104 protein-coding genes, 1 tRNA gene and 2 pseudogenes (1 of these 107 running past the window's edge) are annotated in these 113,321 nt (G+C 70.0%); 34 read left to right on the top strand and 73 right to left on the bottom strand.

From position 1 onward, the window contains the following. Positions 1 to 585, top strand: partial view of an endonuclease NucS gene (gene nucS, locus ACWEK3_RS19570; RefSeq protein WP_225075599.1) — the 3' portion only. The gene continues 87 nt to the left of window position 1, outside the view; only the last 585 of its 672 coding nucleotides appear in the window; its start codon lies beyond the left edge, outside the window; its stop codon occupies positions 583 to 585. A 77-nt stretch (positions 586 to 662) separates the two neighbouring features. On the opposite strand, the gene ACWEK3_RS19565 is transcribed toward nucS, so the two are convergent. The 3 genes from ACWEK3_RS19565 to ACWEK3_RS19555 all read right to left on the bottom strand — a co-directional run bounded on the left by ACWEK3_RS19565 (position 663) and on the right by ACWEK3_RS19555 (position 4,992). After that, positions 663 to 3,323 (bottom strand): ATP-binding protein, encoded by a 2,661-nt coding sequence (locus ACWEK3_RS19565; RefSeq protein ID WP_453250219.1) that lies wholly within the window; start codon positions 3,321 to 3,323, stop codon positions 663 to 665. Between the two features lie 351 nt (positions 3,324 to 3,674). Beyond that, positions 3,675 to 3,998, bottom strand: coding sequence for an STAS domain-containing protein (locus ACWEK3_RS19560; protein ID WP_141358314.1), 324 nt, complete (start codon positions 3,996 to 3,998; stop codon positions 3,675 to 3,677). A gap of 145 nt (positions 3,999 to 4,143) precedes the next feature. Continuing rightward, entirely contained in the window at positions 4,144 to 4,992 is an 849-nt protein-coding gene (locus ACWEK3_RS19555; protein ID WP_361417403.1) for a 3-hydroxyacyl-CoA dehydrogenase family protein, read from the bottom strand. 267 nt (positions 4,993 to 5,259) lie between these two features. Here ACWEK3_RS19555 and ACWEK3_RS19550 point away from each other — a divergent pair, with 267 nt between their 5' ends. Continuing rightward, positions 5,260 to 5,832, top strand: a complete 573-nt coding sequence (locus ACWEK3_RS19550; RefSeq protein ID WP_450542404.1) for a cob(I)yrinic acid a,c-diamide adenosyltransferase — start codon at positions 5,260 to 5,262, stop codon at positions 5,830 to 5,832. A gap of 33 nt (positions 5,833 to 5,865) precedes the next feature. On the opposite strand, the gene ACWEK3_RS19545 is transcribed toward ACWEK3_RS19550, so the two are convergent. Beyond that, positions 5,866 to 6,444, bottom strand: a complete 579-nt coding sequence (locus ACWEK3_RS19545; RefSeq protein WP_450542402.1) for a hypothetical protein — start codon at positions 6,442 to 6,444, stop codon at positions 5,866 to 5,868. A gap of 151 nt (positions 6,445 to 6,595) precedes the next feature. On the opposite strand from ACWEK3_RS19545, the gene ACWEK3_RS19540 reads away from it, so the two are divergent. The 3 genes from ACWEK3_RS19540 (at position 6,596) to ACWEK3_RS19530 (ending at position 10,403) form a co-directional block, all read left to right on the top strand. Then, complete coding sequence (locus ACWEK3_RS19540) at positions 6,596 to 7,771, top strand: sensor histidine kinase (RefSeq protein ID WP_453250205.1); 1,176 nt, start codon at positions 6,596 to 6,598, stop codon at positions 7,769 to 7,771. Further along, positions 7,768 to 8,409, top strand: a complete 642-nt coding sequence (locus ACWEK3_RS19535; protein WP_453250204.1) for a response regulator — start codon at positions 7,768 to 7,770, stop codon at positions 8,407 to 8,409. The genes ACWEK3_RS19540 and ACWEK3_RS19535 overlap by 4 nt, the downstream gene beginning before the upstream one ends. 167 nt (positions 8,410 to 8,576) lie before the next feature. Beyond that, positions 8,577 to 10,403 carry a glycosyl hydrolase family 18 protein gene (locus ACWEK3_RS19530; protein WP_376397208.1) on the top strand — a complete coding sequence of 609 codons (1,827 nt, stop codon included), beginning with the start codon at positions 8,577 to 8,579 and terminating at the stop codon, positions 10,401 to 10,403. An 88-nt stretch (positions 10,404 to 10,491) separates the two neighbouring features. On the opposite strand, the gene ACWEK3_RS19525 is transcribed toward ACWEK3_RS19530, so the two are convergent. The 25 genes from ACWEK3_RS19525 to ACWEK3_RS19405 all read right to left on the bottom strand — a co-directional run bounded on the left by ACWEK3_RS19525 (position 10,492) and on the right by ACWEK3_RS19405 (position 37,924). Beyond that, positions 10,492 to 10,938 carry a DUF2550 domain-containing protein gene (locus ACWEK3_RS19525; protein ID WP_361417383.1) on the bottom strand — a complete coding sequence of 149 codons (447 nt, stop codon included), beginning with the start codon at positions 10,936 to 10,938 and terminating at the stop codon, positions 10,492 to 10,494. Between the two features lie 130 nt (positions 10,939 to 11,068). Next, positions 11,069 to 11,443, bottom strand: coding sequence for a F0F1 ATP synthase subunit epsilon (locus ACWEK3_RS19520; RefSeq protein ID WP_361417380.1), 375 nt, complete (start codon positions 11,441 to 11,443; stop codon positions 11,069 to 11,071). A gap of 110 nt (positions 11,444 to 11,553) precedes the next feature. Next, positions 11,554 to 12,990, bottom strand: a complete 1,437-nt coding sequence (gene atpD, locus ACWEK3_RS19515; RefSeq protein WP_361417377.1) for a F0F1 ATP synthase subunit beta — start codon at positions 12,988 to 12,990, stop codon at positions 11,554 to 11,556. Continuing rightward, complete coding sequence (locus ACWEK3_RS19510) at positions 12,990 to 13,907, bottom strand: F0F1 ATP synthase subunit gamma (RefSeq protein WP_450539039.1); 918 nt, start codon at positions 13,905 to 13,907, stop codon at positions 12,990 to 12,992. The genes atpD and ACWEK3_RS19510 overlap by 1 nt, the downstream gene beginning before the upstream one ends. Positions 13,908 to 13,928: 21 nt before the next feature. Then, positions 13,929 to 15,521 (bottom strand): F0F1 ATP synthase subunit alpha, encoded by a 1,593-nt coding sequence (gene atpA / locus ACWEK3_RS19505; RefSeq protein WP_376397198.1) that lies wholly within the window; start codon positions 15,519 to 15,521, stop codon positions 13,929 to 13,931. Between the two features lie 138 nt (positions 15,522 to 15,659). Then, positions 15,660 to 16,475: a F0F1 ATP synthase subunit delta gene (locus ACWEK3_RS19500; RefSeq protein ID WP_365419236.1), complete on the bottom strand. Its 816-nt coding sequence runs from the start codon at positions 16,473 to 16,475 to the stop codon at positions 15,660 to 15,662. A gap of 2 nt (positions 16,476 to 16,477) precedes the next feature. Then, positions 16,478 to 17,020, bottom strand: a complete 543-nt coding sequence (locus tag ACWEK3_RS19495) for a F0F1 ATP synthase subunit B (protein ID WP_450539037.1) — start codon at positions 17,018 to 17,020, stop codon at positions 16,478 to 16,480. Between the two features lie 41 nt (positions 17,021 to 17,061). Next, entirely contained in the window at positions 17,062 to 17,292 is a 231-nt protein-coding gene (atpE, locus tag ACWEK3_RS19490) for an ATP synthase F0 subunit C (protein ID WP_073889576.1), read from the bottom strand. Positions 17,293 to 17,366: 74 nt separating this feature from the next. Then, a complete protein-coding gene (gene atpB / locus ACWEK3_RS19485; RefSeq protein ID WP_225075586.1) occupies positions 17,367 to 18,188 on the bottom strand; it encodes a F0F1 ATP synthase subunit A in 822 nt (273 codons plus the stop codon). A 225-nt stretch (positions 18,189 to 18,413) separates the two neighbouring features. Continuing rightward, complete coding sequence (locus tag ACWEK3_RS19480; RefSeq protein WP_450539035.1) at positions 18,414 to 18,860, bottom strand: hypothetical protein; 447 nt, start codon at positions 18,858 to 18,860, stop codon at positions 18,414 to 18,416. Between the two features lie 301 nt (positions 18,861 to 19,161). After that, on the bottom strand, positions 19,162 to 20,565 hold the full coding sequence (locus ACWEK3_RS19475; RefSeq protein WP_450539033.1) for an MraY family glycosyltransferase: 1,404 nt from the start codon (positions 20,563 to 20,565) through the stop codon (positions 19,162 to 19,164). 139 nt (positions 20,566 to 20,704) lie between these two features. Then, positions 20,705 to 21,943 (bottom strand): serine hydroxymethyltransferase, encoded by a 1,239-nt coding sequence (locus ACWEK3_RS19470; RefSeq protein WP_365419235.1) that lies wholly within the window; start codon positions 21,941 to 21,943, stop codon positions 20,705 to 20,707. A gap of 715 nt (positions 21,944 to 22,658) precedes the next feature. Continuing rightward, positions 22,659 to 23,291: an arsenate reductase/protein-tyrosine-phosphatase family protein gene (locus ACWEK3_RS19465; RefSeq protein WP_361417356.1), complete on the bottom strand. Its 633-nt coding sequence runs from the start codon at positions 23,289 to 23,291 to the stop codon at positions 22,659 to 22,661. Continuing rightward, a complete protein-coding gene (locus ACWEK3_RS19460; protein WP_361417353.1) occupies positions 23,288 to 23,935 on the bottom strand; it encodes an L-threonylcarbamoyladenylate synthase in 648 nt (215 codons plus the stop codon). The genes ACWEK3_RS19465 and ACWEK3_RS19460 overlap by 4 nt, the downstream gene beginning before the upstream one ends. Positions 23,936 to 23,987: 52 nt before the next feature. After that, complete coding sequence (prmC, locus tag ACWEK3_RS19455; protein WP_361417534.1) at positions 23,988 to 24,827, bottom strand: peptide chain release factor N(5)-glutamine methyltransferase; 840 nt, start codon at positions 24,825 to 24,827, stop codon at positions 23,988 to 23,990. A gap of 95 nt (positions 24,828 to 24,922) precedes the next feature. Further along, entirely contained in the window at positions 24,923 to 25,990 is a 1,068-nt protein-coding gene (gene prfA / locus ACWEK3_RS19450) for a peptide chain release factor 1 (protein WP_361417350.1), read from the bottom strand. A 117-nt stretch (positions 25,991 to 26,107) separates the two neighbouring features. Continuing rightward, on the bottom strand, positions 26,108 to 26,332 hold the full coding sequence (gene rpmE, locus ACWEK3_RS19445) for a 50S ribosomal protein L31 (protein ID WP_141358350.1): 225 nt from the start codon (positions 26,330 to 26,332) through the stop codon (positions 26,108 to 26,110). Between the two features lie 188 nt (positions 26,333 to 26,520). After that, positions 26,521 to 27,660, bottom strand: a complete 1,140-nt coding sequence (locus ACWEK3_RS19440; protein WP_450539030.1) for an LCP family protein — start codon at positions 27,658 to 27,660, stop codon at positions 26,521 to 26,523. A 407-nt stretch (positions 27,661 to 28,067) separates the two neighbouring features. After that, entirely contained in the window at positions 28,068 to 30,095 is a 2,028-nt protein-coding gene (gene rho, locus ACWEK3_RS19435) for a transcription termination factor Rho (protein ID WP_376652121.1), read from the bottom strand. Positions 30,096 to 30,512: 417 nt separating this feature from the next. Continuing rightward, positions 30,513 to 31,442, bottom strand: coding sequence for a homoserine kinase (gene thrB, locus ACWEK3_RS19430; protein ID WP_450539028.1), 930 nt, complete (start codon positions 31,440 to 31,442; stop codon positions 30,513 to 30,515). Between the two features lie 732 nt (positions 31,443 to 32,174). Continuing rightward, the gene (thrC, locus tag ACWEK3_RS19425; RefSeq protein ID WP_361417338.1) at positions 32,175 to 33,233 is read right to left on the bottom strand and encodes a threonine synthase; all 1,059 of its coding nucleotides are present in this window, start codon (positions 33,231 to 33,233) and stop codon (positions 32,175 to 32,177) included. 6 nt (positions 33,234 to 33,239) lie between these two features. Next, a complete protein-coding gene (locus ACWEK3_RS19420; RefSeq protein WP_390726991.1) occupies positions 33,240 to 34,532 on the bottom strand; it encodes a homoserine dehydrogenase in 1,293 nt (430 codons plus the stop codon). A gap of 209 nt (positions 34,533 to 34,741) precedes the next feature. Beyond that, positions 34,742 to 36,133, bottom strand: coding sequence for a diaminopimelate decarboxylase (lysA, locus tag ACWEK3_RS19415; RefSeq protein WP_453250203.1), 1,392 nt, complete (start codon positions 36,131 to 36,133; stop codon positions 34,742 to 34,744). A 26-nt stretch (positions 36,134 to 36,159) separates the two neighbouring features. After that, a complete protein-coding gene (gene nrtL / locus ACWEK3_RS19410; RefSeq protein ID WP_453250202.1) occupies positions 36,160 to 37,209 on the bottom strand; it encodes an ArgS-related anticodon-binding protein NrtL in 1,050 nt (349 codons plus the stop codon). Between the two features lie 193 nt (positions 37,210 to 37,402). Continuing rightward, on the bottom strand, positions 37,403 to 37,924 hold the full coding sequence (locus ACWEK3_RS19405) for a response regulator (RefSeq protein WP_450539020.1): 522 nt from the start codon (positions 37,922 to 37,924) through the stop codon (positions 37,403 to 37,405). A gap of 61 nt (positions 37,925 to 37,985) precedes the next feature. Here ACWEK3_RS19405 and ACWEK3_RS19400 point away from each other — a divergent pair. Then, a tRNA-Arg gene (locus ACWEK3_RS19400) sits at positions 37,986 to 38,057 on the top strand. 173 nt (positions 38,058 to 38,230) lie between these two features. Here ACWEK3_RS19400 and ACWEK3_RS19395 read toward each other — a convergent pair. The 14 genes from ACWEK3_RS19395 to ACWEK3_RS19330 form a co-directional block, all read right to left on the bottom strand. Next, positions 38,231 to 38,614, bottom strand: coding sequence for a DUF6083 domain-containing protein (locus ACWEK3_RS19395; RefSeq protein ID WP_453250201.1), 384 nt, complete (start codon positions 38,612 to 38,614; stop codon positions 38,231 to 38,233). Between the two features lie 192 nt (positions 38,615 to 38,806). Further along, positions 38,807 to 40,180, bottom strand: coding sequence for a tyrosine-type recombinase/integrase (locus ACWEK3_RS19390; RefSeq protein ID WP_453250200.1), 1,374 nt, complete (start codon positions 40,178 to 40,180; stop codon positions 38,807 to 38,809). Continuing rightward, positions 40,177 to 40,350 carry a helix-turn-helix transcriptional regulator gene (locus tag ACWEK3_RS19385; protein ID WP_376397341.1) on the bottom strand — a complete coding sequence of 58 codons (174 nt, stop codon included), beginning with the start codon at positions 40,348 to 40,350 and terminating at the stop codon, positions 40,177 to 40,179. Before ACWEK3_RS19385 ends, ACWEK3_RS19390 begins: the two co-directional genes overlap by 4 nt. 11 nt (positions 40,351 to 40,361) lie before the next feature. Then, positions 40,362 to 41,753, bottom strand: coding sequence for a replication initiator protein RepSA (repSA, locus tag ACWEK3_RS19380; protein WP_453250199.1), 1,392 nt, complete (start codon positions 41,751 to 41,753; stop codon positions 40,362 to 40,364). Continuing rightward, a complete protein-coding gene (locus tag ACWEK3_RS19375; RefSeq protein ID WP_453250198.1) occupies positions 41,750 to 41,992 on the bottom strand; it encodes a hypothetical protein in 243 nt (80 codons plus the stop codon). The genes repSA and ACWEK3_RS19375 overlap by 4 nt, the downstream gene beginning before the upstream one ends. 8 nt (positions 41,993 to 42,000) lie before the next feature. Beyond that, on the bottom strand, positions 42,001 to 42,183 hold the full coding sequence (locus ACWEK3_RS19370; RefSeq protein WP_453250218.1) for a hypothetical protein: 183 nt from the start codon (positions 42,181 to 42,183) through the stop codon (positions 42,001 to 42,003). A gap of 93 nt (positions 42,184 to 42,276) precedes the next feature. Further along, a complete protein-coding gene (locus tag ACWEK3_RS19365) occupies positions 42,277 to 42,612 on the bottom strand; it encodes a SpdD-like protein (RefSeq protein ID WP_453250197.1) in 336 nt (111 codons plus the stop codon). Between the two features lie 14 nt (positions 42,613 to 42,626). Beyond that, a complete protein-coding gene (locus tag ACWEK3_RS19360; protein ID WP_376548660.1) occupies positions 42,627 to 42,782 on the bottom strand; it encodes a hypothetical protein in 156 nt (51 codons plus the stop codon). 12 nt (positions 42,783 to 42,794) lie between these two features. Beyond that, entirely contained in the window at positions 42,795 to 42,986 is a 192-nt protein-coding gene (locus ACWEK3_RS19355) for a mobile element transfer protein (protein WP_452944109.1), read from the bottom strand. Positions 42,987 to 43,007: 21 nt separating this feature from the next. Continuing rightward, positions 43,008 to 43,706 carry a DUF2637 domain-containing protein gene (locus ACWEK3_RS19350; RefSeq protein WP_453250196.1) on the bottom strand — a complete coding sequence of 233 codons (699 nt, stop codon included), beginning with the start codon at positions 43,704 to 43,706 and terminating at the stop codon, positions 43,008 to 43,010. Between the two features lie 79 nt (positions 43,707 to 43,785). After that, entirely contained in the window at positions 43,786 to 43,980 is a 195-nt protein-coding gene (locus tag ACWEK3_RS19345) for a hypothetical protein (RefSeq protein WP_453250195.1), read from the bottom strand. Positions 43,981 to 43,982: 2 nt separating this feature from the next. Further along, on the bottom strand, positions 43,983 to 44,189 hold the full coding sequence (locus ACWEK3_RS19340; protein WP_453250194.1) for a hypothetical protein: 207 nt from the start codon (positions 44,187 to 44,189) through the stop codon (positions 43,983 to 43,985). An 82-nt stretch (positions 44,190 to 44,271) separates the two neighbouring features. Further along, on the bottom strand, positions 44,272 to 45,609 hold the full coding sequence (locus tag ACWEK3_RS19335; protein WP_453250193.1) for an FtsK/SpoIIIE domain-containing protein: 1,338 nt from the start codon (positions 45,607 to 45,609) through the stop codon (positions 44,272 to 44,274). A 3-nt stretch (positions 45,610 to 45,612) separates the two neighbouring features. Further along, positions 45,613 to 45,969, bottom strand: coding sequence for an SCO3933 family regulatory protein (locus ACWEK3_RS19330; protein ID WP_453250192.1), 357 nt, complete (start codon positions 45,967 to 45,969; stop codon positions 45,613 to 45,615). Positions 45,970 to 46,409: 440 nt separating this feature from the next. Between ACWEK3_RS19330 and ACWEK3_RS19325 the strand changes: the two genes are divergently transcribed. Continuing rightward, entirely contained in the window at positions 46,410 to 47,453 is a 1,044-nt protein-coding gene (locus ACWEK3_RS19325) for an XRE family transcriptional regulator (RefSeq protein ID WP_453250191.1), read from the top strand. Here ACWEK3_RS19325 and ACWEK3_RS19320 read toward each other — a convergent pair. Continuing rightward, positions 47,437 to 48,231, bottom strand: a complete 795-nt coding sequence (locus tag ACWEK3_RS19320) for an NUDIX domain-containing protein (protein WP_453250190.1) — start codon at positions 48,229 to 48,231, stop codon at positions 47,437 to 47,439. The two genes, ACWEK3_RS19325 and ACWEK3_RS19320, sit on opposite strands and share 17 nt — an antisense overlap. 1,549 nt (positions 48,232 to 49,780) lie before the next feature. On the opposite strand from ACWEK3_RS19320, the gene ACWEK3_RS19315 reads away from it, so the two are divergent. From ACWEK3_RS19315 to ACWEK3_RS19290, 6 genes are all read left to right on the top strand, one after another. Further along, on the top strand, positions 49,781 to 50,851 hold the full coding sequence (locus tag ACWEK3_RS19315) for an HNH endonuclease (protein WP_453250189.1): 1,071 nt from the start codon (positions 49,781 to 49,783) through the stop codon (positions 50,849 to 50,851). Continuing rightward, positions 50,848 to 51,180 (top strand): hypothetical protein, encoded by a 333-nt coding sequence (locus ACWEK3_RS19310; RefSeq protein WP_453250188.1) that lies wholly within the window; start codon positions 50,848 to 50,850, stop codon positions 51,178 to 51,180. Before ACWEK3_RS19315 ends, ACWEK3_RS19310 begins: the two co-directional genes overlap by 4 nt. 21 nt (positions 51,181 to 51,201) lie before the next feature. After that, positions 51,202 to 52,947 carry an N-6 DNA methylase gene (locus ACWEK3_RS19305; RefSeq protein ID WP_453250187.1) on the top strand — a complete coding sequence of 582 codons (1,746 nt, stop codon included), beginning with the start codon at positions 51,202 to 51,204 and terminating at the stop codon, positions 52,945 to 52,947. A 77-nt stretch (positions 52,948 to 53,024) separates the two neighbouring features. Further along, positions 53,025 to 54,152, top strand: coding sequence for a restriction endonuclease subunit S (locus tag ACWEK3_RS19300; protein ID WP_453250186.1), 1,128 nt, complete (start codon positions 53,025 to 53,027; stop codon positions 54,150 to 54,152). After that, entirely contained in the window at positions 54,152 to 57,289 is a 3,138-nt protein-coding gene (locus ACWEK3_RS19295) for a type I restriction endonuclease subunit R (RefSeq protein WP_453250185.1), read from the top strand. The genes ACWEK3_RS19300 and ACWEK3_RS19295 overlap by 1 nt, the downstream gene beginning before the upstream one ends. Positions 57,290 to 57,958: 669 nt before the next feature. After that, positions 57,959 to 58,336: a restriction system modified-DNA reader domain-containing protein gene (locus ACWEK3_RS19290; RefSeq protein ID WP_453250184.1), complete on the top strand. Its 378-nt coding sequence runs from the start codon at positions 57,959 to 57,961 to the stop codon at positions 58,334 to 58,336. A 906-nt stretch (positions 58,337 to 59,242) separates the two neighbouring features. Here ACWEK3_RS19290 and ACWEK3_RS19285 read toward each other — a convergent pair. After that, positions 59,243 to 60,580 (bottom strand): MFS transporter, encoded by a 1,338-nt coding sequence (locus ACWEK3_RS19285; protein ID WP_453250183.1) that lies wholly within the window; start codon positions 60,578 to 60,580, stop codon positions 59,243 to 59,245. Between the two features lie 91 nt (positions 60,581 to 60,671). Here ACWEK3_RS19285 and ACWEK3_RS19280 point away from each other — a divergent pair, with 91 nt between their 5' ends. Further along, positions 60,672 to 61,667 (top strand): winged helix-turn-helix domain-containing protein, encoded by a 996-nt coding sequence (locus ACWEK3_RS19280; RefSeq protein WP_450538980.1) that lies wholly within the window; start codon positions 60,672 to 60,674, stop codon positions 61,665 to 61,667. Between the two features lie 190 nt (positions 61,668 to 61,857). On the opposite strand, the gene ACWEK3_RS19275 is transcribed toward ACWEK3_RS19280, so the two are convergent. Next, positions 61,858 to 62,082, bottom strand: a complete 225-nt coding sequence (locus ACWEK3_RS19275; protein ID WP_450538978.1) for a DUF397 domain-containing protein — start codon at positions 62,080 to 62,082, stop codon at positions 61,858 to 61,860. A gap of 493 nt (positions 62,083 to 62,575) precedes the next feature. Continuing rightward, complete coding sequence (locus ACWEK3_RS19270) at positions 62,576 to 62,803, bottom strand: DUF397 domain-containing protein (RefSeq protein ID WP_384426048.1); 228 nt, start codon at positions 62,801 to 62,803, stop codon at positions 62,576 to 62,578. 303 nt (positions 62,804 to 63,106) lie between these two features. Between ACWEK3_RS19270 and ACWEK3_RS19265 the strand changes: the two are divergent. Next, positions 63,107 to 63,329: pseudogene (locus ACWEK3_RS19265) on the top strand (transposase family protein); the annotation flags it as partial. Positions 63,330 to 63,719: 390 nt separating this feature from the next. Beyond that, complete coding sequence (locus ACWEK3_RS19260; protein WP_450538976.1) at positions 63,720 to 65,303, top strand: FMN-binding glutamate synthase family protein; 1,584 nt, start codon at positions 63,720 to 63,722, stop codon at positions 65,301 to 65,303. Between the two features lie 290 nt (positions 65,304 to 65,593). Here the strand turns inward: ACWEK3_RS19260 and ACWEK3_RS19255 are convergent, their stop codons facing one another. From ACWEK3_RS19255 to ACWEK3_RS19240, 4 genes are all read right to left on the bottom strand, one after another. Next, on the bottom strand, positions 65,594 to 66,721 hold the full coding sequence (locus tag ACWEK3_RS19255; protein ID WP_453250182.1) for an acyltransferase family protein: 1,128 nt from the start codon (positions 66,719 to 66,721) through the stop codon (positions 65,594 to 65,596). A gap of 250 nt (positions 66,722 to 66,971) precedes the next feature. Continuing rightward, positions 66,972 to 67,133, bottom strand: coding sequence for a hypothetical protein (locus tag ACWEK3_RS19250; protein ID WP_450538972.1), 162 nt, complete (start codon positions 67,131 to 67,133; stop codon positions 66,972 to 66,974). Between the two features lie 14 nt (positions 67,134 to 67,147). Beyond that, positions 67,148 to 67,534: a VOC family protein gene (locus ACWEK3_RS19245; protein ID WP_376607822.1), complete on the bottom strand. Its 387-nt coding sequence runs from the start codon at positions 67,532 to 67,534 to the stop codon at positions 67,148 to 67,150. Positions 67,535 to 67,756: 222 nt separating this feature from the next. After that, entirely contained in the window at positions 67,757 to 68,404 is a 648-nt protein-coding gene (locus ACWEK3_RS19240; protein WP_450538970.1) for a TetR/AcrR family transcriptional regulator, read from the bottom strand. A gap of 78 nt (positions 68,405 to 68,482) precedes the next feature. Between ACWEK3_RS19240 and ACWEK3_RS19235 the strand changes: the two genes are divergently transcribed. Next, on the top strand, positions 68,483 to 70,012 hold the full coding sequence (locus tag ACWEK3_RS19235) for an FAD-dependent monooxygenase (RefSeq protein WP_453250181.1): 1,530 nt from the start codon (positions 68,483 to 68,485) through the stop codon (positions 70,010 to 70,012). 132 nt (positions 70,013 to 70,144) lie between these two features. Here the strand turns inward: ACWEK3_RS19235 and ACWEK3_RS19230 are convergent, their stop codons facing one another. The 10 genes from ACWEK3_RS19230 to ACWEK3_RS19185 form a co-directional block, all read right to left on the bottom strand. Next, positions 70,145 to 70,885, bottom strand: a complete 741-nt coding sequence (locus tag ACWEK3_RS19230) for a rhomboid family intramembrane serine protease (RefSeq protein ID WP_450538966.1) — start codon at positions 70,883 to 70,885, stop codon at positions 70,145 to 70,147. Positions 70,886 to 70,991: 106 nt separating this feature from the next. After that, entirely contained in the window at positions 70,992 to 72,422 is a 1,431-nt protein-coding gene (locus ACWEK3_RS19225) for an amidase (protein WP_453250180.1), read from the bottom strand. A gap of 3 nt (positions 72,423 to 72,425) precedes the next feature. Next, the gene (locus ACWEK3_RS19220; protein ID WP_453250179.1) at positions 72,426 to 73,415 is read right to left on the bottom strand and encodes a hypothetical protein; all 990 of its coding nucleotides are present in this window, start codon (positions 73,413 to 73,415) and stop codon (positions 72,426 to 72,428) included. Next, the gene (locus ACWEK3_RS19215) at positions 73,412 to 74,629 is read right to left on the bottom strand and encodes an acyl-CoA dehydrogenase family protein (RefSeq protein WP_450538961.1); all 1,218 of its coding nucleotides are present in this window, start codon (positions 74,627 to 74,629) and stop codon (positions 73,412 to 73,414) included. Before ACWEK3_RS19215 ends, ACWEK3_RS19220 begins: the two co-directional genes overlap by 4 nt. A 39-nt stretch (positions 74,630 to 74,668) precedes the next feature. Continuing rightward, positions 74,669 to 75,061 (bottom strand): SCP2 sterol-binding domain-containing protein, encoded by a 393-nt coding sequence (locus ACWEK3_RS19210; protein WP_365417479.1) that lies wholly within the window; start codon positions 75,059 to 75,061, stop codon positions 74,669 to 74,671. Positions 75,062 to 75,143: 82 nt separating this feature from the next. Next, positions 75,144 to 76,058 carry a HesA/MoeB/ThiF family protein gene (locus ACWEK3_RS19205; RefSeq protein WP_453250178.1) on the bottom strand — a complete coding sequence of 305 codons (915 nt, stop codon included), beginning with the start codon at positions 76,056 to 76,058 and terminating at the stop codon, positions 75,144 to 75,146. A gap of 75 nt (positions 76,059 to 76,133) precedes the next feature. Next, a complete protein-coding gene (locus ACWEK3_RS19200; RefSeq protein WP_453250177.1) occupies positions 76,134 to 77,741 on the bottom strand; it encodes an MFS transporter in 1,608 nt (535 codons plus the stop codon). 46 nt (positions 77,742 to 77,787) lie between these two features. Then, entirely contained in the window at positions 77,788 to 78,810 is a 1,023-nt protein-coding gene (locus tag ACWEK3_RS19195; RefSeq protein WP_453250176.1) for a TauD/TfdA family dioxygenase, read from the bottom strand. Positions 78,811 to 78,972: 162 nt separating this feature from the next. Then, positions 78,973 to 79,665, bottom strand: coding sequence for a LuxR C-terminal-related transcriptional regulator (locus ACWEK3_RS19190; RefSeq protein ID WP_453250175.1), 693 nt, complete (start codon positions 79,663 to 79,665; stop codon positions 78,973 to 78,975). A gap of 557 nt (positions 79,666 to 80,222) precedes the next feature. Next, a complete protein-coding gene (locus tag ACWEK3_RS19185) occupies positions 80,223 to 82,493 on the bottom strand; it encodes an MMPL family transporter (RefSeq protein WP_453250174.1) in 2,271 nt (756 codons plus the stop codon). A 192-nt stretch (positions 82,494 to 82,685) separates the two neighbouring features. Between ACWEK3_RS19185 and ACWEK3_RS19180 the strand changes: the two genes are divergently transcribed. Then, on the top strand, positions 82,686 to 83,270 hold the full coding sequence (locus tag ACWEK3_RS19180; protein ID WP_453250173.1) for a TetR/AcrR family transcriptional regulator: 585 nt from the start codon (positions 82,686 to 82,688) through the stop codon (positions 83,268 to 83,270). A gap of 16 nt (positions 83,271 to 83,286) precedes the next feature. Here ACWEK3_RS19180 and ACWEK3_RS19175 read toward each other — a convergent pair whose 3' ends face one another. Next, positions 83,287 to 84,573 carry an NAD(P)/FAD-dependent oxidoreductase gene (locus ACWEK3_RS19175; RefSeq protein WP_453250172.1) on the bottom strand — a complete coding sequence of 429 codons (1,287 nt, stop codon included), beginning with the start codon at positions 84,571 to 84,573 and terminating at the stop codon, positions 83,287 to 83,289. Positions 84,574 to 84,754: 181 nt separating this feature from the next. Between ACWEK3_RS19175 and ACWEK3_RS19170 the strand changes: the two genes are divergently transcribed. Further along, positions 84,755 to 86,419, top strand: coding sequence for a PucR family transcriptional regulator (locus ACWEK3_RS19170; RefSeq protein WP_453250171.1), 1,665 nt, complete (start codon positions 84,755 to 84,757; stop codon positions 86,417 to 86,419). A 135-nt stretch (positions 86,420 to 86,554) separates the two neighbouring features. Next, positions 86,555 to 87,424, top strand: coding sequence for a class II glutamine amidotransferase (locus ACWEK3_RS19165; RefSeq protein ID WP_450538945.1), 870 nt, complete (start codon positions 86,555 to 86,557; stop codon positions 87,422 to 87,424). A gap of 23 nt (positions 87,425 to 87,447) precedes the next feature. Here ACWEK3_RS19165 and ACWEK3_RS19160 read toward each other — a convergent pair whose 3' ends face one another. The 3 genes from ACWEK3_RS19160 to ku form a co-directional block, all read right to left on the bottom strand. Then, positions 87,448 to 87,744 carry a hypothetical protein gene (locus ACWEK3_RS19160; RefSeq protein ID WP_390725150.1) on the bottom strand — a complete coding sequence of 99 codons (297 nt, stop codon included), beginning with the start codon at positions 87,742 to 87,744 and terminating at the stop codon, positions 87,448 to 87,450. A gap of 592 nt (positions 87,745 to 88,336) precedes the next feature. After that, positions 88,337 to 89,068, bottom strand: a complete 732-nt coding sequence (locus ACWEK3_RS19155; protein ID WP_453250170.1) for a DUF7873 family protein — start codon at positions 89,066 to 89,068, stop codon at positions 88,337 to 88,339. 518 nt (positions 89,069 to 89,586) lie between these two features. Beyond that, positions 89,587 to 90,660: a non-homologous end joining protein Ku gene (gene ku / locus ACWEK3_RS19150; RefSeq protein ID WP_453250169.1), complete on the bottom strand. Its 1,074-nt coding sequence runs from the start codon at positions 90,658 to 90,660 to the stop codon at positions 89,587 to 89,589. A gap of 111 nt (positions 90,661 to 90,771) precedes the next feature. Here ku and ligD point away from each other — a divergent pair, with 111 nt between their 5' ends. Continuing rightward, on the top strand, positions 90,772 to 91,653 hold the full coding sequence (ligD, locus tag ACWEK3_RS19145) for a non-homologous end-joining DNA ligase (RefSeq protein ID WP_450538941.1): 882 nt from the start codon (positions 90,772 to 90,774) through the stop codon (positions 91,651 to 91,653). A gap of 130 nt (positions 91,654 to 91,783) precedes the next feature. On the opposite strand, the gene ACWEK3_RS19140 is transcribed toward ligD, so the two are convergent. Then, positions 91,784 to 92,596, bottom strand: coding sequence for a nuclease-related domain-containing protein (locus ACWEK3_RS19140; protein WP_450538939.1), 813 nt, complete (start codon positions 92,594 to 92,596; stop codon positions 91,784 to 91,786). Positions 92,597 to 92,746: 150 nt separating this feature from the next. Between ACWEK3_RS19140 and ACWEK3_RS19135 the strand changes: the two genes are divergently transcribed. The 7 genes and pseudogenes from ACWEK3_RS19135 to ACWEK3_RS19105 all read left to right on the top strand — a co-directional run bounded on the left by ACWEK3_RS19135 (position 92,747) and on the right by ACWEK3_RS19105 (position 99,680). Then, positions 92,747 to 93,253 (top strand): protein-tyrosine phosphatase family protein, encoded by a 507-nt coding sequence (locus ACWEK3_RS19135; RefSeq protein WP_450538938.1) that lies wholly within the window; start codon positions 92,747 to 92,749, stop codon positions 93,251 to 93,253. Between the two features lie 162 nt (positions 93,254 to 93,415). Beyond that, positions 93,416 to 94,210: a hypothetical protein gene (locus tag ACWEK3_RS19130; protein ID WP_450538936.1), complete on the top strand. Its 795-nt coding sequence runs from the start codon at positions 93,416 to 93,418 to the stop codon at positions 94,208 to 94,210. Beyond that, positions 94,207 to 95,562, top strand: coding sequence for an ATP-binding protein (locus ACWEK3_RS19125; protein WP_450538934.1), 1,356 nt, complete (start codon positions 94,207 to 94,209; stop codon positions 95,560 to 95,562). The genes ACWEK3_RS19130 and ACWEK3_RS19125 overlap by 4 nt, the downstream gene beginning before the upstream one ends. A gap of 163 nt (positions 95,563 to 95,725) precedes the next feature. Beyond that, entirely contained in the window at positions 95,726 to 96,193 is a 468-nt protein-coding gene (locus ACWEK3_RS19120; protein WP_450538933.1) for an SH3 domain-containing protein, read from the top strand. Positions 96,194 to 96,236: 43 nt separating this feature from the next. Beyond that, positions 96,237 to 97,598, top strand: a complete 1,362-nt coding sequence (locus ACWEK3_RS19115) for an FtsW/RodA/SpoVE family cell cycle protein (RefSeq protein WP_453250168.1) — start codon at positions 96,237 to 96,239, stop codon at positions 97,596 to 97,598. A 17-nt stretch (positions 97,599 to 97,615) separates the two neighbouring features. Continuing rightward, the gene (locus ACWEK3_RS19110; protein WP_450539041.1) at positions 97,616 to 99,085 is read left to right on the top strand and encodes a penicillin-binding transpeptidase domain-containing protein; all 1,470 of its coding nucleotides are present in this window, start codon (positions 97,616 to 97,618) and stop codon (positions 99,083 to 99,085) included. 44 nt (positions 99,086 to 99,129) lie between these two features. After that, positions 99,130 to 99,680 (top strand): annotated as a pseudogene (locus ACWEK3_RS19105) (DUF3291 domain-containing protein). Here ACWEK3_RS19105 and ACWEK3_RS19100 read toward each other — a convergent pair. Then, positions 99,662 to 100,774 (bottom strand): ferritin-like domain-containing protein, encoded by a 1,113-nt coding sequence (locus ACWEK3_RS19100; protein WP_453250167.1) that lies wholly within the window; start codon positions 100,772 to 100,774, stop codon positions 99,662 to 99,664. The pseudogene ACWEK3_RS19105 and the gene ACWEK3_RS19100 overlap by 19 nt on opposite strands. Positions 100,775 to 100,926: 152 nt before the next feature. Between ACWEK3_RS19100 and ACWEK3_RS19095 the strand changes: the two genes are divergently transcribed. The 4 genes from ACWEK3_RS19095 to ACWEK3_RS19080 all read left to right on the top strand — a co-directional run bounded on the left by ACWEK3_RS19095 (position 100,927) and on the right by ACWEK3_RS19080 (position 104,640). Beyond that, complete coding sequence (locus ACWEK3_RS19095) at positions 100,927 to 101,865, top strand: AurF N-oxygenase family protein (protein ID WP_361414586.1); 939 nt, start codon at positions 100,927 to 100,929, stop codon at positions 101,863 to 101,865. A 494-nt stretch (positions 101,866 to 102,359) separates the two neighbouring features. Continuing rightward, the gene (locus ACWEK3_RS19090) at positions 102,360 to 103,019 is read left to right on the top strand and encodes a TetR/AcrR family transcriptional regulator (protein ID WP_361414584.1); all 660 of its coding nucleotides are present in this window, start codon (positions 102,360 to 102,362) and stop codon (positions 103,017 to 103,019) included. After that, complete coding sequence (locus ACWEK3_RS19085; RefSeq protein WP_450538927.1) at positions 103,012 to 103,332, top strand: hypothetical protein; 321 nt, start codon at positions 103,012 to 103,014, stop codon at positions 103,330 to 103,332. Before ACWEK3_RS19090 ends, ACWEK3_RS19085 begins: the two co-directional genes overlap by 8 nt. 102 nt (positions 103,333 to 103,434) lie before the next feature. Further along, positions 103,435 to 104,640, top strand: a complete 1,206-nt coding sequence (locus ACWEK3_RS19080) for an NlpC/P60 family protein (protein WP_450538925.1) — start codon at positions 103,435 to 103,437, stop codon at positions 104,638 to 104,640. On the opposite strand, the gene ACWEK3_RS19075 is transcribed toward ACWEK3_RS19080, so the two are convergent. From ACWEK3_RS19075 to ACWEK3_RS19055, 5 genes are read right to left on the bottom strand one after another with little or no spacing between them, the layout of a single operon-like run. After that, positions 104,637 to 105,899 (bottom strand): styrene monooxygenase/indole monooxygenase family protein, encoded by a 1,263-nt coding sequence (locus ACWEK3_RS19075; protein WP_453250166.1) that lies wholly within the window; start codon positions 105,897 to 105,899, stop codon positions 104,637 to 104,639. The genes ACWEK3_RS19080 and ACWEK3_RS19075 overlap by 4 nt on opposite strands. A 58-nt stretch (positions 105,900 to 105,957) precedes the next feature. Then, a complete protein-coding gene (locus tag ACWEK3_RS19070) occupies positions 105,958 to 106,596 on the bottom strand; it encodes a GTP-binding protein (RefSeq protein WP_365417416.1) in 639 nt (212 codons plus the stop codon). Continuing rightward, entirely contained in the window at positions 106,577 to 106,984 is a 408-nt protein-coding gene (locus ACWEK3_RS19065) for a DUF742 domain-containing protein (RefSeq protein ID WP_361414574.1), read from the bottom strand. Before ACWEK3_RS19065 ends, ACWEK3_RS19070 begins: the two co-directional genes overlap by 20 nt. After that, entirely contained in the window at positions 106,981 to 107,487 is a 507-nt protein-coding gene (locus ACWEK3_RS19060; protein WP_361414572.1) for a roadblock/LC7 domain-containing protein, read from the bottom strand. The genes ACWEK3_RS19065 and ACWEK3_RS19060 overlap by 4 nt, the downstream gene beginning before the upstream one ends. Next, on the bottom strand, positions 107,484 to 110,399 hold the full coding sequence (locus tag ACWEK3_RS19055) for a nitrate- and nitrite sensing domain-containing protein (protein ID WP_450538921.1): 2,916 nt from the start codon (positions 110,397 to 110,399) through the stop codon (positions 107,484 to 107,486). Before ACWEK3_RS19055 ends, ACWEK3_RS19060 begins: the two co-directional genes overlap by 4 nt. Positions 110,400 to 110,815: 416 nt before the next feature. Here ACWEK3_RS19055 and ACWEK3_RS19050 point away from each other — a divergent pair, with 416 nt between their 5' ends. Beyond that, positions 110,816 to 111,604, top strand: coding sequence for a hypothetical protein (locus ACWEK3_RS19050; protein ID WP_450538919.1), 789 nt, complete (start codon positions 110,816 to 110,818; stop codon positions 111,602 to 111,604). 21 nt (positions 111,605 to 111,625) lie between these two features. Here ACWEK3_RS19050 and ACWEK3_RS19045 read toward each other — a convergent pair whose 3' ends face one another. Next, positions 111,626 to 112,117 carry a MarR family winged helix-turn-helix transcriptional regulator gene (locus ACWEK3_RS19045; RefSeq protein ID WP_361414566.1) on the bottom strand — a complete coding sequence of 164 codons (492 nt, stop codon included), beginning with the start codon at positions 112,115 to 112,117 and terminating at the stop codon, positions 111,626 to 111,628. Between the two features lie 297 nt (positions 112,118 to 112,414). Between ACWEK3_RS19045 and ACWEK3_RS19040 the strand changes: the two genes are divergently transcribed. Next, positions 112,415 to 113,233, top strand: a complete 819-nt coding sequence (locus tag ACWEK3_RS19040; RefSeq protein ID WP_384089356.1) for a lysozyme — start codon at positions 112,415 to 112,417, stop codon at positions 113,231 to 113,233. Positions 113,234 to 113,321 lie beyond the last annotated feature (88 nt).

Genomic DNA, 113,321 nt, shown 5'->3' with positions numbered 1-113,321 from the left:
AAGGCGGACGGCAGCGTCTCGATCCACGCGGACGACCGCGCCTACAAGCCGCTGAACTGGATGTCCCCGCCGTGCACGCTGAAGGAGGGCACCGGTGACGAGGAGGGCGTCTGGACCGTCGTCAACAAGGCGGGCGAGAAGCTCATCATCACGATGGAGGAGGTCCTGCACGACTCCTCGCACGAACTCGGCGTGGATCCGGGGCTGATCAAGGACGGCGTGGAAGCGCACCTCCAGGAACTGCTCGCCGACCGCATCGAGACGCTCGGCGAGGGCTACACGCTGATCCGCCGTGAGTACATGACGGCCATCGGCCCGGTCGACATCCTGTGCCGGGACGCCGAGGGCCGGACGGTCGCGGTCGAGATCAAGCGGCGCGGCGAGATCGACGGTGTGGAGCAGCTCACCCGCTATCTCGAACTGCTGAACCGCGACCCCCACCTCGCCCCGGTCCGCGGCGTCTTCGCGGCCCAGGAGATCAAGCCGCAGGCCCGCGTCCTCGCCACCGACCGCGGCATCGGCTGCCAGGTCCTGGACTACGACGCGCTGCGCGGCATCGAGGACGACAAGCTGCGCCTGTTCTGAGGACGGCCGCAGGGCACTCGTACGACGCCGGGGGCCGGGTCCGTGTCATACGGACCCGGCCCCCGGTTCTTCGTGGGTCAGGCGAGCGTCGCCGTACCGGACGACTCCGGAGCCGCGCCGCTCTCGGATACGTCGGCGGGCGGGCCGGCCGAGAGACCGGACGTCGGCGCCGAGGTGCCTCCGGACGGCTCCCCGGACGAGCCGGCATCGGTGCCGCCGGTGGGGCCCGTGGTGCTCCCACCCGAGGGGTCGCCGCTGGGATCTCCCGAGCTCCCACCCGTGGGATCGCCGGTGCCGCCGCCAGAGGAGCCGCCGCCGCTCGTGGGGCCTCCGGTGCCGCCGCTGGAGGAGCCTTCGCCGCTTCCGCCCGGCGTGCCGCCGCCCGTGGAGCCTCCGGAGTTCCCGCCGGTCGACCCACCGGTCTTCCCGCCGGTGCCGCCGCCCGACGAGTCGGCGGGCCCCGACGGCTTCGGCGACTTGGACGAGGAGCCCGAGGACGTGCCGTCGCCGGACGGCTCGCGGCTCTCCGACGGCTCGGCGCCGCCCGGCGCCGGACCCTCGGACGTGCCGGAGGCGGACTCGTGGCCCGGGTCCGTCGGACGGCTGGTCGCCGTGCCGGTGTCCCCTCCCCCGCTGCGGTCCTGCTTCGGTATGTCGGCACCCAGACTGCCGTCGTCCACGTCCTGGCCGGCGGACGGATTGACGTTGTCGGAGGGGGTGTCGGGGGTGTTCTGGGAAGTGGCGCCGAGCGTCACCACGGTGCCGAGGACGGCCGCGAGCAGCGCGCCCGCGCCGGCCGCCACGAGGTTGCGCCGGGCCAGGCCCTTGATGCCGACGCGGTGCTTGGCCGGGGCGTGCGGCGAACTCGGGACCGGCGCCTGGTGGGTGACCAGCGTGAAGGCGTCCTCGCCGGACTGCTGGAGCGCCGGGAAGGGCGCGGGCACCCCGCCGGGCGGGGACGCCGACTCCTCGGTGCGGGCGTCCGGCACCTCCTCGCCCGCCGTCGCGCCGAGGCCCACTGCCGTACCGGAGCGGTCGCTGACCAGGGCGAGGGCGCGGCGCCCGGCGACCGTGCCGCGCTTGTCGGCGAGCGCGCCGCGCAGCCCGATGGAGGCCTCCAGCTCGGCGCGGGCCCGGTCCAGCTGGCCGCCGCAGAGCGCGATGATGCCCAGCTCGTGGTGGAAGTAGGCCTGTTCGGCGACTTCTCCGGCGAGCCGGGAGGCCTCGGTGCCGTAACGCAGCGCCCGTTCCCAGGCGTTCCAGCCGAGGCCCGCGGCGAACGCGGGAGCGGCGGTGCGGGCGAGCCGTACGGCCGTGCTCTGCTCGCCCCCGGCGGACGGCGTGGTGACCGGCACCAGCACGGCCAGCGCGGCGAGCACGGCGTCCGCCTCGGCACACACCCGCTCCGGGGTGACCGAGGGGTGGCCGGCCCACCAGGTGTAGTGGCGGGCCGCGGTGAGGGCCTGCTCCTCGGCGTCGTCGGCGTATCCGGCGGCCTCCAACTGGGTCAGCACACCGGCGGCGAGCCGGTGGCGGGAGCCGGCCGGAGAGACCAGGCCGCAGCTCGCCAGCTCGCCGAGCGCGGCGTCGGCGTGGGTGTCGCCGACCAGCGCGGGCAGGTGCGACTGGTGGGGCACCTCGCCGCCGAGCGCGACGGCGAACCGCAGCGTGGCGCGCGCGGAGGCGCTCAGCCGGGAGGCGAGCAGCGGCGCGGGCGCGGCGGCCTCGCCGAGCGAGGGCAGGGGTACGGCGTCGCCGTCGCCCCCGTCCAGGACGGCGTCCGCGGGCGGCACGTCCTCGAAGACGCCGAACTCCTCGACGGCGCTGGTGTCGGCCCGCAGGTGGTCGTGCTGGCTCAGCAGGGCACCGGTCTGCACGAAGCGCAGCGGCAGGCCCTCGGACTCGAACCAGAGGTCCCCGGCCCAGTTGGCCTCCTCCTCGGTGAGCACACGGGCTACGGCGCGCTCGATGAGTTCGACTCCGCCGGCGCGGTCCAGGCCGCTGAGGGAGACCTCCTCGATCTCCGACTCGGCGGACGGCGCGGGCACGTCCGGGGTCGCGCCGATCAGGAAGGCGCATTCGGGGGTGGCGTCGATCAGCTCGTCGAGCGCGCCACCGCCGACCTCGATGTCGTCCACCACGACGACCGCGCCGATCTCCCGGACGTACGCGAGCAGTTCGTCCCGGTCGGGCCGGTACCGCGGCGCGCTGTACACCGCGTGGAAGAGGTCGTACAGCAGGTCGCTCGCGGTGCGGCGGTGGCCGCTGAGGCGGACGACGCCGTCGGGGGCGAGGTCCGAGCAGTCGTCGGCGACGAGGTCGAGCAGGCTGGTGCGGCCGGAGCCGCCCGGCCCGGTCAGGCGTACGGAGCGGCCGCGGGCGAGCAGCCGTACCAGTTGCTCGCGCTCGTCCTGGCGCTCCAGAAGCGGCTGTGCGGACGGCGCCGGGCCGGCCGGGACGGGCGGCCCCGCCGCGCGGTCGTGCTCGGCGCGCTCGGCCGCTGTGTACTTGCGCGGCCGGTCGGGGTGCTCCCCGGGCGGGCAGGCCTCGATCTCGCTGCCGTCCACGGGGTTGACGGTGAGCAGGAAGTCGCCCGAGACGAGCCGCGCCGTACGGGCCGGTGCGGGTGCGTGCTGGACGAAGTCGGATGCGAGGGAATCCCTGGGTGGGCGCCGGCTCGGCACGTGGCCGTCGCCGTCATGGCCCATGTCCTCGGGTTCCCGGGTGTTCGGGTCCACAGGTTCCAAGCCCCCCAAAAGCGTCGTGTGCCGACGACGGCCGGCCCCTCCCGGCCTTGCCGCACACCGCGCTGTCGCTTCTGGTCCGGGCCCGCTCGAGGGTTGCTGAGCTGCGGGCGACCGAACCCTAAACCTTCGGCCAGTATCCCCGACAGCCCGGGGTACCGACCGGCCCGAGACGTCACGGTCTCATGAGGATTGCGCGCCACGTACGGTTCGCCGACGTGCGCCCGGGTCTCCCCCGTCGCCCGGTTCACACCTGTTCGAACCGGGGTGACACGGACCGTTCCAGGGCCTGTCCGGCGGATCAAGGCGCAGGAAACCGACGGTCGTTGTCAGCCCCAGCAGACCCTAGACGCGGGGCAGGGACTCGACGCCGATACCGCCCTCGATGGCGAGGATGCGGTGCAGCCGGGTGGCCACCAGCAGGCGCTGCATCTGCGGCGGCACGTCACGCAGCACCAGCCGCCGGCCGCACCGGCCGGCCCGCCGGTGGACACCCATGATCACGCCGAGTCCGGTGGCGTCCCAGGAGTCGAGCTCGGACAGGTTGAGCACCAGGTCGCCGACACCGTCGTCGACGGCCGAGTGCAGGACCGTACGGGCGTCCGCCGCGCTGCGGACGTCGAGGCGGCCCCCGACGACCAGCTCGGCGTGGTCGCCCCTGATGTGCATATGCGCTCCCCGTGAATGCTGTGGCGTACTCCGTGACGGTGGCTGTGCAACCTCTGACTGCTTCCGCGGCGGTCTGGTTGCTGCTTGTAAGCGAACCGATACCGAATTCACCCCGGCGGGTGACCCCCGTGGCCCTTGTGCGGTCTCAGTGCTTGTAGAAGCCCTGCCCGCTCTTGCGCCCGATGTCACCGGCGTCAACCATCCGGCGCATCAGCTCCGGCGGCGCGAACTTCTCGTCCTGGGTCTCGGTGTAGATGTTGCCGGTGGCGTGCAGCAGGATGTCGACGCCGGTCAGGTCCGCGGTGGCGAGCGGCCCCATGGCGTGGCCGAAGCCGAGCTTGCAGGCGAGGTCGATGTCCTCGGCGGTGGCGACGCCCGACTCGTAGAGCTTGGTCGCCTCGACGACGAGCGCCGAGATGAGCCGGGTGGTCACGAAGCCGGCCACGTCCCGGTTGACCACGATGCAGGTCTTGCCCACGGACTCGGCGAACTCCCGTGCCCGGGCGAGGGTTTCGTCGCTGGTCTTGTAGCCGCGGACCAGCTCGACGAGCTGCATCATCGGCACCGGCGAGAAGAAGTGCACGCCGACGACCCGCTCCGGGCGCTCCGTCACGGCCGCGATCTTGGTGATCGGGATGGCGGAGGTGTTGGAGGCGAGCACGGTGTCCTCGCGGACGAGCTTGTCGAGGGTGCGGAAGATCTCGTGCTTGACCTCGAGCTTCTCGAAGACGGCCTCGACCACGAGGTCGGCGTCGGCGGCCGCGTCCAGGTCGGTGGTCGCGGTGATGCGAGCGAGGGCGGCGTCGGCGTCGTGCGCCTCCAGCCTGCCCTTGGCGACGAACTTGTCGTACGAGGCCTTGATGCCGTCCGTGCCGCGCCTCAGTGCCTCGTCGGTGACGTCCCGCAGGACGACGTCCCAGCCCGCCTGCGCGGCGACCTGGGCGATGCCGGACCCCATGAGACCGGCCCCGATGACGGCGAGCTTCCGTGACACTGACGACTCCCCTTCGAAACGACTGCATGACGACTGCGCGAGCGCTTGGCGCTTACCCGCTGCTTACGCATGGCTCCTGTGCGGACATTAGCGCTCACGCGGGGCCTTGAGACCCGTAAGTAATGCGTGTCACTGTCTCAGGGCGTGAGACGCCCGTCACGTCCGGTGCGGCGGACTCGGCCATGAAATCCTCCCGCCTCGGGCCGGGTTGGCGCCACCGCGAAATCGCCGCATCGCGCCCGTCGCGGGAACGTCTAGATTGGCCTCATGGTCAACCTCACACGCATCTACACCCGGACCGGGGACAAGGGCACCACCGCCCTCGGCGACATGAGCAGGGTCGCCAAGACCGACCTGCGGATCTCGGCGTACGCCGACGCCAACGAGGCGAACGCGGTGCTCGGCACGGCGATCGCGCTGGGCGAGCTCGGCGAGGACGTCGTCGAGGTCCTCACCCGGGTGCAGAACGACCTGTTCGACGTGGGCGCGGACCTGTGCACGCCGGTGGTGGAGAACCCCGAGTTCCCGCCGCTGCGGGTCGAGCAGTTCTACATCGACCGGCTGGAGGCGGACTGCGACCGCTTCAACGCCGAACTCGACAAGCTCCGCTCCTTCATCCTCCCCGGCGGGACGCCGGGCGCGGCCCTGCTCCACCAGGCGTGCACGGTGGTCCGCCGGGCCGAACGCTCGACCTGGGCCGCCCTGGAGGCGCACGGCGAGACGATGAACCCGCTCACCGCGACCTATCTCAACCGGCTGTCCGACCTGCTGTTCATCCTGGCGCGCACGGCCAACAAGGCCACCGGGGACGTGCTGTGGGTGCCGGGCGGCGAACGCTGAGCGCTCCTTCCCACCGAGGCGTCCCTCGCCCGTTCACCGTCCGGCCCGTGTGCGCTCCTCGTCCGGGCGGGCCGACCCGGCCGGAGCCTTCTTGGGGAAGAGCAAGTAGGACAGCGCGATCAGCCCGTGGATCCCGGCGATGCGCAGCGTCGTCCCCTGCCAGGACCTGAGCGGCTCGGCGGCGGGCGGGTCGCCGACGTACAGGATCGCCGCCTGGAGCAGGGCGAGGGAGACGCACGACGCGACGAGGGTGCGCAGCCAGAGGCCGCCCTCGTAGCGCGCCCGGGCCAGTCCGTGACGGGGCGGCTTCTCGGGGCGCGGGCCGCCGGCCAGGCGGTGGGCCGCGTGGGCGTCGAGCCGGCCGACGGTGTAGTGGCCGTAGCCGACGGTGAAGCCGATGTACAGGGCGGCCAGTCCGTGCTCCCAGCCGGGCTCCGCGCCGTTCCGCAGATCGACGGCAGTGGCCGCGAACAGGACCAGTTCCAGCACCGGCTCGCACAGCAGCAGGGCCGTGCCGGTGCGGCGCCACCGCAGGAGGTAGCGGGCGGTCAGGCCCAGCGCCAGCAGTACCCAGAAGCCCACCTCGCAGGCGATGATCAGCGCGACGATCACGATTGCTCCTCTCGGTTCCTCCTCCAGGCTCGCGGCGGACCGCGTCCGGTGCGTCGTCGGCGGTGACGAACCGCGCGTGCATCCTTCGATGTACGCGCGGACCCTCCCGGGGCATCAGGCGGCGAACGGCTCCCCCGTGTTGGATGGACGCATGGCCCGAGGACTGCGCCCGCACCGCCACGACGTGTACATCGCCGTGGGCGGGCTGCTCGGCGGGCTGGTGCTGATCGGCATCGGGCTGCACACCCGCACCCGCCACGCCCCGGCCTCCGTCCTGGACCAGGACTGGGCGGTCGCCGTCCCGCTGCTGGCGATGGCGGGGTGCGAGCTGCTGCGCCGCACCCGGCCGGGGCCCGCCCTGCTCGTCGGCACCGCGGCGGTCGTCGCGGACCTCCCGACGCGGGGCAGCCTGGCCACCGTGGTGATGTTCACCGACCTGGTCTACGCGGCGGTGCTGTACGGCCCGCCCGCCTTCGCCCGCCGCCTTCCCTGGATCACCGGTCTGCTCACGGTGATCGGCACGGTCGTGCCGCTCGTGGTCTGGCGCACGCCGCAGGCACTGCTCCTTGGCGTGGGCGTCGCCCTGGTCAGCCTGGTGCCGGCGGCCACCGGCTGGGTGGTGCGCAACCACCGTGACACGGCCGTCGCCGAGCGGCTGCGGGCCGAACAGACCGCGCTGCTCGCGGACATGGACCGCGCGCAGGCGGTCGTCGCCGAACGCGCCCGGGTGGCACGGGAGTTGCACGACATGATCGCCAACCACATGTCCGCCATCGCCATCCACTCCACGGCCGCGCTGTCCCTGGACGACCCGGAGACCTCGCGGCACGCGCTCACCGTGATCCGGGAGAACAGCGTCGAGGGACTGGCGGAGATGCGGCGGCTGATCGGCATCCTGCGCGACAGCGGGGGCGAGCACGCCCCGGCCGCCGCGCCGACCCTGGACGGTCTCGAGGCGCTGGCCGACGCGGCCCGCGGCAACGGCCTCGAAGTCACGCTCGACGCCCGGCACGGCGAGGTGCCGACGCCGGTGGAGCTGGCGGCGTACCGGATCGTGCAGGAGTCGCTGACCAACGCCCTCAAACACGCGGCTCCGGGCCGCGTCACCGTCGCCCTGGCCCGGCGCGACGGCGCGCTCGAGGTGGCGGTGACCAGCCCCTACGGGCATCGGGGCGGACCGCGCGCCCCGGGCTCCGGTGCCGGTCTGGTCGGGATGCGGGAGCGGGCCGCGCTGCTCGGTGGCGCGTTCGCGGCCGGTCCAGAGGGCGCCGTCTGGACCGTCCGTGCCACCCTGCCCCTGGGTGATGGCGAAGGAGATCCCGCATGATCCGTGTCCTCGTCGCCGAGGACCAGTCCGCCGTCCGCGCCGGGCTGGTCCTGATCCTGCGCAGCGCGCCCGGCATCGAAGTGGCCGGCGAGGCGGCGGACGGCGAGCAGGCGGTGGCGCTGGCCCGCGAGCTGCGCCCGGACGTGGTGCTGATGGACATTCAGATGCCACGGCTGGACGGGGTGTCGGCGACCCGGCAGGTGGTCGCGGAGCGGTTGGCGGACGTCCTCGTGCTGACCACCTTCGACCTCGACGAGTACGTCTTCGGGGCGCTGCGCGCGGGAGCGGCCGGTTTCCTGCTCAAGAACGCCGAGGCGCGGGAACTGGTCGAGGCGGTGCGCACGGTGGCGCGCGGGGAGGGGATCGTCGCGCCCGCCGTCACACGGCGTCTGATCGCCGAGTTCGCCGCCGGACCGGTACGCGAGGCGAAGGCGGCGCCGGCCGCGCTGGGCACCCTCACCCCCCGGGAACGCGAGGTGCTGTCGTGTCTGGGTGAAGGGCTGTCCAACGCCGGGATCGCCGACCGTCTGGACCTCGCGGAGGGCACCGTGAAGACCCACGTCAGCCGCCTGCTGGGCAAGCTTGAGCTGCGCAGCCGGACCCAAGCAGCGGTACTGGCCCAGGAGTTGGGGATCTGAGGAGCAACGGGAACAACTGGTCCAGACCTATTGACCCGTGGTCCAGACCTTTCTATTCTCGCGGCACCGGTGGGCGTGATGGCTCAGTCACGCCCCCGACCACAACCCCCACCGCCGAAGGGGTGGCCGTAGCGCCCCGCCGGCGACATCACAAGAGGAGGCGCGGTATGCGCTTCAGACACAGAGCCGCGGCCGGGTTCGCGACCCTGCTGCTCCCGCTGGCCGGCCTTGTCGGCCTCGCGGGCTCCGCTCAGGCCGCGGCATCGGCCACCGCCACCTACGCCAAGACCCAGGACTGGGGCTCCGGCTTCGAGGGCAAGTGGACGGTGACCAACTCCGGCACCACGAGCATCAGTTCGTGGACGATCGAGTGGGACTTCCCCTCCGGCACGTCCGTCACCTCCGCCTGGGACGCGGACGTGACCAGTTCCGGCACCCACTGGACCGCCAAGAACAAGTCCTACAACGGCACCCTCGCCCCGGGCGCCTCCGTCTCCTTCGGCTTCAACGGCGCCGGCGCCGGCTCCCCCAGCAACTGTAAGCTCAACGGCGGCAGTTGTGACGGCGGCAGCACGGTTCCCGGTGACAACCCGCCCTCCGCGCCGGGCACCCCGACCGCCTCGAACATCACCGACACCTCGGTGAAGCTCACCTGGGGCGCGGCCACCGACGACAAGGGCGTCAAGAACTACGACGTCCTGCGCGACGGCAGGACGGTCGCGACCGTGACAACGACCTCGTACACGGACACCGGTCTGACCGCCGGCACCGACTACTCCTACAGCGTGCAGGCCCGTGACACCGCCAACCAGACCGGCCCGGTCAGCGGCTCCGTCGCCGTGCGCACCACCGGCGGCGGTGGCGGCACTCCCCCGCCCGGCAACAAGGTCCGGCTCGGCTACTTCACCGAGTGGGGCATCTACGGACGCAACTACAACGTCAAGAACATCGTGACGTCCGGCTCCGCGTCGAAGATCACGCACATCAACTACGCCTTCGGCAACGTCACCGGCGGCAAGTGCGCGATCGGCGACTCCTACGCCGACTACGACAAGGCGTTCACCGCCGACCAGTCGGTCAGCGGCGTCGCCGACACCTGGGACCAGCCGCTGCGCGGCAACTTCAACCAACTGCGCCAGCTGAAGGCCAAGTACCCGAACATCAAGGTGCTGTGGTCCTTCGGCGGCTGGACCTGGTCCGGCGGCTTCGCGGACGCGGCCAAGAACCCGACGGCCTTCGCCCAGTCCTGCTACGACCTGGTGAAGGACTCCCGCTGGGCCGATGTGTTCGACGGCATCGACATCGACTGGGAGTACCCGAACGCCTGCGGCCTGACCTGTGACACCAGCGGGCCGGCGGCCATCAAGAACGTGGCGGCCGCACTGCGCGCCAAGTTCGGCAACGGCGCCCTGGTCACTGCGGCGGTCTCCGCCGACGGCACCTCCGGCGGCAAGGTCGACGCCGCCGACTACGGCGGCGCCGCGCAGTACCTCGACTGGTACAACGTGATGACGTACGACTTCTTCGGCGCCTGGGACGCGAAGGGCCCCACCGCCCCGCACTCCCCGCTCACCTCGTACAACGGCATCCCGCAGGCCGGCTTCACCACGGCCGACGCGATCGCCAAGTACAAGGCCAAGGGCGTACCCGCGAGCAAGCTGCTCGTCGGCATCGGCCTGTACGGCCGCGGCTGGACCGGCGTCACCCAGGACGCCCCGGGCGGCACGGCCACGGGCCCGGCGACCGGTACCTATGAGCAGGGCATCGAGGACTACAAGGTGCTCAAGACGTCCTGCCCGGCCACCGGCACCATCGCGGGCACGGCTTACGCCAAGTGCGGCAGCAACTGGTGGTCCTACGACACCCCAGCCACCATCGGCACCAAGATGTCCTGGGCGAAGACCCAGGGCCTGGGCGGCGCCTTCTTCTGGGAGTTCAGTGGTGACACCAGCAACGGCGAACTGGTGAACGCCATCAACAGCGGTCTGTCGTAAGGGCCCACCGGCCCCGAGACCAGGAGAGCTCCCCCGGACGTGGTCCGGGGGAGCTCTCCTGTCGTACTACACCAACGAGTGAATGCGGCTACGCCACATTCACTCTTTGTCCAGGCGGCGCCGCCTCCAGCCAGGCGAGGAAGCCGGTCAGCGCGTCCTCGCTCATCGCGAGTTCCAGGCGCGTACCGCGGTGCAGGCAGGTGAGGACGATCGCGTCGGAGAGCAGGGCGAGTTCCTCCTCGCCCTCGGGCAGACGGCGGCCGGCCACCTCGATGGACGCCCGCTCCAGAGTGCGGCGCGGACGGAGCGCGTAGGAGAAGACACGGAACCACTCGACGCGGTCGCCGTTGTAGCGGGCGACTCCGTAGCTCCAGCCCTTGCCGCTGGTGTCGGTCTTCTCCGGTACGTCCCAGCGCAGACTGCAGTCGAAGGTGCCGCCGGAGCGCTGGATGAGCCTGCGTCGCAGGCCGAAGACGAACAGTCCCACCACCACGAGCAAGACCACCAGCCCGCACACAGTCAGAGCGAGGACCATCGACACCGACCTCCTCGTCTCCTAGGTAATGGAACGGAAAAAACACCCACATTCACCTCAGCCGCGGCCGGTACCGGATTGCTCCGGTACCGGCCGCGGCTGAGTGACGTCATCACACGGCTGGCTGGGTTCAGCTGGCCGTCGCCGCGCGCAGTCGGACCTCCGCGCGGCGCTCGGCATGAGCGTCGCCCTCCGCCTTCGCGCGTTCGAGCTCTCGCTCGGTGCGCTGGACATCGATCTCGTCCGAGAGTTCGGCGATCTCCGCCAGCAGCGACAGCTTGTTGTCCGCGAACGAGATGAAACCGCCGTGCACAGCGGCGACGACCGTCCCACCTTCACTCGTACGGATGGTCACCGGGCCCGACTCCAGCACACCGAGCAGCGGCTGGTGACCGGGCATGACGCCGATGTCGCCGGACGTGGTGCGCGCGACGACCAGGGTGGCCTCGCCGGACCAGACCTGGCGGTCGGCGGCGACCAGCTCGACGTGCAGCTCAGCAGCCAAGGGTGGCTCCTCGGGTCACCACCCGGCGGTAGTGCCGGGTGTTGGGGTCAATTCTAAGGGGCGTGGACGAGGGGGCGGGACGCACCCGCCCCCTCAGATGAGCTCGATGCTCAGGAGACGCCCAGCTCCTTCGCGTTCTTCTTCAGGTCCTCGATACCACCGCACATGAAGAACGCCTGCTCGGGGAAGTGGTCGTACTCGCCGTCGCAGATCGCGTTGAACGCCGCGATCGACTCCTCCAGCGGCACGTCCGAGCCGTCCACACCGGTGAACTGCTTGGCGACGTGGGTGTTCTGGGACAGGAAGCGCTCCACGCGACGGGCACGGTGGACGACGAGCTTGTCCTCCTCGCCGAGCTCGTCGATACCGAGGATCGCGATGATGTCCTGCAGGTCCTTGTACTTCTGCAGGATGTTCTTCACGCGCATGGCCGCGTTGTAGTGGTCCGCCGCGATGTAGCGGGGGTCCAGGATCCGGGACGTGGAGTCCAGCGGGTCCACGGCCGGGTAGATGCCCTTCTCCGAGATCGGACGGGACAGAACCGTCGTCGCGTCGAGGTGGGCGAAGGTGGTGGCCGGGGCCGGGTCGGTCAGGTCGTCCGCGGGAACGTAGATCGCCTGCATCGAGGTGATCGAGTGACCGCGGGTCGAGGTGATGCGCTCCTGGAGCAGACCCATCTCGTCGGCCAGGTTCGGCTGGTAACCCACCGCGGACGGCATACGGCCGAGCAGCGTGGAGACCTCGGAACCGGCCTGCGTGAAGCGGAAGATGTTGTCGATGAAGAACAGCACGTCCTGCTTCTGGACGTCGCGGAAGTACTCGGCCATGGTCAGGCCGGCCAGCGCGACGCGCAGACGGGTGCCCGGGGGCTCGTCCATCTGACCGAAGACCAGCGCGGTCTTGTCGATGACGCCGGACTCGCTCATCTCGTCGATGAGGTCGTTGCCCTCACGGGTGCGCTCGCCGACACCGGCGAACACGGAGACACCGTCGTGGTTGTTGGCGACGCGGTAGATCATCTCCTGGATGAGCACCGTCTTGCCGACGCCGGCGCCGCCGAACAGACCGATCTTGCCGCCCTTGACGTACGGGGTCAGCAGGTCGATGACCTTGACGCCGGTCTCGAACATCTCGGTCTTCGACTCGAGCTCGTCGAAGTTCGGCGCCTTGCGGTGGATCGCCCAGCGCTCGCCGTCGTACTCTGCGTCGACGTTCAGCACCTCACCGAGGGTGTTGAACACCTTGCCCTTGGTGAAGTCGCCGACCGGGACGGAGATCGCCGAGCCGGTGTCCTTCACCGGGGACTGGCGGACCAGGCCGTCGGTGGGCTGCATGGAGATCGTGCGGACGATGCCGTCACCGAGGTGCTGGGCGACCTCGAGCGTCAGCGTCTTCTTCTCGCCCGCGTTCGCCGGGTCGGCGACCTCGACGTGAAGGGCGTTGTTAATGTCCGGCATCGCGTCGACGGGGAACTCCACGTCGACGACCGGGCCGATGACCCGCGCGACGCGGCCCGCCGCCGTGGCCGTCTCAACAGTGGTGGTCATTACTTGTCACTCCCCGCGGTCGCGTCGGCCAGGGCGCTCGCGCCACCGACGATCTCGCTGATTTCCTGGGTGATTTCGGCCTGGCGGGCCGCGTTGGCAAGACGCGCGAGCGTGTCGATCAGCTCGCCCGCGTTGTCGGTGGCCGACTTCATCGCGCGCCGCGTGGCGGCGTGCTTCGAAGCGGCCGACTGGAGCAGCGCGTTGTAGATACGGCTCTCCACGTAGCGCGGCAGCAGCGCGTCGAGGACGTCTTCCGCCGAGGGCTCGAAGTCGTACAGCGGAAGGATCTCGCCCTTCGGCACGGCCTCCGCGGCGACCTCGTCCAAACGCAGCGGAAGCAGCCGGGAGTCGATCGCCGTCTGCGTCATCATCGAGACGAACTCGGTGTAGACGATGTGGAGCTCGTTTACGCCGCCGTTCTCGGCGTCCGTCCCGATGGCCTCGATCAGCGGGGCCGCCACCGTCTTGGCGTCCGCGTACGAGGGCTCGTCGGTGAAGCCGGTCCACGACTCCGCGATCGTGCGCTCACGGAAGTTGTAGTGGGCGACACCGCGCCGGCCGACGATGTACGTGTCGACCTGCTTGCCCTCGCGCTCGAGCCGCTCGGTCAGCTGCTCCGCCGCCTTGATGGCGTTGGAGTTGAAGGCGCCGGCCAGACCGCGGTCGCTCGTCAGGAGCAGTACCGCGGCGCGGGTCGGGTTCTCCGCCTCCGTTGTCAGCGGGTGCTTGGTGTTGGACCCGGTGCCGACCGCCGTGACCGCGCGGGTCAGTTCCTGCGCGTACGGCGTGGAGGCCGACACCTTGCGCATCGCCTTGACGACGCGCGAGGCGGCGATCATCTCCATCGCCTTGGTGATCTTCTTGGTCGCGGTGACGGATCGGATGCGACGCTTGTAGACCCGGAGCTGGGCTCCCATGAGTCAGGTCCCTTCCTTACGTCACTTGGCGGCAGCGGCCGGGGTGTCCTCGCCGAGCAGCTTTCCGTCGCCCGTCTCGAACTGCTTCTTGAACTCGACGATCGCCTCGGCGACGGCCTGCAGCGTGTCGTCGGACATCTTGCCGCCCTCCTTGATGGAGGTCATGAGGCCCTGCTCCTTGCGGTGCAGGTACTCCAGGAGCTCCTTCTCGAAGCGGCGGATGTCGGCGACCGGCACCTCGTCCATCTTGCCGGTGGTGCCGGCCCAGACGGAGACGACCTGGTCCTCGGTGGCCATCGGCTGGTACTGGTCCTGCTTCAGCAGCTCGACCATGCGCTGACCGCGCTCCAGCTGGGACTTCGAGGCGGCGTCCAGGTCGGAACCGAAGGCGGCGAACGCCTCCAGCTCACGGAACTGGGCCAGGTCCACGCGCAGACGGCCGGAGACCTGCTTCATCGCCTTGTGCTGGGCGGAACCACCGACTCGGGAGACGGAGATACCGACGTTCAGCGCGGGGCGCTGACCGGCGTTGAACAGGTCCGACTCCAGGAAGCACTGGCCGTCGGTGATGGAGATGACGTTGGTCGGGATGAACGCCGAGACGTCGTTGGCCTTGGTCTCGACGATCGGCAGACCGGTCATCGAGCCCTTGCCCATGTCGTCGGACAGCTTCGCGCAGCGCTCCAGCAGACGGGAGTGCAGGTAGAAGACGTCGCCCGGGTAGGCCTCACGGCCCGGCGGACGGCGCAGCAGCAGCGATACGGCGCGGTAGGCGTCGGCCTGCTTCGACAGGTCGTCGAAGATGATCAGGACGTGCTTGCCCTGGTACATCCAGTGCTGGCCGATGGCGGAACCGGTGTACGGCGCCAGGTACTTGAAGCCGGCCGGGTCGGACGCCGGGGCGGCGACGATGGTCGTGTACTCCAGCGCGCCGTTCTCCTCCAGCGAGCGCCGGACCGACGCGATGGTGGAGCCCTTCTGGCCGATGGCGACGTAGATGCAGCGGACCTGCTTGTTCGGGTCGCCGGTGCGCCAGTTGTCACGCTGGTTGATGATCGTGTCGACAGCGAGGGCGGTCTTGCCGGTCTGCCGGTCGCCGATGATCAGCTGACGCTGACCGCGGCCGATCGGGGTCATGGCGTCGACGGCCTTGTAGCCGGTCTCCATGGGCTCGTGCACCGACTTGCGCTGCATGACCGTGGGGGCCTGCAGTTCGAGGGCGCGGCGGCCCTCGGTCTCGATCTCGCCGAGGCCGTCGATCGGGTTGCCGAGCGGGTCCACCACGCGGCCGAGGTAGCCCTCGCCCACGGCCACGGACAGGACCTCACCGGTGCGCTGCACCGGCTGGCCCTCCTCGATGCCGCTGAACTCACCGAGGACGATGGCACCGATCTCGCGCTCCTCGAGGTTGAGGGCGAGGCCGAGGGTGCCGTCCTCGAACTTCAGCAGTTCGTTGGCCATGGCCGAGGGAAGCCCCTCGACCTTCGCGATGCCGTCGCCGGCAAGGGTGACCGTACCGACCTCCTCGCGCGAGGCCGCGTCCGGCTTGTACGACTGGACGAAGTTCTCCAGCGCGTCCCGGATCTCCTCCGGCCGGATCGTGAGCTCCGCCATCTGGGTTCCCTGCTCTCCTTGTTGGGCCCGAAGTTTCACTTGGGGGTATTGCGAGTCCCGGACTCCCCCCAAAAAGAGGTGAATCCTCTGCACGGCCCAACCAGGGCCGTCGTGTACGTCTTGCGTGTTGAGTTGCTGCTAGCTCGCCATACGGCGGGCGGCGTCCTCGAGCCGGTCCGCGAGGGAGCCGTTGATGACCTCGTCGCCGACCTGCACCCGCATCCCGCCGACGACGTCGGGGTCCACGTCGAGGTTGAGGTGCATCTGACGGCCGTAGAGCTTGGCGAGGGCCGCGCCGAGGCGCTGCTTCTGCGTGTCGCTCAGCGGGACCGCCGAGGTGACGACGGCGACCATGCGGTTGCGACGGTCGGCGGCGAGCTTGGTCAGGGACTCCAGTCCCGCTTCCAGGCTACGTCCCCGCGGCGCGGTCACAAGGCGCGTCACCAGACGCTCGGTGGTCGCGGCCGCACGGCCGCCGAGCAGCCGGCGCAGCAGCTCCTTCTTGGCCGAGACGGTCGCGGCGCGGTCGGTCAGGGCCGCGCGCAGCCCGGTGTTCGAGGAGACGATCCGGCCGAAGCGGAACAGCTCGTCCTCGACGTTGTCGAGCGTGCCGGCCCGCTGCGCCGCGGTGAGGTCGGCGACGTCCGCCAGCTCCTCCAGCGTGTCGACCAGGTCGCGGGGCTGCGACCAGCGGGAACGCACCATGCCGGACACCAGGTCGACGGCCGTGCCGCCGATCTGCCCGCCGAGCAGGCGCTGCACCAGCGTGGCCTTGGCCTCACCGGACTGCGCCGGGTCGGTCAGGACCCGACGCAGGCCCACCTCGCGGTGGAGCAGCGCGGTGACGGCGGCCAGCTCGTCGGCAAGCCGGCCGGCGTCCACCGAGGTGGAGTCCGTCAGCGCGTCCAGACGCTCACGTGCGGCGGTCAGTGCCTCACGGCTGGCTCCGTGCATGGTCATCGAGTCGCCTCGGCCTTCTCCTCGAGCTCGTCGAGGAAGCGGTCGATCACACGGCTCTGCCGGGCGTGGTCCTCGAGGGACTCGCCGACGAGCTTGCCGGCCAGCTCGGTGGCCAGCGTGCCGACGTCCTGCCGGAGCGCGGACGCGGCGGTCTTGCGGTCGGCCTCGATCTGGGCGTGGCCGGCGGCGACGATCTCCTCGCGCTGACGCTGGCCCTCGGCCCGCATCTCCGCGATGAGCGTGGCGCCCTGCTCCTGCGCCTCCTGGCGCAGGCGCGCGGCCTCGTGCCGGGCCTCGGCGAGCTGAGCCTTGTACTGCTCAAGAACGCTCTGGGCCTCGGTCTGCGCGGCCTCGGCCTTCTCGATACCGCCCTCGATGGCCTCGCGGCGCTCCTCCAGAACCTTGTTGATGTTCGGGAGGAGCTTCTTGGCGAGGAGACCGAAGACGATGACGAAGGCGAGCAGGCCGATGACGAGCTCGGGGATCGGCGGGACGAGAGGGTTCTCCTTCTCGGCCGCCAGAATGAGCAGCTGGCTCATGTCATTGCCTTTCGTCTAGGAAGCTTTCGCTGATCGGCGAATCAGGTGCCGTAGACGAACGGCATGACCAGACCGATCAGAGCCAGCGCCTCGCAGAAGGCGAAGCCGAGGATCTGGTTGGCGCGGATCAGGCCGGCGGCCTCGGGCTGGCGGGCCAGGGCCTGGGTGCCGTTACCGAAGATGATGCCGACGCCGACGCCGGGACCGATGGCAGCGAGGCCGTAACCGACGGAGCCGAGCGAGCCGGAAACAGCGGCAAGGGTCTGGGACATGCCAGTTCTTCCTTTTCTTTACGGACCGGTGGGGGTTGGCCACCGGACGATCAGGGGGTTGCTCTGCGGGGTGCTCAGTGGTGCTCTGCGAGCGCGCCCTGGATGTACGTGCAGGTCAGGAGGACGAAGACGTACGCCTGCAGTGCCTGGATGAAGAGCTCGAAGGCCGTCATCACGATCGTCATGATGAAGCTGACGCCCGCGTAGGCGATGCCGATGCCGTTGAGCAGGTACCAGCTGGCGATCGTGAAGAGCAGCAGCAGCGTGTGGCCCGCGAACATGTTCGCGAAGAGCCGGACCGCGTGGGTGAAGGGCCGGACCAGCAGGTTCGAGAAGAACTCGATGAGCATGGCCAGCGGGAGCACCGGGCCCAGCGACTTGTCGTAGCCCGTCACGTTCTTGAAGAAGCCCACGAAACCGTGACGCTTGAAGGTCAGCGAGACCCACAGGACATAGACGATCAGGGCCAGCACGATCGGGTACGCGATGATCGAAGTCACCGGGAACTGGGCGACCGGGATGATCGACCAGAGGTTCATCATCCAGATGAAGAAGAACAGGGAGACGACGAGCGGAACGTACTTCTCGCCTTCCTTCTTGCCGATCGTCTCGTAGACGACTCCGCGCCGGATGAAGTCGTAGCCCGCCTCGGCGACCATCTGGAGCTTGCCCGGGACGACCTGGGGCCTGCGGAAGGCCGCCCAGAAGAATCCGACGACGATGATGGAGCCGAGCAGCGCCAGCAGCATCGGCTTGTTGAAGTACAGGTTGCTGTCCGCGTTGCCCCAGAGGGGCTCGAACAGGAACGAGTGCAGGCCCGGAGCGGGGAAGCCACAGCCGGCGAAGATGTGGCAGTCGGTCTCGAAGGCGAGCACCTGCGTCGGGTCAGCACTCACCGCGGGCTCCTTCAGCGTGGCGCATAGGTACGGCAACCTCGTTGTGTCGGCGCGGCGTGCGGCCGCGGTTCGGCACGGGACTGGTGTTACGGATGTGGGGGCGGCAGTGGGGCATCTCGCCTCGCGATCGAACAGGCGTCAGCTGTGATGCCCGCGCCCGCGATGCCGCAGTTGGCACCGGACGATAGCAGGATCTCTCAAGCGCCTTTATCCCGGCCCTACCGCTCACGACGAGCGCTCCGTCTTTTCGGACTTCTCGCCCGCCGTGGACGGGGCCGAGTCGGGCTCGACGTAGAGGATCTTGGACTTCATATGGGCCCGCGTCTGCGCCGCGGTCCACGCCAGCGTGGCGGCGAGCAGGGTGAAGGCGAAGGCCTTGGGGTTGAACAGCGTGGTGTGCTTGAACGCGGCCAGGAAGACGAACAGCAACAGGATCTGGGCCGCGTAGAGCATCAGGCCCATCGCCTGGAAGAGGTGCGGAAGCGACTTGGCCGTGCGCTGCAGGACGTAGAGGCCGAGCCCCATGAACAGGATCACGACCAGGGTCGCGACGACCGCGCCGATCGCCCCTTTGCCACCGGCGGCCACACCACTGACGACGGCGGCGACCGCACCGACGGCGGCTGTGGGCACAGCGGCCTCGGCCAGGATCCGGGCGTCATTGGACGGCATCGCGGCAACTCCGCATTCACAGGGGGCAGGGCGTCGTCATGGGACGAGCGTAGTCCCGGTGCCGAGGGAGGAAACCTCGGCCCCACCAGGACCTTCTCACTGTGGCCCTTCGGCTCTCCGGGATACTCGTGAACGGTATCACAAACTATTTGATGAGGTCTTTACCTCCATGGTGTGCTGACCCTCACACGTGAGAGTACAGCTGCACTTCTGTGCAAAATCCAGCTCTTTTCGCCCGATATTGGGGGGATTTAGTGCCCCACGGGTTGGCAACGCCTTAGTCAGATTCTTACCTTGGCCGTCAGCGCGACGTTCCGGCCTTCCGCCCGTCCAGAACCCGCGAACGAGTTCCGACGGCGGTCGCTCCGTTGACACCGGCCGACCCGGCACGGACCCGCACGCCCGCGGCCACGGGCGTCTCCTCCGGCACAGGGCTCTCCGCGGTCGCGGAAACCCCCACGGACGCCTCCTGCGGCGCGGAGTCCGTGGACGACGCGGACGGCGCCGCCGCGGAGGCATCCGGGGCCATCACCCCGCCCCGGCGCCGGTAGCGCGGCGGCACGAACTGCTCGGCCCAGCGGGGGGCTCGCGGGGTGAAGCGCGGCAGCAGGAGCAGCACCAGGCCGATGAAGCTGAGGATCACGATGCCCAGCACGATCCACATGGACGCCGACTTGACCGAGTAGGCGAGCGCGCCGAAGCCGATCAGGGCCGCCCAGAAGTACATGATCAGCACGGCCCGGCTGTGCGAGTGGCCGATCTCCAGCAGGCGGTGGTGCAGATGGCCGCGGTCGGCGGCGAACGGCGACTTGCCGTGCCAGGTGCGCCGCACGATGGCCAGGACCAGGTCGGCGGCCGGGATGGCGATGATCGTCAGCGGCATCAGCAGCGGGATGTAGACCGGCACCATCTGGTGCACGGCGTTGCGCTCGGACCCGGAGAAGAGCTTCATCACGTCCGGGTCGACCTGCCCGGTCACCGAGATCGCGCCGGCCGCCAGCACCAGGCCGATGAGCATCGATCCCGAGTCGCCCATGAAGATCCGCGCGGGATGCATGTTGTGCGGCAGGAAGCCAAGGCACATGCCCATGAGGACGGCCGCGAAGAGGGTGGCGGGGGCGGCGGCCTCGATGCCGTACGAGTACCAGATCCGGTAGGCGTACATGAAGAACGCGGCGGCCGCGATGCACACCATGCCGGAGGCCAGGCCGTCGAGGCCGTCGACGAAGTTGACCGCGTTGATGGTGATGACGACCAGCGCGACCGTGAGCAGGGTGCCTTGCCACTGGGTGAGCGCGACCGTGCCGACGCCGGGCACGGGCAGCCACAGGATGGTCAGACCCTGCATGACCATCACACCGGCCGCGATCATCTGGCCGCCCAGCTTGATCAGGGCATCGATCTCGAACTTGTCATCGAGGACGCCGATCAGCCAGATCAGGGCGGCGCCGGAGAGCAGCGCGCGCGGCTCGTTCGACTTCTCGAAGACCTCGTTGAGGTTGGCGAGGTGGCTTGCGACCAGCAGGCCCGCGCACAGGCCGAAGAACATCGCGATCCCGCCGAGCCGGGGAGTGGGCTCACGGTGCACGTCACGTGCCCGGATCTCCGGCATCGCTCCTGCGACGATCGCGAACTTACGTACCGGCCCTGTCAGCAGATACGTCACCGCGGCCGTGATGCAGAGCGTCAGCAGGTATTCACGCACGGGCTTCCCCACAGGTCTCGCTGGCCTTCTCAGCCCCACACCCTAGCGACGCAGGCATATGTATGTGGACTTCCGGGTAGCGACGATGGTTGCACGTGTGGCTGTGTACGGTTTTGTACGACCGTTCTGCTACCCCGTCTCAGCCGGGGTACGGCGGAAACCGGCCAGTGAGTTCGCGCACATCCTCACGCGCGCTCGCCCCGTCGACCTCGCCGCGCAGCACTTTGCCGAACAGGACGGCTATCCACTCCATCTCCTGCTGGCCCATGCCCTGGCTGGTCACCGCGGCGGTGCCCAGCCGCAGCCCGCGGCCGTCGGCGTGCGGCAGCGCGCAGCAGTCGAGGACGATACCGGCGGCGGCCAGCCGTCCGCGCGCGGTACGCCCCTCGACGCCGAGCGGCGCCGGGTCGGCGGTGATCAGGTGGGTGTCCGTGCCGCCGGTGGTGACGGTCAGGCCCTCCGCGGCCAGCCGGGCCGCGAGCACCCGCGCGTTGGCGACGACCTGGTGGGCGTAGGCGGAGAAGGCCGGGGTCGCGGCCTCGCCGAACGCCACGGCCTTGGCGGCGATGGTGTGCATCTGGGCGCCGCCCTGGGTGAAGGGGAAGACGGCGCGGTCGACGCGCTCGGCCAGCTCGCCGCCGCACAGGAGCATCCCGCCGCGCGGCCCGCGCAGCACCTTGTGGGTGGTGGCGCACACCACGTCGGCGTACGGGACGGGGTTGGGCGCCGCCCTGCCGGCGACGAGTCCGATGGGGTGGGCCGCGTCGGCGATCAGATAGGCGCCGACCTCGTCGGCGACCGAGCGGAAGAAGGCGTAGTCGATGTGGCGCGGGTAGGCGATGGAGCCGCACACGATCGCCTTGGGCCGGTGCGCGTGGGCGAGCGTGCGCACCTGCTGGTGGTCGATGAGTCCGGTCTCGGCGTCGACGCCGTAGCCGACGAAGTCGAACCAGCGGCCGGAGAAGTTCGCGGGCGAGCCGTGCGTGAGGTGGCCGCCGTAGGGCAGGCCGAGGGCGAGGACGGTGTCGCCGGGCCGCAGCAGCGCCGCGTACGCGGCGAGCACCGCGGACGAGCCCGAGTGGGCCTGCACGTTGGCGTGTTCGGCACCGAACAGGGCCTTGGCCCGCGCCACGGCGAGGCGTTCGGCCGCGTCGACGATCTCGCAGCCGCCGTGGTGCCGGGCGCCCGGATAGCCCTCGGCGTACTTGTTCGCCAGCACCGAGCCGAGTGTGGCGAGCACGGCCGGCGAGGTGAAGTTCTCCGCCGCGATCAACTGGAGCGTCGTCGACTGCCGGTCGAGCTCCCCCAGCAGGACGTCGGCCAGTTCGGGGTCCTGCCGGCGCAGGAGATCGGCCTCGAGAACGGGGATGACCGACATGTCGGGCTCCGGGCGGTCGACGTTGACGTACGTCCAATGTAGGCCCACCAACCCCACCCCGCGCGGCCCCTTACGCCGACACGGCTACCCGTCACGGGCCTCTCTGCTCACACCCACGCAACGCCGGCAGCCGGGCCCGGGAAACCATGGCGCGCGACGAGCGCCGGGTCACCCACAGGCCGGTACGCCCCTCCAGGAGCCTCCAGCCGGGGCGTACCGGTCCAGGAAGCCTCCGGTCGGGCCCCGGAGCCGCGCACGAGCTTGCGAGCCGCCAGACGCCCGACAGGCACGCGCCGAGGCCGACCATCGACGCAGCCCACGCACGACCCGCACCACGCACCGACCGGAGCAGGCCGCCCGGACCCGTGCACGCCCGAGCGGGGCACCCCGGCCCCGGGCCTCCCGGCCCGCCGGACACCCCGCGGACATGCGTCGAGGCCATCACCGACGCACCCGCACCATGCCCACCGGCCAGAGCAGGCCGACCGGACCCGACGCGCCCCGTGCACGGCCCCGCGGGGCACTTCGGGCTGAGGCTCGGGCCCTCCAACGCCAGGCGCCTCACAGGCACACGCCAAAGGCCGTCACCGACGCGATGCCACCGACCGGCGCCGGCGGTTGTGCCCGCGTCGGAGCGCGGCGCCCGTCGGCAGGTGCTGGTTGGTCGGTGGCCGACCCCGGGGCGGATACCAGTCGGTTGCGGGGCCGGCGGACGTCAAGCGCGGGCCGGGACTCCCGTCAGGGCCGTTACCACCGGGTCCAGGGCCTGGTGTATCTCGTCGCCGACCGAGCGGAAGAACGTCAGCGGGGCGCCGTAGGGGTCGTAGACCTCGTCGGCCTCGGCGGTCGGGGCCAGGAGCCACCCGCGTAGAGCGGCGGCGGCACGGACCAGGGCGCGGGCGCGTTCGACCACGCCGTCCTCCAGGGGAGGCAGCGTGGCCGGGTCTATCGCCTTCACCAGGCGGGTGAACTCCTTGAGGGTGAAGGTGCGCAGGCCGGCCGAATGGCCCATGGAGATGACCTGGGCACGGTGGTCCAGGGTCGCGGTGAGCACCAGGTCGGCGCAGATCACATGCTCGTCCAGCAGTTCCCGGCCGGTGAAGCCGGAGGCGTCCGCGCCGAAGTCGGCCAGCACGGTCTCCGCGTTGGCCTCCATCGGCGCGCCCTCGTGGCCCCAGGTGCCCGCGCTCTCCACGATCAGCCCGCCGCCCCGCGAATCCCCGAGCCGGTCCGCCACGAAGTGCCGGGTCAGCCGCTCGGTGATGGGCGAACGGCACACGTTGCCGGTGCTGACGTGCAGGATGCGGAAGGTGTCGCCTATGCCACGCCCCGCGTCAGGGGCCGTCAATTCGCCACCTCGAGGTCGGGTACCACCTTGCGCAGCTCCTCCGGCGACAGGGCGCCCTCGCGCAGCAGCACGGGCACCTTGCGGGTGACGTCGACGATGGAGGACGGGACGTTTCCGGGGGTCGGGCCGCCGTCGAGGTAGACGGAGACGGAGTCGCCGAGCATGTCCTGCGCGGCGCCGCAGTCCTCCGGCGCGGGGTGGCCGGTCAGGTTCGCCGACGACACGGCCATCGGGCCGACCTCCGTGAGCAGTTCGATGGCGACCGGGTGCAGCGGCATCCGCACCGCGACCGTGCCCCGGGTGTCCCCGAGGTCCCACTGGAGGGACGGCTGGTGCCGCGCGACCAGCGTCAGCGCGCCCGGCCAGAAGGCGTCCACGAGTTCCCAGGCCATTTCGGAGAAGTCCGTGACCAGTCCGTGCAGCGTGTTCGGGGAGCCGATGAGGACAGGAGTGGGCATGTTGCGGCCCCGGCCCTTGGCGGCGAGCAGGTCGGCCACGCCCTCGGAGGAGAACGCGTCGGCGCCGATGCCGTAGACCGTGTCGGTGGGCAGCACCACGAGTTCGCCGCGACGGACGGCGGACGCCGCCTCGCGCAGACCCGTCACGCGGTCGGTGGCGTCGTTGGTGTCGTATCGCCGTGCCATTGTCAGCGGGCCTCCTCGTACACGTACTGCTGGTCAGAAGTCCTGATGGGGGTCACGGCAGCGCCTTGCGGGCGGTGGCGAACCGCGGCCGGTTGTTGAGGTCGGGGTGGTCGGCGGCGTCGGCCCAGCCCCGCTCCTCGGTGAAGATCCACGGCACCTGTCCGCCCTGGGTGTCGGCGTGCTCGACGACGACGACTCCGCCGGGCCGCAGCAGCCGGTGCGCGGTGCGCTCGATGCCGCGGATCAGGTCGAGGCCGTCCTCCCCGGAGAACAACGCCAGCTCCGGGTCGTAGTCGCGGGCCTCGGGGGCGACGTACTCCCATTCGGTGAGCGGGATGTACGGCGGGTTGGAGATGACGAGGTCGACCTGGCCGTCGAGATCCGGGAAGGCCGTCAGGGCGTCGCCCTGGCGCAGGTCGACCCTGGACCCCTCCATGTTCTTGCTGGTCCACTTCAGGGCGTTCTCGCTCAGCTCCACGGCGTGCACGCGCGAGCGCGGCACCTCCTGGGCGAGGGCGAGCGCGATGGCCCCCGAACCGGTGCACAGGTCGACGATGCACGGCTCGACGACGTCCATGGCCCGTACGGCGTCTATGGCCCAGCCGACCACGGACTCGGTCTCCGGCCGGGGCACGAACACCCCTGGCCCGACCTGGAGTTCCAGATACCGGAAGTAGGCCCGCCCGGTGATGTGCTGGAGCGGCTCGCGCTGCTCGCGCCGGGCGATGACCTCCCAGTAGCGGGCGTCGAAGTCGGCGTCCTTCACGGTGTGCAGCTGGCCCCGCTTGACGCCGTGCACGAACGCGGCGAGTTCCTCCGCGTCGGTGCGCGGCGAGTCCACGCCCGCGTCGGCCAGCCGCTGGGTGGCCTGCGCCACCTCCGCGAGCAGCACGCTGCGCGGGCTCGGGGGTCGCCCCCCGGATTCTTGCTGCACGCTGGTCCTCCGTTGGTGCTCGTACGTGCGCACGTCCCGCGTGCGTACGTGTCTTACGCGGCCGCGAGCTTGGCGGCCGAGTCCGCGTCGACGCAGGCCTGGATCACCGCGTCCAGCTCGCCGTCCAGGACCTGGTCAAGGTTGTACGCCTTGAAGCCGACGCGGTGGTCCGAGATACGGTTCTCCGGGAAGTTGTAGGTGCGGATCTTCTCGGAGCGGTCGACGGTGCGGACCTGGCTGCGGCGGGCGTCGGCGGCTTCCCGCTCCGCCTCCTCCTGCGCCATGGCGAGCAGCCTGGAGCGCAGGATACGCAGCGCCTGCTCCTTGTTCTGCAGCTGGCTCTTCTCGTTCTGGCAGGAGGCGACGACTCCGGTGGGCAGGTGTGTGATGCGCACGGCGGAGTCGGTGGTGTTGACGGACTGGCCGCCGGGCCCGGAGGACCGGTAGACGTCGATGCGGAGGTCGTTGGGGTTGATCTCCACGTCCACCTCCTCGGCCTCGGGGGTGACCAGCACACCGGCCGCGGAGGTGTGGATACGGCCCTGGGACTCGGTGGCCGGAACCCGCTGCACGCGGTGCACCCCGCCCTCGTACTTCAGCCGGGCCCACACACCCTGGCCGGGCTCGGTCTGCCCGCGGGTCTTCACCGCGACCTGGACGTCCTTGTAGCCGCCCAGCTCGGACTCGGTGGCGTCGATGATCTCGGTCTTCCAGCCGACCCGCTCGGCGTACCGCAGGTACATGCGCAGCAGGTCGCCGGCGAACAGGGCCGACTCGTCGCCGCCCGCGCCCGCCTTGATCTCGAGGATGACGTCCTTGTCGTCGCTGGGGTCGCGCGGGATGAGCAGGAAGCGCAGCTTCTCGGTCAACTCCTCGCGCTGCCGCTCCAGCTCCTTGACCTCGGCCGCGAAGTCGGGGTCGTCCGCGGCGAGTTCGCGCGCGGTGTCGATGTCGTCGCCGGTCTGCTTCCAGGAGCGGTACGCGGCGATGATCGGGGTGAGCTCGGCGTAGCGCTTGTTGAGCTTGCGCGCGTTGGCCTGGTCGGCGTGGACCGACGGGTCGGCGAGCTTCTTCTCCAGATCGGCGTGCTCGGCGACGAGTTCCTCGACGGCCTCGAACATCTTTCGGCTCCTGTACTGCCTGTACTACTGGGGTGGGGGAAGGCGGGCGACCAAAAACGCCGGTCCCGGCGCACCCCGCGGTGGGGGCACGACCGTGGACCGGCGAAAAGGGGCTCGCTACTTCTTGGAGCCGGCGGCAGCCTTGCCGAAGCGGGCCTCGAAGCGGGCCACACGGCCACCGGTGTCGAGGATCTTCTGCTTGCCCGTGTAGAACGGGTGACACTCGGAGCAGACCTCGGCCCGGATGCTGCCGGACTCGATGGTGCTGCGGGTGGTGAACGACGCGCCGCAGGTGCAGCTGACCTGCGTCTCGACGTACGCGGGGTGGATGTCGCGCTTCAAGGTGTCTCCTAGAGTTCCTGGAGGGCGCCGGGTCGCAGCCGCGGGATGCGGAGCGTGAACCGGAGCCGACGTACCAGTCTGCCAGGACTGGGGCCATCCACCCAAACCGGGGGGTGGGGTCGGGTATTCCCTGCGCGTCTCCCGCGGGGCGGGGGCGGGTTTCCCGCGTCCCTAGTCCGGTCGCAGCACTAGGAGGCGCTCACCACTCCGCTTGCCTTGCCGGTGGCCGTGCCTTCCGTGGCCGTCTTCGGGATGGGCCGGTCGTTCCTCAGGGCGTTCCAGATCTGCTGGGCCTTGGCCTTCTCCACGAGGACGCGGTTCGGGTTGGCCGGGTCGTACCGCACCGGCATCGTGACCATGGTCATGTGGGAGGAGCTGATGCCCTTCAGGCCATCGGCGAAGGCGATCAGGGCGTTCACCGAGCCGAGGTCGGAGTCGGCGGTGACGGTCTTGGTCGCGGTGTCGGCGAGGTCGTAGAGCTTCTTGGGGTTGGTGAGCACGCCGATGTGCTTGACCTGGTCGGCCAGGGCCTTGACGAAGGCCTGCTGGAGCTGGATGCGGCCGAGGTCGGAGCCGTCGCCGACGCCGTGCCGGGTGCGGACCAGGCCGAGGGCCTGCTGTCCGTCGAGGGTGTGCGTGCCGGCCTTGAGGTCGAGGTGGCTCCGTGGGTCCTCGATGTTCCTCGTCGTGGTGACCGGGACTCCGCCGAGTTCGTCGACGAGCTTCCGGAAGCCGCTGAAGTCGACCTCCAGGTAGTGGTCCATGCGCAGGCCGGTCATCGACTCGACGGTCTTCACCGCGCAGGCGGCGCCGCCGGTGGAGTACGACTCGTTGAACATCGCGTCGTGCGTCGCGGCGTGCGTGCCGCCCTTGGCGTCGGTGCACTCGGGGCGGTCGACGAGGGTGTCGCGCGGTATGGAGACGACGCCGGCCTTCTTGTGGCCCTCGTAGATGTGCACGATCATCGCCGTGTCGGAGCGGGCGCTGCCGTCGTCGGTGCCGCCGCCGAGCTTCTTGTTGCCGCCGGCGCGGGTGTCGGAGCCGAGGACCAGGATGTTCTCGGAGCCGTTGTCGGCCTTGGTGGGCCGGTCGCCGCCGAGGGCCTGGTTGATGTCGATCGTCCTGAGGTTGCCGTTGAGCTTGAAGTAGAGGAAGCCGGCCCCCGCGCCGCCGAGCACGACGATCCCCGCGGCGGTCCAGGCCATGGCCGTCAGGGCCCTGCGCCGCCCGGTGGGGGGCTTGCGACGGCGGCCCTTGGCGCGGCGGCGGGGCCCGGTGTCGCCGGACTCCCCTGGTATGCCCGGTCCTCGCGTGCTGTCGGCAGGCATGCGCTCCTCGGTTCTCGTGTCTACGGTCGGTTGCCCCCTGCGGTCGAGGTCGGGCCCCGGTCTGTTCTCGGTCGATTGACCCGTACCGCACTATCGTCGCTCGTACGGTCAGACGGGGGAACTCGGGAAAGGGTTGCACAACGCTGCGTGTCCACCACATACGGACATAGGCACCATGCGCGACTGTGTACCGCTTGGTAACCCGGCTCACCTGCGATGACACGGGGCGGGACGGCGCCGTGGAGAGCCGGAACGGGGCGCGGTGCCTGTGGCGAAGGTCTCGTACGGGCCAACGCTCGTACGGCCCGCCCGCAACAGCAGAAGGCCGCCCCCCTGAAAACAGGGGGCGGCCTTCGGTGCGACTCTTGCCGGCTTACCCGGCTGGTCCGGCTGACCTGGCGTAACGCCTAGTCGCCGTTGCCGGGAGTCGGGGTGGTCTTCTGGATCTGCATCAGGAACTCGACGTTCGACTTGGTCTGCTTCATCTTGTCGAGGAGCAGCTCGATCGCCTGCTGCTGGTCGAGCGCGTGCAGCACCCGGCGCAGCTTCCAGACGACGCCGAGCTCCTCGGCGCCGAGCAGGATCTCCTCCTTGCGGGTGCCGGACGCGTCGACGTCCACCGCGGGGAAGATGCGCTTGTCGGCGAGCTTCCGGTCGAGCTTGAGCTCCATGTTGCCGGTGCCCTTGAACTCCTCGAAGATCACCTCGTCCATGCGGGACCCGGTGTCCACCAGGGCGGTGGCGAGGATGGTGAGCGAGCCGCCGTCCTCGATGTTGCGGGCCGCACCGAAGAACCGCTTCGGCGGGTACAGGGCGGTGGAGTCGACACCACCGGACAGGATCCGGCCGGAGGCCGGGGCCGCCAGGTTGTACGCACGGCCCAGACGGGTGATCGAGTCCAGCAGCACGACCACGTCGTGACCCAGCTCCACCAGGCGCTTGGCGCGCTCGATGGCGAGCTCGGCGACCGTGGTGTGGTCCTCGGCCGGGCGGTCGAAGGTCGAGGAGATGACCTCGCCCTTGACCGACCGCTGCATGTCGGTGACCTCTTCCGGACGCTCGTCGACGAGGACGACCATCAGGTGGCACTCGGGGTTGTTGTGCGTGATCGCGTTGGCGACCGCCTGCATGATCATGGTCTTGCCGGTCTTCGGCGGGGCCACGATCAGACCGCGCTGGCCCTTGCCGATGGGCGAGACCAGGTCGATGATGCGGGTGGTCAGGACGCCCGGGTCGGTCTCCAGACGGAGCCGGTCCTGCGGGTACAGCGGCGTCAGCTTGTTGAACTCCGGCCGCCCACGGCCGTGTTCGGGCGCCATGCCGTTGACGGAGTCCAGGCGGACCAGCGCGTTGAACTTCTCGCGGCGCTCGCCGTCCTTCGGCTGGCGGACCGCACCGGTGACGTGGTCGCCCTTGCGCAGGCCGTTCTTGCGGACCTGGGCGAGGGAGACGTACACGTCGTTGGGACCCGGCAGGTAGCCCGACGTGCGGATGAAGGCGTAGTTGTCGAGGATGTCCAGGATGCCCGCGACGGGGATCAGGACGTCGTCCTCGGCGATCTGCGGCTCGGAGACGTCGTCGCGGCCACGGCGGCCACGGCGGTCGCGGTAGCGGCCGCGACGGCCCCGGCGGCCGCCCTCGAAGTCGTCCCCGTCCTCGTCGGGCCGCTGCTGACGGTCCTGCCGGCCGCCGCCCTGCTGCTGGCCCTGCTGGCGCTGCTGCTGGCCGCCCTGGCCCTGCTGGTCGTCGCCCTTGCCGCGGCGGTCACGGTCGCGGTCGCGGTCGCGGCCGCGCTCACGGCGGTCACGACGACGGCCCTCGCCGCCGTCACCGGCGTCGCCCTGCGACTGCTGCTGGGCCGGGGTCTCGGCCTTCGGCTCGCTCTTCGCCTCGGCGGCGACGGTCTCGGCGCTGCCCGACGGGGCGCCCGCCTCCGCGGTGGCCCGACGGCGGCGGCGCTCGGCCGGAGCGTCCTCGCTGGCCGGCTGGCCGGGGATCTCGATCTGCTGCTGCGCCACGGCCTTGGCGGGGGCGCCCGACTGCTCCACGTCGTTCGAGGGCTTGGCAGAGGGGGCCTCGGCCGCCTTCTTCGCGGGCGCGGCCTCGTCGCCCGTACGGGTGCGGGAGGTGCTGCGGCGCTTCGGCTTGGTCTCGGTGGCGTCCCCCGCGGCAGGCGCGGCCTTCGCGGCGGGGGCGCCCCCGGCCGCCTGCGCCTCCTTGATGACCTCGATCAGCTGGCTCTTGCGCATGCGCGCGGTGCCCCTGATACCGAGGCCGGATGCGACCTGTTGCAGCTCGGCCAGCACCATGCCCTCGAGGCCGGTACCGCGGCGCCGCCGGGAGCCGGCACCGGTGGCAGGCGCGGAGGCGTCCGTGGCGGGCGCGGCAGCGGTCTCCTCGACACGTGCGCCCATCAGATCGGTGGTGTCGCTCACGAAGGGTCCTTCCCTGGAGCGGACGTCGGCCTGTCTGGCTCGGCGACCGGTTGTGCTGTCCGGCTTCGGTCCTTGCTGGTGAACCGTGCCGGGGCGGTGGTCCGCCCAAAGCGGCGGAAGAGATTTCTGGTGATTGGCGCTTCCTCGACCATCAGCGGCACCGAGTGTCACTGAGTCACGTGGCGTGGTCGCACCGATTCCGGAGCGTGCCCGGCGGACCGCTCAGTGTGCGCATACGAGGTACTGCCCAGGTACGACGTACACCACACAGTGCGGCTTGGGGGGCTCCCGGAGGAATGTCTGTCCCGGACGGGGACACAAAGCACCTCGCCATGGTGGGGTCGGGTGCAGACTTGAGGTTAACACTACCGGATCCAACAAACATTCCCCCTCTCGAAATCCGGCAACCGCCGGATTTCAGATCTCCCCGCCTGCCGCGAGTGGCAGTACGCAGGCTCCTTGCACATCGAGACTCAGTCTGTTGGCGGCCCAGTCGGCGCCCGCCAGTTGCTCCACCTTGTCCGCGGTGTCCGTGTCCGCGAGCGCCATGACGGTGGGTCCGGCGCCGGAGATGACTGCGGGGATGCCGTCCGCCCGCAGCCGCTCCACCAGCGCCGTGCTCTCCGGCATGGCAGGGGCGCGGTACTCCTGGTGGAGGCGGTCCTCGGTGGCCGGCAACAGCAGCTCGGGGCGCCGGGTGAGGGCCTCGACGAGCAGGGCGGCGCGGCCCGCGTTGACGGCGGCGTCCACGTGCGGCACGGTGCGCGGCAGCAGGCCGCGCGCGGTTTCGGTGAGCACCGGCTTTCCCGGCACGAAAACCACCGGAACGATGGAATCGGAGGGCTCCATCCTGATGGCCCGGGCCGCTCCGGCCTCCATCCAGGACAGGGTGAACCCGCCCAGCAGACAGGCCGCCACGTTGTCCGGGTGGCCCTCGATCTCGGTGGCCAACTCGAGCAGCGCGGTGTCGTCGAGCCTGGCCTCGGCGCCTATGGTCACGGCGCGGGCGGCGACTATTCCGGCGCAGATGGCGGCGGAGGAGGAGCCGAGGCCGCGGCCGTGCGGAATGCGGTTGGCGCAGACGATCTCCAGGCCGCGCGGCTGTCCGCCGAGGACGTCGAAGGCGGTGCGCAGCGAGCGGACGAGCAGGTGCTTCTCGTCCCGCGGCAGCGTCTCGCTGCCCTCGCCGGCGATGTCGATGTGCAGCCCGGAGTCGGCCACCCGGACCACGACGTCGTCGTAGAGCCCCAGCGACAGGCCGAAGGCGTCGAAGCCTGGGCCGATGTTGGCGCTGGTGGCGGGGACGCGCACCCGGACGGCGGCGGCGCGGAACGCGGGACCGGCCATCGCTCGTTGACTCTCCTTGAGCTGCGTGATGGTCGAATGACACTCGATAGGAACGGGGAAGACCCTCAGGCCGCGGAGACGGCGCACCACCGCCACCTGCGTGGGCGTGTGCGGCGGTCGGGTTCCCTACAGCCTATCGAAGGAAAGTTCAGTGGCGACATAGGGCGCACGGGAGGCGCACGATGCGTGTCGCAAGCCCCCCGTGCCACCCTCCTCCGAAGTCTCCTGGGACAGACGCCTCCGCACGCCACGCGGTTGCGTACCTTGCGCGGTGCGCGCGCGTTGCGCCGACCGGGGGAAACGCGGCGGGCGAGCGGCCTGAGCGCGGGACCGACAGGCGCCGTCGGCGGGAGAGGGCACCGGGAGCGTCGACGGCGGGTGCCGCCGACCGGGCCGCGCTCGGGGACAGGACGACGACGGCCGCCCCGCCCCGAAACCCCCGTGCGCGACCAGCCCGAGCCGTACGTGTCCGGCACCCGGAGCCACCTCGGTCGGGCAGGGCACGACGTGCGGCGGACGGCTGAACCGGCGACGACCGACCGGCGACGGCTCAGCCGTCACCGGCTCGACCTGCGCCGGCCCCTGCGGGGCGGGGCCGACCCGTGCGGGGCCGAGCTGTACGGGGCCGAGCTGTACGGGGCCGAGCTGTACGGGGCCGGACGCGGTCGGTCGTCGTCGTGGCCGTCGTCGCACTCGTGGTCGCGCTCGTCGTCGACGGTGCGGGTGGTGCGGTCAGGCCAGGCCCAGGCGTTCGGCCGCCGTGGCCGCGTCGACCGGGACCGTGACCGGCTGGGGGGCGCCGGCGACGGCCCAGTCGGGGTCCTTGAGGCCGTTGCCGGTGACCGTGCACACGATGCGCTGGCCGGGGTCGACCTTGCCCTGCTCGGCCGCCTTCAGCAGTCCGGCCACGGACGCGGCGGACGCCGGCTCGACGAAGACACCCTCCTGCGCGGCCAACAGCCGGTATGCGCGCAGGATTTCACGGTCCGTCACCTCGTCGATGGCACCGCCGGACTCGTCGCGCGCGGCCAGGGCGTACGTCCATGAGGCGGGGTTGCCGATACGGATCGCGGTGGCGATGGTCGACGGGTCCTTGACGACCTCGCCGCGCACGATCGGCGCGCTGCCGGAGGCCTGGAAGCCCCACATGCGGGGCGTCCTGGTGGCGACGCCGTCCGCCGCGTATTCGCGGTAGCCCTTCCAGTAGGCGGTGATGTTGCCCGCGTTGCCGACCGGCAGGACGTGGATGTCGGGCGCGTCGCCAAGCATGTCGACGATCTCGAAGGAGGCCGTCTTCTGGCCCTCGATACGCACCGGATTGACCGAATTGACCAGCGCCACGGGGTAGTTGTCGCTGAGCGCGCGGGCGAGCGTGAGGCAGTCGTCGAAGTTGCCGTCGACCTGGAGGATCTTCGCGCCGTGCACGAGCGCCTGACCCATCTTGCCGAGCGCGATCTTGCCCTGCGGCACCAGCACCGCGGAGACCATCCCGGCCCGTACGGCGTAGGCGGCCGCGGAGGCGGACGTGTTGCCGGTGGAGGCGCAGATGACGGCCTTCGCGCCCTCCTCCTTGGCCTTGCTGATCGCCATCGTCATACCGCGGTCCTTGAAGGACCCGGTCGGGTTCGCGCCCTCCACCTTGAGGTGGACCTCGCAGCCGGTGCGCTCGGAGAGTACCTGCGCGGGCACGAGGGGCGTACCGCCCTCACGGAGCGTCACGACCGGCGTGCTGTCGGACACCGGCAGCCTGTCCCGGTACTCCTCGATGATTCCGCGCCACTGGTGGGTCATTGCTGGTTACTCTCCTTCAACCCGCATGATGCTGGCGACACCCCGCACGGTGTCGAGCTTGCGCAGCGCCTCCACGGTCCCGCCGAGGGCGGCGTCGGAAGCACGGTGGGTGACGACGACGAGGGAGGCCTCGCCGTCCTTGCCCTGCTGGCGAACAGTGTCGATGGAAACCCCGTGCTCGGCGAACACGGTGGCGACCTGGGCGAGCACGCCCGGTTTGTCGGCGACGTCCAGGCTGATGTGGTAGCGCGTGACGACCTCGCCCATGGACGACACGGGCAGCGCCGCGTACGCCGACTCGCCGGGCCCGGTGGCCCCGCTGAGCCGGTTGCGGCAGACGGCCACGAGGTCGCCGAGTACGGCGGAGGCGGTGGGCGAGCCGCCGGCGCCGGGCCCGTAGAACATGAGCTGCCCGGCCGCGTCGGACTCGACGAACACGGCGTTGTACGCGCCGCGCACGGAGGCCAGCGGGTGGGTGAGCGGAATCATCGCGGGATGCACGCGGGCGGTGACGGACCCGCCGTCCTCGGCGCGTTCGCAGATGGCCAGCAGCTTGATGGTGCAGCCCATCTCCTTGGCGGAGACGAAGTCAGCGGCGGTGATCTCGGTCATGCCCTCGCGGTAGACGTCGTCGAGCCGTACGCGCGTGTGGAACGCGATCCCGGCGAGGATGGCGGCCTTGGCGGCGGCGTCGAACCCCTCGACGTCGGCGGTCGGGTCGGCCTCCGCGTACCCGAGCGCGGTGGCCTCGTCGAGGGCCTCCTGGTAGCCGGCCCCCGTGGAGTCCATCTTGTCGAGGATGAAGTTGGTGGTGCCGTTGACGATGCCGAGCACCCGGTTGACCTTGTCCCCGGCGAGGGACTCGCGCAGCGGCCGGATCAACGGGATGGCACCGGCGACGGCGGCCTCGTAGTAGAGGTCCCCGTCGTTCGCCTCCGCCGCGGCGTGCAGGGCGGCCCCGTCCTGGGCGAGCAGGGCCTTGTTCGCGGAGACGACGGAGGCGCCGTGCTCGAAGGCGGTGGTGATGAGCGTCCGGGCGGGCTCGATCCCCCCGATGACCTCGACCACGACGTCGATGTCGCCCCGTTTGACGAGCGCGGTGGCGTCGGTGGTGACGAGGTCGGCGGGGATGCCCTCGCGCACCTTGTCGGGACGCCGCACGGCGACCCCGGCGAGCTCCACCGGGGCCCCGATCCTGGCTGTGAGGTCGTCGGCGTGCGTCGTCATGATGCGCGCCACCTCTGAGCCGACAACCCCACAGCCCAGCAGCGCCACCTTCAGCGGACGCGTACGCATCATCCGACCTCGTTTCCTCATACCGTCTACGGTTGGACCAGTCTCACTCACCGGAAAGGAGTTTCTGCTATTTGTCCGGATCGTGAGACGTTTATTTCATTTTCGTCGGCCTGGAAAACAGGAGATCTTCCGGCCGCCCCGCGCCGTGGTCACCATCGGCGTCATTGACGTCGTGGGCATTACTGTCGTTGGCATTACGGGAGTCATTGGGGTCATCCGACGTCGAGCCGCAGGAGGTCCTCCTCCGTCTCCCGGCGGACGATCACCCGGGACTCCCCGCCCGCGACGGCGACGACCGGCGGACGCAGCGCGTGGTTGTAGTTGCTGGCCATGGACCGGCAGTACGCACCCGTGGCCGGCACGGCGATGAGGTCACCGGGTGCCAGGTCGGCCGGCAGAAAGGCGTCCTTGACCACGATGTCCCCGCTCTCGCAGTGCTTGCCCACGACCCGGACGAGCATCGGCTCGGCCTCGGAGACCCGGGAGACGAGCGCGACGCTGTACTCGGCGTCGTACAGCGCGGTGCGGATGTTGTCGGACATGCCGCCGTCCACGGACACGTATGTCCGCAGCCCCTCCAGCGCCTTGATGGTGCCGACCTCGTAGAGCGTGAAGGCGGTGGGCCCGACGATGGCGCGCCCCGGCTCGACGGAGATACGCGGCGTACGGAGCCGGGCGGCCTCGCACTCACGGGTGACGATCTCGGTCAGCGCCTTGGCGATCTCGTGCGGTTCACGCGGGTCGTCGTTGCTGGTGTACGCGATCCCGAGCCCGCCGCCGAGGTCGATCTCCGGCAGCTCGACCCCGTGCTCGTCCCGGATGTCCTTGAGCAGCCTCACCACGCGGTGCGCGGCCACCTCGAACCCGGACATGTCGAAGATCTGCGACCCGATGTGGGAGTGGATGCCGATGAGTTCGAGCCCGTCGAGCTGGAGGGCCCGCCGTACGGCCTCGGCGGCCTGTCCCCCGGCCAGCGGGATGCCGAACTTCTGGTCCTCGTGCGCGGTGGCGATGAACTCGTGCGTGTGCGCCTCCACGCCGACCGTGATCCGGATCTGCACCCGCTGCCGCTTCCCGAGGGACTGCGCGATGTGGGCGACCCGCACGATCTCCTGGAAGGAGTCGAGCACGATCCGCCCGACCCCGGCCTCGACGGCCCGCTGGATCTCGTACGGGGACTTGTTGTTGCCGTGGAAGGCGATCCGCTCGGCCGGCATTCCGGCGGAGAGCGCGGTGGCGAGTTCGGTGCCGGAGCAGACGTCGAGGTTCAGCCCCTCCTCGTCGAGCCACCTCACGACGGCCCGGGACAGGAAGGCCTTCCCGGCGTAGAAGACGTCGGCGTCGTGCCCGAAAGCGCTGCGCCAGGCCCGCGCCCGGGCCCGGAAGTCGGCCTCGTCGAGGACGTAGGCGGGGGTGCCGACCTGTTCGGCGAGGTCGGTGACGGCGATACCGCCGACGGTCACGACACCGTCCTCGCGCCGGTGGACGGTCTGCGCCCAGACCTTGGGGTCGAGGGCGTTGAGGTCGGCGGGCGGGGCGGAGTAGTGCCCCTCGGGCAGGACATCGGCGTGACGGGGCCCGGCGGGATGTGCGGAACGGCTCATGTCAGTGCGGCTCTCTGTGGACTCTCTCAGAGGTGTTCGGGTGCGTCGATGCCGAGCAGGGACAGGCCACCGGCCAGCACCGTCCCGGCGGCTTCGGCAAGGGCGAGCCGGGCGCGGTGGGCGGCCGAGGGTTTCTCCTCCCCGCGCGGCAGCACGGTCGCGAGGAAGGGCAGCACGGCATCGGCAACGCTGACGAGGTGCCGGGCGAGAACGTCGGGAGCGCGGTGGTCCGCGGCGCGGGCCAGCACGCGGGGATGGTCGGCGAGCAGGGCGACCAGTTCGGACGGGGCCACGTCTGCGGGCCCCGCCTCGGCGCCGAAGCCCAGGTCGGCCGCGTTGCGGCCGAGGGCCCGGGTGCGGGCGTGGGCGTACCGGACGCGGAAGAGCGGGTTGCTCTCGCGCTGGACGAGATGCTCGTCGCCGATACGGGGCCGGTCGTGACCGGCGGGGGACAACAGGGCCCAGCGGGCTGCGTCGCGGGCGAGAGGGAGGGGGTCGGCGGGGGCGGGGACGGGCCGGATGTCGACACCGGGGAGCACGTCGCCGGCGGCATCGACGTGGACGCCAAGGATCCGCTGCCAGTCGGCAGGGAGAGCACTCGCGCAGCTGACCCTTCCCTCACTCCCCTGGGACCGGAGAAGCCGGGCCACGGCATCCGCGACGACAACGGCGCGGACCTCGCGGGGACAGCGCAGCTCGACGACGGTCCCGGCCGGCCGCGGGGCGTACCCGTATCGCTCGCCGGACCCCCGAATATCGTCCACCAGCCGGACGAGGGCGGCCTCGGCATCGGCATCGCGGAGGCTGATGTTGAGGAACCCGGGCCCGGTGACGGTGACGTCGTCAATGCCGTCGAGGCCGAGCAGATGGCCCCGGAGCACATGGGCGACGAGCGGGGCGGGCCGCCCGGCGGGCCGGGCGAGCTGGAGCGCGATGTTGGTGGCGTAGTCGCCACAACCGCCGGGCCGAGGCGGCGTGACCACGACCCGCTCGGGCACGCCGACGCTCAGCTCCCCCACGTCGACAGCGCGACGAACCGCGCTCAGCACGGTACGGGAGAGCTCCACGGGGGTCACGGGACAAGCGTAGGGGAGGAGGGGGGTGGGTATGCGAACTCATTTGGGGGCGGTATCGCCATGTGGACGGAAACCGGAGGAATCCACGGGGCCGTGGAACGCCTGAGTCCGGCCCTGCCTGCCTGGGCGAAGACGTCGATCAGCTGGGGCACCGTCGAATGCCCCCGCCCACTTGCTGATACCCACGAACCGATCAACCGCTGCTGCGCCCGGCGGGCTCGGCCTCCCCGGCCCCACGGGCCCCACCATCGATCAACCGCCGCACGAGCCGCACGAGCTCCGCCGGCTCGAAGGGCTTGGCGAGGAAGGCGTCGACACCGACGTCGAGCCCGGCCTCGACCTCGTACTGCGAACAGGCACTGACAATGGCAAGCGGAAGCTCACGGGTGAGCGGATCGGCCCGCAGCCGGGCCGCGGTCCGCAGCCCGTCCAGTCGCGGCATGACGACATCGAGCGTGACGACATCGGGCTGCACCCGACGCACGACATCCAGACACTCGGCACCATCGGCCGCGGTCACGACCTCGAGCCCCTCAAGCTCAAGATTGACCCTGATCAGCTGCCGGATGACCTTGTTGTCGTCCACAACAAGCACCCGACCCGAAGCGGCTGGCACCACTCGAGAGTAGGTCCGGACCGGCCACCGCGTCCGGCTTTTCCCCACTTCCACCCCGTCCGGAGGACCCACCCCAGAGCCCCACCGGAAAACGTTCATGACCACCCTCCCGGAACTGGTAGTGTTCTACCCGTCGCCGCGCAGAAAACGCGCCCGACCCGCCCCCGTAGCTCAGGGGATAGAGCAACGGCCTCCGGAGCCGTGTGCGCAGGTTCGAATCCTGCCGGGGGCACCCTTCATGAGGTGCCCAAAGACCCCGTCACCAGCGGAAACGCTGAGGCCGGGGTCTTCTTGTATGTGCAGGCGTATGCAGCGCTGAGCGGCCCTAGGACGAGGCCCGTGGACTATTCGTGGACAGGATCTTGAAGCGTCTGCCCAGGTCAGCCGTCGCTTGCGTGGGGACCGTTACCCCGCATCCGGCCATTCCTCCGGGGGCTCTGGCGGCTCCGTACCCTCCTGCCGCTTCGCACTCCGCGCGTTCTCATCTCGCAGTGCTGTCAGCCACGGCCAAAGATCCGGCAGTCGTTGCTCCGCGCAGGCCAGCCGGTGTTCGATACGACACCGCTGATACGGATCTGGCGGGCATACCCCGTAGACCGTTACCCGCCCGTCAGACAGCTCGATCCACCGATGCTCCGCCGGCACCGTATGGGCCAGTGGAGCCATGTCCGGCTCCAACAGCACCCAATCATGCTCAAGCGTCGCCACCCGCTCCCCCAACAGCCCGCAGTACGGACAGCGGGACTGCCCACCACCGAGCCGACGCGGTTCCTCTTCGAAAACCCCCATACCGCGAGAGTCGCCATCCCAATGGCACATGCGTAGACCGCGAACCGGACGGGACACCTGGGGCACTTGTCGACCAATGAAACGGAAGACGACGCGGCAGGTGCAACCAGCAACCAACGGCCGACGACGCGCGGCTGAGACACGACGAAGCCCCCGGCCAGGGCGGCTGGGGGCTGACGCCTGTGCACGTGATCACTCGTATTCGCGCAACAGCTCCTCGATCTTGCGGTTGGCGATCTCCTGCCGTCCGTCGATGCACTTGGCGTAGCGGCTCAGCAGGACCTCAACGCTGTTGCCCGCGCGTTCGGCGACCTCTGTGGGGTCCACACCGGAGTTGAGCCACGTCGACAGCGCCGAATGTCGGAGGTCGTACGGCCGGGCAGCGAGCGGCGAAGCGACCGCAGCTGGCGAGAGCGCCAGCGCCCGAGCCTCCTGCCAGACGCGGTAGTACGTCGAGGAGCCGACCACTCCCCCGCGTTCGTTAGTGAACAAGCGCCCGTCCTCCGCGGTGCCGAAGGTGTCGAGGTGCTGCCGGAGGATGGCGACGAGCTGAGGCGGGATCGGTACGAGCCGGACCTCTTCGGCCGGCCGGTTCTTCAGGCCGCGGTCGTCGTGGGTCTCGCCGGAGTCCGTCCACTGCTTGCCGACACTGGGACGCGTCCGGTTCAGCAGGGCCGTCCCCCAGCCGGTCTTCGGCAGCTTCAGGTCTGCTTTGGTGAGTCCGACAGCCTCAGCGGGACGTAGGGCACCGTAATACATGCAGGCGAACAAGCCGACGAGTCGACGACCACGTGCCCGGCCATACCCACCGACGTACGAGACCGCAGTCAGCAGGGACCGAGCCTGCTCCGGATTGGCGACTACCCGGGGATCGACTTCCCCAGCAACCTTCGGCTTCTTCCAGCGGATAGCAGTGATCGGGTTTTCTTTGAACTCCCCGAGATCCACCGCATAGTGCAACGCGTTGACGAGTGTTCGACGCTTGCGCTGAACGGTCTCCGCGGCCGCCGCCGTCCCGTCGAGCTTCAGTTTGAGCGAGTCCAGGACTGCCCTGCCGATCGCAGCGTCGCCGAGGTCGGACAGAGGGCGTGAAGCCTTGGTCACCCAATGCAGGGTGTTCACGATCTCGGTCGGTAATTCGCGATCACCGGGGCCGGGCAGGACAAAGGCCCAGTTACGCAGCGCCTTCCTGAGCAGATCATCGGACGGCCGCCCCGGACGATCGTCGAGAAGAGTCATGGTCACGGTGGTCAGCGACTCATTGATCCCGTTACGCGTGTTCGGCGCGGCGTGCGGCCACTTCATGGCGAGGTACTTCAGAGCGAAGGCGTACCAGGTCGTCGAAGGCTCCTTCTCGACCATCGAGTCAGGCAGTCCCGTGACGGTGTCGAACTCTTCACCATCGCGGGTGGCTCGAAGGAGCTTGGCCCGGTAGTGGTCCGCAAGCCCCTTGGTACGGAACTGTTCGGAGAACACGTTGCCGGCGACCGTCCACCTGACGTCATAAGACGACTTCTTGGTGTTTCTCTTCCGGACTCCCCAGACCTTCACATCAAGAGACTTCATGCCGCGGCCCGCTCTCGGGCATTCAGCCATGCATTGAAGTCGCTGCGCCACACGCGCAGTTCTCCGTTGGGCAACTTGAAGGCCTGCGGTGCCTCCCCCAACTCGCGCCAGCGATAGAAGGTCCGACGTGAGATGCCCTTGAGTTCAGCGCAGACCTCCCAAACGGTCATCAGCTCGTCTTTCACGTCAATGCTCCTTCCTGGCTGAGTTGGTCACGTAGGGCTTCGCGCGCGGTCTCACGGTTGAGTTGGAGATCACGGGCGATGGTGGCGGCGAGGGCGGATTCGCCGGGTGTGTGGCCGTGGCCGGCGTACTGCCAGTCGGCGAGAACCAGGACGGTGTCGGGGTCGCGATCGTCGAGGCCGAGGGCGGCGTGTTCCTGGGTGGCGCGGTAATCGGCGCGTGTCTGGCGGAGGGCGCCGAGGGTGGTGGAGTAGCGGCGGGATTTGGAGGAGAAGTGGCCGCGGAAGCCGAGCATGTGAGCCCAGGCCCACAGGCGCCGATCCGGGTACAGCTCATCCAGGTCACGGCATGCGGTGATGAGGCGGCGGGCGTGGTCGGGGACGCCGTGGCGGTCGAGTTCGGCGAGTTCGCCGATGCGGCGGTCGAGGGTGCCGGTGTTCTCGGCGGCTTTGGTGGCGTACTTGGCGACGTAGGAGGCGACGGCCTGTTCGGTCAGGTCGGAGCCGTCCCCGAATGCCTTGACCGGCCGCACGTCGAGCTGTCGCCCCCACTGGAAGGTGCGGGCGGGTTGGTCCCCGGCGGCTGGCACGGTCACGCTGCTGTAGGCGTGGCGAGCGGCGGCGTGGATGGCGTCGGTGAGCAGGTTGGTGGTGGCCCAGCAGGGCGGCGGGGAGTCCGGGCCGTCCGGTCCGTCGATGCGGATTACGGCATGGAAGTGGACGGCACCGCGCTTCTGGAATTCGGCGACCTTGCCGTAGGAGACGCGGCAGACCTCTTTCAGTTCGCGTTGAGTGAGGCCGGCGCGGGCAGCGATCTCGCGGCGGAGCCGGTTGGCCAAGCGCACCCACAACTCACCGGCATGGTTGTTGAACAAAACCGCGCCCGCGTAGTCGTACGAGGCCGGATCGAGCGCCGTGCCGAGGGCCGGGTGGTCCGAGGCGTGGCGGGTGCCGCAGCGGCAGGCACCGCGGTCGGGCCGGTTGTGGACCGGGCCGAACGAGGGGGCGGTGAAGGTGGCGAAGACCCGGGGGTGATCGCGGATGGTGGCCGGGATGTCCTTGTCTTCGTCTCCGGCGAGGCCGGCGCGCATCAGGCGGTAGGTGTCTCCGGCGTACATCCAGGCGCAGGCGGGGCAGCGGGAGGCGCGGCGGTTGCCACAGGCGATGCGGAGCCGTCCGCCCGGCTCACCTTCGGTGGTGTAGCGGTGCAGGGTCTCACCGGTGGTCTTGTCCTTGTGGACGACCCAGCCGCGCAGGTGGATCGGGTCGGCGCATCCACCGGTGCGTTTGATCTGGTCTTGCCAGCGGTCGAAGCCGGGGAGCCCGGCCACCCTGAGCGCGTCGGCGAGGGTGACCGGGTCCAGGCCCGCGAAGGTCGCGGTGTCGGTCACGCGGCACCGTCCGAGGCGATTTCGGTGATCTGGTCGAGTGCCGCGGCGGCTTCCTCGGCGGCGCGAGCCAGGACGCGCAGGGCGTCGGCGGTGCCCGGGCGGGCGATCAGCGCGATGTCGAGCAGTTCGCCACCGAAGCGGAGGCTGACGAAGCCTTCGTCCTCGGGCGTCGGGTCGAACACGGCCACGCGGGCGGTGGTGTCCGGCTCCAGGTGGGCGGAGGTGGTGAGGGTCCTCATGGTGGCCGTCACCTCCCGACGCGGACGAGGTCGGCGGCGGGGGTGGCGTGGCCGGTGCCCTTGCAGGTCGGGCAGGCGACGCGGACCGTGACGCGGGTGCCGTCGCGGTGGCGGGTGCCGGTGGTGATGGCGACGGTGGCGAAGCCGTCGCAGTCGCGGCAGATGCGCGCGGTCGGGGTGTGCTGGGGCATCATGGGCTTGCCTTTCGGGTCCGTTGGATCTGGAGGGTGGGAAGGCGCCCGGAGCGGCGGATGTTTGGCGACGGATGCCGCTCCGGGGGCCGTTCAGCGGTGGCGCTTGGTCTGCGAGGTGAGCAGCGAGCGCAGGACGACCGCGCACACGGCGACCGAGACGCCGGTGATGGCGACCGCGAGCAGCAGCGAGACCAGGACCGCGCCGACGACGAGGACCGCGGCGGTGCCGCCACCGACGACCGCGACCAGCGCACCGGGGGTGAGCTGTACCGTGGGCCGGGACGACGCGGGGGCCGCCGGGACCAGCGGGGCGGGCTGCGGCGCCGGAGTCGGGGTGCTGGGGATCACGGCGGTCGGCTCGACGACGACGGGCGGGGTGACGATGCCGGTCGGTATCGGGTTGGTGGGGATCTTCGGGCGGAGCATCGGGTGTTCTCCCTTCACTTGGTCGCGGTGTCGATGGCGGGGGCGAGGAAGCTGTCGGCGAGGAGGTAGCCGCCGGCCAGCAGGACGATCACGAGCCACCAGGGCGGGCGGGCGAGCTTGATACCGACCAGGCCGAGGCAGGCGATGAAGAACCACAGCGGCACGGACATGGCCCGGTCTCCTCAGCGGACGGGGCAGCGGTGGCCCTGGGCGGCGATCATGGCGGGGCTCACGTCGTCGTACTCGGCGGACCAGCCGCAGTCCTCGGCGGTGCAGGCGGCGACGTACTTGATCTGTCCGCGCCGTCCGTGCGCGGTGCCGACCTGGGTGGTGCCGACGCGGTGCAGGGTGCGCCAGATCTGGTAAAGGCCCATGGGGTTGAGCTCCCTTCGGATTTAGGCGAGTTGGGCGGCGATGGCGTCGGCCATCGGGGCGGGCACGCCGAGGCGGGCGCGCAGGGTGTCGGTGTCGATCGGGGACCCGGTGCGGGACCGGTGGTCGTCGGCGACCTTGCGGGCGTGCGCCACGAGGGCCGCGGGCACGCTCATGGCCGGAGCCGGAGCCGGAGTGGTGGCGGGGTCGGATGCCGGGTCGGCGACGGGCAGGGCCGGGGTGTCGTCGACAACCGGGGCGGGAGTCGCGGCAGGCTCCGGAGCCGGTGCGGGAGCCGGGTGGCCCTCGACCTCCAGCGTCGGGGCGGAAGCCTCGGACACAGTCGCAGCCGGTGCCGGTTCGCTGGCGGTGTGGGCGAGGAGGGTGCCGCCGAGGAAGGCCAGGGCGGGCCATCCGGCGATGCCGAAGCGCAGCCAGGCCGGGGGGTGGGCGAGGTCGAGGAAGCCGGCCGTGGCGACGTTGGCGCCGAGCGAGGCGAACAGTGCGATCAGGAACCAGCACCAGGCCAGCCGGGACGGGCCGTCCGAGCGGAGCCGGCGCCAGGCGGCGACCAAGAGCAGGTCGACGGAGATGGGGTAGGCCCAGGCTTTCCAGCCGGACTGTCCGGCCGCGGAGGCCAAGTCGTGCAGGTGGGCGAAGGACAGCGCTCCGGCAATCACAGCCTGTACGAGTACGGCGTCCGGGCGAAGCATGGGGCGCATCGGGTCCTCCTTCCTGGGAGTTGGGCCAGGGGCGGGGCGGGGCGGGGATCTGGCCCGGCCGCCCCGTCCCGGCGGGGTTTCAGTCGGTGGGGGCTTCGCCGGTGCCCCAGCAGGTGAGGCAGAGCCCGGCCTGTTGGTCGTCGGTGATGCGGCCTTTGCGGGCGCCGACGCGGACGGCTTGGGTGATCTCGCCGTTGCCGTCGCAGTCGGGGCAGGTGGCCGGCTCCGGCTTGGCCGTCTTGCGGCGTGTGGCCGGCTTCTTCGCGGTGGCCATCGTCAGTGCCCCTGGTGGGGGTAGTCGGGGCCGCTGTCGGGGTCGTAGCCGGGCGGGAAGATGCCGGGCGGCGGCTCCGGCAGCGAGGCCGCAAGGGCCGGGCTGATGGCGTCGATGAAGTCGAGGTCCGCGCCGGGCTCTTCGGCGTACAGGGCGATGTCGCCGAGCATCAGCACCGTGCGGTGGAAGTCCTCGTACTGCGGGCACATGACCAGCGCCCTCCTTGTCTTCAGGCATGGCAGGGGTAGGGACTTGGCGCGAAGCGGTCACGCCAGCCGTGGAGCGAGAGGGTTAGGCGGCTTCGGTCACCGCGGGTGCCTCGACGGGGGCGAGGTCGACCAGCGGGCGGAAGCGGGACAGTTCCGGGATGTCCGGGGTCAGGTGGGCGTGCCGGTTGCAGGCGGCGACCGCTTGCCGCATGGAGGTGTGCGGGGTGCGGATGCGGACCCATTCGCCGGTGGAGTAGCCGACCACGGCCATGCCGCGCCGGTTGTTGGGGATCTGCGTGGCGGCGAACACGGCGTGCGGGGAGATGTCGCCGAAGGCCATCTTGGCGGTGGATTCGTCGTTGACGCGGTGGACCATCCTGCCGGTGAGCTGGGCGCGCAGCATGGTGATGCCGTCGCCCAGTTCGGAGCCGAAGCGCTGCCCGTAGACGTCGAGGAACATGCCGGCCGCGCGGCCGAGCTGGGCCAGGCGCACCAGTGCGGTCACGATCCGCTCCCGGCGCGGGTCGTTGCGCTTGGTGCTCAGGGTGAGTTCGGCGATCTCGTCGATGGTGACCACGACCGGCACCGGCCGCAGGTCTTCGGGCAGGTCCCAGATGTTCGCGGCGATCTCGCCATCCGGGGTGTCCGCGCTGATCCGCTGCTCACGCCGGATCACGTCGTAGATCCGTTCCATGCGCTCGACGAGTGCTTGGAGCAGGTCGGCGGCATCATCGGGGTTGTCCGCGAGGGCGGAGAAGCGGCGGGCGAACGGCCCGAGTTCGATCTTCTTGCAGTCGATCCCGACCAGCGCCACCGGCTGCGCCGCAAGTTCCTTGATCACGGTGCGCTGGGTGACGGACTTACCGGACTGCGTGGCGCCGACCGTAATCGAGTGCGGCACCTCACGGTAGTCGCGGTAGTGGATCGAGCCGTCCTCCACCAGCGCCACAGGGATCCTCAACACGCCCCGACCAGTCCGCGCGGGCATCTGCACCCGCTTGAGCACGTCGTAGCCGGTGAGCGTGATCTCAACGACGCCCGGCTTGATCTCGCGGGAAGTGACCTGGTGGACGCCGAAGGAGTGGCGCAGCCGGTCGGCGGCGGCGGAGAACTCGAACGCATCCTGACCGGGCCGCATCTTGATCCGCAACCGGAGGCCGGTCCGGGTCGGCTTCACCCACGCCAGGCGCGGCACCCGCTGCTGCGGAACCGGCTTGTGGAACCAGCGCGCCAAGGCCAGGCGGAGGCGGGAGGCCGGCACCGTCAGGTGACAGGCGTCCATCACGTGTGCGTAGCGCCAGCGCACCCGCACCGTGGCAAGCAGCACGCCGAAGGTGAGCCAGTACCAGACGGGGCGGCGCCACTTCAGCAGCAGCGCCAGCCCGACCAGGACCGCGAGCGCGATCACTAACCACGTCATGGCTCAGGCCACCTTCGACTTCGCCGCGGTGTCGACCAGCGAGGTGACCGCGACCGCGCGGAAGGCGATCCCGTGCCGCTTCTGCCCGTTGAACTCGTTCTCCCACGGCCGGGCGATCAGGCCGGTCAGCGCCACCGGGGTGCCCATGACCAGGTCACCGGAGATGCCGGTCTCTGGCACGGTCACGTTCAGGATCTCCACCTCACCGTTCAGCGCGAACATGACGTTGACCGTCATCAGCGTCGCGCCGGTCTCGGCGTCGGTGGCGACCTCACCGGTACGGCGGTCACGGATCTTCGGTTCCGGGGCCTGGGCCACCATCACGGTGGCGCTGGAGGTCTCGACGGGGATCTGACGCATGATGGAAGTTCCCTTCAGAGGGTCGGGAGCGGCGTACTTGCTTGGCGGTGGGTCGCCGCTCCTGAACTGACGTTGGACTCAAAGGAAGACGCCTTTGCGTGCTTGCGTCCCCAACTGGTGCGCACCAGTAGGTTGCATCTGGTGCGCACCAGATGTCAATGGGGTGTCGCCCTCCGGCTTTCTCAACTCGCTTTCTTGCGACGCCTCTAGGGAACCGCGCTGCTCAACGCCCCGGTAGCCAACAAGGGTTCACGAACGCACAGTTAAGGCAGGTGTTAACCCCTGCCGACCTGCGCCGATGTGAGGCATGCTGCTGTTAGGGCTCAGGAATCACATGCAGGGCGGTGCAGGTGAGCAGCGGACTTCGGACAGTGCGGATCGCGCGTGAGTGGTCGCAAGAGCGACTTGTCCACGAGATCGAGCGGTATGCACGTCAGCACATGCTCACGATCGCTTCTACGGCGAGCCTCCGCGTCTACGTCTCAGAGTGGGAGAACGGGAAGCGGACGATCGGCGACCGGTACGCGAGAATCCTTCGGGCTCTACTCGGTGTCACTGACGATGAGTTGCACGGTAGGCCCACGGCCCTGATTGAGACAGTCCAGGCCGGCGGGTACGACGACCTTGTCACGCGCATCGATGCAGCGCGCAGCGTCAGCCTGACCATGGTGCAAACGTTCATGGATCAGACAGAGCTCTTGCGGACCGTCGATCGCCAGATGGGTGCCTCAAGCCTTATCGATCAGATGACCGGTCACCTGTCGACGCTGGAAGATGCACTGACCTTTGCCGTGCTCCCGGAGACCAGGCGCCCAGTTGCTCGCGCGTTGGCCGGAGCAGCGACGCTAGCAGCTTGGCAGGCTCTCGATGTTGGGGCGGTCGAACGTGCGTGGCGGCACTACGAGCTGGGGAAGCGTGCAGCGAAGGAAGCTGACGAGCCCATGTACCTCGCACACGCCACAGCCGAGCAGGCGTACGTGCTTTGCGATGCCGGCCGGCCCGCGATGGCAGTCCAGCTCGTTCGCGACGCTCAGCGTGTCGGCGGAAAGGCGATGTCCCCGCGGCTTCAAGCATGGCTGTACGCGGCTGAAGCCGAGATTTGCGCCAAAGCCGGGTTAGCCGACGACTGCCGGCGAGCGCTGGACAACGCAATGCGCTTGCTGCCGCCCGGCGAGGGGGCCCGGGACCCGGACATGTTGAGCATCTTCCTCAATCACGGACATCTATCCCGATGGCGAGGAAACGCGCTCGCGCTGCTAGGCGACGACGATGCAGTAGAAAACCTCTACGTCTCGCTGGACTCCGCAGACCCGACGTTTGTCCGGGCAACCGCCGGACTGCGGTGCGACCTTGCGCAAGCCCATCTTGCGCGCGGCGAGTACGACCAGGCTCACGAGCACCTGAGGCAAGCCCGGCTACTGGCCAGCCGGACGGGATCGGTACGCCACCGTCGCCGTATCGAGCAGCTCACGCAGCAGTTGTAGGCGAGGGGGCAGCAGCGCGCGAAGCAAGGACGTGGAGGAGAGCAACGAGCGTCCCCGACCCCATCAGTTCGCCACGTTCCATGAGGCCGGGAATGTCCGCGAGGGGTACCCAGGCCACATGTCCAGCCTCTTCGATGTCGGTGGGATCACCAACATGTTTGGCGCCACGGCCTACGAAGATCTCGTGTGGTGAGTCGACCATCCCCACCATGGGCTGATAGGTGACTACGTGCTCCAGCGAATCCGGCCGCCAACCGGTCTCTTCCTCAACCTCACGTAGAGCGGTCTGGGCGGGGTCTTCACCTTCATCCACGATGCCGCCGGGAAGTTCCCAGCCGAACGACTCTGGAACGAAGCGGTAGCGCCAGAGCATCAGCACGCGGTCTTGATCGTCGATGATGGCCGCAACCGCGACATGATGCAGCCGCACTACGTGATGCTCGAACCGCTCGACGCCCGGCGGCTCGACATCCACGAGGCTCAGTTTCACCCAGCGGTTGTCATACAGCGTCCGCTCACCGTGGATCTGCCACGGCTCCAGGTTCGTCGGCGGCTCCGTGGTCACTGAGCGGTCCGGTACACGGTAGGAGCTTCGCCCATGTACCTCGATGACGCGCTCGTTGACGAGCCTGGCCAACACCTGTCGAAGCGCCGTACGGCCGATGCCCAGCTCTTCTGACAGGGTCCGCTCGGACGGGATCTTGGAGCCGGAGGCGTACTTGCCCGTCGAGATCCACTCGCGGATCGTGCGATAGACCCGCTCCGACTTCGGTCCCATCCGATGAGCACACTCCCCTGACTTGCGTTGCGGCGATGACGCCCACCAGCGTAGCCGTGTAGCTACACCGTGAGTAGGTTCACCCTGCCAGCGATCACGGACGGCGCGCGGTGGAAGTTTCTCTACATCATCAAGGCTCGCTTCGCTCGCTCGCCGGGAGGCCAACGGCGCTCGACAATCTCCGCCAAACCCGACCGACACAGACTCCGCCCAGACGCATCAATGGCCGCTTCCGGACTGCATGCCACCGCCACTACGATCCGGCCTCGGAAGGGGGAACCACCACAGCAGCCCGGCGACCGCGCACCGGCCCGGGCGACCTACGCCCCTTTCCACCCGACTGCCTGACAGGTCAGGTCGATCATGGATCGATGGCCGCGCACAGCGCGGCGGCGCCGGTCGGCCGCCGCCCCGCTGCCTCCATGTCTCCGCCACCGGCTGCGGCGCGCCGTCCGCCCGTCGCCACTCGCAGCGGCCAAAACACAGCATGGGCACGGGCCCGAGGTGGTCCCAACAGTGCAGGTCAAAGACGCTTTGTGTTACCGCAGGAGGCCGGATCGTGGTGGCGGTGGCATGCGAGCCGACACTGACCGATGCGCCGACGTTCGTACGGCCCGCTGATACCACGCCGGGCAACCGGCCGGACGGCGGGCGCAACCTGGTGAGTAGGAGAAGCCCGCTGTGGCTGGGGCGGCCGGCTCCACGACTTTAGCCAGCCACTTTGGCGCGAGCCTCGCAGATCATGGCCCCAACGTCGTGCTTTACCGGGCAGGTTCACAGACTGCCCGACGCGCCGGAAGCTTACGGGGCCATGATCACTCGCGCCAAAGCAGCTCCTGGCCAAAGTCGTTCCGCCGACCTTGATGACCAAGTGTCCCGAGTGGGGCAGTATTTGGTGATCCGTAGCCACCCTGAAGCTCGGACGGCAAGGTCGATAGCGACTTCGAGCTACTACCTGTCGTGCATCGTGCGGTGCTCGTGACAGTAGATGCGGTTCTCATCATCCCGGGAGCGGCCTTCCATGCTCCCGCATGCGTCACACCCGCGGCCCTTGTGCTCGCCACCGTTGATGGGCCACCAGTCAGCCAATTTGGTCACATCCTCTGATCATTGCTGGGTCTAAATGAATGACTAGGCGCTCAGCCCCGGGGAGGGTCGTCGTAGTGACGGCCGCAAGCGGGGCAATGCCAGTCACGCGGCCCCACGTAGATAAGAGGCGAGTCACCCTTCGGGCAGTACGCCTGTCCAGCCACCGAGTTCCTCCATGCATGTGAAGATCTCGTGAACATACAGCAGTGACATTGTGCATGACAAGATCGCTGTACTATGACATACCCGCCTGGGCCATCTCTGGGCAGTGCGGGGGGGGGAACCGCGACCAGCGCTGTCAACCATCGACAGCCGGTCGCAGCGCTGGTCTATTACACGGCCGCAGGTCAGAAACCCGACCCTTCACTTCTTCGGCTACGGATCGCGCCCCGCGGCGCTTGACTCGGCCATTGAGACTCCACCGCCCGCGTGTGTCAGTGGCCGGTCGTAGCCTTCGGCCATGCATAGAGGAGCGATCACACGGGAGTCAGTACTCAAGGCCATTGCCGAGCACGACGAGTTGGGCCGCGAGGCGTTCCTGTCGACGTACGACTTTGGCAAGGCCCGTTCGTACGTCCTCGTGCATCAGGGGCGGGAGTACGACTCGAAGGCGATCGCCGGGGTGGCGCACAAGTGGGGCCAGGGGCGAGCACTGGCTCCCAGCGAGTTCAGCGGCGGGAAGGACCATGCGGCCGGGTGGTTGAAGCGGCTTGGCTTCCAGACCAAGGCCGTCCAGAATCCCGACTGGGCGCGCGACGAGATCATCCTCGCTTGCCACCTTGTCATGACGAACGGCTGGAAGGGACTGGACGCGCAGGACAGCCGGGTCACCGAGCTGTCAGACCTGCTCCAGTTTCTGCCCATCCACGCGGACGCGGACCGCAACGAGACGTTCCGCAACCCCAACGGCGTGGCCCGCAAGACGTTCGACATCGCTACCCGGCACCCCGACTACCGCGGCAAGCCCACGAAGGGCGGTGCCCTCGACGTTGAAGTCCTCCATGAGTTCCTTGCGCGCCCGGACCAGATGACCGAGGTGGCACGCCTCATCCGGGAGGGCATCAGCACCGGCGAGCTTCAGGATCTTGCCCAGGCGGACGACGAGGAGCTAGACGACGACTTCAGCGCGCCCGAAGGACGCTTGCTGCTGCGCCGGCACAAGGCACGAGAGCGCAACAAGGGACTGCGTAAGAAGAAGATCAATTCGGTCCTCCGGAAGGGAGGCGCACTCGCATGCGAGGCATGCGGATTCGACTTCGAGGAGGTCTACGGCGAGCGCGGAGCCGGATACGTCGAGTGTCACCACGTCGTGCCGCTACACGAGGCCGGCGAAGGAAAGACCAAGCTCAGCGACCTAGCACTCATCTGCGCGAACTGCCATCGAATGATCCACCGTCGTGCACCTTGGCCCACGCCGACTGAGCTGCGGGCCGCCATCGAACGCCGCCAAGTCTCGAGGCTCCGAGTCTCCGCCACCATCGTGCAGCAGCGTGGCACGTCACTTTCACCGGCCCAGGGGGACCGGCGGTGACCGACCCAGCCGATCCTGTACTTCACTTCGACGTGTTCGTCGTGCACGAACCAGCCGTGGCCAATGAGCTGTTCGAGTCCGTAGATGAATTCTTCGAAAGCTACGACGGTCGCGGACGCCCCGTGCGAGTGTACGGAGAGCCGGGGCGGGTCGCCCTGGCACTGGCCACCACAGAACCGCAGGGCGCCGAGCTTCGCGCGCGAGTGGAGCACTACTACTTCGTCTTCGCTGCCCGGCACCCCACACAGCCAGGGCTAAGCTTTGGGGTCCAGCTACGGCTGAAGACGGGACGCGCAACGTCTGTCTCCGGCAAGATGACATCCGTCTAGCTGATTCCCGTAAGGATTGTTGTGAGCACACTCGGTAGCTTCATCTGGTCGATTGCTGACCAGCTTCGGGGCCCCTACCGCCCCAACCAGTACGGAACCGTGATCCTGCCGCTCACGATCCTGCGCCGCCTCGACTGCATCCTCGAACCCGACCGCGCGACCGTGCGCGAGCTGGCCGCCAAGTACGACAACCCCAACCGGCTCAAGGTCGAGGTCGCCAAGGCGACCGGCAGGCCGTTCTACAACACCTCGCACTACTCCTTCGCCAACCTCCTGGCAGATGCCGACGGTCTCGCGGACAACCTCGCCGACTACATCGACCGGTTCTCCGCGGACGTCGATGTGTTCGACTACTTCGACTTCAAGAAGGAGATCCTCGCGCTGGAGAAAGCGGGGCTCTTGCGCGAGATCGTCAAGGCGTTCGGAGCCGTCGACCTCCATCCCGACGTGGTGTCCAACTCGGACATGGGGGACGCGTTCGAGTACATCATCCGCAAGTTCAACGAGGCAGCCAACGAGACTTCCGGTGACCACTACACCCCACGCGACGCGATCCGGCTACTGGTCGACTTGCTCTTTGCCGAAAAGGACGTGGACCTGACCGAATCGGGCATCATCCGGTCGCTCTACGACCCCACCGCGGGCACCGGTGGCATGCTGTCGCTTGCCGAGGAGCACCTGCTCGCGCAGAACCCAGGCGCCCGGCTGGGCCTGTACGGCCAGGAGTACAACCCGCAGTCCTACGCCATCTGCAAGTCCGACCTGCTCGCCAAGGGCCACGACGCGACTAACATCGCCTTCGGCAACACGCTGACCGACGACGCTTTCAAGGGTCGCCAGTTCGACTTCTGCATGTCCAACCCGCCCTACGGCGTGGCCTGGAAGCAGTACGCCAAGGCCGTCAACAAGGAGCGTGACTCCGCAGGACCCTACGGCCGCTTCGCGCCCGGCCTTCCGGCCACCTCGGATGGTCAAATGCTGTTCCTGCTGCACCTGGCCCACAAGATGAGGGCGCCGGAAGATGGCGGCGGTCGGGTCGGGATCGTCATGAACGGCTCCCCGCTGTTCAACGGCGCCGCCGAAACCGGCCCGTCGAACATCCGCAAGTGGCTGCTGGAGAACGACCTCGTCGAGGCAATCGTCGCGCTGCCGACCAACATGTTCTTCAACACCGGCATCGCCACCTACATCTGGATCCTCGACAACACCAAGCACCCCGACCGCGAGGGCACGGTCCAGCTCATCGACGGCTCGTCGTTCTGGACCAAGATGCGCAAGAACCTTGGCGCCAAGGGCCGCGAGATCAGCGACACCGACCGCGCCGAGGTCGTCAAGCTGTACGCCGACTTCACCGACGCCGACCCCGACACCTCCAAGGTGCTGCGCAACGACGAGTTCGGCTACTGGACCATCACCGTCGAGCGGCCCCTGCTGAACGAGGACGGCAAGCCGGTCACCGACCGCAAGGGCAAACCGAAGCCCGACACCAAGAAACGCGACACCGAGAACGTGCCCTTCACCTACGGCGGCTCGACCGCCGGCCCGGCCGGCAAACTCGATGTCGTCCAGGCCTACTTCGACACCAAGGTGAAACCGCACGTCCCCGACGCCTGGATCGACTGGGCCAAGGTCAAGACCGGCTACGAAATCCCCTTCACTCGCCACTTCTACAAGTACGTCCCGCCCCGGCCGTTGGCCGAGATCGATGCGGACCTGGAGAAACAGGTCGCGAAGATCCTCGATCTGTTGCGCGAGGTGGAAGGGTGACACGGCAGTCGTGCGAAACAGGCAACCCGTGGTTCCAAGTCACTCCCGCTGAGTGGGAAGCGGTAACGCTTGGCCGTTTGGCGACGCCTGTGAAGCGAACGAACATCTCAGACGCTCCGCTGCTGTCGCTCTATCTCGGCGAGGGGATAGTGCCGTACAAGGCAGATCGAATCGTCCATGCGACGAGCCAGGATACGTCCGGATACCAGCTCGTTCTTCCTGGTGACCTTGTGCTGAATAATCAACAAGCGTGGCGCGGGTCCGTCGCTATTTCTCAGTTGCGGGGAATCATCAGTCCCGCCTACATCGTCTGCCAGGTGTCACCGCGACTGGACCGGCGGTTTGGTGGATACTTGTTCGCATCGACCGCCGCGCGATTTCCGTACGTGATCTCGTCGCGGGGCGTCGGCGATATTCAGCGTAATCTATCGTGGCAACTGCTCAAGGCACAGGAATTTCCGCTTCCGCCTGTCGAGGAGCAGCGAGTAATTGCTGATTACCTGGACCGTGAGACCGCCCGCATCGACACCCTCATAGAGGAGCAGCAGAGCCTCATCAACCTCCTCCACGAGCGTCGCGACGCCGAAGCCGATGACCTTCTCCGGGCGCCGTCAGAGGCACGGCACACGACTGTCAAGCGGGTGCTTCAACCTCTTTCTCGCCCCGCCGCGCCAGGACTCGGCGTCGTTACTGCCTTTCGGGACGGCATTGTGACTCTCCGAAGCAACCGCCGGGAGGAGGGGTACACGTTCTCCAACACCGAGAACGGATACCAAGAAGTCCGCCCAGGCGACCTCGTGTTCCACGCTCTCGACGGTTTTGCCGGTGCGGTCGGAGTGTCCGACAGCCACGGAAATGCGACGCCGGTCTATCACGTTTGCGTTGCCACGGCCGGCGACGATGTCGCATATGTTGCGCGGTTGCTCCGTTACTTGGGACGCAGCGGATTTCTTGCCACCCAAGCCCCGAACGTGCGTGAACGGAGCGTCGACTTCCGGAACTGGTCGATGTTCGGCCGGTTGCCCCTGGCGTTGCCACCAGTCGATGAGCAGCGCCGCATAGCTGCGCATCTCGAAGAGCAGGCCGCCAGGGTCGACCAGCTCATCACGGAGACCGAGCGGTTCATCGAGCTCGCTCGGGAACGCCGCGCGGCGCTGATCACGGCCGCGGTGACGGGTCAGATCGATGTGCGAGAGGCGGCGTGATGACTGACCACAACGAGGTGGTCTTCGAGACCGAGATCTGTGAGCACCTCCACGCCCACGGCTGGCTGTACTCGGACAAGGACACCGGCTACGACCGCGAGCGGGCGTTATTCCCCGAGGACCTGTTCGCCTGGCTGGAGGCGACCCAGAAGCCGAAGTACGAGAAGGCTTTGAAAGCCGCCGGCTCGCAGGAGAAGTTCCTCGACGTGCTGGTCACGGCGCTGGACAAGCCCTTGGAACACGGTGGCGGCACGCTCAACATCCTCCGCAACGGCGTGCAGTACATCGGCGGCGGGCGGCTGAAGCTGGCCCAGTTCCGCCCCGAGACGACGCTCAACGAGACCACCAACGCGGAGTACGCCGCAATGCGGGCGCGGGTGATGCGGCAGGTGCGGTTCTCCACCGCCGACCAGCGCAGCATCGACCTGGTCTTCTTCATCAACGGACTTCCGGTGGCCACGGTCGAGCTGAAGACCGACTTCACGCAGTCCCTGGATGAGGCGATCAACCAGTACAAGAAGGACCGCAACCCGCTGACGAACGGCCGTCCCGAGCCGCTGCTGTCCTTCGGCCACCGGGCGCTGGTTCACTTCGCCGTCTCAAACGACCTCGCCGCGATAACCACCAGGCTGGAGGGGGAGAAGACCCACTTCCTGCCGTTCAACACCGGATTCGACGATGGTGGCGGAAACCCTCCTGGCGAGGACGGGAAATCCGCGACCGCGTACCTGTGGGAGCGGGTCTGGGAGAAGCACACCTGGCTGGGCATCATCGGCCGCCTGATGATCGTGCAGACCAAGGAGGAGTGGAACGTCGCCACCGGCACCTCGGTGCGCCGCACAAGCATGCTCTTCCCACGGTTCCACCAGTGGGAGGCGGTTGCGAACATTGTGGCCGCGGTGGCCGAAGAGGGTGTGGGCCGTCGCTATCTGATCGAGCACTCGGCCGGGTCCGGGAAGACGAACACCATCGCCTGGACAGCCCACCGCCTGGCGCGGCTGCACGTCGAGAACAAGAAGGTCTTCGACTCGGTCATAGTGGTGGTGGACCGCACCGTGCTCGATGGGCAGCTGCAGGACGCGATCCGGCAGCTTGACGGCACCGGCAAGATCGTGGCCACGATCAGCCCCGAGGACGTCCGCAAGGCGGGCGCGAAGTCGAAGTCCGGCCTGCTGGCGCAGGCGTTGAAAAACGGCGACTTGATCATAGCGGTGACGGTTCAGACGTTCCCGTACGCGCTGGAGGAGATCCGGGCCGACTCCGGTCTGAAGGGCAAGCGGTTCGCCGTCATCGCCGACGAGGCGCACTCCTCCCAGTCCGGCCAGATCTCGACCAAGCTCAAGCAGGTGCTGACCGCCGATGAGCTCAAGGAGATCGAGGACGGCGGCGCGGTCGGCGTCGAGTCGGTCCTGGCCTCGGAGATGACCGAGCGCGCCGAGTCGCCGAACATCTCTTATCTCGCCTTCACCGCGACCCCGAAGAACAAGACGCTGGAGCTCTTCGGTCGCAAGGGCCTCGACGGCAAGCCGGTCGAGTTCCACCTCTACTCGATGAAGCAGGCGATCGAGGAAGGCTACATCCTCGACGTGTTGAAGGGCTATCAGTCCTACGACACCGCGTTGAAGATCGCGGGCAAGGCGGCCGGTGACGGGAGCGACGGCGACGAGGTCGAGGAGGCTGCTGCCCGTAAAGGTCTGATGCGGTGGGTCCAGTTGCACCCGACGAATATCGGCCAGAAGGTCCAGATCATCGTCGAGCACTTCCACGCCAACGTCGCGCATCTGCTGGACGGCAAGGCCAAGGCGATGGTCGTGACCGGCTCGCGCAAGGCCGCGGTGAAGTACAAGAAGGCGATCGACGCTTACATCGCCAAGCGTGCGGCGGAGGACGCCTCTTACGACTACCGGACCCTGGTCGCGTTCTCCGGGTCAGTGTCGATGGCCGTGGACGAAGAATGGGGCACAGACTGGGGACCGGCGCCGACCAAGGACGACGAGTTCACCGAGGCGAACATGAACCCCGGAGCCGGCTCCGATCTGGCCGCCGCGTTCGCAGGCGAGACCTACAAGATCATGCTGGTCGCCAACAAGTACCAGACCGGGTTCGACCAGCCGCTGCTCTCCGCGATGTACGTCGACAAAAAGCTGTCCGGCGTCACCGCGGTGCAGACGCTCTCCCGGCTCAACCGCACCCACCGCACCGCGAGCGGGGAGCAGAAGCGCAAGACGTTCGTCATCGACTTCGTGAACAAGCCCGAGGACATCAGGGCGTCCTTCGAGCCGTACTTCAAGAACGCCACCTTGGAGACCGAGACCGACCCGTACGTCGTCATCCACCTCGCCACCAAGCTCGCGCAAGCCGGGATCTACACCGAGGACGACGTCCGAAAGGTCGCCGAGCTGTGGGTCACCCGCAAGGGCAACAACGCGCTCTCGGCAGCGATCAGCCCGGCGCAGCACGACTTCCGGCGCCGCTACGCCAGAGCGATCGAGGAAGACGACAAGGTCACGCTTACCACCCTCGACCTGTTCCGCAAGGACGTCTCCACCTACGTGCGGCTCTACGACTTCATGAGCCAGATCGTCGACTACGGCGACCCATACATGGAGATGCTCTCGATCTTCCTGCGCCTGCTGGAGAAGGTCATCGCCGAGTCCGCCTGGGCCGCTGAGGTCGACCTCTCCGACGTGGTCCTGGTCGGGGTGAAGCACACCAAGGCGAGCACGATCGACATCTCGCTGACCGGCGACGGCGAGCTGAAAGGCATCAATGCGGCGGGGACCGGCGCGAAGAAGGAGCCGAAGTACGTCGCGCTCCAGGTGGTCATCGACAAGATGAACGACCTCTTCGGGGCCGAGTCGTTCGCCGAGTCCCAGGTCCGGGAGTTCGTGCAGGGACTGGTCCAGCGGCTGCTGGCTTACCCTGACCTGGTCAATCAGACCAAGGTGAACTCGAAGAAGCAGTTCATGGAGTCGCAGGACTTCCAGGCGGCGGTCACCGAGGCGGTTGTGGACAACCAGGACGCCCACAACACGATGGCTGACTACTTCTTCAGCGACGGGCCCGCGATCAATGGCGTCATCGTGGCACTCGCCGATGCCTTCTACGAGGCGGCGATCGATCAACCGGCGAGCTAACCAACACGGAGTTGTGATGCCGTGACGGGGCAGGGCTTGATCAAGTTCCGGTGTCCCGGGTTCGACGTATTCCGGGTGGCTGGAGCAACAACGGCCGCTTGCCTGGGGTGAACCTCGATCGTTCATGAGGGCTCGTCAGCTTGCTGACGGGCCCTCTGTCGTGAGTTTTGGCGGGGGTTTTCGGAGTCTGGGCAGGCTGATGCCCGGTTGTCGCGTCGGGTGTGCGCCGGGTTCCACGGCTCCGGTCGGGGCGGTGCCGCTCGCAGGGACGAGAACGTGCTGGTCAGCCGGGGTTCGGGAGGGCGTGGAGCCGGTCCAGGGCCAGTGCTTGGCCAGGCGGAGGTAGCGGCGTCGGCCGGTTGCAGTGAAGATGCAGTGTACATGTAAACGCTTTGTGGATCATCCGTACCCAAACCGTCGATTCGTTGAACGACACATCCGTGCTGCTGTCAGCCAGGCCGCAAAGGGGCCAGCAGTCGAACGCTTCTGGCTCACCAGCACCCCGAAGAGCAAGCCTCCCTGCCGGCCGCATGGAGGACGACGCCTCGGCCCGCCATGCTGACCAATCCGCTACCGGCACGAACCAGCACCGCTGCTCGCAGAGTTAAACGTGACCCCCCGCAGTGGTACTCTCAGATGTGTCAGATTTGCAAGGCTTGAGAGGGTCAGATGAGCCTGATCATCCGTATCGATATTCCCGGCGCCACCGTGAAGACCAGAACCGTCGGCAGCGATGTGTACATCGACATCAGCCAGGAGAGAGAGGCGGACGGCCCTGCGACGCAGACAACACCAGGAGGCCTAGCCCCCTTGATCGAGTCTGGCGACCTGAAGGCTGGCGAGGTCCTCTACTGGTCTCGACCTCGCCTCGGGGTCCGCCATGAGGCCACAGTCCTGCCGAACGGCTGGCTGTCATTCGAAGGGAAGCCGTATCGAACTCCATCCGGAGCAGCAGTGGCCGCCGCCGGGTCACAGGCGGACGGCTGGACCGCATGGAGGCGGGAGCGTGACGACGTGATCATCGGGTCTCTCCGCAGGGCGCACTAGACCAACCACCTGTGGCGGGATCGGGCTCGGGAGGGTTCCTCCAGAGCTCACCCCGTCACGGATCGGTTACGAGAGGGCAAAGCAGGCTCGCTTCCCGATCGGTTCACAGGAGGCTACTTCAAGCGGTGAGTCCGAGGTGAACTCAACGCTGATTTTAGTTAGTTAGGCTAAGTAAAATTCTTCTACATGGCCTCAACTTAGCCAAATTGCGAAATTGACCGGAAGGAGAAATCGATGCGCAAAAGCTGCCTTCGAATCATTAACGAGGCGCTAAGGACAGGCGACGGAACACTTCGCCTCGTGTTTCTGATGGCCGCAGGAGTCACATGCAGTGCCGTGCTCGTTGCCGTGTTGGCTGCCGCCAGGCTCACCGGGCTGATCTAGGCCGGAGCCCCTCTGCACCATCTGATCTGGCAATCTCGTTAGTCCCGGACTCACCCCACGGTGTCCCACCGTTCCGCCGTCCCCTCGGGCGGCGGAACGCTTACCCACTGGAACTTCTGGTTCTGGACCATCCGTGGACTGATCTCCGTCGACTGGCCCCTCCCGAGGCCCTGACCAGCGCGTCCTCTTTGAGATGAAGCGCCCTCCGGAGCCGTGTGCGCAGGTTCGAATCCTGCCGGGGGCACTCGCCGAAGGTCAGCAGAAACCACTCGCTGACCAGGGCGGATGTCGGCATGAGAGAGCGGGGCCCAGTCTCACTGGGTTCCGCTCTTTCTCACTGCTGGGCACTGATCGCGATAGACCTGCGATAGAGCCTGCAGTGCAGTGCAGTGCACTGGGCCAAGCACGCGACGGCTCGTCAGCCCCCGTCCGCTACGCCGGACGCAGCCGCACCCTCGTCACCGCGGCCCAGCAGAGCTCGCTCGGCCAAGACGCGCTGGGGCTGGCGCCGGCGCGCTTCGGTCAACCGGTCCTTGATCGCTGTCCCGCGCCGACAGCGGCCGGGAGGCGACTGTGGAAGGTCGCCACCCAGACGGCGGTGGCCAGGATGAGCGCCCCCGCCAGGCCCATCACGGTGCCGGTGGCCATGCTCGCGACTCCAACTGCCGCACCCAGCACGACTGGAGCCACCCCTTGGAGCGTCATGATGCCCGAGCCGAGCAGGCCGAAGGCCTGACCGTGCAGCTCCTGCGGCAGCGACTCCAGGAACGGCCGTTGCAGCCCGAGTTGATACGCGAGGGTGCCGCCGGCCACCAGCAGCAGCACGGTCGCCACGCCCTCGCCGGGTTCCAGCGCGAAGCCCAGCACGGCCAGCCCCATCAGCGCGGTCAGCGGCACCACCAGCCGCTCCCGGGTGCGCGGGTCCAGCAACCGGCCCACCACCAGGTCGCCCGCCAGCATGCCCACCGGCAGCGCGGCCATCAGCAGCGCGTAGGCCCCGGCCGGGAAGTGGCGCTGACCGGCGTAGGCGACGATCAGCCCCTCGACCCCGCCCATGAACGAGGACGGCAACCACTGCGCCAGCAGCAGCCGTCGCACCGCGCGGGTCCGCAGCAGCCGGAGGTTGCCCGCCAGGCTGGCTCTGACCACCGTGCCGTCGGCGGGCGGCGCCGGCAGCCGCGGCAGGCCCAGCCGGACCACGGCCGCCGCCACCAGGTGCAGCCCGGCTGCCAGCACCAGCGCCTGACGCGCGCCCAGGACCGCCACCGCCGCGCCGCCCAGGGCCAGGCCCGCCAACTGGGCGGCGGAACCTGCAATGTTGTTGAGCGAGCGGCCCAACACATAGGCGTCGCCCTCCAAGAACTCCGCCACCAGTCGGCCTGAGGCGCCGTGGAAGACCGGGCCGGGCAGCGCTACCAGCGCGACCACCAGCAGGCTGACGCCCACCGGCAGGTGCAGCAGCGCGACCAGCAGCGTCCCCGCCGCGCCCAGCAGGTAGCCGCCCGCGATCAGACCGCGCGGCGGCAGTCGGTCCGCCAACGACCCCAGCAGCATCGAGCCGGGCAGGTGCGGCAGGAATCCGGCCGCGAACGCGAGCGCGGACAGCAGCGGTGACGTGGTGGCGGCGTAGACCAGGACGGAGAAGGTCGTGATGCGCAGCGTCTCGGCGATGACGGCGAAGGTGTGGCTGACGAATATCGGTCGGAACCGGGGCTCGCCGAGGACTTCCCGGTAGCGGGTCCGCCGTGTCACGGAGCTGCCGTCGGTCGAGGGCGGGGCGGGGGCTCGTGTCACGGCATCAGTTGTGGTTGGGTTGTCGGCCTCGCTCGCAGGGCCGTCGGTCCGTGCGGTCTCGGTCATGGCCCGCAGCTTGACGCCGCGCCGGCGGCGCAGCCCACTTCTACGTCCAGGGGCGTAAGGTCCCCGGACACGGCGGGCGTATCCTCCCGGCATGCTCCGTTTCGAGGTGGCCGCCGACGACCTGGCTCGCAGCCGCTTCGCGCTCTCCCCGGCGTTCGAACTGTGCTGCCTGCTGCGCGCCCTCGCCTACGGGGAGTGCCCGCTGCCGCCTGCCTGGTCGGCACGGCTGCGGCCCGCCTTCGAGCGGTTGCGCCGCACCACCGCGCTCGACGCCGCGCTCGCCTTGAACGTCCCCGGTGGGGGCGCTGACTTCACTGCGCCGCCGCCTTCCGGCCCGGCGCGGACCTGGGCCGAAGACCTGGCGGCCATCCGTGCCACCCCCGCCGCCGTCGCCCGCCGCGAGATCACCGCGCTGATCGCCGCCCACCCGGTGCGCGACCCGCGCGTGCGCGCCGTGCTGAACGCCGAGGACGCGGTGGCCCGGCTCGCGGCCGCGCTCGACCGCGCCTGGCACGACCTGCTCGCCCCCGACTGGCCGCGAGTGCGCGCGGTCTGCGAACGCGACGTGCAGCACCGGCTCGCTGTCATCGGCGCCCACGGCTGGGCGGCCACCGTCAGCGGCCTTCAGCCGGGCAGCACCTGGCGCCGCGGCGGCCTCGAACTCACGGACGTGTCAGGGGAGCTCGAGCCTGTACGACTGCACGGCGAGGGCCTGCTGCTGATCCCCTCCGTCTTCGTCGGGCCACGCGGCGCCTGCCACCACGAGGAGCCCTGGCCCAAGACCGTCATCTACGCGGCCCGCGGCACCGCCGCCCTCCTCGACACCAGCAGCGAGGCCCCGCCAGAGGCACTGGCGGGGCTGCTGGGGCGAACTCGCGCCCTGCTACTGCTGGAACTCGCCGCCCCCGCGAGCACCACCCAGCTCGCCCGTAGTCTCGGCCTCGCCCCGGGCGCAGTGGGCGACCACCTCACCGTGCTGCGCCGGGCCGGCCTGCTGGACCGCGCCCGCACCGGACGCTCGGTCCTCTACCGGCGCACCCCGCTCGGCGACGCGCTGGCGGCGGGAGCACTGCAGCACGATCGGTAGCAGCCACACCCGAGCTGGGCCACCCTGTCCGGTCACAGACGGCTGTAACCCCCGGGGCGCAAAGAGCCCTTGAGGTCGATCTGAACGTCTCAGCGGTGGAGTTGCTGAGCGCTGTCGCTGGTCGACACGGGGCGGTCATCAGCACCTGTGCGGTCTCCAACTTGCCCCGAACGGGGAGCAGATGTCGAGCTCAACCGAACTCGCCTTCGCGCACACCATCTCGGAAGGCTGCCCATTGTTCTGCAGTGAACCGCAGAGGCGGCAGGTCTCGACGGTTGGAGTCACGGACTGCCACAGCCCCGCCGCCAAGGTTTGCCACCTCGACGCAAGTGGAAGTGTAGGGGCTCTTACTGCTCTTGACCCAGCGTGCCCGGGTCAGGTCGAGTGCGTACAGTTCAGCGTTGCTCGCTTGCATGAGAAGCTCCATTCGAAGTTCGGTCGTGTGTTCTCTATTCACCTTCAACTGGCGACTTGTCCGCCGCTATGCGTCGGCGTTATCACTCAGTTAAAGGCTCACTGCAGCGCCGGCTGTGCTGCCGTACATGACCCTCAGCCCAGCCGGATCGGCGACATCGCTCGGGCCGCCCTCGTCCTCAACGAAATCTCGAAGTGATCAGCGTTGAGGGTTAAGAGTTAAGGTCGTTGCGGTTGCCGCGGCTTTCATCGTCGTCTGTGGTCTGGCCCCGCTCGCCGCACCCGCGGCCCACGACGGCCTTTCTGCAGGACAACTAAGATGTCGGCCCTGTGATCAGGAACTCAGGGTTGGATAATCCTCAATATGTGACGTTCCGTGAAGTGCGGCCCGGCGCCGCTGAGGCTTCACGTGGCGGGGTCAACGCACGAGACCCCGCCAGGCCTGGCAAAGCCGACGGGGTCTCAGCGAGAGCAAGCGCTCTGCGCAAACAGCGTCAGCCGAACTCGCCGTCGCGCACGCCATCCCTAAAGGCTGCCCACTCGCGGGCAGTGAACCGCAGCGCGGGCGTCTCCGGGTTGTTGGAGTCTCGCACCGCAACAGCGCCGCCGCCGAGGTCCGTCACCTCAACGCATCCGGGTGGATACGCTGTGGACTTACTGCTCTTGGTCCAGTACGCACCGGACAGATCCAGCGCGTACAGGTCGGCCTTCTTCGCATCCATAGCACTTCTCCTTTCCGATACATTTCCAGTGTTACCACTCCACGGGCCATGTGCAACGGGCAACGGCCGGAGTATCAACGGGCAAGCCTGCGAAGGCTCATGCTCGACATCCCACGCGCTGACACCGAAGTGTTTTCACCGGTCAAGCCGTAGTGCTCACTGTTCGTCGGCTGATGACAACACGGGAGATCACCCCTGCTCTTTTGAGTCAATGTGTATGTCGGCTGTCTGGAATCTCTGTCGGCGATGGTGATGACTACACAGAGGTACGGATCCAGTGTTGTGGCCGACGATGATCAGGCGATGCGGTCAGCGCAGGAGGAAGTCGCCTCTGGTCTGGAACGACAGCTTTGCCATCAGTTGCGGCGGCACCGCCGTGCGATCGGTTCTCGTTTGCGGCACCTGAGCGCCGGCCGCCAGGTCCTGCTGACACTTGCTCACCTGCGGGTGGGGCGCAGGTAGTGCCCAGCTCACGGCCGGGTTCGGCATGGGAACCACGACGGACTACCGCTATGTCACCGAGGCTGATCTATGGACGGGCCCCGCCTGTGGAGGCAGGCGCGAGGCATGGACCAGCCGCTTTGCCTGGGACAGAAGGGCCCTCTGGAGCGGTGTACGCAGGTTCGAATCCTGTCGGGGCACCTCGAAGAGCGTGTCGGAAGACCCCCGTGATCACGTGATCAGTGGAGACGCTGAGTGCGGGGTCTTCGTGTTCGTGTAGATGTATGCCGTTCGAAGCGGCCGCGTGGCGGGCTGTGGGCGGGATCTTGGGGCGTCGCCGCAGGTGAGGTCCAGGGCGTGGCGAGGGGCCGTGCCGGTGCCGGGTGGTCCCGTGCGGGCCGTCGGCGCGCCGTGGGGCGGATGTCTCATCCTTGGGACATTGTGATGCGCCCGGGGAGGGCTGTACGTTCGCCGCATGATCAGAATTGCAGTGATCGTATTCATTGGAGCTCTCGCCATTTCCGCAGGTGTCACGGCGTTGACTGTGTCGCCTTGGTGGTGGTTGGTCGCCGTGTTGTGCGCGGGGGTGGCCGGGGTCGGCACTTATGATTTGCTTCAAAAGCGCCATTCCGTCCTACGTAACTACCCAGTGCTGGGACATATCCGCTTCATGCTGGAGTCGATCCGGCCGGAGTTGCAGCAGTATTTTATTGAGCGTAATACCGATGGCCGTCCATTCGACCGGGACGTGCGCAGCCTTGTCTACCAGCGCGCCAAGGGGACTGAAGCGGAGATCGCGTTCGGCACCGAGCGGAACGTCTACGCCGAAGGCTACGAATACTTCGAGTCGTCGATGAGGCCGCGCCCGGTGCCGACGGAGCAGCCCCGGGTCCGCGTCGGCGGCCCGGACTGCACCAAGCCCTACGACATGGCCTTGCTCAACGTCTCAGCCATGAGCTTCGGTTCGCTGTCCGCCAACGCGGTCCTCGCCCTGAACCGGGGGGCCGCCCTCGGAGGCTTCGCTCACGACACCGGCGAGGGTGGCATGTCCGAGTACCATCTGCGCCACGGTGGTGACCTGGTGTGGGAAATCGGCACCGGATACTTCGGTTGCCGCACCGCGGACGGTGGTTTCGATCGCGCGCGGTTCGCCGAAAAGGCCGCTCACGACAACGTGAAATGCGTGTCACTGAAGCTGTCTCAGGGAGCCAAGCCCGGTATCGGAGGGGTGCTGCCCGGGGAAAAGGTCACCGCCGAGATTGCCCGGGTACGCGAGGTTCCCGAGGGGAAGACCGTCATCTCGCCCCCTTACCATCAGGTCTTCGACACGCCCCGGGAGCTGATCCGGTTCATCGCCGAAATGCGCGAGCTGTCCGGCGGTAAGCCGGTCGGCTTCAAGCTGTGTGTGGGCTCCCGGCGGGAATTCCTGGCGGTGTGCAAAGCCATGATCGAAGAGGGCACCGCGCCGGACTTCATCATCGTCGACGGAGCCGAGGGCGGCACCGGAGCCGCCCCGCTGGAGTTCGCCGACCACCTGGGCAGTCCGCTCACCGAGGGACTGATCACCGTCCACAACGCCCTGGTCGGCGCCGGCCTTCGGGACCGGATCAAGATCGGCGCCAGCGGCAAGGTGGCCACCGGAGCCGACATCGTCAAGCGCATGCTGCAGGGCGCCGACTTCACCAACGCGGCACGCGCCATGATGTTCGCGATCGGATGCATCCAGGCGCAGAGCTGCCACACCAACACCTGCCCCGCCGGCGTCGCCACACAAGACCCGCGCCGTGCACGCGCATTGGATGTCGATGACAAGTCGGCCCGGGTCCACCGCTTCCAGTCCGCCACGGTGAACAGCGCACTGCAGATCGTCGCCTCGCTGGGCGTGAGTGAACCCGCCGAACTGCGCCCGAACATGCTGCTTCGGCGCGTGGACCCGGTCACCGTCCGCTCCTACGGGGAGCTCTACGACTGGCTGACTCCTGGCCAGTTGCTGATCGAGCCGCCCGAGTCCTGGGCAGCGGACTGGAAGGCCGCCGATCCCGACCGTTTCACTGTCTGACGGGCCTGTAGACGGCGCCGGGGGTGCCCTGATGGCGGACGCTCCGCACACCGTCTCCCGCAGCAGGGCCTTCCGGCTCGGTGTGGATCGCCACATCCGCACCGGCGACCGGAAGGCCCTCATGCCGCACCTCCGACCGGGGTCCGGGGGCGCCGCCCCCTGTGGGGCGCCCCGGCTGGGTGGCGCTACGGCAGGCGCTGCTCGTCCTCCAGACCACAGTTTCGGCGGATTCGGTTGCCCGGCATCCGGGGGCCGCGCTCAGGGAGTGACGAGGGGTCCGCCGCGGAGGGCTACGGGGTGGGCGCGGGACCCGGTACGGGTGGTACGTGGGCAGGCGTCCGCTCCGGCTGCTGTGACCCGGGTGTGGTGGGGGCGAAGAGCCAGCCGGTGGAGGGGCGGGTCAGCGGGCGGACCAGGTGGCGTACCGGTGGGGAGCCGAGCACCATGGTCAGCAGGATCGCGCACAGCACCAGGCCGGCGATCTCGGCCGGGGTGTTCACCCGTGATATCCAGCCCTGTTCCCGGATGGGCAGGATGACCAGCGGGTGCAGGAGGTAGATCGTGAACCCTCCGGCGCCCAGCGTGGTGATCAGCGGGAGCCGCCGCCGGGGCATCAGGCGCAGCAGGCAGAGCACCAGAGCCGCGGCCGAGGCCAGCACCAGCAGCCGGATGATCCAGGCCCACTCCAGGCTCAGGGGGTCGCCGGCGGAGTAAGGGTGGCGCATGGAGAGCCAGTTGCCCTTGATGTCCCGGTGCCACAGCCATCCCACGAGGCAGGAGGCGAGGACCCCGGCGACGGCCACGAACAGGCTCCAGCGGCTGGTGAACCAGGAGTTCAGGAAGCCCTGGCCGATCCGCCAGCCGAGGTAGAACAACGGAAGGTAGACGAGCGTGCGGCTCGCCGAGAACTCCAGCCCGAACTCCTCGATGTACCCCACGGCGAGGGCGATGACGGTGGTGACGAGCAGTGGGTGACGCAGCTGGACCACCAGCGGCAGCAGCAGCCGCCAGAAGAAGAGGGACATCAGGAACCACAGGGTCCACGGCAGTTGGACGACGTACACCACGAACTCGTTGCCCAGCCAGTACTTCTCCAGCGAGTAGAGCAAGCTGAACGCGAGGGCGGGCAGCACGATGCTCTGGAGCAGGGTGCGCAGGGAACGGGGGCCGAGCGGCCCCGCGTTGCTGAACACACCGGCCAACATGACGAAGGCAGGCACCCGGAAGGCCCAGCTGGCGATGTGGAAGGAGTGCAGCACGTCCTCTCGCGCCATGATGCTGCCGGCGGTGTGCAGAATCACGATCAGCGTGGCGGAGAGGAACCGGGTGTTGTCCCACCACGGATTCCTGGCCCGGTCCGTCCCGCCGGCACGGTCGGTGGAGACAGCGGTGGCAGGTCTCGGGAGTGGCTTGTCCATCGCGGCGGCGGGCTCCTGTCAGCGGCTCGGCAGGGGAAGGGGCCGCCGTACTGATGCTCGACTCGACGGGGCCGGGCACACCGTGACGATCTCCGAGAAGGGCTCGGTTGCCGAGTCTGGTTCACACGGTGAACTCCGCATGTACATCGGAAGCTCCGACGCACCTCCCGCCGGCGTCCCTGCCACACTGCCCGGTCGCAGATCCGACGGCGGCGCGAGGCCACGCCGGCAGCAGTTCCCTCGACGGCCATCAGCGTTTGCCTGACCTAGGAAGCAAGGACGTCGAGCCGGCCCCGACGAAGCGCTCGGCGACGGATGAGGTGTCTCGGCAGCCGTGCAGGATGCCGTTCACGTTGTTGCCGGTCTCGGTCCGTTCGGCGTCGAGCGCGTCGCCTTTCTCGGACATGTCCACCCTCGTGGTCGTGCTCAGTCGCCGCTGCCGTACGGGCGGGTGAGGATCTCCATCGCGTGGCCCACCGGGTCCTGGAAGTACAGGCCGCGGCCTCCGTCGCGGTGGTTGATCTCGCCGGGGTGTTCCAGGAGCGGGTCGGCGTAGTACGTCACGTGGGCCTGCTGGATTCGGTCGAACGCCTCGTCGAAGTCCTCGTCGGACACGAGGAAGGCGTAGTGCTGGGAGGCGATCGGTCCCTCCGGGTCGGCCATGTAGTCGAGGGTGACGCCGTTGCCGGTGGCGACGGGAACGAACGGGCCCCAGGGCGCCCCGACCTCCAGGCCCAGGATGTCCGCGAGGAACTCGGCGGACTCCTGCTTGTTCCGGGCGTGGACGATGGTGTGGTTCAGCTCCACGTTCATGGTGTGCCTCCCTGCGGCACCTCTTGTCGGCGCCTCCGTGCCCCACCAAGCCGATGTCCGGCACGCGGTGCCGTAATTCCGACCCTAGCCGGGGCCGTCCGCGGACGGTAGCCGGATCCGTATCCCTCGATTCGTCACCCGGTTCGCCACCCGGTTCGCCACTCGATTCGCGGGCGGACGGGGACGTTACGCGACCAGTCGTATCCCTGTGCTCCCACAGGGTCACTGGTCCCAGAGTCGCCGCAATCCGGTCTCCAACAGCGCGAACGCCTGTTCCGCGTCCGCCACCGCGCCCGCGTGGCGTGCGTCGGCCGGTTCTCCGTGGGCCAGGCGGGAGGCGTTGTCCTGGGCCAGCAGGCCTTGGACCGCGACGATCTGGGTGGCGGCCAACCTCGCCGTGAGTTCGGGGGTGTCCGCCGTTTCCTCCAGTGCCTGGGCCAGTGCGCGTTCGGCGCCGGTGTGGAACTGATCCATGCGGGCCACCAGTGAGGGCGCGTCCAGGATCATGCGGGTGAGGCGCAGGACCTGGGGATGGTCGTTGAGTCCGGTGATCGGGTCCCGTTCGTGCAGCCGCTTGAGGAAGTGATCGCGCAGTGCGGTCAGCGGGGTGGTGCGGGGTGGGCGGGTCCGTACGACGCGTGCGGCTTCGGTCTCGTGGTCGGCGAGGCGGTGCACCACGAGGTCTTCCTTGGTGGGGAAGTAGGCGAAGAGCGTGCGTTTGGAGACCTCGGCCGCCTCGGCCACCTGGGCCACCGAGACCTGGTTGAAGCCGTGTTCGAGGAAGAGCGCGATGGCCGCGTCGGAGATCGCCGCGCGGGTCCGTTGCTTCTTTCGTTCGCGTAGTCCTGGCTTGCCGTCCACGGCGCCCATCCTAGCCGCTTGCTTCCCCGAGGATATTTCTGCACCTGGTATACATTTACTCCGAGGGAAGGAATGGGAGGAGCAACAGTGTTGGACGAGATCGAGACCGAAACCGAGATCGAGACCGAGGTCGTCGTCGTGGGTGCCGGTCCGACCGGGCTGACGCTGGCGTGCGAGCTGACGCTGGCAGGGGTCGAGACCCTGGTCCTGGAGAAGCTGCCCCGGCGTGCCGAGCAGATCAAGGGCGGCGGGATCCAGCCCCGCACCGCCGAGTTGCTGGAGTCGCGCGGGCTGCTGGAACCGTTGCTGCGCAGGGCCGCGTCCCATGAGCCGGTCGGCGGGCACTTCGCCGCGCTGCCCGTGCCCCTGGACTGCACCCCCTGGCAGACCAGGCACCCTTTTCCGATCGCGATTCCTCAGTGGGGGGTCGAGGAGGTGCTCGAAGAGCGCGCGCTCGCTGCCGGTGCGCGGGTTCTGCGCGGCGCTGCCGTCTCAGGGGTCGAGTCGGGCGACGACGGTGTGGTGGTGGTGACGCCGGACGGTCTGCGGGTGCAGGCGCGCTACCTGGTGGCGTGCGACGGCGGGCACAGTACGGTGCGGAAACTGCTGGGGCTGCCCTTCCCGGGTAGGCCCGGGACCCACCGGGCGGTGCTGGCCGACATCCGTCTGTCCGCCGTGTCGTCGCTGGTGCCGCGGCAGATCGGGCACATGAGCACCATGACCCGAAGCGCGGGGGGTTACTGGGCCATGCTGGTCCCTCTCGGCGGCGACCGGTACCGGTTGACCTTCGGGCGCGCGGACCAAGCGGGCGCCGACGCAGGCATCGACGGCGACACCCCCGTCACTCACGAGGCGATCGCCGTCGCGCTCCAGGCCGTGTACGGGCCGGAGACCGTCCTCGGCGCCGTGGACAACTCCTCGCAGTTCAGCGACGCCACCCGGCAACTGGAGCAGTACCGGTCGGGTCACGTCCTGTTCGCGGGCGACGCGGCGCACATCCATCCGCCGCTGGGCGGTCAGGGTCTCAACCTCGGTGTCCAGGACGCGTTCAACCTCGGCTGGAAACTGGCCGCGACCGTCCAGGGCCGGGCGCCGAGCGGCCTCCTGGACAGCTACCACACCGAACGGCATCCCGTCGGAGCGCAGGTCCTGCACCACACGTCGGCGCAGCGTGTCCTGGCGGATCCGAAGCCGAGCGAGGACGTGGCCGCCCTGCGCGACATCTTCGTCGACCTGCTGCGTCTGCCCGACACCAACCGCCACCTCGCGGGACTGATGTCCGGCCTCTCACTGCGCTACCCGCTGTCCGGCGATCATCCGCTCACCGGACAGCGCGTGCCGGACGCCGACCTGGTCACCGAAGGCGGCCCCACCCGGCTGTCGACGCTGTTCGCGTCGGGGCACGCCGTCCTGCTCGACCTGGCCGGAGCCGTCCCGGCCGGCCTCCGACTCCCGCCGCGAGTCGACCTCGTGCGCGCCACCTGCCCCGACGGGCTGGGCGCTGCCGCCCTGCTCATCCGCCCCGACGGCTACGTCTGCTGGGCCGCGGACGGCTCCGCCGACCACGGCGATGCGCTGCTCGCCACCATCGCCGGCAGCCTGGCGAAGATGTCCTGAGCGAACTGGGCGAACGGAGCGGACGGAGGGGACGGAGGGGACGGAGGGGGCGGAGGGGGCGAAGGGGACTCGCGTCGCGCTCATCCCGCCCGCTTCGCCGTGCACGGCCTTGCGGACTGCGGGCTCCCCTGGTTAGAGGAGCCCCAGGTCGCCGAGTTCCTTGTGCAGGTCGGCTCGCGGGTTGTCGGCTTGTACCGGGAGGTCGCCGCGGGTGGTTGCCCCGGTGCCGCCGTCGGGGCGGCCGGTTCCGGTGGGCCGTGCGCGCCGGTCCCGGAAGAGCCAGGCTCCGGCCAGGCCGCCGATCAGGCCTCCGAGGTGTCCGAGCCAGCTCACCCCCGGTGTCCCGGGCACGGCGACGGTGAGCATGTAGGCGAAGGAGGCCGCCATGACGATGCCGATCAGCGTGTCGATCAGGTGCCGGTCGAAGAGGCCGCGGACCACGACGTAGCCGAAGTAGCCGAAGATCAGGCCGCTGGCGCCCACGGTCTCCACGCCGCCCCGTTCGAAGAACCAGACGGTGAGTCCGCTCGTCACCGCGACGAGCAGGCTCAGTCCCAGGAAGCGGACCACGCCCCGGTAGGCGGCGAGGAAACCGAAGATGAACAGCGGGCCGGAGTTGCTTTCGATGTGCGCCCAACTCCAGTGCAGGAAAGGCGCGGTGAGGATGTCGGGCAGCGTGCCGAGGTCGCCGGACGCCACCCCGAACTGCCGTGAGAGGGCGTAGCCGCCGGTGTAGTTGGCCAGTTGCACCAGCCAGACCACCGCGAGGAACCCGAACATCGTGAAGAACGCCTTCCGCGCCTCCGCGATCATCTGTTCCGGATCCACCGGCCCGACCCCCGCCCCGGCCCGCTCCTGATCCGACCTGCCCATGGCACGCTCCCCTCCCCCTGCGGATCCGTGTCCGCGCCACCACGGACTTCCAGTATTCCCGGGGTCGGCCTTGCGGGCGGTGCGCGGTGCGTGCTTTTGGCCGGCGTCACCACAGTCCGGGACGTGGGCGGGGTTCGTCGGCGATGGTTTCCAGTTGGGCTGCCAGGGAGAGCAGTGTCGCCTCGTCGCCGTAGCGGGCGCCGAGCATCACGCCGATGGGGAGGCCGTCCGTGTTCCAGTGCAGCGGAAGCGAGAGCGCGGGCAGGCCCGTGATGTTGTAGAGGGGCGTGTAGGGCATGAACGCCGCCATGGCGTCGAAGTCGGCGGCGGGGTCCTTGCCGTAGAACTCTCCCGTCAGTGCGGGCGGCCGCGCCAGCGTCGGGGTGAGGACCACGTCGTACGAGGCGAAGAAGACGTCCGCGAAGAGCTGTCCGAGGCCGCGGAAGGTCGTCAGTCCCGCCGCGAACTCCAGCCCGGTCACCTGCCGTCCCTTCTCCCGCAGATGGCGGGTGAACGGGGTCAGGAGCGGCTCGTCCTCCTCGTCGACCTGCCGGCCGGCGGCGGCCACCGCCCAGACCCGCTGGAACGCCTCGACGACGTCCGGGTCCGGCGGCATCTCCAGTTCGTCCACCTGGTGACCGGCGCCTTCGAGGAGTTGGACCGTCTTGCGGTACGCCGCCTCGCAGTCCGGATGCACCGCGGCGTCCGGGACCATCGGGTCGGGGAGCCCGGCGACCCTCAGGCGTGCGGGCTCCCTGTCCACGCAGGCCAGGAAAGTCTCTCCCGCGGCCAGGGGCGGCGCCGTGTAGACGTCGCCCGGCATCGGCCCGGCCATCGCGTCCAGCAGCATCGCCGCGTCCGCGACGGTCCTCGCGAGGGGCCCGTGCACCGACAGGCCTGTCACGTCATGGTCGACGGGGCCGTTGCTGACCCGTCCCCGGCTGGGTTTGAGGCCGACCAGTCCGCAGGCCGAGGCGGGGATGCGGATGGACCCGCCGGCGTCGGTGCCGTGCCCGAGGGCGGAGAGTCCCGCGGCCACCGCGGCCGCCGAACCGCCGCTCGAACCTCCGGGAGAACGGTCCAGGTCCCATGGGTTGCGGGTGGGCGGGCCGAGTTCGTTCTCGGTGTAGCAGGGCAGCGCGAACTCGGGGGTGTTGGTCTTGCCCAGCAGCACCGTGCCCGCCTGGCGCAGGCGGGTGACCACATGGTCGTCCATGTCGGCGACCTGGTCGGTGAACGCCGCCGAGCCCAGGGTCCAGCGCACGTCCTCGACCTGGACCAGGTCCTTGACGGCGATCGTCACACCGTGCAGGGGAGGCAGCACGGCACCCGTCCGGGACGCGGCTGCCACTTCCTTCTCGGCCTGCCGGGCCCGGTCGAGCGCCTGCTCCGCCATGACGGTGGTGAAGGCCCCGACACTCGGGTTCAGGGCGTCGACGCGCTCCAGGTAGTGCGCGGTGAACTCGACGGGCGACACGGCGCCCGCCTGGATCGCCGCGGCCTGTTCGGCCGCGGTCAGCTTGTGCAACTCGGACACTGCTCAGCTCTCCTTGGCTGTCTGCTGCGAGCCGCGGCCGCCCTGTTCCCGGTCCCGTCGCAGGGCCGACAACCGGGCGGCGAGTTCCCGCTCGGACCGGCCGCTGCCCGCGGCCAGCCCGGCGCGGATCACGCGCAGACAAGCGTCGAGATCGTCGGGAACGGGGGCCACGAACGGCTTCGCGTTGACCTCTTGCGTGTAACTCGGCCACATGAGTTCCGTGGGAGGCAGCCGCGGCTCGGTGTTCTCGATCACCACCGGGTCGAAGCCGATGAGCCGGAAGTGCCGCAGGGCTCCGTGTTCCTTGGAGTCCCCCAGCAGCAGCCGGAACTCGTCGCCTCCGGCCAGGACGGCGCTGCCCAGACCGAGGATGAGGTGCCAGGGCACCCGCCACCGCTGCTCGCCCCGGTCCATGTCCACGTCGCGTACGAAGCGCTTGATCTCGTAGACCTGGTGGCTGGAGATGTCCGGGGCGGCGAACCGGGACACCAGGTCGACGTGGTGTGCGGACTCGGACGGGAACCGGCTGCGGCGCGGTGAGTCCAGCGGCATCGTCTTCTCGTCCAGGGAGCAGACGAGGCCGATGTAGCCGACGATGCGTCCGCCGACCGCGTCGAGGGTCACGGTGTGCAGGTTCCCGACCGTGTGCGGTTTGGTGGCCGGCTCGTGGAACAGGGCTTCCTGGTAGACGAGTTCGTCGGAGATCAGCCCGAGCTTGAGGTACTGGGCCAGCCGGAAGCCGAGAATGCCGTTCATATAGCGGGCGGGCACCTGGCTCTCGCGCATGGTGACGGTGAGCAGGCCGTCTCCGGTGTCGCCGGAGAGGTACAGCGGCGGGCCGTCGAGGGCCTGCGGCAGCCGGCCGAAACTGAGGCGGCTGTGCAGGCCGACGATGTCGTCGGTGAAGCGCCGTATCTCGGGGCTGAACGGGCAGGTGCCGCCGGTGCGTTCGTCCGCCGGCCGCTGCCTCGTCCGCTCCTCGGCCGTGGTCACAGCTCGTCCTCCTCCCGATACAGGCTGGCGGTGACGGTGAGGGCGAGGGCCTCCTGGGTGCCTTCGAAGATGCGGGTGCCGTAGGAGTCACGCAGGATCTTCTCCGCGCCGTACTCCCGGCAGTAGCCGCGGGCGCCCATGAGGGAGACGGCGGCGCCGGCGGTCTCGATGGCGATCCGGTCGGCGAACAGCTTGGCGACCGCCGGCTCGTACTCGGGCGCCGGGAGCTCGTTGTCGACCTTGTTGGCGGCGCGCTGGTAGAGCAGGCGCGCCGCGTCGACGTTCGCGGACATCTCGGCGAGCTTGCCGGCGCTGAACTGGTGCTCGTGCAGCAGCTTGCCGCCCTGTACGCGCTTGCCGCACCAGTCGACGGCGTGCTCGAGGGCGTTGCGTGCGATGCCGGTGGAGATCGCGGCGACGGAGGAGCGGGCCATGTTGCCCTGCGCGACGTCGATCTCGGCGCCGGTGCCCTCGCCGCCGATCATGTACTCGACCGGGACGCGTACGTCGTCGAAGTGCAGGGTGGTGCCGAGACATGCCCGGTAGCCCATCTTGTCGGCGACCTCGCCGCGGGTGACGCCGGGTTCGTCGAGGGGCACGATGAAGCAGGTCAGGCCGGTGGCGCCGGGCCGGCCCTCCATGTTGGCGAAGATCGAGGCGAAGGCGGCGACCTTGCCGTTGGTGCAGAACTTCTTGTGGCCGTTGATGACGTAGAAGTCACCGTCCCGGCGGGCGGTGGTGGCCATGCGCGCGTGGACGAAGTTCTCCGGGATGACCAGGTCGGACCCGGCTTCCTCCTCGGCGATGCCGTTGGCCGCGAGGACGGCCTCGTCCCCGGCGAACAGGGGCAGGAAGCGGGCCTGGAGGCGGGGGTCGCCGGAGAGCAGGATCGGGGTCTGTCCGAGCATGGTGGCCCCGAAGATCAGGGCCACGGCCGGGCAGGCCGCCGCGAGTTCCTCCATGGCGACGGCCACCCCGAGCACGCCGACGCCCAGGCCGCCGTACTCCTTGGGCATCAGGGCCCGGGTGAGGCCGAGTTCGTGCCCCTTCTGCACGATGTCCCAGTCGAAGTCCGCGGCGTCCGCGAGGTCGAGTTCCAGTGCCCGGGGGGCGAGTTCGTCGCGCGCGTACTCCCTGACCTGCTGCTGGAAGCGCCGGACCTCGGCGGGCAGGACGTCGAAGTTCAGGTCGGGGCCCGCGATGGCGGTGGTCATGGTGTTCGGTCTCCTGGCTGCGTGTAGGGGTGGACGGGGTCAGGCACCGATGCCGTAGGCGGCGGCGATCTCGGGGTAGCGGTCGAAGGCGGGCCGCAGGATCGGCACCAGCTCCAGGACCTTGGCGACCTTGCCGCGGATGCGGACCTTCCCGGTGGCCACGGCGGCGGGCATCATCAGCTTGCCCAGCCACAGGGCGTGGGCGGTGTCGCAGGACATCTTGATCGTGACGGTCGCCTCGTCCGGGGCGCCGTCGCCCACGGCGACCTCGTCCGCGGAGACGAAGACCGTGCACTCCGGCTTGGTGTGAATCAGCCGCACGGAGAGGTCGCTCTCGCGCAGCTTGGAGGTGAACTCCTCGTCGGCGGCGAGGATGGTGAACAGCTCGCCGAAGACCTTGGCGGCGGTCTCCTCGTTCGGGAATGCGGGCATGGCGAAGCCTCCGGATGTGGTGGTGGGTGTCTCGTGTGGGATGGCGGCCGCGGTCAGCGGCCGGCGGCGGTGCGTCCCGCGGTCACTTCCGGCCGGCGAGCGAACGCAGGTCGGCGAGCAGGGAAGCGGCCTGGAGCGGCCACTTCAGGCGTGTGAGCAGCCGGGTCGAGGTGGGACGCACGCTCTGGTGGACGTCGACGTAGATGTGGGTGCGCACGGGGTGGTTGTTGAGGAGCTGGGCCACGGCGTGGGCGCTGATGGCGCCGAACATCATGGCGGAGTGGACGACCTGGGGGAACGCGAAGTCGGGGTTGCGGAGGTTGGCCCGGGCGGTCTGGAGCATCTCGCCGGGGACGAAGCGCACCGGCAGCAGGCGGCGCAGCAGCTCCCATGTGCCGAGCCGGTCGAGATCGGTGGGGACGAGCGCGCCGTCGAGGACGCGTCGCAGCGTGCGGTAGTCGTAGCAGCGCACGTACTGGGCGCCTGCCATGTCCCAGCCGGTGACCAGCGGGAGGCGGGCTTCGGCGACCTGGTGGTGCAGTTGGAGTTTGGCGCGCCAGCCGCTCATGGTCGTGACGTCGACGCCGTCGACGACCGCCTCGCAGCCGGCCGTGAGTTTTCCGACGTTGTCCGCGGTGACGCCTTCGGGGAAGACGAGCACCTCGGCGTGCGGGTTGATCGCGCGGATGTGTTCCGCGGCGACCTCGGCCTTGTTGCGGCCGAGGTCGGCCACGGTGGCGTTCTGCCGGTTGAGGTTGTTCAGCTCGTAGGTGCCGGGGTCGGCCAGCACGAAGCGCTGCACGCCGAGGCGGGCCAGCGGTTCGATCGCGGAGCCGCCGATGGATCCGCAGCCGGCGACGAGCACGGTGGCCCGGCGCAGGACGTCCTGATCGGCCGCGGGGACGACCCCGGTGTTGCGGATGGTGAACTCGTCGTAGAACTGCGCGCCCGTCATGTCCGACGCGTCGGCGGCGATGCCATGGGCGGGTGCCGTCATTCGGCGCTCCTGGTCAGTGGATGGTGGTGGATGAAGGATTCGTTCGGGGGCGTCGGTTCGGGGGCGTCGTGCGGTTCACTGCCCGCTCTTCGCCGGTGTCTCCAGGCCGTCGGCGGCCGGGGCCGGGCTCGTCCCGGGCAGGCGTCCGGGCAGCCAGCGCAGGACGGCCAGCGCGGCGACCAGGAGCAGGGCGGCGGCGACGTACACGGTGAGGTGCATCGCCGAGATGTACGCCTCCTGTGCGCGGGAGACGAGCCCCGGTACCTGGTCCTTGATCGGACCGATGACGGACGGGTCCTGCCGAGCCTTGGCCAGCGCTCCAAGTGTGCCGCCGAGTGAGTCGCCGGCCTCCTCGCGCAGGCCGGGGGGCAGGATGCCGGCCGCGCCGCCCAGTTCGTCGCGGTACTTCAGGGAGAGGACCGAGCCGAGGACGGCGACGCCGAGGGCCGCGCCCACCTGGCGGAGCGTGTTGTTGACCGCGGCGCCGACGGCCGACTTGTCGGCGGGGACCACGGACATGATGGCCGTCGTGGTGGTGCCCATCACCAGGCCCAGGCCGAGCCCGGACAGGCCGAGGGCGAGCTCCAGCTGCCACAGCGCGCTGTCCTTCTCGATCACGCCCAGCCAGAGGAAGGACAGCGTCATGAGGACCAGGCCGGAGGCGACGACCGCCTTCGGCCCGTAGGTGCGGGCCAGCGAGCCGCTCAGGGTGGCGGTGACGATCGTCCCCACCGCCACCGGCAGCAGTACCAGGCCGAGTTCGAGCGGGGTGAGGCCGCGGACGCCCTGCACGTAGAACACGAGCAGGAAGGTGCCGCCGGTGAGCGCGAAGAACGCGAGCGCGATACCCGCCGTACCGGCGGCGAAGGCCGGCTTGCGCAGCAGGCTCACGTCGAGGGCGGGAGCGGTGGCCCGCCGCTCCACCGCCACCAGCAGTGCGAGCAGCACGAGCCCCGCGACGATGGCGCCGCCCGCTTGCGGGCTCAGCCACTCGTCGGTCTCACCGCCTCGGATGACGCCGTAGACGAGTGCGGCCGTGCCCAGGATGGACAGCACGACGCCGGTCATGTCGAGCCTGGGCCGGTTGCCGGGGCGGGACTCGGGGACGTAGCGGAGCATGAGCGCGGCGCAGATCACCACGACCGGCACGTTGATGAGGAAGACGGAACCCCACCAGTAGTGCTCGAGGAGGAAGCCTCCGACGATGGGACCGAGGGCGATGGACAGGCCGCCGATCGCGGACCAGATGCCGATGGCCTTTCCGCGCTGCTCGGGAGTGGACGTGTCGTTGATGACGGCGAGGGTGGCGGGGGGTACCACGGCGCCGCCCAGGCCCATGACGGCACGCCAGAGGACGAGTTGGTCGGGGCCGGTCGCGAAGGCGGAGAGCGCGGACGCGACTCCGAACACCAGCATGCCGGCGAGGAGGACGCGGCGGCGCCCGAAGGAGTCGGCGAGGACGCCGGCGGAGAACATCAGGGCGGCGTAGACGAGGATGTACGAGTCCACCGACCACTGGAGTTCCGAGTTGGTGGCGTTCAGGTCCTGCTGGATGGTCTGCAGGGCCACGTTGAGAATGGTGTTGTCCATCATCACAACGAGGAAGCAGCAACCCAGAACCGCCATCATGATGCCGCGGTGCCGTGTTCTGCCGGTGACGGCACCGGTGGGGGCAGCGTTCACTTCGTCCTCTTCCGTCTCATGGGGCATGGCCGGCATGCCCTGGGTGTCAGAGCGGCTCGTGCACGCGTGACCCCGGCGGACGTGATCCGCGCGAAGCACGGATGTCCGTCACCGCGAAGCACCGCCGCAGCCATCTGTCTCGTCCGTCGTGCCGGGGCACGAATCCGGTCCGGCCGTGCACGGCCACCCGGTTGTCCACGATGAGCAGGTCTCCCGGCTCCATGGCCACGCCGATCAGGGCCTGGAGCAGGTGGTCCCGCAGAAGGTTCAGGGCACCGGTCCCGCGTTCGTCGAAGGACTCCATGGCGTGGAAGTCGACGCACATCTCCGGGTCGTCCCGCGGTCCGGAGAGCACGGGCATCAGTGCCGAGTAGCGGGAGACGCCGCCGCCGGTGAAGGAACTCGACAGCCGGATCCGGAAGAGCGGCCGGCGCAGCACCTCCACGGTTTCGGCGGGCAGGACGGGCAGGACGGCCCGGATGCTGCCGGCGACCGTCAGCGCGCTGCCTTCGTGGTCCTGCCGCAGGCAGGACAGCCCGATGAAGGCGGGCTTGTGCGGGTGGAAGCCGTCTTCGGTGTGGAGTTCCAGCAGTCGGCTTCCGGTGTTCTCCTGCCGGGTCTCGGCTCCGCGCACCGGGCAGACGTCCTGCACGAGTCGCCCGGCCTTCTCGTCCGCGTAGGCGATGACCGCCCCCAGACGGCTCATCACCATCAGCTCGGTGACCGTGCTGATCGCGAGGTCGGTCCAGTCACCCGGGTGGGCGCCGTTCTCCGGCGTGGGCGGCAGCGGCTCGTCGACCGGCAGGCCCTTGAGCAGCAGTACGCCGCTGCCCGTTCCGTGCTCCCGGTACCGGGCGAGAGCGCCCGCGACCGCGACGGGAAGGCGGCCGGCCTCCACCTCGACCGCCTCGATCAGGTCGGGGTGATGCAGAGGCAGGTGGCCGCGGCAGTCCGAGATCCGCCGGGCGAGGATCTCGATTTCCTTGGCCTCACCCGGAGCGAGTTCGACCGTGTCCGTCGCGAGATCTTCCGACGGGTCGATCGCGTGGAAGTCCGCCGCGTGTTTCATCGGTTCGGGTGAGCGAAATTCGTCGGCCGGCATGGAAGACCCCCCGAATGGCGTCTGAATGGTCAACAGGTCCAACGGGACCGAGTCAATCAGCGGTCCGGAATCCGCACAGTCCTCACCCGCCACCCTCCTGTGGGCCGGTTGAACGGGGTGCCCGATCGGCTACTCGTCGAGGAGTCCTTCGCTGACCGCTTTCGCCGCCGCGAGTGTGCGATTGGGGCTGTTGAGCTTGGCGAGCACATTCCCGACGTGGCGTTTCGCGCCGTGTTCGGTGATGTTCATCCGGGTGGCTATCTGCCTGTTGCTCAGTCCCTCGACGAGCAGTTTCAGGGTCTGCTTCTCGCGCCGGGTCAGATACACCCGCTGCCGGGATACGCGGACGGCCGAGTGAGCCCGCGCGAGCAGCTCGCGGGCTAACTCGGGCGGCACCGGCACGTCGCCCGACTTCAGTCGCCGCAGCGCCTCTTCCAGGGCCGAGCTGGTCAGTGCCGCCTCCAGCATGAAGCCGTCGGCCACCTGGGCGGCGGCGGGGGACAGCGCCTCCCGCGCCGCGCTCGGGAGCAGGAGCAGGAGCTTGGCGCCGCTGCGCTGGGCCAGGTCGTTGAGCCTGGCCAGCGTGTCGTCGTCCAGCAGGGCCGAGGCGATGACGACGTCGCAGTCCGTCGTCTGGAGGGACTTGAGTGCCACGTCCAGCGGGCCGTGGCCGTCCGCCTGGCGGGCCGAGGGAAGGGTGTCGAGCATGGAGCACAGACCGAGTCGCACCACATCGCTGTCGACCGCGACCAGCACGCGGAGCCGTCGATCGGCTCCGGTGTCCGTGCCGGCGCGCTCCACTGTTGTCAATTCCGTTGTCACGCAATACCCCTGTGGTCATGGTCCAGGAACACGCGCCGCTCGTTGTGCGCGGGCGGCGTACTGAGCCGGATTGAGCGGCAACGGGGCGCTGTTCGGACACCCGACGGCGCAAGGCCGTCCCCCGTGGGTGTCCGCCGCACGTGCTTCTCTTCTGAATGGCCGGTTTACGGCGCTCGTCGCTATGAATCGATGGCGTTCACGGCATGCCGGCGTCTTTGGGGCATACCGAGTTCTGGCGCCAAGGCCCGGAATCCGAACCGTCGAAGAATCCGTGCGGCCTCGGGAGCGAGGATGCGGTGCGGGCATCGGCGCCGCACTTGGAGGGAAGTCCTGGACTTGCCGATACGGGTCGGCAGGTCGAACGTCTTCTCTCTGACCTCTCGCGCAGCCATGCCCCCGCCTGCCCCGCTCCCATGATGCTCAAAAGGTACCTACAACACTTCGACGGACGAAAGCGTTCCATGTAATGCCTCGTCCCAGGGGCACAGTTGAAGCCATGTCGTGAGCCCCGCACCGCGGGGTCCGGTGCGGGGCCACGCGCGGTCGTCCGCCGAGGGCTACTCCGCCCCGGAGGGGACGACCGTCCTTGGCTGCTCGGCGGCCGGGGCGCCGCCGGATGTTCCCTCCTCGCTCAGGCCGATCCGCGCGTGCAGCCTGCGCAGCGGCCCGGGCGCCCACCAGGTGGCCCGGCCGGTCAGCCGCATCACCGCGGGAACGAGCAGGCTGCGGACCACCATCGCGTCCATGAGCACGGCCAGGGCGATCCCCAGTCCGAGCATCTTGGTGTTGGTGACGCGCGAGGCGCCGATCGCGACCATGACGACCGCGAGGATCGCCGCCGCGGCGGTGATGAGCCCGCCCGTGCGCTGCAACCCGAAGACCACCGCGCTCCGGTGGTCCCCCGTGCGGTCGTACTCCTCTTTGATACGCGAGAGCAGGAAGACGCCGTAGTCCATCGAAAGCCCGAAGGCGACACAGAACATCAGCACGGGCAGTGTCGTCTCGATGTCCCCGGTGCTGGTGAAGCCGAGCAGGCCGGAGAGGTGCCCGTCCTGGAACACCCAGACGACGGCGCCGTACATGGCAGTCAGGCTCAGCGCGTTGAGCACCACCGCCTGGACCGGGACGAGGAGACTTCCGGTGAGCAGGAAGACCAGCACCAGGGTCACGGCCGCGATCATGCCGAGGGCCCACGGGAGCCGGTCCGCGATGACCGCCTTGGAGTCCACCAGCGCCGCCCCCGGCCCGGCGACCGACGTCGGGAAGGAGGCCGGTTCCGTGCGCACCGCACGCACCAGGTCCTGGCCGGCCGCGTCGCCCGCCGCTCCCTCACGGAGCACCGTGACATAGGCCGCGTCACCGTCGGCCCGGGCCGCCTCGACCGGCCCCGGCTCCTGTGTGAGCCTGCCCTGCGCGTATGCGCCCCGAGGGCTTTCCACCCTGACGACACCGGGCAGTTCGGACAGCCGCCGGCTGTAGTCGGCCAGTGCCGAGGGCTGGGCGGCGGCCCCTTCGGCCAGCACCTCGACGGCGGCGCCGGGGCTTCCGGGGAACCCGTCGCGGATGTGCTGCTGGACGGTACGGGACTCGGCGCTCGCGGGCAGTTGCCGGTCATCGGCGTTGCCGAACCTCACGCTCAGGAACGGCAGGCCGAGGAGAACCAGCCCGGCGGTCGCGGCGATCGCGAAGACCGGGGCCCGCCGCATCACCAGCCGCGCCGCCCTGGCCCACCCGTCCTTCGTGGCGCCGCTCCCCGGGGAACGGCGTCGCAGGACGCGGCGGAGGTCCCAGGCGTTGATCCGCTCCCCGAGCAGCACCAGCGCGGCGGGGAGGATCACCAGGGCGGCGATCGCCGCGAGTGCCACGACGGCGATGCCGGCGTACGCGAAGGACCTCAGGAAGTACTGCGGGAAGACCAGCATCGCGGCCAGGGAGACCGCGACCGTGAGCGCCGAGAACAGGACCGTCCGCCCGGCGGTGCGCAGGGTGGTCCCCACAGCCGTCAGCGGCTCGGCTCCGCGGGACAGCTCCTCACGGAAGCGGCGGACGATGAACAAGGCGTAGTCGATGGCCAGTCCGAGACCGAGCGCGGTCGTGAGGTTCTGGGCGAAGACGGAGACGTCGGTGAACTCGGTGATGCCGCGCAGCACCGCGTTCGTACCGAGGATCGCCACCACGCCCACACCGAGCGGCAGCAGTGCCGCGACCGCGCTGCCGAAGACCAGGACGAGCAGCAGCAGGGTGACCGGCAGAGCGATCAGCTCGGCGCGCAGCAGGTCCTCTTTGACCAGTTCCTGCATGTCGTGGCGGACCGCGACCGGACCGCCGAAGAAGACCTTCACCGGGCCGTGGCTGCCGCGGTATTCGGGGGCGATGCGGTCGAAGACCTTGGCGGCGTCGGTCTCGTCGCCTGCGATCCGTGCGGTGATCATGGCTTCGTGACCGTCCTGAGCCCGCAGGGCGGCCGCGCCGGTGGCCCAGTAGGAGACGACTCCCTCGACGGACTGCTCCCGCTCCAGCCGCTCGGCGAGCCGCCGCGCCTCGGCGGCGACGGCCGGGGTGTCCACGGTGGCCTTGCCGCTGTTCACCAGGAGGATCAGGTTCGGCTGGGAGGCGGGGAAGTGCTCCTCGAGGGCCTTGGCCGCGTAGGAGGACTCCGCGCCCGGATCCTGCCAGCCGCCGCTGCCCATGCGGTCGGCCACGCCGCTGCCCGCCACCACCGCCAGTGCCGTGAACAGCAGGGTCAGCAGGAGAGCGAGCCTGGGCCTGGCCGTGATCACCCGCCCCCACCCGGAGAGCCCACCGCCGGGGCGATTCACGTCTGTCATCGAGCAGGTTTCCCCTCTGAAGGACCAAAACACGAGCGACCACTCGCACTCGAAGAACACGGATAGAATGCGAGCACCTTCTCGTGTTTGTCAATCACATCCTGTGCTTGGGGGTCACTCAGAGTGGAATCCGTTCCGGCGACTTCGGCGACTTCGGAAGCTCGGCGCAGGCAGGCGCGCGGCAAGCGCCGTATGGAGCAACTGCTCGACGCCGCGGCCGTCGTGTTCGGCGAGAGCGGCTACACCAGGGCCAGCACGAACGCCATCGCCCGCGAAGCAGGTGTCTCGCCGGGCACCCTGTACCAGTTCTTCCCCAACAAGGAAGCCATCGCGGTGCAGCTCGGCGAGCGGCTGATGCGGCAGATGCTGGAGGCACACGGCCAGGTGTTCACCGACGCCAACGCGTCGCTGCCGCTGGACGAGATGCTGGACGCGATCCTCGATCCGATCATCGAGTTCAACCTGACGAATCCGGCGTTCCTCGCCCTGATCCACGGCTCCGACGCGCCGGGAGAGATCGCGTCCGGCAAGGAGGTCCTCCACGCGATCCTGCAACGGCAGGTCGAGGAGACCGTCGCACTCCGCGCCCCCGACCTGCCCCACGACGAGTGTGTGCGCGTGGCGACCACGGCGTTCGCCGTCTTCCGGGCGGGGCTGTGCCTGGCGATGCAGTACCAGGAGCCCGAGAGGGCCGCCTACACAGTCGAGGTGAAGGCGGCCCTGGCCCGGTACCTGGCCCCGGTGATCGGCGCGGAAGCCCGCGCGGTACGTCGCTGAGACAGCGGCGCGGGCGTCAGCGCAGCGGGTCGAACGGGGCCAGTTGCGCGGGGCGTTCGCCGGTGACGATCGTCTCGGCGAGGAGGCGTCCGGTGGCCGGGCCGAGGGTGATGCCCCACATCCCGTGGCCGCCCGCGGCGAAGACCCGCGGGGAGCGGGTGGCGCCGATCAGGGGCAGGCCGTCGGTGGTGCACGGGCGGGAGCCGACCCACTCGTCCTGGCGGGCGTCCAGGCCGGCGCCGCGCAGCAGCGGGCGCGCGGCCTCGGCGATGGCGTGGACGCGGCGGGCGTCCAGGGGCGCCTCCGGCTTGCGGAACTCCATCATTCCGGCGACCCGCAGACGGTCGCCGAGCGGTGTGCAGGCGACGCGCTGGGCGGGGAAGTAGACGGGGCCGGACGGCACGTGCTCGACCGGGACGCTGAAGCTGTAGCCGCGGCCGGCCTGCACGAGGGAGCGCACGCCGAACTTCCGGGCGAGGCGGCCGAGCCAGGCGCCCGTGCCCAGGACCACCGCGTCGAAGCGCTCGCCCTCTCCGCCGCCGCCGACGACCGTGACACCGGCCGCGTCGTCCCGCACCTCGGTCACCTCCGTGCCCTCGTGGATCACCCCGCCCCGGGCACGGACCGCGTCGGCCAGGGCGTGCACGTAGTGTCCCGGGTCGATGTAGCGCTGGCCGTGCAGCCGGATCGCCGCGCCGATCTCGTCCGACAGGGACGGCTCGACCCCCCGGGCCTCGTTCCCGTCGAGGACGTCGAACTCCATGGTCTGGCCCGCGGAGTGGATCTGTTCGAGCTCCTCCAGCAGGACTTTGCGCTCCGCGGCCGTGCGGTAGGCGGCGATGAAGGACTTGGCCTCCAGCGTCCGTGCCTCGACACCGCCCTCGGCCAGCGTGTCGAAAGTCGGCAGCGCCAGGCTGTTGATGGGTACGAGCGCGCGCATCGACCGCAGCCACTGGGACGCGGTGCTGTTGCGGGCGAACCCGGCCAGGAACCTGAGCAGCTTCGGGTCGGCGCTCGGCGGGACGTAGACCGGGGAGGACGGGCTGAGTACCGCGCGCACCCCGTAGGTGAGGACCGCCGGTTCGGGCAGCGGCGTCGCCAGGCCGGGAGTGAGCCATCCGGCGTTGCCCCAGGACGATCCTGCGGCGACCCCCTCGCGGTCGTACACGGTGACGCCGACGCCCCGCTCCTGGAGGAACCAGGCGGTGGACAGTCCGACCATGCCCGCGCCGACGACGGCGACGCGGCTGGGGGCGGAGGGTGCGGGCGAGGGAGGGCGGGCGACCATGCGGAACCTCTTCATCCGGAGCGGTGTCCGGGGTGGTGACGCCTCCGGACGCCTCCGATGGTGATGCCGGTGGGCCCCGTTGTCTTTGTGGCGGGCGGACAATGAGGGCGGTGCCGATGATGCGGTGAGCACTATCCGTGTGGGACACAATGGGGCTCATGAGCAGTCCCCGATGCCGCGCTGCGGGGTGCCGGCCGTGATCACCGTGTCCGACCTCGTGGATTCCCTGGGGGCCGGGCTTCTGCGTACGGTCGTCCCGGCCGGGAACGCCGAGGTGCACGACGTCGCCCTGGCCGAGCCCGGTGACACCGCGGGCCAGCCGGGCGAACTCGTCCTGGGGGTGGGTGTGACCGACCGGTCCGGAGCCCTCGCCCTGCTGGAACGGACCGCCGCGGCAGGGGCCGCGGGCCTCGTACTCAAGCGACCCGCCGCGCGCGACCCGCAGGTGACCCGCGCGGCCCGGGGGCTGGCGGGCCCCGCACTGGTCGAACTGCGACCGCACACCTCGTGGGCCCACGTCGTCTGGCTGCTGCGCGGTGTCATCGACCGGGCCTCCGCGCCCGCCGCCGGCGCGCTCGGCACCCCCGGTCCGCACAGCGACCTGTTCGCACTGGCCGACGCGGCGGCCGAGATCATCGACGCGCCCGTGACCGTGGAGGACGCGCAGTCCCGTGTCCTCGCCTACTCCGCGCGGCAGGACAGCACCGACCCGGCACGGGTCTCCACCATCGTGGGGCGGCGCGTCCCCGCGGAGACCCTGACGCATTTCCGGGCGAGCGGCGTCTTCCGCCGGCTGGCGCGCTCCGGCGACCCCATCTGGACCCCCGCCGGTCCCGACGGCATCCTGCCCAGGCTGATCATCCCCGTGCGGGCCGGCGGCGAGTGGCTCGGCTCGATCTGGGCCGTGGTCACGTCGCCGGTCCCCCCGGAGCGCATCCGCGAGCTCGGCGACGTGGCCTCCGTCCTGGCCCTGCACCTGCTGCGGCTGCGCGCCGAGGCCGGCATCGCACGGCGGGTGTCGGCCGGGCAGCTGCGGGCCGCCCTGCGCGAAGGCGCCGTCCCGGACCAGGGACCGGGAGCGGCCGCCGCGTTGCCGGCCGGCCCCTGGCGGGTGGTGGCCTTCGGGTCGTCGACCGGCGGGACGGAGGACGTCCGCAGGCAGCTGGACCTGTGGGAATCGGTGGCGCACCGGTTCGGCTGGCACCAGCCGCTGCTCGCCGACCTCGACGGGCTGCTGTTCGGCGTGGTCACCGACCGGGGGCGGGGCGGGCGGCGGGGCGCGCCCGGTGTCCGGGCCGACGCCGGCACCGTCGACTGGCTCCGGCACGTGCTCGCCGAAACACGCGCGCACGACCCCGGCCTGTACGCCGTGGCGGGCTGCCCCGCCCGCTCCCCCGACGAACTGCCGCGCTCCACGGCCCAGGCCGTCGAACTCCACCGGCTGATCGGCGCCGGCCGGCTCCTCCTCGCCCCTCACGTTCACGGGACGGGGATCGTGCTGATGGAGGACGCCTGGGACGCCGTCGTCGTGGAGCGCGCCAGGGCCGCCGTCGGGACCGACACGTGGCGGCTCGGCGGGCCGCTCGCCGCGCTGCGCGCACACGACGGGGAACACGGCACGCCGTACCTCACCACCCTCGCGGCCTGGCTCGACCACTTCGGCGACCCGCAGAGCGCCGCACGGCACCTGCGGGTCCATCCCAATACGCTGCGCTACCGGCTGCGCAAGCTCGAAGAGGCGGTCCCGCTCGACCTCTCCTCACCCCGCCTGCGGTTGGCTCTGCGGCTCCAGCTCATGGCGATCGGCGAGACTCCCGCGCACGGCGAGCAGCCAAGGCCGAACGATCCGCCGCCGAGGTGACCGCCGGCTCACGGACGGCCCGGTTCGCGGCCTGGCGGCGGGGAACACGGAGAAGGTTTCGGCCGGAGCGGCCGCCAGTATCCGGTCACCGACCTTCGCCGGCCTGGGGCGTCCGACAACCCGCGGAGGAACCCGATGTGCCGTCTGTTCGGACTCAGCAGCGCGCCCCGGCGCACCCGCGCCACCTTCTGGCTGCTGGACGCCCCTGACAGTCTCAGCCGGCAGAGTCATCGTGATCCGGACGGCACCGGGCTGGGGTACTTCGACGCGGACGGCACCCCGCGGGTCGACAAGGCGCCCATCGCCGCCTACCGGGACCGCACGTTCGCCGAGGACGCCCGGCAGGTGGAGTCCGCCACCTTCCTCGCCCATGTGCGATTCGCCTCGACCGGCGCCCTGGACGCCCGCAACACGCACCCCTTCGAGCAGGAAGGACGGCTGTTCGCGCACAACGGGGTCGTCGAGGACCTCGACGCGCTCGACGACCATCTGGGCGAGGACCGGTCACTGGTCAGGGGCGACACCGACTCGGAGCGGTTCTTCGCCCTCGTCACCCGGGAGACCCGCGCGCACGGCGGAGACGTCACCACCGGCATCGCGCGGGCCGCGCGCTGGATCGCCGAGCACCTGCCCCTCTACGCCCTCAACCTGGTCCTCGTCACCCCCGACCAGTTGTGGGCGCTGCGGTACCCCGGCACCCACGAGCTGTACGTCCTCGAGCGCGCGGCGGGCGGCCAGCACGGCACCCGGCACCTCGACCACAGCGGCAGTCACGGGCGGATGCGCGTCCACTCCGAGGCCCTGGCCGGGCATCCGGCCGTCGTCGCCGCCAGCGAGCGCATGGACGACAACCCCCGCTGGCGCCTGCTGGAGGCGGGCGAGCTGCTCCACGTCGGCCCCGATCTGCGCACCGCCCGCCACCTCGTCCTGCCCGAGCCGCCGGCACACCTGCTCACCCTCGACGACCTGCGTCCCGACGCCGCCGCCTCGCAGAAGGCCGCCTAGGCCTCCCTCCCCGGAGCGCGTTCCTACGACGTGCTCCGGGCCTCCACGAGCCGGCGCTGCACGTCCAGTACGAGGCTCCGGAGGCGTCCGGGCCGTACGCCCTCGTAGTCCATCCACACGTCGAGGCGCGGGCGCAGGTACCGCACCATGAACAGCCCCTCGCGGCGCAGCACCGAGCGATTGATCGAGATCTCCGCCTGCACCTCTCGCCGGAGATCGTCGGTCCAGCCCTGCGCGCGGTCCGCCTCTTCCAGAGGAGCCTTGAGAGCGGCGACCGCCTCGTCGAGGGCCACGAGCAAGGTGGCGTCGGGTCCCGCCATCGTCACGTCAACTCCCTTTGACGAAGGGCGAGATTGCCCAACTGAACGATCTCACAGGCTGGTTGACGCCCCGCTGTGACACTGCCGTGACGGGCGGAGTGACCCGCCTCGTGGGGCTTGCGGTCGCCTGGGGCGTGAGGCGCGGGGCGACCGCCCACCCCCGCCTGCCGGAGTAACGCTGATGGTTCCGGGCGGGGGCGTGGCGGGGCCCGGGAGTCGTATCCAGCTCCCGGGCCCCTGGGGATGCCACCCAGTTGCGCACGCCGGTGGTGCTCAAGAGTGCGGATCAGTCGTCAGGCCGTCGTGTTCTTCCTTTGAACTACCGCACCATGTGAGAGGTGCAGGCGAGAGTCGAACTCGCATCCGGCGGCGGTCGTCCGCACTCGGTCGTCCGGCGATCGGTGGCGAATGCTGAAGCTGGAGCGAGAGTCTGAGATTGATCGCGGCTTCCCGGAGGAAACCGGCTGATTCAGGCTGAGCCTCAGTTTCAGCTTGCGCCCAGGGCACGAACCGGTCCTCAATCCGGCCCGAGCCTGTCACGCACCCCCGCGCTCGCACGCGGGGGCGATCAGGGGGCTGCCCTGGTCCGGCGTCAGCCGAACAGGTAGCCGAACACCGCGTCGCCGATCCGCTGGTCGGTGACCTCGGTGCCATTGGCCTCCTCGCGGGCAAACTTCACCGCCTGCTGGAGCTTTTCCACCCGCTCCAGCAGTTCGTTCACCCGCCGCGCGGGGAAGGCCCCGGAGAACTTCACCGTGGTCCAGTAACCGATCGGCACGTCCTCGTAGTACACCTCGACCTGGGCCGGGTGCTTCTCGGTCGCCTCCGCCTTGACGTGGTTGCGCGGGACCTTCTTCGTACGGATCGTGCGGACCGGGTCCGTCTTCCACCAGTCCGTCGACGGGGCCAGCGACCAGGACTCGGCCGCGTCCAGGACGGGGAGCTTCTTGACGAAGGAGTGCAGGTCCGTGAGCTGCTTCTCCAGGAACAGCAGGTAGGAGACCGGGACTTCGGCGAGGATCGTCCGGCCGTCGACCGTGACGTCCGCGCAAGCCGTGCGGTTGGCCCAGTCCTTCGTCGCGGTCACGTCGAACAGGCGCGTCAGCGACCCGGACATCTCGCGCAGGATCTCCTCGGCCTTGACCTGCACCCGCGTCGACTCGGGCGGCAGCTGCTCGCCCTCCTCGTCCTTCGGCTGGTACGTGCGCGAGATGCCGGCCAGCAGCGCGGGCTTCTGCACCTTGTGGTGAGCCGCGTTGACGTCCTGGAGCGACTTGCTCTTGACGCCCTTCTCCACGGCGATGATCTGGTTGAGCTTCGTCACATCTCCCCCTTCGAGCAGCAGCAACATAGCCCAGCAGGGGTTCGGAGTTCGCGCGTTTTTTCGCCCGTCGCGCGGGCCGGGCGCCGCCCGTCGACGTGCCGCGCGTCACACGCCGCCATCGTGGCAGCGGGCGTGACCTGCCGCACACCGCCACCGGACGCCTCGCCCAACTCGATGCGCATTCCCTGCACTTGGGGCTATTCGCACAGGCGTCCTGTTTGGGACGCTTATCTGGACCTATGACTTTCCCTGCCTTCGCCCCTTTCACTCGGAATCGTCCGCCATACGCCACTTCGCGCCACAGGAGGCCGCAACGGATATGTCCCCTTCACCTCAGAAGCCGGAACTCCCCGTCGTTCCCTGCACGGTTACCGCCGCCGAAGTCGTCCCCGGCGATCCGCTCGCCCTGTCACAGGAGGAGGTCGAACGACAGCGGTGGTGTGTCGTGATGCACACCCTTCCCGAGTCGCCGGAGACGATCCCGGCCTCGTGCGGCGGGCGCCGGGCGGGGCCCGTCCTCACGCGGTGCGCTTGCGGGAGGCCGTCTTCTTCGCCGGGGTCTTCTTCGCCGTGCTCTTGGCGGTCGACGCGGTCTTCTTCGCGGACCGCGACGACTGTGCCTTGGACGTGGACTTCTTCGCGGCGGCCGTCGTCTTCTTCGCCGCGGTCTTCTTCGCCGCGGGAGCCTGCTTCCCGGCGGTGGTCTTCTTGGCCGCGGCACCGGCCCGCTTGCCACGCGGGAGATGCCTGACCTCGGCCTCATCGACCTCCTCTGCCCCCTCCGCCGGCTCCCCGGCCTCCTCCCCCACTTCCTCGCCCCTGGACTGCTTGGCCGCCCGCACGCTCTTCTCCAGCGCGGCCATCAGGTCGAGGACCTTCCCGCCGGGGGCGGGCTCGGGGGCCTCGGGGGGCGCCTCGCCGGCGGCCTTGGCGGCGATGACCTCCTCCAGCGCCTCGCGGTACTCGTCGTGGAGGTCCTGGATGTCGACCTCGCCCAGGGTGTCCATGAGGGCGTCGGCGAGGTCCAGTTCCTTGTCGCGGACGGTGACGTCGACGTCCGGGGCCACGCCCTGGGGGACGCGGATCTCGTCGGGCCAGAGCAGGCCGTGCATGGCGATGACGTCGTCCACCACGCGGAGCATGCCCAGGCGCTCGCGGCCGCGCAGGGCGAACTTCGCGATCGCCACCTTCCGGCTGCGCTTGAGGGCCTCGCGCAGCAGGGTGTACGGCTTGGCGGCGGGGGCGCCGCTCGCGGCCAGGTAGTACGCGTTCTCCATCTGGAGCGGGTCGATCCGGTCGGCCGGGACGAAGGCCACGATGTCGATCGTCTTCGCGGTGGGCAGCGGCAGGTGGGCCAGGTCCTCGTCGGTGATCGGGATGATGGTGCCGTCCGCGTCCTCGTAGGCCTTGCCGATCTCCGCCTGGGTGACCTCGCGATCCTCCAGTTCGCACACCTTGCGGTAGCGGATGCGGCCTCCGTCCTCGGTGTGGATCTGACGGAAGGAGACGGTGTGGCTCTCGGTCGCGTTCACGAGCTTGATCGGGATGCTGACCAGGCCGAACGAGATGGCGCCGTTCCAAATGGATCGCACGTGCAGCACCTTCCGGATCGGATCAGTACGAACTGCTGGATCTGCGTGAGCTGTTTGTTCCGCTCGGTCTGTTTGTCATGGTTCAAGTACTTTCCATGGTTTTCTTATCGTATGGCGCCGATCACGGAGGTGGAGGGGCGACGGCTCGCGCTCAGCAACCTGGACAAGGTGCTGTATCCCGCGACCGGGTTCACCAAGGGGGAGGTGCTGCACTACTACGCGACGACCGCCGACGCGCTGCTGCCCCATCTGCGGGACCGGCCCGTGTCCTTCCTGCGGTACCCGGACGGGCCGGACGGGCAGATGTTCTTCGCCAAGAACGTGCCACCGGGTACGCCCGGATGGGTGACGACGGCCGAGGTGCCGAGGTCGGCGGGGGCGGCGCGGATGGTCCTCGTGCAGGATCTGCCGAGTCTGATGTGGGCGGCCAACCTGGTGACCGAGTTCCACACTCCGCAGTGGCTGGTCCAGGCGCCCGCGGAGGCCGACCGGCTGGTGTTCGACCTGGATCCGGGGGCGCCGGCGAACGTCGTGGACTGCTGCCGGGTGGCGTTGTGGCTGCGGGAGCGGCTGGCCGAGGACGGGATCGAGGCCCACGCGAAGACGTCCGGATCGAAGGGGCTGCATCTGCTGGCCGCGGTGCGGGGGGCGTCGAGCGCGCGGACGTCCGAGTACGCGAAGGGGCTCGCCGTGGAGGCGGAGCGTGCCATGCCCGATCTGGTGCTGCACCGGATGACGCGGAGTCTGCGCCCGGGGAAGGTGTTCGTCGACTGGAGTCAGAACGCGGCGCGGAAGACCACGGCGACGCCCTACACGCTGCGGGCGCGCCGGGAACCGACGGCCTCGGCGCCGGTCACATGGGAGGAGGTGGCGGGGTGCCGGACGCCGGGGCGGCTGGAGTTCCGGGCGCAGGACATCGTGCCCCGGCTGCGGGACCACGGTGACCTGCTGGCCCCGCTGCTGGACCCTGCCCGTGCGGCCGCGCTGCCGTGAGGCCGCACTGCCGTGAGGGAGGAACCCGGCCCTCCGTTCCACACCCGCTCAGGAGGAACCCGGCCGTCCGGTCACACCCACACGGGGGAACCAGGTCATCCGGTCACGCCCTCTCGGCCCGGCCGACGGATCACACCCGCTCCCACGTCCTGCGGTCCCGCGCCATCGCGTGGAGCGCTTCCACGTCCGCCGGTTTCAGCACGGCGCCCAGGCGGGTCAGGTTCCCCAGGTCGGCGGTTTCCAGGACGCGTACGCCCCTGGGCTGGGCGGTGACGCGGAGGGCGGCCGGGTCCGTCAGGGCCAGGATCGGGCGCACCTCGGCCGTCAGGGCGTAGGAGGCCCGGTCGGCCCGGCCGCGGAGGTCGCGCAGGAGGGGGGCGGGGTCGCGCCGGCCGAGGGCGACCATCGGATCGTCGATGCGGACGCGCTGCTTGCGGGCGTAGAGGGCGTGGACGGCGAAGAGGCCGCCGGGGCCGATGACCAGGTGGTGGATGCGGTCGCCGCCGGGCAGCGGGACGGAGTGGAGGGCGTGCCAGCCGGCGCCGTCGAGGTGGTCCAGGGCCTCGCCCACCGTCTGCTCGGCGGTCAGGGCGCGGCGGCGCGGGTCCGGGCGGAGGCGGTGGGCGGGGGCGGGCTCCCGGTCCAGCGCGATCAGCAGCGCCTCGCCGGGGCGGTTGGGGGCCAGGTCGTCGTCCGGGTGCAGGCTCAGACGGGCGAGTTCGGCGGGGGTGGGTACAGGGGGCGGGCCCACCGCCACCGGGCCGGTGAGGAAGGGGCCCAGGGCCTGGAGCACGTCCTCCTGCTCGCCCTCGCTGAGGAGGTTGACCCGGGCGGCCTCACGGTCGTACCAGGCGATGTTCCTGCCGTCGGGCCGGCAGACGTACAGCCGTTCCTGTCCGTGGCGCCAGGTCGGTATGACGCGCAGTCCGCGGTGTCCGCTCATGCACCATCACCCCCACGACCATGGGAACAGGCGGGGTGCTCCCGGGGCAAGAACTTGGCTACCGTGAGAGAGCCTGTCGTCGGACGCCCGACGCCGCCGGGCAGGCGGGAGTCCGAGGACGGGCTCCGAGGGGGAGTTGGGGAGGCGCCGTTGCGGACCCGCAGGAAGCAGCCCGACGTACCGGCTCCGGACAGCCCGTGGAGCGAGATCGTGCCCGGCCTGTGGATGGGCGGACACGAGTTCAGGACGAACTCCGGGCAACTGGAACTCGCCGTCGTGCGCGATGAGTTCGATCTTGTGCAGACCCTGCTCAGGCTGCCGGGGCACGGGCCCGACCCGGGTGTCGAGCACCATGTGTGGCCGATACCCGACGGGCCGCTGGACGGGACGCAGCTCGCGGGGGTGATGCGGCTGGCCCGGGCCGCCTGTGACGCGCTGGACCAGGACCGCCGGGTCCTCGTGCGCTGCTACTCGGGATACAACCGCTCGGGGCTGGTGATCGCGCACGCGCTGGTCCGCCAGGGACGCTCCACCGAGGAGGCGATCCGGCTGATCCGCGCCCGCCGCTCCCCCTGGGCGCTGCACAACGAGCTGTTCGTCGACTATCTGCAGGCGGGCCTGTCGACGGCACGGCTGCTGGAGGAGCTGGCCGAGTAACGGTTTCACCGAAGGGGCGTGCGCGCCGACCGGCACCGGCCCTCGCCACCGGGAAACGAAAGCCCGTGAGCAAAAGGGACTTCCATACGAAACGAATAGGGTGTACGAGGCTGTTACCCGCGCCGCTCCCTCTCCCCGCTCTCTTCCAGCCACCGGAGAAACGTGTACCGCAGACGCTCCGCCCTGGTCGCCGCCCTCGCCGCCCTGCTGACGGCGACGACGGCTGCCTGCGGCGACGCGGGCGGGCTGCGCGGCGCGGGGCCCACGCCGACCGCGGTCAGCCCGGCCCGGCTGTGGCCCTCGCTGCGCCCGGCGGCCAGCCCCGCCTGGCCCTACGACGAGATACAGATCGAGACGGTCAAGGGCGTCACCGCTCCCGGCGACGACATCCACGGGGTCGACCCGGTGGCCGTCGTACGGGCCGAGGTGGCCGCGCATCCGGACGCCTACACGGGCGCCAAGGCGCCGTACCAGGACACGGCCGACCGGCTCGCCGAGTGCGGCCCGGGGAAGGATCCGTCGCGGTGCCCCGTCATGCGGCCGTACTACCGGGATCTCACCGGTGACGGGCACGACGACATGGCACTGGGCTTCCAGCTGTACCCGACCAACCAGACCGCGGTGCGCGTCTACACCTTCGAGGGGCACCGGCTGGTGCAGGTGTTCGCCAACGACGACGCGGTGATCGGCGTGGAGCTGGCCGGGCGGGCCGTGATCATCCGCTCGCCGGCCGGGATCGCCGGGTACGAGTACCGCACCACGTGGTCCTGGGACCCGGAGCAGCGGGCGATGGTGTTCTCGCGCGACGAGTTCCTGCGCACCGGCCGGCACCGGCCCACGCACGCGCGTACCCACACGCCCCTCACCGCCTCCCCGCTCCCGTCCACCCACGCGCCCTCCCCCGCTCCCTCTCCTGTCCCCTCCTCCCTCACCCCCTCCTCCGCGGGTGCGCGATGAGGGACGCGCTGCCCCGGTGGGCCGGGACGCTCGCGGTGAAGGCCGCCGCTTTCATCACGGTGATGTGCTGCGCGCTCGCCGCGCTGCTCGGCGTTCTCGTACACGTCTCGGTGACCGACCAGACCGTCGGACAGGCGCGCACCCTCGCCCTGTCCCGGCTGAAGGACGCCACGACCGCGTTCGAGTCGGGCGACACGCTGCTGCCGGGCGCGGGCGTCGACCCGGAGGGGCTGCCGGAGCGGCTGCGGCGGCTGGCGGCGAGCGGACAGCGCGGCACGATGGTCGCCGTGCACCACGGGCGCCCCACGATGTGGGCGGCCGGGCCCGCCGACCGGGGGCGAACGCTGGCCGTGGCGGTCGACTACTCGCAGCAGGCCCGCACCATCGACGCACTGGACCAGTCCATCCTGTGGTCGTCGTTGCTGGCGATCGGGGCGACTCTGCTGGTCGGCGCGTTCGCGGTGACCCGGGTGACCCGGCGGCTGCACGCCACCGCGCGCGTGGCCCGGAGGATCAGCGGGGGCGACCTGGACGCGCGCGTGCACGACCCGCTGGCGCGGGACGCGTCCCGCCCGCACGACGAGGTGGCCGCGGTCGCCGCGGCGCTGGACTCCATGGCGTCGTCGCTCCAGGGCAAGCTGCTGGCCGAGCAGCGGTTCACCGCGGACGTGGCGCACGAGCTGCGCACCCCGCTGACCGGGCTGCACGCGGCGGCCGAGCTGCTGCCGCCGAGCCGCCCCACCGAACTGGTGCGCGACCGGGTGGCCGCGCTGCGCACACTCACCGAGGACCTGCTGGAGATCTCCCGGCTCGACACCGGGCGGGAGCGGCCGGCCCTGGACGCCGGGCACCTCAGCTCGGTGGCCGAGCGAGCGGTGCGGGCGGCCGGGGCGGCGGGGGCCGCCGCCGGGACGGACACGCGGGTCAGGGTCGTACGGGACGTGTACGTGGAGACCGACCGGCGGCGGCTGGAGCGGGTGCTGGGCAACCTCGTGGCCAACGCGCACAGCCACGGCCGGCCGCCGGTGGTGCTGACCGTGGACGGGCCGGTGGTCACCGTGCGGGACCACGGCGACGGCTACCCGGACTACCTCGTGGCGCACGGGCCGCAGCGCTTCCGTACGGAGGGCGGCGCGACCGGGCACGGACTCGGGCTGACGATCGCCCTGGGCCAGGCGGAGGTGCTGGGCGCCCGGCTGGAGTTCGCCAACGCGCCGGAGGGCGGGGCGGTGGCGACACTGACGCTCCCTCAGGAGCCGCCCGCGCCTTCGGGGCCGGAAGCGGTCGACGGCACCATCCCCAGCACCGAAGGGGCAGGCGACGCGGGGCCGGCTGACGCCGCGTCCAGGTGACCCGTCCCAGGACGAGCCCGGCCCAGCGCCGGAGTGACGCCCTCTCAGGCGGCGCCCTGATGGCGCAGTGTGACGGGCCTCCGGGATGCGGCACTCCTAATGTGGCGGTTAGCCAGATTCGCCCGCCTTCGAAGGGCTTCGCCACCTCAGGTGGAGGTACTCCATGTCCCCGCGCTCCCCCCTCACCCGACTGGCCATGGCGGCCGCCACCGGCGGCCTCCTCTCGACGGTCGCCGTGGCACCCGCCACCGCCGACGACGGCCGGAGCGGTCACCGGACGGCGGCCTCCCAGCACGACACGACACCCGAGCGGGGCACGACACCCGGGCAGGGCACGCCGCCCCAGCCGAGCACGGCCGGGCGGGACAGCGGCGCCCCCGACCACCGCCACCCGCGCTTCTACCGGGGCGTCGTCACGGCCCGGGGCGGGCTCGCCCTGCGCACCCACCCCGACCGCGACAGCCGGGTGCTCCGGGTGGCCCGGCCGGGCCGGCTCGTGTGGATCCACTGCAAGACGCTGAGCCAGGGGGTGAACGGCAACCGCGTGTGGTACCTGGTCTCGGACGGCATCTGGGCGTGGGGCTCGGCGCGCCACATCGCCAACATCGGCCCCTCGCCGCGCTGGTGCTGACACGCAGGGCGGACAAGTCGCCCCTTTTGGGTAGGTTTCGGCCATGACCCAGGCCGGAACCACCGTGGCAGCGGCCGCCCCGTCCGCGCCCGCCGACCGCCTCTCCCGGCGCCGCGGCGTCGAACTCTTCCTCATCGTCCTGGCCGTCCTGCTGCCGGTGTGCGGCTACTGCGCCGTCGGCCTGGCGAGGAACGGCACCGTCCCGCCCGGCGCGGCCGGATACGGCGCCGGGCTCGGCGTACTCGCGCTGGTCGCGCACATCGCGGTGCGCCTGCGCGCGCCGTACGCCGACCCGCTGCTGCTGCCCATCGCCGTACTGCTCAACGGGCTGGGCCTGGTGCTGATCTACCGGCTCGACCTGGAGACACCGGGCGACGAGGCCGCACCCGCCCAACTGGTGTGGTCCACCGTGGGCGTGGGGCTGTTCATCCTGGTGGTGCTGGTGCTGCGCGACCATCGGTGGCTCCAGCGCTACGCCTACCTCGGTGTCGCCAGCGCGCTCGCCCTGCTCGCGATGCCGATCCTCTTCCCCGCCGTCAACGGCGCCCACATCTGGATCCGAGTGGGCGAGTTCTCCATCCAGCCGGGCGAGTTCGCGAAGGTGCTGCTCGCGGTGTTCTTCGCCGCGTACCTGGCCGCCAACCGCGGCGCGCTGGCGTACAGCGGCCGCCAGGTGTGGCGGCTGCAACTGCCCACCGGCCGGGTGCTGGGGCCGGTGGTAACGGTCTGGCTGCTGAGCGTCTGCGTGCTGGTCCTGGAACGCGACCTCGGCACCTCGCTGCTGTTCTTCGGGCTGTTCGTCGTCATGCTGTACGTGGCCACCGGCCGCACCGGCTGGATCGCGGTAGGGGTGCTCCTCGCGGCGGCCGGCGCGGTCGCCGTCGGCTGGCTGGAGCCGCACGTGCGCAGCCGGTTCGGGGAGTGGCTGCACCCGTTCGCGTCCATCGAGGCCGGTCAGGGGCCCGGCCAGGTGGCCCAGTCGCTGTTCTCCCTCGCGGCGGGCGGGGTGACCGGCACCGGGCTGGGCCTCGGTCACTCGATCCTCGTCGGCTTCGCCGTCAAGTCCGACTTCATCCTGGCCACCGCCGGGGAGGAACTGGGTCTGGCCGGACTGTCCGCGATCTTCCTGCTGTACGCGCTGCTCGTCGAGCGCGGCTACCGGGCGGGCCTCGCCCTGCGCGACCCCTTCGGCCGGCTGCTCGCGATCGGTCTCGCCTCGCTCATGGCGCTCCAGGTGTTCGTGATCGCGGGCGGAGTGACCGGTCTGATCCCGCTGACCGGACTGGCACTGCCGTTCCTCGCGCAGGGCGGCTCGTCGGTCGTGACCAACTGGACGATCGTCGCGCTGCTGATCCGGGTGAGCCATGTGGCGCGCCGGGAGTACGACGGGACGGTGACCCCGTGACCCGTGAGGCCGATCCGGTGACCCGGTGCATCCGGCATGCCGCGGCCTTCTGCGTGCTGCTGCTGGTGGCGCTGCTGGTGAACACCGCCTGGCTGCAGGTGCTCCAGAGCCCGGAGTACGGCGGCAATCGGGCCAACCGCCGCCCCGCCATCGCCCGTTACCAGCAGCCGCGCGGCGAGATCCTGGTCGGCGGCCGGCCGGTCACCGGCTCCAAGGACACCCGGGAGCAACTGCGCTTCGAACGGACCTACACGGACGGGCCGTTGTACGCGCCGGTGACGGGCTTCGCCTCGCAGCTGTACGGGACGACGCTTCTGGAGTACTCCGAGGACGCGGTGCTGTCGGGCTCCGATCCGATGCTCGCGGGGTTCGGGCTGTGGCGGGGCTTCAGCGGCGGGCAGAGCCCGGGCGGCAATGTGGTGACGACGATCGACCCGGCCGCCCAGCGGGCCGCGTTCGACGGGCTGGGCGGACGCAAGGGGGCGGTCGCGGCGATCGAGCCGACGTCGGGGCGGATCCTGGCACTGGTGTCCACGCCCTCGTACGACCCCTCGCTGCTGTCCGGGAACAGGCGGGCGGTGTCGGCCGCGTGGGCGCGGCTGAATGAGGACCCGGAGCAGCCGATGCTGAACCGGGCGGTGCGGCAGACGTATCCGCCGGGGTCGACGTTCAAGGTGGTCACCGCGGCGGCCGCGCTGGACGCGGGCGTGGTGCGGGATCTGGACGAGCCGACCGACTCCCCCGCCCCGTATCTGCTGCCGGGCACGAAGACGTGGCTGTACAACGAGGCCGACGACTGCGAGAACGCCTCCCTGCGGCATGCGTTCGAGTGGTCGTGCAACACGGTGTTCGCGAAGCTGGGCGTCGACGCGGGGGTGCGGGCCATGCGGGCCGCGGCGGAGGGGTTCGGCTTCAACGACAAGAAGGTGGGGATTCCCTTCTCGGTCTCGCCGAGCACCTTCGACACCCGGGTGGACCGGGCGCAGCTCGCGCTGTCGTCGATCGGGCAGTACAACACGCGAGCCACTCCGCTTCAGATGGCGATGGTGGCGGCAGCGGTCGCGAATGGCGGGCAGGCACGGCCGCCGTACCTCGTGGAGCGGACCACCCGCCGGAACGGGGGCACGGTCTCCACGGCCGGCTCCCGGCCCGCGCGGCAGGTGATGCGTCCGACGACCGCGGCGCGGCTGCGGGAGCTGATGGCCGACGTGGTCACCGAGGGCACCGGCGGGAACGCGGCGATCCCCGGGGCCACGGTGGGCGGCAAGACCGGCACCGCCCAGCACGGCCTGGGCAACGCCGGTACGCCGTACGCCTGGTTCGTCTCCTGGGCGCAGGGCGACGACGACGTGGAGCCGAGGGTCGCGGTCGCCGTGGTGGTGGAGGACGCGTCCGCGCGGCGGGGCGACATCAGCGGGGGCGGTACGGCGGCGCCGATCGCCAAGGCGGTGATGGAGAAGGTGCTGCACGCGCCGCCCGCTGGGTGAGACGAGGGCGCCGCGGACCACCGCGGCCGCCCTACCGTTCGGGCATGACGATTCCGGCATCGGTGTACGAACTCGCCCAGGTCAACATCGCCCGTCTCAACGCCTCAGTGGATTCACCGCAGTTGAAGGACTTCGTGGACGCGCTCGACCCGGTGAACGCCGACGCGGACGCCGCGGACGGCTTCGCCTGGCGGCTGAAGAGCGACTCCGGCAACGCGACGGACGTGGCGGTGTTCGGCGACGCGTGGCTGATCGTCAACATGCCGGTGTGGCGGGACGCGAACGCCCTGACGGCCTACGTCTACCGGGGCCGGCACCGAGAGATGCCGGCCCGCCGCCGTGCGGGGGTCCCCCCACGCCGTTCAGGCAGTGGGGGAGGTTCGAGCGGATGACGGAGGCGGTCACCGCGCTGTGGTGGGTTCCGGCGGGTCACCGTCCGACGGCGGCGGAGGCAGAGGAACGGCTCCTCCACCTCCGTGCGCACGGTCCGACGGAGTACGCGTTCACCCTGCGCGCGTCGTTTCCGCCCCGGCGGGCGGTGCCGGTGGCCGGTGGGGCGCCCGAGAAGCCGGGTGATCAGCCGGTGAGGCGCTGACCCTCCTCGATCGCCTCCTCCACCTCCGCCACCCGCTCCCGCTCCTCGGCCGCGAAGCGTTCCGCGTCCAGCTTCTCGGCGATCTCCTCGTCCTGGGCCATGAGCTGGTCCAGGTTGGAGTCGCCCATCTCGAAGACGCCCATGTCGACATAGGCCTGCTGGAGGCGTTCGCCCCACAGGCCGATGTCCTTGACGCAGGGGACGATGCGGCTGAAGAGCAACTGCCGGAAGAGCTGGAGGAATTCGGAGCGTTCGCTGAGTTCGTCGGCCTCCGCCCTGGGGATGCCGAAGTTCTCCAGGACCTCCACACCGCGCAGGCGGTCGCGCATCAAATAGCAGCCCTCGATGACGAATTCCTCGCGTTCGCGCAGTTCGGCGTCGGTGAGCTGCCGGTAGTAGTCGCGCAGGGCCATGCGGCCGAAGGCCACGTGGCGGGCCTCGTCCTGCATGACGTAGGCGAGGATCTGCTTGGGCAGGGGCTTGTTCGTGGTGTCGCGGATCATGCCGAAGGCCGCCAGGGCGAGGCCCTCGATCAGCACCTGCATGCCCAGGTACGGCATGTCCCAGCGGCTGTCGCGGAGGGTGTCGCCGAGGAGGGACTGGAGGTTGTCGTTGATCGGGTACAGCATCCCGATCTTCTCGTGCAGGAAGCGGCCGTAGATCTCGGCGTGCCGGGCCTCGTCCATGGTCTGGGTCGCCGAGTAGAACTTGGCGTCCAGGTCGGGGACGGACTCCACGATCCGCGCGGCGCAGACCATCGCGCCCTGCTCGCCGTGCAGGAACTGGCTGAACTGCCAGGACGCGAAGTGGCGGCGCAGCTCGCCCTTGTCACGGTCGGTCATCTTCGCCCAGTGCGGGGTGCCGTAGAGGGTCATCGCCTCCTCGGGGGTGCCGAGCGGGTCGTACGGGTCCACCTCCAGGTCCCAGTCGATCCGCTTCTGCCCGTCCCACTGCTTGTCCTTGCCCTTCTGGTAGAGGGCGAGGAGGCGGTCGCGGCCGTTGTCGTACTCCCAGCTGAAGCGAGCCGCGCCGGTCGCGGGGACCTGCCAGCGCGAGCCCCCCGGATTCCTGGCGTACAGGTCGTAGGTCGGCATACTTCGCAGGTTCACACGTAGACGTCGAGTCAACAAGTCGCGCGCAAGGGATTGACGGGCTTACTGACAGGCAGTCTCATAAGAGGCGGAGAACCTGACCCGCGGGTAACCAGCCGACCCAACCACATCCCGTACGACGAGGTGGGACAGCCATGACGACCGTGACGGAAGACGGCGCGCTCGCAGGCCTGCGCGACGCGCTCGGCCTGCTCAAGGACCGGGAGCAGGTGGCCGAGCGGCTGCTCGACTCTTCCGCCAAGCACTCCTTCGACCCGGACAGGGAACTGGACTGGGACGCGCCCTTCGAGGAGGGCAAGTGGTTCTGGCCGCCGGAGCTGCTGTCGCTGTACGACACGCCGCTGTGGAAGCGGATGGGCGAGGAGCAGCGGATCCTGCTCTCCCGGCACGAGGCCGCGGCGCTCGCCTCGCTCGGCATCTGGTTCGAGCTGATCCTCATGCAGCTGCTCGTACGGCACATCTACGACAAGGCGGCCACGAGCGCGCACGTGCGGTACGCGCTGACCGAGATCGAGGACGAGTGCCGGCACTCGAAGATGTTCGCCCGCGTGATAGCGCGGGGCGAGACGCCCTGGTACCCGGTGAGCCGGGCGCACCAGAACCTCGGCCGGCTCTTCAAGACGATCTCCACGACCCCCGGATCCTTCACCGCGACCCTGCTCGGTGAGGAGGTCCTGGACTGGATGCAGCGGCTGACGTTCCCGGACGAGCGGGTGCAGCCGCTGATCCGGGGCGTCACGCGGATCCATGTCGTGGAGGAGGCGCGCCATGTCCGTTATGCCCGCGAGGAGTTGCGCCGACAGATGATGACGGCGCCGAAGTGGTCGCAGGAGTTCACCCGGATCACCTCGGGCGAGTTCGCCCGGGTCTTCTCGGTCGCCTTCGTCAACCCGGAGGTGTACACGAACGTGGGCCTCGACAAGCGGGAGGCGATGGCCCAGGTGAAGGCGAGCGGGCACCGGCGGGAGGTCATGCAGACGGGCGCGAAGCGCCTGACGGACTTCCTGGACGACATCGGCGTCCTCCGCGGAGCCGGCCGCCGCCTCTGGCGATCCTCGGGCCTCCTGGCCTGACCCGCCCGGACCCCGCCCGAGCGGCCCGGCGGCCCACCCGATGCCCGGGCCGCCGGCCTCGGCACGGGGCCGGACCCTGACAGCGGCTCCCCCACGTCCGGCACCGCCGACTCGATGCGGATCCGGCCGGTCCCGCCGCCGAGGCGGCAGCGCCGTCCACAACAGGTGACGAACCCCGGCGCCACCCCCGGCGGCACCAGCGTCCCCGGGCCAGGCCGCCCGGCCCGTGTGGCATGCGGAGCCACATAACCCGCGGAAGCTGCCATCATGCGGGGGCCGTGGGCCATGTGGGGCCACGGGCCATGTGGGGCCATGGGAGCCACGCGGCACAGCGGTGGCGTCGGTGGTCCGGCACACCGCCGGTGCGCCACGCGCGATCCGCCACCCCCGCTCCGGCGGCAGCAGGTCCGGCCCCGTGCGGGGCGGCTCGCTCCGCCGGGGCTTCGGAGCGCGGGCTTGGGCCCCGGCTGCGGAGGCCGATTACGCTGCTGGTCATGAGCCCTGCCGCGTCCAGTCCCGCGTACCGTCGCCTCAGTGTCGAGGAGCGGCGGGCCCAGTTGCTCGACGCGGCTCTGTCCCTCTTCGCGCACCGGGCGCCCGAGGAGGTGTCGCTGGACGACGTGGCGGAGGCGGCGGGGGTGTCGCGCCCGCTGGTGTACCGGTACTTCCCGGGCGGCAAGCAGCAGCTGTACGAGGCCGCCCTCCGGTCCGCCGCCGACGAGCTGAGGCACTGCTTCGACGAGCCGCAGCAGGGCCCGCTGCTGCCCCGCCTCGCCCGCGCCCTGGACCGGTACCTGGCCTTCGTCGACCAGCACGACGCCGGGTTCACCGCGCTGCTCCAGGGCGGCAGCGTGGTGGAGACCTCCCGCACGACAGCCATCGTGGACGGCGTGCGCCGGGCCGCCGCCGAGCGGATCCTGAGCCATCTGGAGGTCACGGACCCCGGCCCCCGGCTGCGCATGACCGTGCGGATGTGGATCACGGCCGTGGAGGCCGCCTCCCTGATCTGGCTGGACGAGGACAAGCAGCCGCCCGCCGACGAGCTGCGGGACTGGCTGGTCGAGCAGTTCGCGGCCGTGCTGACCGTGACCGCCGCCCGGGACGCGCAGACCGCCGAGCTGGTGGGGCGCGCCCTGGCCGCGGCGGATGGCTGACACTGGTGCCGTGAAGAGCGAAGACACCCCCTTCGAGGGCGGCCCGATGGACGGGCGGGTGCTGCCCGTGCTGGTGGGACCCACCGGGAACCCGCCGAAGACCTACCGCATCCCGGTGCCGGACGCCGCGGGCGGCCCGCCGACCGTGCTCGTCTACCGGCGGGTGCCGCGCGGACACAGCAAGCGCCTGGGACTGCCCAGGGGCTGGAAGTACGAGTTCGACCCCGAGGGCAGGAGCGGCGGCCGGCTGAAATGGCCGTGGTCCAAGCCGGAGAGCCGGGCCGGCGGCAAGCCGGACGACACCGACGGGTGACCTCGTTGCGCCGTACGCAGCACCATCGGCTCAGAAAGTCTGTTCATACGTCGAATCCTCCAGTGCGGAGCGGAAACACCGCCCCGCACTGGAGGTGATGACGTGTCAGGAAGGCTTCCGCGTCTGGTGTGTACGGCGGCGGTGGCGGCACAGGCCGCCTTCGTACCGGCGGCCGCCGTGGCTGTACCGGGGCCGCAGCAGCCCGGACAGCGGTCCGTCGCCCAGCTGCTGACGGACCTTCACACGCTGTACGGGCAGGCCGATCAGGCCACCGAGACCTACAACGCCACCGCCGAGCGGCTGAAGCGGCAGCGCACCGAGGCCGACCGCCTCGACGCCGGCCTCGGCGCCGCACGCCGTGCCCTGAACGACAGTCGCGCGAAAGCGGCACGGCTGGCCCTTCAGCAGTACCAGGGCAGCAGCACCGGACTCTCGCCGTATCTGCGGCTGCTGCTGGCACCCGACCCGCAGCACGCGCTGGCGGAGGGGGAGTTGATCGGGCGACTGGCACGGGAGCGGGCCGAGACGGTCAATCGGCTGACCGGCAACGAGAAGAAGGCCGCCGACCTGGCCCGCGAGGCCCGCAAGGCGGCCGGCACCCGGCTCGTGCTCGCCCGGCGGCAGCAGCAGGCGCGGGACGACGTCCAGGGACGGCTGCGCGACGTGGAGAAGCTGCTGGCCTCGCTCAGCACCGAGCAGGTGGCGGCGCTCGCCCGGACGGAGACGAACGGGATCACCGCGACGCAGAGCTCGTTCCTGGCCTCCGGGGCGCTCAGCGGTGCCCGCACGCCGTCACAGGAGGGCGACGAGGCCGTGCGCTACGCCGTGCGCCAGCTCGGCAAGCCCTACCAGTGGGGCGCCGAGGGCCCGCAGGCATACGACTGCTCGGGGCTGACCTCACAGGCCTGGCAGCACGCCGGGACGCCCATCCCGCGGACCAGTCAGGAGCAGTGGGCCCGGCTGAAACGCATCCCGCTCCGCGATCTCAGGCCCGGCGACCTGGTCGTCTACTTCCCGCGGGCCACGCATGTCGCCCTCTACCTCGGCGACGGGATGGTGGTGCAGGCCCCGCGGCCCGGAGCCAAGGTGAAGGTGTCACCGGTCGCGGCCAACCCGGTGCTGGGCGCCGTACGGCCCGATCCGGGCGGGGAGCCCCTGCGGCGGTACACACCGCCGAGACTCCCCGAGCGCGCCCAGGCCAGGCCGGACCGCGCCGTACGGCCCGATCGGAGCGGGGAGCCCCTGCGGCGGTACACACCGCCGAGACTCCCCGAGCGCGCCCAGGCCGGGCCGGACGTGAGTCTCTAGGCTACGGAGGCCTCGGAGACTTCGGCGAGGTAGGCCTGGGCCTTGTCCGGGTCGAAGAAGAAGTTCTCCAGGTCGGACGGGTCGTCGAAGCAGTTCACGAAGCGGTCGGCGATCGGCTGGAGTTGGCCCGCCGCCCCGAGGACGTTCAGGACGTGCTCCGGCGGCGGGGCCAGCATGGCGTTGGTCCACTTGGTGACGTGCCGGGCGGTGGCCCAGTAGCGGTCGAACGTCTGCCGCATCCACTCCTCGTCGAACGGCTTGTCGCCGTGCTCGAGGATGGCGGCCAGGTACGCGGCGGCGCACTTGGAGGCCGAGTTGGAGCCCTGGCCGGTGATCGGGTCGTTGGCGACGACGACGTCCGCGACACCGAGGACCAGGCCGCCGCCGGGCAGCCGGCCGATCGGCTGGCGCACGGTGGGGGCGTAACGGCCGGCGAGCGTGCCGCCCGCGTCCGTGAGTTCGACGCCGGCGGTCCGGGCGTGCTCCCAGGGCAGGAACGTCTTCATCAGGTCCAGCGTCAGGGCGAGGTGCTCGGACGGGTCCTTGACGCCGCGGAAGGCGTCGAGCGGGCCGCCGGGTATGCCCTCCCAGAAGAGGATGTCGGCTCGGCCGGAGAGGGTGTAGGTCGGCATGATGAACATCTCGCCGACGCCGGGCACCAGGTTGCAGCGGACCGCGTCGAACTCCGGGTGCTCCGGGCGCGGTCCCAGGCCGTGCACGTACGCCACCGCCAGCGCGCGCTGCGGCTCCCTGTACGGGGAGCGGGAGGCGTCCCGCTCGAACATCTGCACCAGCTCGCCCTTGCCCGCCGAGACGAGGACGAGGTCGTACGTGCGGGAGAAGTAGTCCAGGTCGCCGACCGCGGCGCCGTGGATGACGAGCTGGCCGCCGCGCTGGGCGAACGTCTCCATCCAGCCGGCCATCTTCACCCGCTGGTCGACCGACTGCGCGTACCCGTCGAGCCTGCCCACCCAGTCGATCGCGCGCTGCGAGGGACCGGGGTCGAAGGAGCCGGGGGCGGCGACCGAGACGCCGAGGCCCTCGATGTTCGGGGCCTGGGACTCCCAGAAGTTCAGGTTCAGGTCGCGCTCGTGCTGGAGGGCCGTATGGAACATGCACTGCGTCGACATGACCCGGCCGGTGCGGATCTCGTCCGAGGTCCGGTTCGACATCAGGGTGACCTCGTACCCGTGCGACTGGAGTCCGAGGGCCAGCTGGAGACCGGACTGCCCGGCCCCCACGACGAGTATCTTCCGCATACGGGTGCTGCCTCCTACGACTTCGGGACTGCTCGCTGGACTGCTCGGGGAGCCGGTACTACTCCGGGGTCTCCTCGAGTGCGTGGGCCACGAGGGCCAGCAGGGTCTCGATGGCCGAGATCCGGCGCCGCGCGTCCATGATCATGACAGGTATGTGTGCGGGTATCGTCAGCGCCTCCCGCACGTCCTCCGAGTCGAACTGCTCGCTGCCCTCGAAGTGGTTGACGGCGACGACGTACGGCAGCCCGCAGCTCTCGAAGTAGTCCAGCGCCGGGAAGCAGTCCTTCAGACGGCGGGTGTCGGCCAGGACCACGGCACCGATCGCGCCGCGCACCAGGTCGTCCCACATGAACCAGAACCGCTGCTGGCCCGGCGTGCCGAACACGTAGAGCACGAGGTCGTCGTCGAGCGTGAGCCGGCCGTAGTCCATGGCGACGGTGGTCGTCACCTTGTCCGGCGTCTCGGTGAGGTCGTCGGTCTCCTCGCTCGCCTCGGTCATCAGCGCCTCGGTCTGCAGAGGCGTGATCTCCGAGACGGCGGTGACCAGCGTGGTCTTGCCGACGCCGAAGCCGCCGGCCACCACGATCTTCGTGGCGACCGGGGCACGGGTGCGGTCCGTCTGCCAGGGCTGCGGGGCCTCGTCGGCCTCGACGAGCGGGGGGACGCCCACGGCGGCGTCAGAGACGGCGGAGTCCACTCAGCACCCTTTCCAGCAGCGCGCGGTCCGGCCGGCCCGTGCCATGACCGGTTCCGGTTCCGTACACACGGATCTTTCCCTGGTCCGCGAGGTCGCTCAGGAGCACGCGGACCACACCGAGCGGCATCTTCAGCAGCGCGGCGATCTCGGCCACCGTCCGCATCCGGCGGCACAGTTCGACGATGGCCCGCACCTCGGGCATGCCCTGGTTGGCGAGCGAGCCGTTGGTCAGCTCCTTGCGCTCCTCCGGGGCCTCCAGCGCGGCCACGAACGTCTCCACCAGGAGGACGTGGCCGAAGCGGGTACGGCCGCCGGTGAGCGAATAGGGCCGTACGCGGGAGGCCTTGCGGTCGCCGCCGCGGACCGGGAGCTTGGACGTACCGCTCATCGGGCCGCTCCTTGGGTACTCCCGTCGGTTTCCAGGGACTTGCGCAGCTCGCTGCGGAGTTCAGGCGTCAGGACGTGTCCGGCGCGGCCGACGAAGAGCGCCATGTGGTACGCCACGACGCTCATGTCGCACTCCGCGGAGCCGTGCACGCCGAGCAGCGACCCGTCGCTGATCGACATGACGAACAGGCTGCCCTCGTCCATCGCGACCATCGTGTGCTTGACCGCGCCGGAGTCCATCAACTTGGCGGCGCCGAGGGTGAGGCTGCCGATGCCGGAGACGATGGTGGCGAGGTCGGCGGCGGAGCCGCGCGGACCGGTGCGCGTCTCGCGGGCGTGGCGGGCCTCGTCGTTGCGGCCGGGGTCCGAGGAGAGGAGCAGGAGCCCGTCGGAGGAGACCACGGCCACGGATTCGATGCCGGGGACCTCCTCGACGAGGTTGGTCAGCAGCCAGTGCAGGTTGCGGGCCTCACTGCTCAGTCCGAAGGTACTGGGCGCGGTCAACTGCTTGCCTCCTCGACTGTGCCCCCCGTGTTCTGGTCGGCGATCTCCGCCTCCGCCTCCGCCTCGCGGTAGCCCTCCCGTGCTCCCCGGTGGAACCCGCCCAGGCGGCGGCGGAGTGCCTCGGCGTCCACGGAAGCGCTGCGCTGGCGCGGGGCCGGGGCGGGGGCGGATATCTTCGGGGTCCGCTTGGGCAGGCCCTTGGCGGTGACCTCGTCCTCCGGCGCATCGGGGGTCCGGTGGTGTTCCGCCTCGGCTTCGCCGTCGGCGGGGGTGTTCTGCTGCGGCGGCAGTGTGGTGCGGGCGGCCTCGATGCCGCCTTCGGCCGGTTCGTTCCCCTCGGCACGGGTGTCCCGCGGGAGCGGGGTCGCGGCCTCGGTCTCGTCCTCCGCCGGATCACTCCCGGCCGCGGTGCCCGTGGGGGTTTCCCGGTCGGGTGCGGACGGACCCTGCGGGGCCTGCCCGAAGTCGGTGGGGTCGGGGTGCGGGCGCGCCGGGTCCGGCTCTCCCGCGGGCGACGGGAGCAGGAGTTCCATCGTCGTCTCGGACGGCGATGCCGGTTCCTCGTCCGCCGGCCCCTCGGTGACCGGCTCCTCGTCCGCCGGTTCCTCGTCCGCCGGTTCCCCGGTGACCGGTTCCTCGTTCGCCGACTCCGCCTCGCGCACGGCCTTCTCGGCCAGCGCGACCAGGGGGTCGGTGCCCTCGGCGCGGGCGGGCAGGACGTTGGAGTTGGCCTCGGCGTCGGCGCCGGGCAGGGAGACCGCGGAGGCCTCTCCGGGGGCCGAAGCCGCGTCCGCGACGGCGGAGGCGGGCGCGGCCGCCAGGACGGACTTGGGGACGACCACGACGGCCGCGATGCCGCCCTGCTTCTGCTCGCGCAGCTGCACGCGCACGCCGTGCCGGTGGGCGAGGCGGGCCACGACGTACAGGCCGAGGCCCAGACCCTGGTCGCCCTCCTTGTCGTAGGCGGACTTCGGGTCGAACTCGGTGAGGCGGCCGTTGAGCCGCGCCAGCCGCTCCTCGGGCACGCCGATGCCCTCGTCCTGGACGGAGAGCATGACCTCGCCGTTCTCCAGGAGCCAGCCGGAGACCTCGACGGGCTGGTCGGGCGGGGAGAACGAGGTGGCGTTCTCCATGAGTTCGGCCAGCAGGTGGGACAGGTCGTCCGCCGCGAAGCCCGCCACGTGCGCGTGCGGCGGCAGCGCGGCGATGCGGACGCGCTCGTAGCGCTCGATCTCGCTGACCGCGGCGCGCACGACGTCGACCAGCGGGACCGGTCCGGCGTGCTGCTGGACGTGCTCGGAACCGGCCAGCACGAGGAGGTTCTCACTGTGCCGACGCATGACCGTGGCGAAGTGGTCGAGCTTGAAGAGGGTGGACAGCCGGTCGGGGTCCTGCTCGCGGTCCTCCAGGCCCTCGATGACGGCGAGTTGCCGTTCCACCAGGCCGAGCGTGCGCAGCGCCAGATTGACGAAGCTGCCGCCTATGCCGCTGCGCAGCCGCTCCAGCTGGGCGGCGGAGTCGGCGAGTTCGGCGCGCAGTTCCTCACGGGCGTCGGCCATCTTCTGGCGCTGGCCGACCAGGTGCTTGCGGTCGGTCTCCAGCGTGGCGATCCGCTCGGCGAGCACGACGGCCTGCGCGTGCAGGGTGTTGACGGAGCGGACGACCTGCGCGAACTCGTCGTTGCGGCCGTTGAACTTGACGGGTTCCTCGGTGGCCGGGTCCTGCGCGCCGGCCAGCCGGGCCGAGCCCAGGCGCAGCACCGCGAGCGGCCGGGTCAGGGTACGGGCGAGCGCGGTGGCGATGCCGATGGTGACCAGCAGCAGGGCGCCGAGCAGGGCGATGCGCATCTCCAGCGCCGTGACGTCGTCGTCACGCAGCTGCGCCAGGTCCTTCGTGCGGCGGTCGTACAGAGAGGACTCCGCGCCGCGCATCAGGTCGAGGCGGGCGCTGAGCGCGGCGTCGGCCTTCTTGACGCTGGTGTCCAGGTCGCTGTCGGAGAGCGTCGGCTGCTGGGTGAGCGAGGCGAGGTACTTCTCCGCGGTGTCGACCTCGGCCCCGCTCACCGTGGAGTCGTACGCCGCCCGGGCCTCCTGCGGCGCGTTGTCGCGGAAGCCGGCGAGGGCGGCGTCGGAACGGAGCCGGGCCTGCTGGGCGGCGGCGCTCAGAACGTCGCGCTGCTTGGTGTCGGCCTCCGATGAGGTGGCGGCCTCCGTGGGCAGGCCGGTGACGGGGTCGTAGACGGTCTGCGTGGTGTGCGGCACGTTCAGCGCCGCGAGCAGCAGCCCGCGGGCCGCGGCGGCCTGCTGGACGGCGGTGTCGAGCTCGGCGAGCGCGTGGGCGCCGGAGCCGGCCCGCGTGGGCATCCGCTCGGCCAGCCGCTCGGCCAGCTTGTGCAGGTCGGTGATGGCGGCGGAGTAGGCCTGGTGGACCTGGAGGGCGGTGCTCTGCCCGGTGAGCGCGGAGCGGCGCACGGCGGCGATGCCGTCGAGGTCCTTGCGCAGCCAGGCCGGCATGTCCTGGTCGGCGCGCAGCTCGTCGACCTGGCGGTCCACGCGGGTACTGCGCTGCTCGGAGGGCGCCTTCGACCCGGGGCGGCCGGCGGCGACGTAGGAGGTGACCTCGTCGCGCTCGTCGGCCAGCGAGTGGGCGAGAGTGAGCGCGTCCTGGGTCTGCCCGGCGAGCGTCACCAGGTTCTGGGAGTCGCTCACCTGCCCGGAGGCGGCTATGAGGGAGGGCGCGCCCGCACCGGCCACCGCGGCGGCCACGACGGCGACGGCGGCGATCAGACGGTTGCGTACATGCGTGGGACGGCCCTTGCCGACGGGGGTGACGGGGGGCGTGCCGGGCGTCTGCGCCGGGTCTCCTGCCATGGCCGTCTGCTTGCCTGCGCGCCGAGGCCGCTTCTTCTGCACCGGTGCTCGCATTCCTGTACTCGTGTACTCATGGGCCCGGGTGGTGCCCGTCAGCTGGCGCGGACAGGCGCGTACACCCTCCCCACGCTCTCGACTCCGCTCGAGCAGGGGGGACCTGCATCGGTTCCCGACCCTCCCAGTGCCGGTGGGCAGTGGTCCTGCATCGTCCGACCGGCCACCCGAAGGAGTGAACCTCGGAGGGGAGTTGGCGGGCAAGTTCCTCCGGCGCATGCGCGGGCACGGTGCGGTGGGCCGGTTGGACGTCTGCGGCGGGCTTTGGCAGTATTCGCCGCCACGCCTTGCCGGAGTGATCCAATTGCGCCCAAACCAGGCGGCTGACCTGCGTCACCGCACCGAATCCCGGATGGTTGCCACCCTTTCGCAGGGCTTGTGAAGGGCTCGTGCAGACTGGCCGGATGCGCACTGAGGTTGTTTCGGAGCCCGGCCGTCCCGACTGCCCCAACGAGGACTTCGCGAGTATCGGACTACCCGCGTCTGGACAGGGTGGTTGCCTTGTCGTCCTGGACGGGGTGACGCCGCCGCGGACCGGGACGGGGTGTTCGCATTCGGTCTCCTGGTTCACCGCCAGGCTGGGCGGCGCGCTGACCGAACTGACGGTTTCCTGCCGAGATCTGACACTGCCGGAGATTCTTTCGCGTGCGATCCTCCGTACCGCCGAGTCACACGCTCCGACCTGTGACCTTTCTCACCCGCGCACGCCTCAGGCAACCGTCGTTCTGGCCCGCTGGTCGGCGGAGGCGGTCGAGTACCTGGTGCTGTCCGACTCGGTCCTGCTGCTGGAGTCCCCCGACGGCCCGGTCACCCCGGTCCTGGACGACCGGCTGGCCCGGCTGCCCCGGGCCTCGCTCGCCACGGACGCGCTCATCGACGCCGTCGTGCGCAACAAGGAGGGCGGCTTCTTCACCGCGGCGGCGGATCCCTCGGTGGCCACCCGTGCCGTGACGGGCAGCGTGCCGCGCGCCGAGGTCCGCGCGCTGGCCGCGCTGACGGACGGGGCGGCGCGGTGGGTGGAGAAGTTCCACGCGGGCGACTGGGCGCGGTGCCTCGGTCTCGTGCGCGAGGAGGGGGCGGGCTCACTCGTGGGCCGGGTGCGGGCCCTGGAGGCGGCCGACAAGGAGGAGCGGAGGTATCTGCGCCGCAGCAAGACGCACGACGACGCGACGGTGGTGTTCGTGGAGCCGTGAGCGGCCGGGACCGCGGGCCGGCTACTTCTCCGTGACCTCATTCAACTCGTGCAGCAGCCGGGCGAGTTCGGCCACCTCGCGGCGGTCCCAGTGGGCGAGCTGGCTGACGTAGCGGGCGCGGCGGGCCTCGCGCACCTGGCCGACCCGGCGGCGGCCGTCGTCGGTGAGGGCCACCAGCCAGGCCCGGCCGTCGGCGGGGTCCGGTTCCCGGGCGACCAGGCCGAGTTGCTCAAGCGCGTGCAGCTGACGTGACATGGTCGCCTTGCCGACGCCGATGTAGCCGGCCAGCTCCGTGGCGCGCTGGCGGCCGCACTCCTCCAGGCGGACCAGCAGTCCGTAGGCGGCGGGCTCCAGATGGGGGTGGACCTCGCGGGCCATCTCGCCCTGGTTGGCCCGCGCACGCCGCAGCAGCACCGTCAGTTCCCGTTCGAGGGACAGGAACTCCCGGTCCGCACCACTCGGTGCCGCGCCGGACGCGACCTCGCGTCCGCCGCCGTTTGCGTCTTCGTGCACGTCAGCCCCTGCCTGAAGGTTTCCCGCTCCTGAAAGTTTCCGCCAGTCGGCGCCATCACCGCAGCTCCGTCAGTATTTCGCAGGCGTAGACCATCGGCAGACTCCGGGCCCCCTTCCCAGGCGCCGGTCTACGTGCGTAGCTTCTTTGCCAGACAATTATTGGCATGCTCACGCCACCACCGTCGCCTGCGACCGCGGGCCGGCGTGGCCCTGCTCGTCAGCGCGACCGGGACATACCCGTGACCGGGTCATGTCCGTATCCCCCCACCGAGCACCACCGAGCTTCGGAGGCACGTCATGTCCGTGCACAGATCCGGAACGCCCCGCGTACGGCGGCTCACCGCCGCGGGAATCCTGCTCGCCGCGTTCTCCCTGCTCTTCACCCTCCCCTCCGCCGCCGCCACCGTGCCCGCCCGCGGCTCCGCCTACATGGGCATGGGCGTCGTGCCGCACGACGGCCAGGGCGGCACGCCGGCCGGCGGCGACGCCACCCAGACCGAGGGCGTCGACGTGTCCGGCTACCAGGGCAACGTCGCCTGGTCCACGCTGTGGAACAGCGGCGTCAGGTGGGCGTACACGAAGGCCACCGAGGGGACGTACTACACGAACCCCTACTTCGCCCAGCAGTACAACGGCTCGTACGGCGTCGGCATGATCCGCGGCGCGTACCACTTCGCGACCCCGGACACCACCAGCGGCGCCGCCCAGGCCAACTACTTCGTCGACCACGGCGGCGGCTGGTCCCGCGACGGCAAGACCCTGCCGGGCGCCCTCGACATCGAGTGGAACCCCTACGGGGCCGCCTGCTACGGCAAGACGGCGAGCGCGATGGTCGGCTGGATCGCCGATTTCCTGAACACCTACAAGGCCCGCACGGGCCGGGACGCCGTGATCTACACGGCCACCAGCTGGTGGACCCAGTGCACCGGCAACTACGGCGGCTTCGCCGCCAACAACCCGCTGTGGATAGCCCGTTACGCCTCCGACCCGGGCACCCTGCCGGCCGGCTGGGGCTACTACACCATGTGGCAGTACACGTCGTCCGGCCCGACGGTCGGCGACCACGACAAGTTCAACGGCGCGCTGGACCGCGTACAGGCACTCGCCAACGGCTAGTGCCAAGGCCGTGAAGTTACGGCTCGGGCGGGGTTGTCCAGGGTCTTTGAGGTGTGGATTCGCCGGACATGAGGAGCGGAGCCCCGGT

It is taken from the genome of Streptomyces sp. NPDC004721, assembly GCF_053601495.1.
This window is presented reverse-complemented; position numbering and strand designations above follow the sequence as displayed.

Bases quoted from the DNA above. Each gene is read 5' to 3' on its own strand.
- ACWEK3_RS19560 (WP_141358314.1), bottom strand. From the start codon at position 3,998: ATGCACATCAGGGGCGACCACGCCGAGCTGGTCGTCGGGGGCCGCCTC.
- ACWEK3_RS19550 (WP_450542404.1), top strand. From the start codon at position 5,260: ATGGTCAACCTCACACGCATCTACACCCGGACCGGGGACAAGGGCACC.
- ACWEK3_RS19540 (WP_453250205.1), top strand. From the start codon at position 6,596: ATGGCCCGAGGACTGCGCCCGCACCGCCACGACGTGTACATCGCCGTG.
- ACWEK3_RS19535 (WP_453250204.1), top strand. From the start codon at position 7,768: ATGATCCGTGTCCTCGTCGCCGAGGACCAGTCCGCCGTCCGCGCCGGG.
- ACWEK3_RS19530 (WP_376397208.1), top strand. From the start codon at position 8,577: ATGCGCTTCAGACACAGAGCCGCGGCCGGGTTCGCGACCCTGCTGCTC.
- ACWEK3_RS19525 (WP_361417383.1), bottom strand. From the start codon at position 10,938: ATGGTCCTCGCTCTGACTGTGTGCGGGCTGGTGGTCTTGCTCGTGGTG.
- atpD (WP_361417377.1), bottom strand. From the start codon at position 12,990: ATGACCACCACTGTTGAGACGGCCACGGCGGCGGGCCGCGTCGCGCGG.
- ACWEK3_RS19510 (WP_450539039.1), bottom strand. From the start codon at position 13,907: ATGGGAGCCCAGCTCCGGGTCTACAAGCGTCGCATCCGATCCGTCACC.
- atpA (WP_376397198.1), bottom strand. From the start codon at position 15,521: ATGGCGGAGCTCACGATCCGGCCGGAGGAGATCCGGGACGCGCTGGAG.
- ACWEK3_RS19500 (WP_365419236.1), bottom strand. From the start codon at position 16,475: ATGCACGGAGCCAGCCGTGAGGCACTGACCGCCGCACGTGAGCGTCTG.
- ACWEK3_RS19495 (WP_450539037.1), bottom strand. From the start codon at position 17,020: ATGAGCCAGCTGCTCATTCTGGCGGCCGAGAAGGAGAACCCTCTCGTC.
- atpE (WP_073889576.1), bottom strand. From the start codon at position 17,292: ATGTCCCAGACCCTTGCCGCTGTTTCCGGCTCGCTCGGCTCCGTCGGT.
- ACWEK3_RS19480 (WP_450539035.1), bottom strand. From the start codon at position 18,860: ATGCCGTCCAATGACGCCCGGATCCTGGCCGAGGCCGCTGTGCCCACA.
- ACWEK3_RS19470 (WP_365419235.1), bottom strand. From the start codon at position 21,943: ATGTCGGTCATCCCCGTTCTCGAGGCCGATCTCCTGCGCCGGCAGGAC.
- ACWEK3_RS19460 (WP_361417353.1), bottom strand. From the start codon at position 23,935: ATGGCACGGCGATACGACACCAACGACGCCACCGACCGCGTGACGGGT.
- prfA (WP_361417350.1), bottom strand. From the start codon at position 25,990: ATGTTCGAGGCCGTCGAGGAACTCGTCGCCGAGCACGCCGATCTGGAG.
- ACWEK3_RS19440 (WP_450539030.1), bottom strand. From the start codon at position 27,660: ATGCCTGCCGACAGCACGCGAGGACCGGGCATACCAGGGGAGTCCGGC.
- thrB (WP_450539028.1), bottom strand. From the start codon at position 31,442: ATGGCCGGTCCCGCGTTCCGCGCCGCCGCCGTCCGGGTGCGCGTCCCC.
- thrC (WP_361417338.1), bottom strand. From the start codon at position 33,233: ATGACCCACCAGTGGCGCGGAATCATCGAGGAGTACCGGGACAGGCTG.
- ACWEK3_RS19420 (WP_390726991.1), bottom strand. From the start codon at position 34,532: ATGATGCGTACGCGTCCGCTGAAGGTGGCGCTGCTGGGCTGTGGGGTT.
- lysA (WP_453250203.1), bottom strand. From the start codon at position 36,133: ATGAGCCGTTCCGCACATCCCGCCGGGCCCCGTCACGCCGATGTCCTG.
- ACWEK3_RS19405 (WP_450539020.1), bottom strand. From the start codon at position 37,924: ATGAACGTTTTCCGGTGGGGCTCTGGGGTGGGTCCTCCGGACGGGGTG.
- ACWEK3_RS19395 (WP_453250201.1), bottom strand. From the start codon at position 38,614: ATGGGGGTTTTCGAAGAGGAACCGCGTCGGCTCGGTGGTGGGCAGTCC.
- ACWEK3_RS19390 (WP_453250200.1), bottom strand. From the start codon at position 40,180: ATGAAGTCTCTTGATGTGAAGGTCTGGGGAGTCCGGAAGAGAAACACC.
- ACWEK3_RS19385 (WP_376397341.1), bottom strand. From the start codon at position 40,350: ATGACCGTTTGGGAGGTCTGCGCTGAACTCAAGGGCATCTCACGTCGG.
- ACWEK3_RS19375 (WP_453250198.1), bottom strand. From the start codon at position 41,992: ATGAGGACCCTCACCACCTCCGCCCACCTGGAGCCGGACACCACCGCC.
- ACWEK3_RS19370 (WP_453250218.1), bottom strand. From the start codon at position 42,183: ATGCCCCAGCACACCCCGACCGCGCGCATCTGCCGCGACTGCGACGGC.
- ACWEK3_RS19365 (WP_453250197.1), bottom strand. From the start codon at position 42,612: ATGCTCCGCCCGAAGATCCCCACCAACCCGATACCGACCGGCATCGTC.
- ACWEK3_RS19360 (WP_376548660.1), bottom strand. From the start codon at position 42,782: ATGTCCGTGCCGCTGTGGTTCTTCATCGCCTGCCTCGGCCTGGTCGGT.
- ACWEK3_RS19355 (WP_452944109.1), bottom strand. From the start codon at position 42,986: ATGGGCCTTTACCAGATCTGGCGCACCCTGCACCGCGTCGGCACCACC.
- ACWEK3_RS19350 (WP_453250196.1), bottom strand. From the start codon at position 43,706: ATGCGCCCCATGCTTCGCCCGGACGCCGTACTCGTACAGGCTGTGATT.
- ACWEK3_RS19345 (WP_453250195.1), bottom strand. From the start codon at position 43,980: ATGGCCACCGCGAAGAAGCCGGCCACACGCCGCAAGACGGCCAAGCCG.
- ACWEK3_RS19340 (WP_453250194.1), bottom strand. From the start codon at position 44,189: ATGTGCCCGCAGTACGAGGACTTCCACCGCACGGTGCTGATGCTCGGC.
- ACWEK3_RS19335 (WP_453250193.1), bottom strand. From the start codon at position 45,609: ATGACGTGGTTAGTGATCGCGCTCGCGGTCCTGGTCGGGCTGGCGCTG.
- ACWEK3_RS19330 (WP_453250192.1), bottom strand. From the start codon at position 45,969: ATGCGTCAGATCCCCGTCGAGACCTCCAGCGCCACCGTGATGGTGGCC.
- ACWEK3_RS19325 (WP_453250191.1), top strand. From the start codon at position 46,410: ATGCTCACGATCGCTTCTACGGCGAGCCTCCGCGTCTACGTCTCAGAG.
- ACWEK3_RS19320 (WP_453250190.1), bottom strand. From the start codon at position 48,231: ATGGGACCGAAGTCGGAGCGGGTCTATCGCACGATCCGCGAGTGGATC.
- ACWEK3_RS19315 (WP_453250189.1), top strand. From the start codon at position 49,781: ATGCATAGAGGAGCGATCACACGGGAGTCAGTACTCAAGGCCATTGCC.
- ACWEK3_RS19295 (WP_453250185.1), top strand. From the start codon at position 54,152: ATGACTGACCACAACGAGGTGGTCTTCGAGACCGAGATCTGTGAGCAC.
- ACWEK3_RS19290 (WP_453250184.1), top strand. From the start codon at position 57,959: ATGAGCCTGATCATCCGTATCGATATTCCCGGCGCCACCGTGAAGACC.
- ACWEK3_RS19285 (WP_453250183.1), bottom strand. From the start codon at position 60,580: ATGACCGAGACCGCACGGACCGACGGCCCTGCGAGCGAGGCCGACAAC.
- ACWEK3_RS19280 (WP_450538980.1), top strand. From the start codon at position 60,672: ATGCTCCGTTTCGAGGTGGCCGCCGACGACCTGGCTCGCAGCCGCTTC.
- ACWEK3_RS19275 (WP_450538978.1), bottom strand. From the start codon at position 62,082: ATGCAAGCGAGCAACGCTGAACTGTACGCACTCGACCTGACCCGGGCA.
- ACWEK3_RS19270 (WP_384426048.1), bottom strand. From the start codon at position 62,803: ATGGATGCGAAGAAGGCCGACCTGTACGCGCTGGATCTGTCCGGTGCG.
- ACWEK3_RS19260 (WP_450538976.1), top strand. From the start codon at position 63,720: ATGATCAGAATTGCAGTGATCGTATTCATTGGAGCTCTCGCCATTTCC.
- ACWEK3_RS19255 (WP_453250182.1), bottom strand. From the start codon at position 66,721: ATGGACAAGCCACTCCCGAGACCTGCCACCGCTGTCTCCACCGACCGT.
- ACWEK3_RS19245 (WP_376607822.1), bottom strand. From the start codon at position 67,534: ATGAACGTGGAGCTGAACCACACCATCGTCCACGCCCGGAACAAGCAG.
- ACWEK3_RS19240 (WP_450538970.1), bottom strand. From the start codon at position 68,404: ATGGGCGCCGTGGACGGCAAGCCAGGACTACGCGAACGAAAGAAGCAA.
- ACWEK3_RS19230 (WP_450538966.1), bottom strand. From the start codon at position 70,885: ATGGGCAGGTCGGATCAGGAGCGGGCCGGGGCGGGGGTCGGGCCGGTG.
- ACWEK3_RS19215 (WP_450538961.1), bottom strand. From the start codon at position 74,629: ATGACCACCGCCATCGCGGGCCCCGACCTGAACTTCGACGTCCTGCCC.
- ACWEK3_RS19210 (WP_365417479.1), bottom strand. From the start codon at position 75,061: ATGCCCGCATTCCCGAACGAGGAGACCGCCGCCAAGGTCTTCGGCGAG.
- ACWEK3_RS19205 (WP_453250178.1), bottom strand. From the start codon at position 76,058: ATGACGGCACCCGCCCATGGCATCGCCGCCGACGCGTCGGACATGACG.
- ACWEK3_RS19195 (WP_453250176.1), bottom strand. From the start codon at position 78,810: ATGAAACACGCGGCGGACTTCCACGCGATCGACCCGTCGGAAGATCTC.
- ACWEK3_RS19185 (WP_453250174.1), bottom strand. From the start codon at position 82,493: ATGACAGACGTGAATCGCCCCGGCGGTGGGCTCTCCGGGTGGGGGCGG.
- ACWEK3_RS19180 (WP_453250173.1), top strand. From the start codon at position 82,686: ATGGAGCAACTGCTCGACGCCGCGGCCGTCGTGTTCGGCGAGAGCGGC.
- ACWEK3_RS19175 (WP_453250172.1), bottom strand. From the start codon at position 84,573: ATGAAGAGGTTCCGCATGGTCGCCCGCCCTCCCTCGCCCGCACCCTCC.
- ACWEK3_RS19165 (WP_450538945.1), top strand. From the start codon at position 86,555: ATGTGCCGTCTGTTCGGACTCAGCAGCGCGCCCCGGCGCACCCGCGCC.
- ACWEK3_RS19160 (WP_390725150.1), bottom strand. From the start codon at position 87,744: ATGGCGGGACCCGACGCCACCTTGCTCGTGGCCCTCGACGAGGCGGTC.
- ligD (WP_450538941.1), top strand. From the start codon at position 90,772: ATGGCGCCGATCACGGAGGTGGAGGGGCGACGGCTCGCGCTCAGCAAC.
- ACWEK3_RS19140 (WP_450538939.1), bottom strand. From the start codon at position 92,596: ATGAGCGGACACCGCGGACTGCGCGTCATACCGACCTGGCGCCACGGA.
- ACWEK3_RS19125 (WP_450538934.1), top strand. From the start codon at position 94,207: ATGAGGGACGCGCTGCCCCGGTGGGCCGGGACGCTCGCGGTGAAGGCC.
- ACWEK3_RS19120 (WP_450538933.1), top strand. From the start codon at position 95,726: ATGTCCCCGCGCTCCCCCCTCACCCGACTGGCCATGGCGGCCGCCACC.
- ACWEK3_RS19115 (WP_453250168.1), top strand. From the start codon at position 96,237: ATGACCCAGGCCGGAACCACCGTGGCAGCGGCCGCCCCGTCCGCGCCC.
- ACWEK3_RS19100 (WP_453250167.1), bottom strand. From the start codon at position 100,774: ATGCCGACCTACGACCTGTACGCCAGGAATCCGGGGGGCTCGCGCTGG.
- ACWEK3_RS19095 (WP_361414586.1), top strand. From the start codon at position 100,927: ATGACGACCGTGACGGAAGACGGCGCGCTCGCAGGCCTGCGCGACGCG.
- ACWEK3_RS19090 (WP_361414584.1), top strand. From the start codon at position 102,360: ATGAGCCCTGCCGCGTCCAGTCCCGCGTACCGTCGCCTCAGTGTCGAG.
- ACWEK3_RS19085 (WP_450538927.1), top strand. From the start codon at position 103,012: ATGGCTGACACTGGTGCCGTGAAGAGCGAAGACACCCCCTTCGAGGGC.
- ACWEK3_RS19075 (WP_453250166.1), bottom strand. From the start codon at position 105,899: ATGCGGAAGATACTCGTCGTGGGGGCCGGGCAGTCCGGTCTCCAGCTG.
- ACWEK3_RS19065 (WP_361414574.1), bottom strand. From the start codon at position 106,984: ATGAGCGGTACGTCCAAGCTCCCGGTCCGCGGCGGCGACCGCAAGGCC.
- ACWEK3_RS19050 (WP_450538919.1), top strand. From the start codon at position 110,816: ATGCGCACTGAGGTTGTTTCGGAGCCCGGCCGTCCCGACTGCCCCAAC.
- ACWEK3_RS19040 (WP_384089356.1), top strand. From the start codon at position 112,415: ATGTCCGTGCACAGATCCGGAACGCCCCGCGTACGGCGGCTCACCGCC.